The following is a 91,198-nucleotide window of genomic DNA, read 5'->3' as shown; positions in this document are numbered from 1 at the left end:
AGCATCCATTTTGAATTCAGCAGAAAATGTACGTCGTTGTCGTTTTGTCATGGAACACCTCATTTATGGTGGAGACTTTACCACCTAATTTGGTGTCCGGGATCATTAAACCACTACATAGGGATATTTCCATATCGAGTATGCATCTCAACTAACCAGAGTTGGGTAACTAATAGTAGTTAAGACGGATGTACAATGTGGGATAGGGTGGACCAAAACGCAACACCCCCTCTCCCACATCTATATATTGGCATCGGAAACTTACCTGATTTTTGAATTCAGAAACTTTCCCTAATGTTGTTTACCACGCTAATCAAAAAGCCTTGCAGCTAAAGCTTCAGCATCCAACTTCACGTACCTACTCAACACTCGGTGGTCCCGATGACCAGAAACCTTGGATACCAGAACACTGTCATGACCTGCTTCTATAAGCTTGGATAGTCTGTAATGCCTGAGTGAGTGCAAGACAAAATCATGTAGCCCTTCTTCGTCGGCGGCTTTTCGAAACTTTTTGCTGACGTATTCAGGTAATGCGCTAAAGACAGGGTATGTTGGCGCTCTGTCTGTGGTTAACTCCATCCTTTTACCCAGTATCGCCATTGCTGTAGTAGAAAGTGGTACCTTTCGGTCTTCGCCATTTTTCGTGTTCCATAACTGTATGTATCGATGCTCAAGGTACACATCACACCTTCGCAGTTTCAGAACTTCATTCCTTCGACAAGCTGTTTCGCTCAACAGCATACAAATGTCGCGTAACTCTTCTGAGGGTAATCTGGCGACTACTGCCTGAACTTGTTCATGGGTTGGAATGAATTGGCGGACGCCGTAATCTTTTGGTAACCGTATCTGTTTAAAAATATCTGGGATTTGTAAGCCGATATCCCGACGAAGCCAATTGAGCATCGCTTGCAGAGCTGCGGCATCCTTGCGAACAGTACCTGGCTTAACACTAGATAGACGATGAGTGATGAAAGAGTTGATGTTATCCCTAGCATGAGGGCTTGTGGTGAGATCTTTGATTAAATAAGAAGAAAAGTAGCGACTGATTCGCTCTAATCGGTACTTTAACGTTCCAATGTAAGTTTTATGGTATTGCGCACGAATTTGAACGTAGCTGTCTATACAAGACGGAATTGGGGTGTTTAAATTAAGGTTTTGTGGTGGTTTTTTTGTGAGATTGTTCACTAAATACATGGCACAGTCCTAACGGTTTTGGATAGGAAGACTGTGCTGAGGGGAGGAATGGCACGCCCTATAGGATTCGAACCTATGACCACATCCTTAGAAGGGACGTGCTCTATCCAGCTGAGCTAAGGGCGCGCTACAGGGAAAGGATTATACGAGTTAAAATGGGTAAATCAACGGCTTTTAGTAACATTCTGATCTGAATGCCTAAAAAAAGGACACTAAAGCATTAGATGCTCAAAAACACTTCAGGGCAAACGTTTGCGTATGGATGTTAAAAAGAAATTCTGCGACAATGCGCGGCAGATTTATTTGCCTTCTTAATTTATAAAGGAAAGTCATGACTGCTCAAAATATAGATGGGACTCTCATTTCCCAAACGGTTCGTTCTGAAGTTGCAGCACGTGTAAAAGCTCGCGTTGAAGCTGGATTACGTGCACCTGGTCTAGCAGTTGTTCTCGTTGGGGAAGACCCTGCTTCTCAGGTTTATGTTGGCAGTAAGCGCCGCGCTTGTGAAGAAGTGGGTTTTGTTTCCAAGTCTTTTGACCTTCCTGCATCAACAACAGAAGAAGAGTTGCTAGCACTTGTCGATCAATTAAATAATGACAATGAAATTGACGGCATTTTGGTTCAGCTTCCTCTTCCTGCTGGTATTGATAGCACACACGTTCTCGAGCGTATCGACCCTGAAAAAGATGTTGATGGTTTCCACCCTTACAATGTTGGTCGTCTTGCTCAGCGTATCCCTAAACTTCGCTCTTGTACGCCAAAAGGCATCATTACTCTCCTTGATCGCTACAACATCGCACTGCGTGGTAAACACGCTGTAGTTGTAGGTGCCTCAAACATCGTTGGCCGTCCGATGACGCTTGAGTTACTGCTGGCGGGTTGTACCACCACGACTTGTCACCGCTTCACTAAAGACTTAGAGAGCTACGTTCGTCAAGCGGACATCGTTATCGTCGCAGTAGGTAAACCAAACTTCATTCCTGGAGAATGGATCAAGAAAGGCGCAGTGGTTGTCGATGTAGGTATCAACCGTCTTGACTCCGGCAAACTGGTTGGTGACGTGGAATACGATAAAGCACGTGAAAGCGCGAGCTTCATTACTCCAGTACCTGGAGGCGTTGGCCCAATGACTGTAGCTAGCCTGATTGAAAATACGATGCTGGCTTGTGAACAGTTCCATACTGACAAGTAATTAACGGCTTTTAGATACGAAAAAGGCTCCTGAACAAGGAGCCTTTTTTCTATTTGAGCGAATGAAATATTCGTGTTTACAGACTTAAAATCACTCCTGCAATCGAAGCACTCATTAAGTTCGCCATGACACCGGCAATAATCGCGCGGAATCCATGTTTAGAAACAAAAGTACGCTTCTCTGGTACCAGAGAGCCTAAACCACCAATAAGCATTGCCATGCTTGAGATATTAGCAAAGCCACACAATGCAAACGTCACAATCGCTTGAGAGTGCGCACTTAATTGAGTTTTCACTTCCGTTAGTTGGATAAAAGCAACAAACTCGTTTACGACGATCTTATTACCAATCAGTGAACCTGCAGTATTCGCTTCTGCCCATGGCACACCAATCAGCCATGCAACAGGTGCAAACACGTAACCTAAGATTAATTCAAAGCTTAGTGGCGTTCCGATGACTTCACCAAACCAACCTAGGATGCCGTTTAGCAATGCGATCACACTAATAAACGCCAGTAAGGTACCACCTACCGCTACCGCAATACGTACACCAGCCATAGCACCATCAGCCAATGCTTCAACTACGTTCGTCGCGCGTGGTATCTCAACCTGATTAATGTCGAACTCTTCAGTTCGTTCTGTATCTTCCGGAATCAGAATTTTAGCCATCAACAACCCCGCTGGCGCAGACATAAATGCCGCCGCGATTAGGTAGTTCAGGTCAACGCCTAACGAGGCATAGCCTACCAACGTACCACCAGCAACTGAAGCCAAACCACCAGTCATGACCGCAAAGAACTGCGAATCCGTCATGTGTTTTAGGTAAGGTTTAACCATCAATGGTGCTTCAATCGTACCAACAAAGATATTCGCTGTGGCAGACAAAGACTCAGCACGGCCAATGCCTAACAGCTTTTGGATAGCGCCACCGATGAAGTTAATCATTTTTGGCATCACACCGATGTGGTAAAGACCGGCAATCAGAGAAGAGAAGAAAATGATGATACCGAGAACATTGATCGCAAAGGTGAAGCCCCCTGTCGCCAAATTACCGAATAAAAATGCGATACCTTCCTGACCATAGTTGATCAAGCTAGATACAACACTGCTCACTGAATTTAGGGCATCTCGTCCCGCTGGCACATATAAAACCAATACTGCAAACAACACTTGCAGGGCAAAAGCAAACGACACAGTTCTTAGCTTTATATTTTTTCTATTTGTAGAAAGTAGCCATGCTACGAATAGTATGGCTACGATACCAATAATTGAGTTCATAAATGGGTCCGACAGAAGGGGGATAGGAAAGGGGTCGGATTGTATAGTGGACTCAAAATGCTGCAAGTTGAGGTTGTTAACAATGTGAAAACTTCAAACGCTCAACATTTAAGCACCAAGATAAGACATTGAATTACATAATGATAAACGTTTGCTTTTTATTATTATTTCTATATGGAAAATATGTTTATGAATTTAGAAAAAATTTTGTGACGAAAATCACCTTGTATAACTCATTAACCTCAAGATTTTTAGTTCAGAGAGGATGGCTTGGTATGCAGACGCGGCAACGATTTAAATCCCGCATCTTGAAGTCATTTAAGTATCATTACTTCGGAATTGAGATATAAGGCGCTAAACGCTGATCCCAATGACAAGGAGTGCCAATTTTCTGTTTGATGAAATGAATGACCGCAGAAATTTTCTTCGGCATATGCTGTCGGCTGGGGTATACCGCATAAAACGGCATCGACTGGCTGGCTTTCCAGTCTGGCAATAATTGAATCAGCTTACCCGTTCTGAACTCATCACCCAGTAAATAAGTCGCAAGATACGCGATCCCCCACCCTGCAATGGCGGCGTCACGCACGGCTTCTGCGAGATCTACTGAATAATTCCCGGTAACTTTAACATTCAACTCTTGCTGACCTTTTGTAAACGCCCATCCTGTGTAATCACGTTCCCAGCTTCTGTATATAAGGCAGTTATGCAAAGTCAAATCATTGGGTTCGGTTGGCTTATCATGATTAAGCAAGTAATCCGGTGATGCCGCCACAACAAACTGACAGTCTGTCAGTCGCTGTGCAATGTAACCTTCAGGCAAGTGTTCATTGTTGGTCACCCACAAATCCAGCCCTTCAGCCAACATATCGACTTTGTAATCAAACAAATGCACTTCGACTTGAAGTTGAGGATAAAGCTCTCGCAACTCCTGAATGGCAGGAATGATATGTAATGTGCCGAACGATTGAGATATGCCTAAACGAACTAACCCGGCTACTTCATCTCTCTGGCTTTCCATTTCCAATGTTGCGCTGTTGACCGCCTGAACCACCTGCTCACAATGATGATAAAATGTTTTTCCCGCTTCTGTCGCTGTAAAGCTTCGAGTCGTGCGCTGAACCAGTTTGATTCCAAGCGAATCCTCTAATTGGCTAAGCTGCTTGCTCACGTGAGACACGGATACGCCGAGACTTTTTGCAGCCGCAGTGAAGCTTTTGTGTTTGATCAATACTGAAAAGATCACCATTTGTGCGGCACGTTCAGATAACACGTATTACCTCGATTTAAATGTAGGAAAAACAAAGGGCTCCGAAGAGCCCCTACAACGTAATATCTAACTACAAATTAGTATATGATTCGGTCAGCTAAATGACTGACGGCAAGCGCGAAGTAGTAAGAGCGGTTCCACTTCATTAAGACATTGTAGTTATTGTAAACCAGATACGTACGACCATTTTCGTCGTCAGGCATAATCAACCAGGCTTTGATGTCCTCATCCAATTTAGGTAATGGGCTACCATCAAATTTCGTGATGCCTAATTTGCTCCACTCTTGGAGGTACTTACCTTTCTCTTCAGCACGACCTTCCAAGTTGTGGTCAATGCCTTTCGGGACTTTTACCTGACGCCCCCACGTGAACTTGTCATCCCATCCTGACTGGCTCAAATAGTTGGCTGTGGAAGCAAACACATCCGCTTTTGTATTCCAGATGTCTTTCTTACCATCACCATCACCATCTGCCGCAAAGCGCAGAAACGAGCTAGGCATAAACTGACACTGACCCATTGCGCCTGCCCATGAACCTTTGAAGTTCTCCAGTTCAATATGGCCTTGATCCAGAATTTGAAGTGCAGCCATAGTTTCTGCGCGGAAGAACTCTTCACGGCGACCTTCAAATGCCATAGTAGAAAGTGCATCTATCACACGAAAATTACCGGTAAATTTACCGAAATTACTTTCTACGCCCCACAGTGCAACAATAAAACGTGGCTGAACACCAAACGTATCACCAATGCGTTTAAGCGCTGTGTAGTGCTCTTTGTACAATTCTCTGGCTTGCTTAACCTTCCACTCAGGTACCGCGCGAGGGATATATTCATCCAGCGTCAGCTTTTTCTCAGGTTGGTTTCGGTCTGCGGTTACCGCTCGTGGTTTATATTCGACGTTAGCAAAAGCGGCTTTGATAACCGGCTCAGAGATACCTTGGCCGCGTGCTTCAGCGCGCAGTTTATCTAAGTATTCCTCAAAGCCTTCGCTGCTTGCAAAAGCTGAGGCACACATACCAACACTAAGCAGTGTAGCCAGTACTTTTTTCATATTGCCCTCCTTGAGCAAGGCAGAAACCTCAGCAAGATGCGAAATTATTTTCCGTCTTTTTGCTGAGCTTTTTGTTCTTTATATTTTTCTAATAGGTTTTCCGGTGGCGGCGGAAGTTGCAGGAAAAAGCCATCACTAAGTAATGACGCTTTCACTTTTTCGATATCCACCTGTGCCAACTTACGGCCGTCAAGTTTAATCGTCATGACAGCGATAGGCTTACCGAACATCTGCATCAAGGTGTCAGGAACCTGTGAAAAATCATCCTTTTTCGGAATATAGAGATAAGTACCTTCTTTTTTGGAGCTTTTATAAATAGAACAAAGCATGACACGCCTTTTATGCTGATTTAGCCGTTTTTAATACGGATTTAGTTAGAAACGTAAAATTGCCGCAAACTTAATAGCAAATTTGAGATTAATTCACCGAATTGCTTGTTAGAGAACTTGCTGCGCCAAAAGATGGAATATAACATGATAGACCTAGTTTAAGGCAACGCTCTTTCAACAGAGGCAAGAAGTCCACGATGACCCATTCACCAGACCTTAAAGGTAGCAGCTTTACTTTGTCAGTTTTACACCTTTCTGACAGCGAGATAGTAAAAACTATCGAGTTTTTGCAAGAAAAAGTGTCTCAGGCACCTTCTTTCTTCGCATCCGCACCTTTGGTTATCAATATAGCTAAAGTCGAAGGCGACATTGATTTCCCTGCGCTCAAAAAAGGTATCGCTGATGCTGGATTTATTCCGGTCGGTGTAACGGGTTCTAAAGATAAACGTGTTCAAAACCTTGCGTCCGAAGCTGGCTTCGCCATCATGTCTGCAAGCAAATCTCCAAGCCAGGCACCTGCCAAAATGGCTCCGACTAAATTCATTCGTACACCAGTCCGATCTGGACAGCAAATCTACGCAAAAGATGGTGATTTAGTCGTGCTAGCACATGTCAGCGCGGGAGCAGAAGTTATCGCAGATGGCTCCATACATATTCACGGAACTTTGCGCGGGCGCGCAATAGCAGGCGCAAGTGGACAACATGAGGCCCGGATTATTTGCCACGATTTACAAGCAGAACTAGTATCTATTGCTGGAGATTACTGGTTAAGCGATCAAATTGAGAGTGAGTATTGGCAAAAGAAGGTCATGATCAGTAAAGCCGAAGAATCATTACTTCTTGAGACACTCACAATATAGTCTAAAAAGGAAAACAAATGGCACGCATTATTGTAGTAACGTCTGGTAAAGGTGGCGTCGGTAAGACCACTTCAAGCGCAGCCATCGCCTCTGGCTTGGCTCTAAAAGGAAATAAAACCGCAGTCATCGATTTCGATATCGGTTTGCGTAACCTCGATCTTATTATGGGTTGTGAGCGCCGTGTAGTGTATGACTTTGTGAACGTCATTAACGGTGAAGCGACATTAAACCAAGCGATGATCAAAGATAAACGCACGGACAACTTATTCATTCTTCCTGCATCGCAGACACGTGATAAAGACGCACTGACCAAAGATGGTGTACAGCGTGTACTCACCGAACTGGATGAGATGGGTTTTGACTTCATCATCTGTGACTCACCAGCAGGTATCGAGCAAGGCGCTCTGATGGCGTTGTACTACGCTGACGAAGCAATCGTGACAACTAACCCTGAAGTATCTTCAGTACGAGACTCAGACCGTATTCTGGGTATTCTGGACTCGAAATCGCTACGCGCGGAACAAGGCCTGGAGCCAGTGAAGCAGCACCTTCTGCTGACTCGTTACAACCCGATGCGCGTAAACCAAGGTGAGATGCTGAGTGTAGAAGACGTTGAAGAAATTCTTCATATTCCATTGCTGGGTGTGATTCCTGAAAGCCAAGCGGTACTGATCGAATAAAGGTGTACCTGTGACGTTTGATGAAAACACCGATGCGGGTATGGCTTACTCTGACACCGTTGATCGCTTACTGGGCAATCAAGTGAATTTTCGTTTCCTTACTGAGGAGAAGAAAGGACTACTTAAACGACTGTTCGGAGGCTAGACATGTCACTATTAGAATTTTTCCGCCCTCAGAAAAAAACGTCTGCAAGCCTGGCTAAAGAACGCTTACAGATCATTGTGGCAGAACGCCGTAGCCAAAGTGATCCAGCACCTTCTTACCTTCCTCAGTTAAAAGAGGATATTCTGAAAGTGATAGGTAAGTACGTGGATATTGACCCGAATATGGTTGATTTGACCTTTGAGCACAAAGGTGACGATATTTCAGTACTTGAGCTCAACGTGAAGCTGCCAGACGAAGAGAAGTAATTTGCTAATCGGTGTTTGTGAAGTGAGCTCGAGTCTCTCGAGCTTGATAACAAGCACTCGTATTCTCAGTTTCATCGCGTGCGGTTAGTAGATTCCTGAACTCGCTTAAATTCGTCGGAGTGACAGGTTAAAGGCGTGTACGTGCCATAAAAAAGGTTGGCTATATAGCCAACCTTATTCTGCTTGTCGCTTAGTTTTATTTAAGCGCCTTATTCATCTTTTCGCCGATAAGCTCAAGACGCCAGCCTCGCATAACGTCAGGCAGTCTCGCAGGATCACGCTCCTTCTTCCATACCCAACTGATGAGTTGGTTGATCTGCTTCTTAGAAGCAAGAAACTCAGTTGCCAGACCCGATTTCTGGGAAGCACTTTTGACAATATCTTTCATATTCTTGAAGATCTGCTTATAGCCCGGGTAATCCATAAGACGATCTATTTTCGCTGGATACTCATCAGCAGGTGTCTGCTTCGCTTTTTTAACAATATCTGCGATCTTCGCGCCGTGACGGTTGATAGCTCGGATATCAATGCCTTCTGCTTCCATTTTCTTAAAGCCAGTTAAGCCAAGACGAGCAACCGTCAATAAGTCACCTTCTTTGAAGATGAAATTCAATGCAAGGTCACGTTTGATTGCCTGACGGTAACGCCACGTCGCTAGCGGTTTTAAGATCGCCAGCTCAGACGGTTTTAACTGCCAGGCACCTTTGATATCAAGATATGCATTTTCTTCATTAACTTCGCGAATACGCTTTGACACCAGCAAATCGCTCTCTTGCTGCACAGCGCTCCACCAACCTGCTTCGATCACTTTGTCGAGCAGAATTTCATAAAGCGGAAGCAGGTAGTGAACGTCAGCCGCTGCGTAATCGAGCTGCTTTTGCGTCAATGGTCGAGCCATCCAGTCTGTACGTGACTCACTCTTATCGAGCTCAACACCAAGATATTCTTCAACGAGTGTAGCAAAACCCGTTGATAGTCCATGCCCAAGAAACGCTGCCATAAGTTGAGTATCGACCATCGGAAATGGCGTACAGCCAAAGGCATTTTGAAATACTTCCAGATCTTCACCGCAAGCATGTAAAACTTTTAGTACCGAAGTGTCTTTCAGCAGTTCAACAAATGGGGACATGTCCGTCAGCTCAGTCGGATCGATAAGCGAAAGGTTTTTGCCGTCGAAAAGCTGAATCAAACCTAGCTGCGGGTAGAAAGTCCTGATACGTACAAATTCTGTATCCAGCATAACGACATCTGCATCTCTGGCTTGAGCACAAATTTCTTCTAGGTCTTTGTTTTTAAAAATAATATTATAATTCACATGCTTCTCGCTATAAAAAATGCCAGCAAAACGCTGGCATTCTATCATTTTTTAATTACGGCGACTCAACGAATTCGACTTATGAGCCCTTCTTCGCGAGTTCGGCATCATTCTCTTCCCGAAGAACACGACGCAGAATCTTACCAACGTTCGACTTTGGTAATTCATCACGGAATTCAACCAGTTTTGGCACCTTGTACCCTGTTAGGTGCTCACGACAATGCGCAATGACTTCGTCTTTTGTTAAACTCGGATCACGTTTAACGACATAAACTTTCACCAGTTCGCCAGAGGCATCGTTAGGCTGACCAATCGCGGCGACTTCCAGAACTTTACCATGAAGTGCAACGACATCCTCAATTTCATTCGGGTAAACGTTAAAACCAGAAACCAGGATCATGTCTTTCTTACGATCAACAATATGCAGGAAACCTTCATCGTCGAATTTAACAATATCACCCGTCGACAACCAGCCATCTTCGTTTATCGTGTCTCTGGTTGCCTCAGGACGCTGCCAGTAACCTTGCATAACCTGCGGACCACGAACTTGAAGCTCACCGGTTTCCGTGTTTGGCAGAACGTTACCTTCTTCATCCACAATACGAACTTCTGTTGATGGTACAGGTAGACCAATCGATCCATTGTATTCGACAAGATCATGTGGATACGCAGCCACCAAAGGAGAACACTCGGTCAGACCATAGCCTTCTAACAGATAGCAGCCGGTCGTCTTCAACCATTGCTCTGCTACTGAACGTTGAACTGCCATACCGCCGCCTACCGATAGGCGCAGGTTGCTAAAATCTAGCTCATGGAAGTCTTCGTTGTTAACCAGTGCGTTAAACAGCGTATTTACACCGGTAATGGCAGTAAACGGGTGTTTTTGCAGCTCTTTAACGAAGCCCGGAATATCACGAGGGTTAGTAATCAGCAGGTTACGGCCACCCATTTCAATAAACAGCAAGCAGTTCACTGTTAATGCAAATACGTGATAAAGAGGCAATGCAGTAACAACCAGCTCTCTACCCGCCGTCAAAACCGGACCGTACGCCCCTTTTGCCTGTAGTACGTTTGCAATCATGTTGCTATGCGTCAGAATCGCGCCTTTGGCAACACCAGTGGTACCACCGGTATATTGTAGAAACGCAATGTCATCGCCAGACATAAAAGGTTTCACATACTGAAGACGACGACCTTTATGCAGCGCCTTACGCATCGAAATTGCCCCAGGCAAACTATACTTGGGAACCATACCTTTAACGTATTTCACGACAAAATCGACAATTGTGCCTTTCGCTCGAGGCAACATCTGACCCAGACTAGTCAACACAACGTGCTTCACAGACGTATTGGCGACGATTTGCTCTAACGTATTGGCAAAGTTAGAAACAATAACAATCGCCTTAGCACCTGAGTCATTCAACTGGTGTTCAAGTTCACGAGGAGTGTATAGCGGATTAACGTTTACGGCGATACAACCAGCACGCAAAACACCAAACAGTGCAACCGGATATTGCAGCAAGTTTGGCATCATAAGAGCAACTCGGTCACCCTTTTTCAGCTTTAACTCATTCTGTAGATAAGCAGCAAACGCGCGACTACGCTCTTCCAACTTTCGGAAGGTCATAACCGAGCCCATATTCATAAATGCCGGCTGGTCTGCATACTTTTGTACAGACTGTTCGAACATGTCTACCAAAGACTCGTACTGCTCCGGATTAATGGTTTCAGGTACGTCGCTTGGATAACGTGAAAGCCATGGTTTATCCACGATATTACTCCTCGTTCATCGCTGTCTTACGATAACAGCCTTTTTATTTTTGATGGCTATTACAGCACAGCGAACGTGCTTGAGCACGAAACTCCCAAACACTTGTTTAAATTTTGTTAACTACACCAAGAATTGCGCTCGCAACTTCGAGTATTTGCTCTAAATGACAGTGATGACCTCCTGAAACAGAAACCATTTGTGGTGGATTCTGTCCCCAATCTACTTGGCTGGAAGGTAAACTCTGAAATCCTTGGTCGCCTAATACGATGAGATGTGGGCAACGTATTTGGCTGGTGATCGCATTCGCTTGCTCTTGTGCCATACGGAAAAGCGAAGCGCACTTTAGCTTGGTATCGTGTCGCCAATACCATAAGTTTTCGCGCTGCACGGTCCCCCGCTCGACAATGGGCAGAAGCTGCTCTGCGGTCAATTGGTTGGCTTGCATGCGTAATTTTAAAGCGAGATCAAAAGAAGCAATGGAACGTTCAGGCTTGTTTCGTAGTCGCTGACGACTCAAAATGCCATCACGAAGGCGCGGCAAACTATTTGAAGGAGCCTCAGTAAGAGGACCTGCACCTTCGATTTGCACTAATGCTTCGACCTGCTCAGGAAACGCGGCACTATAGCAACTTGAGACCAAAGCACCAAGCGAATGCCCTACTAACATGAGTCTGTTTGGTGATAATTCATCCAACAAATGATGTAAGTCGGCAATATAGTCGTGGAAGGGATAGTAATTATCGGAAGATTTGTGGCTAGACAAACCATGTCCAAAGTGATCGACGGCCAACAGATGCAGGGCAGGGTTAAGCTGATGTGTCTGTTCCATCAAAGCTTTAAAACTGCCAGCGTTGTCTAACCATCCATGAAGAAAAACGACTGACAAGTCAGCCGTTTTTTCATTACCTATTTCGAGGGCTGCCATTGTACCGGCAGTAAGTTCAAATCGACGCTCATGCATAACAGATTATTTGACTTGTTTGATTATTTTGCCATCTTGCGGGAAATCATGGCGCTCCATACGGCAGTTAATTGAATAGCACGGGTAGAGGAAAAGTGGTGTGTCGTACGTTCGTACTCGCTCTTCAATCACCCATAAGCGGTAGCCCTGACCTTTAATCAAAGGGAAGACGTACTCACGCTCGCCGATTTTTCCTTGTTCTTCACCTGCGCTTTGGCCGACAACCGTCACTAAACGTCCCTGACTAAATGCGACAGGCTCTAAGTAACCATCGAAGTAAACCGCAAAGCGACCTGTTGGTTCTTCATTAATATCTGGTTTACCAGACTGGCTGATGGGTAAATTAACGATCTCAATTCGCGTTTTGTCTTTGAAGTTATCGACCTTAGCAATGATGCCGCCTAAACGAACATCATTACTTACTCGCCCTTCAGACTCAGCAAACGTTTTATAGTCTGTGAGAACTTGTTCCGTTGTTGCGTTCAATTCTTCAGGAAGAGAACTGCACGCCGACAGTCCAAACACAACCAATAAAACCAGAAAAATGTGTCGAGAATTTGTCATAACCCACCATTTAACCCTATTTATCGCGAACGAATGATCTCCGTTCATTACACATAGATATCGACACCAAGCAATTGAGCTAGTTCCTCTTTTTTGGCTCGATTCATGACATCCATATACTGTTCCATCGCTTTTCGCGCATTTCCTTCTGGGAGATCATATTGCACTTGAGCGCGGTGAATCTGGGATTCATCCACTTGCTTTATGGAATGCGCGACAGCATTAGCAACTTTAGAGGGCTGCTCTATTGGTTGCTTAGTCCGAGCTTTTTTTACCTGACTCTTTTTACTGACTTTATCCGTGCGATTTGCACTTGTTATAAAAGAGGGAGGTAAACCATTAATCGACGCCATAACGCTCCATAAAAAGGCAGGGCAATTGCCCTGCACTTATATCAATGATTGGTAGTCGTTGTGATAGTGGGTGAAGCTGTTACTCGCGACCCGGAAGTTTCTTCCATGTCACGTTATCACGCAGATAGACAGGGCTGGACTCTTCAACAGGAACCGTATTGCCTTTCTCAAGTTCTTGCTTAGCCAGAATCACGATGTCTTGTGAGTCAGGGTACAGTACTTCACTTACAGTGACACTGAAAGGCAGGCCAGCGAGTTCAGTCTGATAAGCATCCCAACCCGTACCAGCGGTTGTCCATGTTACATCGTCAGCTTTCGCTTCTTCGACCAAGTTTGCAGGCGGAATCACACACTCTTCATCCACACCAGCCCATTCACCATTTTCTTGGCGAGTATAACGTGCCCAATACACTTCACTCATGCGAGCATCAATTGCGACCGCTACGTCGGTTGCACCGTGAAGACGGTAACTTGCTTGTGCCATCGCCGCTAATGTCGAAACACCAATCATTGGCAGGTCTGCACCAAACGCTAAACCTTGAGCAATACCGATACCAATACGAACACCAGTGAAACTGCCCGGACCACGACCAAACGCCAAAGCGTCCAAGTCTTGTAGAGTAAGACCCGCTTCTTTCAACACTTCATCAACCATAGGTAAGACTTTTTTCGTATGGTCACGAGGTGCAACTTCACTGCGTGAAATCACTTGATCATTAACCAGTAGTGCAACTGAACAGTTTTCAGTTGATGTATCGATGGCAAGAATTTTTGCGCTCATTTAACTCTCTACAACTCTATTTGATTTGATTATGCCACAACACAGGTCTGTGGCTGATTATCCTGCTTTAAGGAAAGCTTTGATTCGTTCTAAATCCCGTGTTCTTGGGATCGGCGGTAAGCTGCCTAAAAAGGTGCCGCCATAGTCACGGGTTACCAGGCGATTGTCACAAATGATCAATGCACCATGATCTTTCTGATCTCGAATCAAGCGACCGACCCCCTGCTTTAAAGTAATCACCGCATCTGGGATTTGCACTTCTGCAAAAGGCTCACCACCACGTAATCGACAATCTTCGATTCGGGCTTTGAGTAGCGGATCATCAGGGGCGGTAAACGGCAATTTGTCGATGATAACACAGCTCAGCGCATCACCTCTAACATCGATCCCTTCCCAAAATGCGCCCGTTGCCACCAACAACGCATTACCCAGCTCCATAAACTCTGCCAGAGTCTTTTGTTTACTCATTTCACCTTGCATGAGAACAGGTAAATCCAGTACTTCTCTGAACTTTTCACCCAGCTCTCTCATCATGCTGTGCGAGGTACACAGGAAGAAACAGCGTCCTTGGTTCTCTTCAATGACTGGCGCTAACATGTGTACCAATTTATCTGCCAACCCCGGACTATTGGGCTCTGGTAAATAACGAGGAACACACAAGCGCGCTTGCTTTTCGTAATCAAACGGTGATGGCAAGGAGAACTGCTGTTTTGGTTTCAGACCCAGACGGTCAGTAAAATGCTTGAAGTCTCCCGATACCGCCAAGGTTGCGGAGGTGAATATCCACGCCCCCTGCTTGATTTCAATTTGCTCATGAAACTTATCGGCGACGGAAAGCGGTGTAATGTGTAAAGCAAAATGACGTGGAGAGGTGTCATACCAATAAGAGTATCCGGTAATATCCACATCACACACGCGATCAACCCGACCTTTGATCAAATTGGCACGTTCAAACGCCACATCCAGTAGTTGGCTGCGACCCAAAGCCAGTTTGAGAACATCAATTGCCAGTTCCAGACTGTCGGTTAGCCGAACTAATTCACGTTTTATCGATTCCGACTGCAAAGCCTCTCGCCAGTTGCCACGATAACCCGGTTCGCCGAGGACAATACGCATATCCATCGCACTTTGCAGTAACTTATCGCCGACCTTTTGCAACTGACGCATATCTTTTGCTTCAGTACGGTAAGCAATTTCGATGTCTTTGGCGAGATCATGAATTTGACGACTCGATACCGTCTGACCAAAGTACTCACTGGCAATGTCCGGCAACTGATGAGCCTCATCGAAAATAAATACATCTGCTTCTGGGATTAACTCACCAAAGCCAGTTTCTTTAATCGCAAGGTCAGCGAGGAACAAGTGATGGTTTACCACTACCACATCTGAATCCATGGCGCGTTTTCGCGCTTTCAAAACAAAGCAGTCAGTATAACTTGGGCACTCTTTCCCCAAACAATTGTCGTTGGTCGACGTTATCGTAGGAATGATCATGCTGTCTTCAGGCAAATCATCGCAGTCGCCCAAGTCGCCGGTTTTGGTCTCTGAGGACCAGGCTCTGACTTTCACGAGTTGAGTCAATAACGTTGGGTCGGCTTCGTTAGTATGGCTTTCTACCATTTGTCGACTCAGGCGATCCAGACACAAGTAGTTTGATCGCCCTTTTAATAACGCGACTTGACCATAAAAACCCAGAGCATTGACCATTAATGGCAGGTCGCGATGATACAACTGCTCTTGGAGGTTCTTAGAGCCTGTACTGATGATGACTTTCTTTCCGCTTAATAAAGCAGGCACTAAGTAGGCGAAAGTTTTACCTGTCCCCGTCCCCGCCTCCACCACGAGCTGGCTTTGATCTTTGATCGCACGACTGACGGCTTCCGCCATATCTATTTGTGGCTGACGGGCCTGAAAACCAGGGATGGCCTTACCTAAAGCGCCCTCAGAGGAAAATGTTTTTGCGATCATATCTAGGGTCTGGTTAGAAAAATTGTCGAGAGTATAACAGACGATGGGGAGTGACAGCAGCCCACAATATGACCAGCTTATGACTCATTGCAGATAATTTGTTGAAACCAGTCCAAGAATAGATTATTTATGATGGAACATTGCAGTACGGTTGGTCCCTGTCGGCCGACACACTTTTCGTACGCTCAAATTTTATTGCATGGAAGTCCCCCTGTTATGGAAAAGAAAACGCTGTTAACCCATTGTTCTGACGCACCGGGTTTAATTTCAAAAATCACTAACATTTGTTACAAGCATCAATTAAACATCATTCACAATAACGAGTTTGTTGATAACACCAGTGGGCACTTTTTCATGCGAACGGAGTTGGAGGGTTACTTCAACGATCAGACCTTACTCGCCGACTTAGATCAGGCTTTGCCAGCAGGTGCTAAACGCAGACTGATTAGCTCTCGCCGTAAACGTATTGTTATCTTAGTGACCAAAGAAGCGCACTGTTTAGGCGATATTCTGATGAAAAACTTCGATGGCAGCCTGGATGTTGAAATCGCAGCAGTGGTCGGTAACTACGACAAGTTGCAGACTCTGACTGAACGATTTGATATTCCTTACCACTATGTGACACACGAAGATCTCAGCCGTGAAGAGCATGAACAAAAGATGCTTGACGTGATCAACCAATACGATGTGGATTACATCGTATTAGCGAAATATATGCGCGTATTAACGCCTGGATTTGTTGAGAAGTTCCACCACAAGATCATCAACATTCACCACAGCTTCTTACCTGCGTTTATTGGAGCTAAACCTTACCAGCAAGCCTATGACCGTGGTGTGAAAATCATCGGTGCTACTGCGCACTTCGTGACGAATGATTTGGACGAAGGTCCAATCATTAAGCAGGATGTAATTCCTGTCGACCACAACTTCAGCGCTCAGGACATGGCGCAAGCAGGTCGTGATGTTGAAAAGAACGTATTAAGTAAAGCGCTGAACAAAGTACTGAACGACCATGTCTTTGTTTACGGAAACAAGACGGTAATACTGTAAGATTTTCCGCTATTTCAAACTGAAAAAGGGTTGCCCTGATGGCAACCCTTTTTATTTTACGCTCAAACTTACGCTTGCTCAGACTCAACAATTCGTTTAAGTGAATGCGGATGAAGCTTGATACAAACACCCTGATATTTAAACGCTACCGTTGGGTTATTCAGTCGCTCGCCTTCTCCTTTCGGACTTGACAGTTTTATTTTCACACCCATTTCATCAAGATTTTCAAATTGAGCACCAAAGGCCGGATAAGTGTGCTTCAAATCCGCCAAAAACGCATCAGCCGTTTGCGCATGAGATGGAATTACAAACTCTACATGTTCCCAACTTTCTGTGGGGTATGTTTTGCCTTCTGCCGGATATGGTAGCTCCAAACACTCCATCTTCCAGCCTCGACTTTCAAGTGCTTTATCAAATTCAATCACAATGATTGGGCGACCATTAATTTGTGCTTGCGAAATCACCTTACCGAATCCACTCCATGCCTGATGTGCTTGTTGCGCAGTTTCAGTATCGTTAATGCGCAGCGCGATATGGTCTGCTTGAGCCAAACTCAAATCAAGATGAAGCATGGAAGCCAGCGCTTCTATCTTTGCCATAAAGGCGTCCAAATCTTGGATCATCAATTCTGGTGTTAAGCGTTTTTCTACTAATTCATTCGTCATCTGGATTCTCTGTGAGGAGGATTTGATATTTACTTTAGGCGCAATAGTAAACCTAAAAGAGAATATACCAAAATGACTACAAGATACTTGGTTCAGAGGTAATCAGGGGGATTTAGGTATCGATTTCCATTCAGTCGAAAAAGTATTAATTTCACCAAATCCTCGCTGTAAGAAAAGCAATAAAGTTGTTATCATTAGCGCCATTTTTGTGAACTCCAACAGAACTCGACTCTGATTATAACGGGTTCTTAGTCCTCGAATTGAAGGAAACACGTGTGAATATCCAAGCACTTATTAATGACAAAGTATCTCAGGCTCTAGAAGCCGCTGGCGCACCTGCAGGCAGCCCTGCAGCAGTTCGCCAATCAGCAAAGCCACAATTTGGTGACTACCAAGCAAACGGCATAATGGGCGTTGCTAAAAAATTGGGTACTAACCCACGAGAATTTGCACAGAAAGTACTGGATGTTCTAGACCTTGATGGTATTGCGAGCAAAACAGAAATCGCTGGCCCTGGTTTTATCAACATTTTCCTAAGCGAAGAGTTTCTTGCGAAACAAGCTGATGCAGCACTGGCTGATTCACGTTTGGGTGTGGCAGAAGAAGAATCGCAAACTATTGTTGCTGACTACTCTGCACCAAACGTTGCAAAAGAAATGCACGTTGGCCACCTGCGTTCAACCATCATCGGTGACGCGGTTGTTCGTACTCTTGAATTCTTAGGCCACAAAGTAATCCGCGCGAACCACATCGGTGACTGGGGTACTCAGTTCGGTATGCTTATCGCAAACCTTGAGCGTGTACAACAAGAGTCTGGCGAAATTTCAATGGAGTTGGCTGACCTTGAAGCCTTCTACCGTGAATCTAAAAAGCTTTACGACGAAGATGAAGAATTCGCAGTTAAAGCACGTAACTATGTAGTGAAACTACAAAGTGGCGACGAGTTCTGCGCAGAAATGTGGAAGAAGCTGGTTGACGTTACGATGATCCAAAACCAGCGTAACTACGATCGTCTAAACGTATCACTGACTCGTGATGACGTAATGGGCGAGAGCATGTACAACGACATGCTACCTAAGATCGTTGCTGACCTGAAAGAAAAAGGTCTTGCTGTAGAAGATGACGGCGCACAAGTTGTATTCCTAGACGAGTACAAAAACAAAGATGGCGAGCCTATGGGTGTTATCGTTCAGAAACGTGATGGCGGCTTCCTATACACAACCACAGACATCGCATGTGCGAAATACCGTTACGAAGAGCTAGGCGCTAACCGCGTACTTTACTTCATCGACTCTCGTCAGCACCAACACCTTATGCAGGCTTGGACTATCGTTCGCAAAGCGGGTTACGTGCCAGAGTCAGTCTCTCTGGAGCACCACGCGTTCGGCATGATGCTAGGTAAAGATGGTCGTCCATTCAAGACTCGCGCAGGTGGAACGGTTCGTCTTGCTGATCTTCTGGATGAAGCAGAAGAGCGCGCAGCGAAGCTAATCGAATCAAAGAACCCTGCGCTAGACGCAGAAGAAAAAGAGAAAATAGCTCGTACCGTAGCAATGGCTGCGGTGAAATACTCTGATCTGTCTAAACACCGTACCACTGACTACGTGTTTGACTGGGACAACATGCTGGCATTTGAAGGTAACACTGCACCATACATGCAGTACGCATACACTCGTGTTGCATCTATCTTCGCCAAAGCTGATGTTGCAATGGATGAGCTTCAAGGCGATATCCAAATCACTGACGAAAAAGAAAAAGCGCTTATCGCTAAACTTCTACAGTTCGAAGAAGCGGTTCAATCTGTTGCTCGTGAAGGTCAACCACACATCATGTGTAGCTACCTGTTCGAACTGGCTGGTCAGTTCTCAAGCTTCTACGAAGCGTGCCCTATTCTGGTTGCGGAAGACGAAGCCGTTAAGCAAAGCCGCCTGAAACTAGCAGCGCTAACAGCGAAGACCATCAAGCAAGGTCTGTCTCTATTGGGTATCGAAACACTAGAGCGCATGTAATCCGTTCTCAGTTAAGCTGAAAAAGCAAAGGCTGACGTGAAAGCGTCAGCCTTTTTGTTTATACACTAGTTAACGAATGCGAACTTGCTGAGTATACTAAATTCAATTAATACAAATAAAAACGAATTGGAAAACAAAATGAGTTTTGAACTGCACCCTCAATTAGCAAAAGACACCACTGTTATTGGTCACTTCCCGCTTTGCGTTGCCCTATTGCACAAAGACAACGCAGTGCCGTGGGTTATTTTGGTCCCTAAACACGCCAATCTGAAAGAGTTACACCACTTACCGATGCATGAACAACATCAGTTTTTGTTGGAATCTCAGGCGGTAAGTCAAGCGCTCGAAGCGACATTTCGTCCGGACAAACTCAATCTGGGCTCACTGGGTAATATGGTACCTCAACTGCACATTCATCATATCGCGCGTTTTAAAGATGATGTGGCCTGGCCGGGACCTGTGTGGGGTAACACCAAAGGCGAATTCCGTAGCGACGAAGAACAAGACGCAGTGCTTGGTCGCATTCAGAATGTGTTATCGCTGAGCTCGATCTTCCATAAAGTTTAAACTCCCCAAGAACAGAAAAGCCGCCCTATCAACCTTAATAAGGCGGCTTTTTTCTGTTTGAGGATTACATCGTCACGGTCAGAGATAATCCATCGTGTCTTGTCACGGCATAGCGCACGCGAGTCACATGATGAGCTTTATTTGTGTCTACCAAGCGTGTAACGCGACCTTTATTGATCCAGACACTAAGCATTGCGTCGGCACCATCTTCACTCATACCGAATTGCTTCGCCAAATCTGACTGAGAGACCGTTCCTTTGTCTGCAATATATTGATAAAGCTCTTTTAAAATCATGCTACCTGCGCCTCTAACGTAACTTGCTGTTTCTTACCAATGCGTTGGAATACGCGGTAAGTACCGAAGAAGATAGCCACAATCACCGCCAACCAGATACCGCTGGTAACAGGGCTGTCCGTGAAATGCGCCACCTGATGGTAGAACGTCGCACTTAGGTAGGCCAAGCCCATGGTCCACACCGCGATAAAGCGAGCAAAGTTGTTGCCAAATTCACGAACATACGCCCCCATTGCAGCAACACATGGCGTGTACAAAAGGATAAAGATTAAGTACGCAAACGCTGCATGGCCGGAAACAAACTGCGACTTAATATTGCCAAAGATAGACGAATCCACCTCTTGCTCTTCAGCAGCCGCGTTAGTATCAGTTAGATCACCCACTTCAATACCCAAAGGATCAGAGAAGCTAAGCCCTGCAAGGTTTTCTGGAATACTCATTACCGCTTCTTGCAGACTGCCCATTAGGTCAAATTCAGCATCGTCAGCATCACTTGGTGATGTATAAAGACTGTTTAGCGTCCCAACAACCGCCTCTTTAGCGAATATACCAGTAATAATACCTACAGTAGCAGGCCAGTTATCTTCCTGGATACCAATTGGCGCGAATACTGGCGTTACAACCTGTGAGACTTTTGACAGTACTGATTTTTCACTATCTTCATTACCAAAACTACCGTCAGTACCTACTGAGTTTAGGAAGCTAAGAATCGCAACCACGATAACGATCGTTTTACCTGCGCCCAGAACAAAGCGTTTCAGCTTTTGCCAAGTTTTGATCACAACATTCTGCAGCGTAGGTAGTTCATAGTTAGGCATTTCCATTACAAGGCTGTCGCTGCTACCCGGGTAAAGAGTATTTTTCAAAAACAGCCCGGTAAAGATAGCGGCAGCGATACCCAATAGATAAAGAGCGAATACTACGTTTTGTCCGGAGCCAGGGAAAAAAGCGGCAGCGAACAAGGCGTAAACTGGCAAACGTGCACCACAAGACATGAAAGGAACCATCGAGGCAGCTAACTTACGTTCACGTTCTTGATCCAATGTACGCGTTGCCATGATTGAGGGCACGTTACAGCCAAAACCCAGTACCAACGGAACAAACGCTTTACCCGGCAGACCAATCTTCTGCATCACTTTATCCAGAACAAATGCTGCCCGAGCCATGTAACCTAAACTTTCAAGCACCGCGAGGAACAAGTAAAGACAAGCAATTACCGGTATAAAGGTTGCGACCGTCTGGATACCGCCACCGATACCATCAGCAAGTACAGTCACCAGCCAGACCGGAAGATGATCATCAAGCAGGTAATGGCCTCCATCAACAAGCAACGCACCGACACCAATATCAAAGAAATCGATGAATGCACTACCAATGTTAATTGAGAACATAAACATCAGGTACATAACCACGAAGAAAAATGGAATACCAATCCACTTGTTCAAAATGAATTGATCCAGCTTTTCTGTCACACTGCGACTCAGCTTACCTTCACTGCGGCGAACCTTCTTACACTGCTCATGTAAATGTGTGTATTTGATATCCGCTACGTGTAGGTCAATATCCAGATCTAGAGAAGCAATAGTTTTCAGAACATTACTTCTTTCTGGTTCTGGCATACTATTCAAAACCAAGGTGTCTTTCTCTAACGCACGAATAGCTAAAGCGCGATGAGAAACCGTTTGATCACTAAAAAGCGTCGATACATTTTCAATCGCCGCTTCCATCTGTTCACCATAGTTAAGCGACAGATCTTTAATTGCTACACCCTGCACAACCGACTTATGAAGACTCTCTTTAAATTCAGCGACCTGTGCTCTATTCGTTGCTGATAAACTAACAACCGGACAGCCCAACGTCTTCTCCAGCTCTGCAACATTAATCACTTGGCGCTCGCGTTTTAGGGCATCCATTTTGTTCAGCACGACGATCATTGGACGGCCTAGTTCACGCAGTTGCAACGTCATGTACAGACTTCGTTCTAAGCTCGTTGCATCCACAACATTGATAATCAGATCAGCTGGATGAGTAAGTACTGCTCTTGACGCGATTGACTCGTCAATACTGTTACTATCATTACCACTGTCCAATGAGTAGATACCTGGAAGGTCGGTAAGCAAAAATTCATCACCAGCATGTTTAAATTGCCCTGTCTTTTTCTCGACAGTCACACCAGCCCAGTTGCCAACCTGTTGCTTTGCACCAGTCAATCCATTAAAAAGCGTGGTTTTACCGCTATTCGGATTGCCTACTGTAAGGATTTGATACTGCATTACACTCACTCCACTTCGATTTTTTGAGCAATGGTTTCTCTCACCGCAACCGACACACCACGTACCTCTACTTGTAATGGGTCACCCATCGGAGCACGCCTGATAACTTTAACTACTGTGTTTGGTAGTAGCCCCATTACCATCAGCTTTTTTCTTACATCTGGTGAAAGGCCATCTAGAAAGCGAATAGTCACCGAATCTCCGGGTATAACTTCTGATAATTTCATAGTGGTCCTTAATATAATTGCTAATGATAAAAATTATCATTTAAACATTTAGGTTTTAATAATACTCCTCTATCACCACACAATTATTGTGTGAAATCAAAGATTCCATAAATGTTTTCACAACCACAAACGTCAACTACGTTAATTTTCTTTACGTTATTTTCGTCAAATTCAAAACATCGCTCGCTGATTTATCATGCAAAAAATCACGATGCAAACATCTAAATATAAATAATCAAATAATATCAACAACTTATATAAACAATAAAATGTTGTCGCTTTTCTCATATAAAGATGTCGTTATTTTTATAAGAAAAATAAGTAACCCCTCGTATAGTTAACCCATCGAGAGGGAGACCTCTCAAATGTATTCCAGAGGTGGCACTACACATGCCACTCCGGCAGCAAGCGAAGGTGTCATTGACACCCGTGGTATAGTCCCCCCGGCTATACCACGATATTTTTTTCATTGATTCTTATCCCACTGAATTCTAAATCCAAATAACGCATTGGCTCGTTTCACTAACCACAAAACCGATACCTATATTCCAGATTGATTCATCAGTGCCCTATGTGCCTGTCCTATAAACCACCAGAAAGAACGAGAAGCGCGAAACCTCAAAGCTCAAGTGACTTCCGTAAAAGCACCCCACTACGGTAGCTGCGACTCGTATACAGATATGACTTTCGAACTAAGAAAACCTTTTAAAGGAAAGGAAGTGCTCCACTTAGCAGAAAAGTGGCTTTGCTCTTTAATTTAGATAAACACCATGTGACGGTTGACTAAGAAATAGAACACCATAAGACGTCTCAATAAGATGAGGTTATACGGCCACCGTAAATCAGTGATCAGAAATAGCGTAGGAAAAATGCTCGAGAACAAGGCAGGATGTAGAGCGTTGGCACTGGCATCGGTTCAAATTAAGTGGGTGTATAAGCAGAAAGGTGTAGTTAACTAACGTCTTGGCTTTCTTGAGTCATCACAAACTTAGAAGGAGGTAGGCCAAAATGTAATCTGAATTTTTGACTAAAGTAAGAAGGATCGTTGAAGCCGCAATTGAATGCGACCTCACAGATTTTTTCTCCGGCGAGTAACTGCTCGCAAGCAGTCTCTAAACGAACTTCCGTTAGATAATCTTTTAACGTTCTTGACGAGGCTGACTTGAAACGCCTTTGTAAGCTACGCTCAGACATAAACAGCATTTTAGCTGCCGAGGCAGTACCGAACTCCGCATCATGGTAATGTTCAGCAACTAACTGATAGACCTTTTGCAACCATTCATCTTCAGGTGTAACTAGCGCTTCAGAATCTCTCTCCGCCTCAAACTCCAATATTTCTTCTTCTACATGGATTAATCCTTTCGCCACTGGCCATGTGATCTCAATTTTATTTTGTGCATCCGAAGTAAATACGGCCAAATGGCCACCACTTTCTGCAACCAACTGTGACAAATTGTCGATACCCAGATCGGTGTTATTACTGTTTGAAATATGGCCTGTTACTAATTTGCTCGGTAGCTGAATCCCGTAATCAATAAAGCTTAACCATACAATATCACTGCCCTCAGCCAGCATGATCTTAACAGTTTGTCCACGAAATGAACGCTTTATGATATTGGCAAAGATAGTGTTAAAAATGACATCTAAGTTAAAGCTATCCAGAGCAATTCGACTCGATTTCTGTTCATCAATGAGTTCTACCAATACACCCACTTTCGCGAAGTCGTCTTGCCACACATCAACTACAGATTGAGTTATTTGGCTCAAATTATAGTTTTGACTCCCATTACTTGAATCACATGGGCCACTTCGCAACTCATTTAATTGCCAGTAAGTTTTTGCAAATTGGTCTTGTGTCGGAACATCGATAGTATGAGGAAACTTAGACGCAATATAATCCACGCTTGATTTTATAGATTGTGCTACGTGATCCACCAATAAGTTTCTCACCTGAATCTGCTTGCGAAGTTGTTGATTGCTGCCCAATAGCACCCGACTTTGGTGCCGTAGCTGGTTAGTCTTTAAAGTAACTTGCGCAGCCAGCGCCCGGTTGACTTGGACCATATAACGCGATCGCCAATAAGTAAGCCCCCCAAGTACGATAAGCGTCGCTGCCAAAAAAGCAAATATAGCTAGGGAAGATAAATACCATGGCTGCTGAACGACAAAGCGAGACTCTAGCCCTATCAACCCTGCTGAAAGTTGAGATTGACTGCTTATCTGCAGATTATATTCGCCTGAGTTAAGGTGTTCTAGCGTCAACTGGCTTCCTTCCAGCGTCTGCCATGGCTCATTTTCACTCAGCCTATAAAACAAGTCTTGACTATCGGGTCTGGGCATAATGCCAAAAAGAAAACTCAACGAGGAACCATAGGGTAATTTAATCCCATCAAGGTTGGTGCTTCCAACTTGAATGACCTCATTTTCGTGTACCACCTGACTTACAATAAACTTTGATTCCGGAGCATTTGAGACCTGTAGTTTTGACGTTTCGACTTTAACCAGTCCAAATTTAGATCCCAGGATCAATTCGCTCTCGCCTTCTTTTTCTCCCTGAATAACTGAACATATACCTGGCAAGAATTCGTTATTGATCAAACCAGAAGAAGAAGAAAAATGTTTGATTAATTGGCCAGATAAGCGGTAATAACTTAATCCGACCGATGAGGCGAGCCAGACACCGTTAGGATCGCTGATCATACAAGCTGGTCGAGCATTAGGGACGCTCAGCTCCAATACTTGTCTTTCATCGCTGTCTTTTACCGTCTTAAACAAGCCATAAGACGAAGCAAACCACTGTCTTCCATCAGCAGCGGTAATGATATCTAACGATTCACCAAATTGTTCCGAAAAATGGTTAAAACGAATTTGCTCATCATCATATTCGTACACACCATGGTCTGTACCAATCAATAAACGGTCTTCGGTATCATACAACCGAGTTATTTTTGCAGGTAAGTACTGACTGACCATCCATTCACGACCAAGGTTTCGCACTCGTTTATTATTAATATCAATGTTATAAAGTTGATATCCACTTGATACCCAGAGGCGTGACGTACCATCAGTGGCAAGATGTTCAACCGCATGTCCTGCCATGACTTGTAAGTAAGGAAAGATGACTTTTTTTAGTCCATCAAGCTCGAAGACTTCTAACCCTTTCGATGTCGCTAGCCAAAGCATGCCACCTTGAAATGCAAACTCGTTAATTTGAGATTGTGATTCGAGAATTTTTTCATTCCCATGCCTGCCGCTACGGTATAGCTTGTAATCGTCAGCAAACCATAGAGCACCATCCGGCCCAGATACCGTGTGGCGAATTCTCCCCGACAATGTCTGCGAATCGTAACTACTGAATGTAATTCGCTCAAATCTTTTACTAAACAAGGAATAATAACGAATACCATTACTGGTTGCGATCCAAATCCCCCCCATATTGTCACTCAACAGCGAATAGATCTTAGTGCTATCCAGCTCTAGCTCAAGAAAGCTTGCTGATTCGATCTCGGTGATCTCTCCGGACAAAAATGAATATAGATATAGCCCATGTTCGGTTCCAACCCAATATTCTTGATTTGTCTCAGCAAACGTCAAAACATGCGAGCCGCCAATTCTGGTCACTTCTTTATCGGGTTGATTGATGTTGATAATCAAAGCACCTTGAAGCGTACCAACTAATATTTCACGCCGCGTGGGAGAATAGTAGATTTTTTCGATGTAACGTTGGCCGGATGCAACAACATGATCAAACGCATTTCCCTCTGACAAATAAAACCCCGAGGTGGTGGCAAGTGCCCACTTACTTTTGAGAAATACGGCATCGTTAATATAGACGTAACTGTTGTTGCTGTGCTGATAAAGATGGAGCAAAGAAAAGGTTTTTAACTCACTGGATTCCGTGTTGTAGGTATAAAAATTAGCGCCGTCGCTGACCCAAATATAGTGACCAGAAGAGCCGATTTTTCTAATCTGAGAACCTGGGTTTAAGCTGAAAACCAAGTTTCTCTCTTGGTTTGGGTATGTTTGGTAGACCTCGTTTTCAACGAACGTCCAAAAAGAGCCTTTATAGTAGGCAAGTTGCTTGGCTGGTTCCTGTAAAAAGCTCCCTGATTTGGGAAGTATATTCTGGCCATCGTAGAATAAAACCCGACCGTGAACGTCGTGTATCCAAAGCCCACCTTGCTCACCCAAGAATAATTTTTTTGCCGCAATAAAAGTCCCCTTAACCTGTGTAGGCAAAGGGTAAAAAATAGCATTGGCATAGTTGTATGCAAATGCTTGGCATGAAATTACCACTCCCATCAAAATGAGAGCTAAACAGCGTAGCAAGACGAAACCTTTTAGATCTAATTTATCCCAACTCTTAACGCTTCATGCCTTCCATAGCAGTTTATTAACACGCTTATTTTGAGTCGCTAATTATCGGATAATGATATCTCAATTCGTTCTATAGAAAAGGATTCGCCTTACCAAAGGTTGCAATTATTACTGTCAGATCACGTTAAAGAGAAAAATTTCACCCAGAAAGTAATCCCTATCACTATTTTTGGCTTAAGCATTGTTCAAAGCTATCCGCCATACGGTTTAAGAAGGTAAAGTAACTACCAGGTTTTACCTCAATCGTGCTACCCAGTGGATCCAGCTCACCTTTAGCAACTTGGCTTCCTCGCATCACACTTTCTACAACTGCAGGCGTGAATTGTGGCTCGGAGAACACACATGCCACATCTCCAGAGCTGAGTGCTTTACGAATTTCAATCAATGTTTTTGCACCAGGCTTACGGTCAGGACTTACTGTGAAGTGTCCGAGTTGCGTCAGTTGATATTGCTGTTCGAAATAACCGTAAGCATCATGAAAAACATAGTAGCCTTTATCTTTCACAGGATTGAGCTTCTGTTTAATTTCACTGTCTGTCGCACTTAACTGAGTTTCAAAATGGGTCAGGTTCTCTTGATACTTAGCCGCATTTGATGGATCCACTTCTACTAGCTTGTTTGTGACTGCAATCGCTACATGTCTGATAGGTTCAACCCCTAACCAAAAGTGTGGATCGTGGTTACCATGGTCGTGACCATCATGGTCATGTTCGCTATCAAACTCACGTAATGGTAGATCTGGAATTTGGCTAATGGTTAGGGAGTTATCTCTATCGGCGACAACTTTCTCTAAAAAAGGCTCCAGATCGTGACCATACCAAACAATCAAATCAGCTGATGCGACTTTTTTGACATCTGAAGGACGCAACGCATAGTCATGAGGTGACGCATTCGAGTTCAATAATACGTCTGGTGTAGTCACACCTTGGGTAAGCTCTGTCACCATCATCTGAATAGGTTTGATGCTGGTCATAACAGTCATTGCTTGTGCTGGAAGTACCAGCATCGCTGTTGTAGCAAGAATTAAGGCTCTTTTCATAGTTTTACTTGGGATATAGAGTGGAAAGTGCAATAATGTTACATTATAACATTATTAGTTTGCAATTGAGTTTCATTCATGACTTCATTAGTCCATCTAGAACAATTGTGCGTCGAGTTTGACGGCCGCAAAGTTCTCGATAACATCAGCATGGAATTAGTAAAGGGTAAAATAACAACCCTGATCGGTCCCAACGGTGCTGGTAAATCAACGTTAGTGAAAGTAATTTTAGGTCTTCAGAAACCGACTAACGGAAAAATATCTAAACCAAAAAAATTAAAAGTTGGTTATGTTCCACAGAAGTTGAAACTCAATGACTCGTTACCACTGAATGTGATCCGCTTTTTAAATTTGGCAGGAAAATTCAGTAAACAAGAGTGTATTGAGGCATTAAAACTAGTCGGTGCAGAACATTTAATCAGCAGCAATATGCACCGCCTGTCCGGCGGCGAAAATCAACGCGTCTTACTCGCTCGCGCGCTACTGCAGCGTCCACAGCTATTGGTTCTAGATGAGCCAGCCCAAGGTGTTGATATTCAGGGGCAAATCGACCTGTATGATTTAATCGAAAGTATCCGTCACCGCTTTGATTGCGGTATTTTTATGGTCTCCCATGATTTGCATCTAGTAATGGCTAAAACAGATGATGTTATCTGTTTACATCATCACGTTTGCTGTTCAGGCTCTCCTGCAATGATTACTCAGCACCCGTCCTACATTGCTTTGTTTGGTAGTGCTGCGAGAGAATCGTTGGCGTTTTACCATCACGACCATCACCACCACCACGATTTATCCGGTGATCCGGTTTCTGGTGATGCATCATCTTGCTCTAAGCATAACCACGGACATCACCACCATGATTGAGTTTCTTTTACCTTCTATCCTTGCCGGTATTGGCATCGCAATCATCGCTGGCCCGCTAGGTTCCTTCGTCGTATGGCGTAAAATGGCCTACTTTGGCGACACACTAGCCCATGCATCATTAATGGGTTTAGCGCTTGGCTTTTTACTCAACGTCAACCTGTATCTGGCATTGTTGGTGTGTTGTTTAGCGTTAGCCGTCCTGCTGGTCACATTGCAGAAACAGCAATTGGTTGCCACAGATACCTTACTCGGCATACTGGCTCATAGCTCACTATCCATAGGTCTGGTATCGGTAAGCTTTTTGGATAACGTTCGTGTCGATCTGATGAGTTACCTATTTGGTGATTTGCTGGCCGTTTCGTCTCAAGATCTGATGTTTATTTATGCAGGTGTCATTGCTGTAAGCGCATGTTTGTTTATTTTCTGGCGTCCTTTAGTCTCGAGTACAGTGAGTGAAGAACTTGCTGCAGTCGAGGGAGTCAATACAGATCTTGTTCGTCTCGTGTTGATGTTGATGGTTGGTGTAGTAATAGCGGTGGGAATGAAGTTTGTTGGCGCGCTAATCATGACGTCATTGCTTATTATTCCTGCAGCAACGGCTAGAAAGTTATCATCTACACCTGAGCAGATGGCACTGTTTGCATCCATTATCGGGGCAATTTCTGTACTAATAGGACTGAGTATGTCCTGGCACTTTGATACCCCAGCGGGACCATCGGTAGTGATAAGCGCAACAGCGCTGTTTATGCTAAGTCAGGTGATTCAAATTAAAGATTAATAGCGAAAGTATATTTAGTTCGATAAGCGGTGAACAACTCTATGCTTTATTACTATTTTTACTGACCAAACATAAGAAACAGAAAAGCCTGGCAATGCCAGGCTTTTGAGTAAGACAGGTTGATATTACCAACCAGTTACTTCACGCAGACCTTGACCGATATCTGCTAGAGACTTAACCGTCTTAACACCTGCCGCTTCTAGTGCAGCAAATTTGTCTTCAGCTGTACCTTTACCACCAGAGATAATCGCACCAGCGTGGCCCATACGCTTACCTGGAGGAGCAGTTACACCAGCGATGTAAGAAACAACTGGCTTCGTTACATTTTCTTTGATGAACGCTGCCGCTTCTTCTTCTGCTGTACCACCGATTTCACCGATCATTACGATCGCTTCAGTTTCTGGGTCTTCTTGGAACAGTTTTAGGATATCAATGAAGTTTGAACCTGGGATTGGGTCTCCACCGATACCAACACAAGTAGACTGACCGAAACCTTCGTCTGTAGTCTGCTTAACTGCTTCGTAAGTAAGTGTACCTGAACGAGATACGATACCTACTTTTCCTTTCTTGTGGATATGACCAGGCATGATACCGATCTTACACTCGTCAGGAGTGATAACGCCCGGACAGTTAGGACCGATCATGCGAACGCCAGTTTCTTCTAGCTTCACTTTTACGTCGATCATATCTGTCGTTGGGATACCTTCAGTGATTGTTACGATTAGCTCGATACCTGCATCAATCGCTTCTAAGATTGCATCTTTACAGAAAGGTGCTGGAACGTAGATTACTGTCGCAGTTGCGCCAGTCGCTTCTACTGCTTCGCGAACAGTGTTGAATACTGGTAGACCTAGATGAGTTTGGCCGCCTTTACCAGGTGACACACCACCAACCATTTGCGTACCGTATGCGATAGCTTGCTCTGAGTGGAAAGTACCTTGACCACCAGTGAAACCCTGACAGATTACTTTAGTGTCTTTGTTAATTAATACAGACATTATTTTGCCTCCGCAGCAGCAACAACTTTCTGAGCAGCGTCAGTTAGCGACTCAGCAGCAATGATATCAACATCAGAATTAGCAAGAACTTCGCGACCTAGATCTGCGTTAGTACCTTCTAGACGAACAACAACAGGTACGTTTACACCTACCTCTTTAACCGCACCAATAATACCTTCTGCGATCATGTCACAACGCACGATACCACCGAAGATATTTACTAGTACTGCTTTCACGTTGTCATCAGATAGGATGATCTTGAATGCTTCAGCAACACGTTCTTTAGTTGCGCCACCACCTACGTCCAGGAAGTTAGCAGGTTTACCACCGTGTAGGTTTACGATATCCATCGTACCCATTGCCAGACCAGCACCGTTAACCATACAGCCAACGTTACCATCTAGTGCTACGTAGTTCAGTTCCCACTGAGCTGCATGCGCTTCACGCTCGTCTTCTTGAGAAGGATCGTGCATTTCACGAAGCTTAGGTTGACGGTATAGCGCGTTTGAATCGATGTTGATCTTACCGTCAAGACATAGCAGGTTGCCTTCAGCAGTAATAACAAGTGGGTTGATCTCTAGTAGAGCCAGGTCGTACTGAGAGAACATGGTGCCAAGACCCAAAAAGATCTTAACGAATTGTTTGATTTGGTCGCCTTCAAGACCAAGTTTGAACGCAAGCTCGCGACCTTGGTAAGCCTGTGGACCTACTAGCGGATCAATTGCTGCTTTGTGGATTAGTTCCGGAGTTTCTTCCGCAACTTTTTCGATTTCCACGCCACCTTCTGTAGAAGCCATGAAAACGATCTTACGGCTAGCACGGTCAACTACCGCACCTAGGTATAGTTCGTTAGCAATGTTTGAAGCTTCTTCAACAAGGATTTTAGTTACAGGCTGACCATTTGCATCTGTTTGGTAAGTTACTAGATTTTTACCTAGCCACTTTTGTGCAAACTCTTTTACGCCATCTTTAGTATCGTGTAGCTCTACGCCGCCCGCTTTACCGCGGCCACCAGCGTGAACCTGACATTTAACGACTTTCTTCGCTGTGCTGATACGGCCTGCAGCTTCAAAAGCTTCTTGTGGTGTATCACATGCGTAGCCTTCCGGCACAGGCAAACCGAATTCTGCAAACAGCTGTTTGGCTTGGTATTCATGCAAATTCATTTCGATATTCCGTTTGTTTTTCCCTTACGGGATTTATTATTTCCATAACGCTGCAGTCTTGGCTGCTTGTACGTCTGTAGGGTCTTCTCAAATAAATCACTTAGTGATTCAAATGAAGGCCAAACGTTGAGCTAGTCTAGCCATTGAAATTTTCAACGTCTAGCTACTAGAGGTAACTAGACGTTTTAGCGATATTAAACGTCTAATAGGAGACGTGCTGGATCTTCTAGTAGCTCTTTAACGGTTACTAAGAAACCAACTGACTCACGGCCATCGATTAGACGGTGGTCGTAAGATAACGCTAGGTACATCATTGGCAGGATTTCAACCTTGCCATCCACCGCCATTGGGCGATCTTGGATTTTGTGCATACCTAGAATCGCTGATTGCGGTGGGTTGATGATTGGCGTAGACATCAGTGAACCGAACACACCACCGTTAGTGATAGTGAAGTTACCGCCCATTAGCTCGTCTACCGTTAGCTTGCCATCACGACCTTTAACCGCCAGCTCTTTGATGCCTTTTTCGATGTCAGCAAAACCTAGTGTGTCACAGTCTTTTAGTACTGGAGTAACCAGACCACGTGGCGTCGATACCGCCATGCTGATGTCGAAGTAGTTGTGGTAAACGATATCGTCGCCATCGATTGACGCATTTACTTCTGGGTAACGTTTTAGCGCTTCAGTTACTGCTTTCACGTAGAAAGACATGAAGCCTAAACGGATACCGTGACGCTCTTCGAACTGATCCTTGTACTGCTTACGAAGATCCATGATTGGTTTCATGTTCACTTCGTTAAACGTAGTTAGCATCGCAGTGCTGTTTTTCGCTTGAAGTAGACGGTTTGCAACGGTCTTACGTAGGCGAGTCATAGGTACACGTTTTTCACTACGTGCCACTGCTGGTGCTTCTACTGCAGGAGCTTCAGCCTTTGGAGCAGCTTTAGCGTTAGCTAGGTACGCTTCAATATCTTCACGAGTGATGCGACCACCAACACCAGTGCCTTTCACTTGGCCAGCTTCAAGGTTATGTTCCGCAAGCAGACGGCGAACAGCTGGGCTAAGTGCATCGTTGCTCTCTTCTGTCAGCGCTGCTTTGTGGCGCTTGTCTGGAGAAGCTTCAGTGCCTTCTGTAGTATCTGCTGTTGGTTCACCAGCAACTACACCTGGCTTGATCTTAGCCAGAAGCTGTTTTGAAAGTACTGTCGCACCTTCTAATTCAACGATAGCTTCTAAAACGCCAGCTTCAGGAGCAGGTACTTCCAGTACCACTTTATCAGTTTCAATATCAACCAGAACTTCATCACGCTCGATTGTGTCACCTGGTTGTTTGTGCCATGTCGCTACGGTTGCATCAGCAACTGATTCAGGTAAATCTGGAACCAGAATTTCAATTGTCATATGTGTTTCTTCCTTTAACTTCTAGTTCTTAATTCGAAGTTTCTAAGTTCACGTTCAGAGCGTCTTCAACCAACGCTTTTTGTTGTTTCAAGTGCACCGACATGTAGCCAACTGCTGGCGAAGCAGAAGCTGGGCGACCTGCGTATTTAAGATCTGCACCTGCAGGAATAGCGGCACGGAAGTTATGTTGACTACAGTACCAAGCACCTTGGTTCTGAGGCTCTTCCTGACACCACACAAAGTCTTCAACGTTAGTGTATTGAGCAATCGCAGCTTGCACTTCTTCCATTGGGAATGGGTAAAGCTGTTCAATACGCACAATTGCCACGTCTTCTTGCTCGTTGTTGCGGCGCTGTTCAAGAAGGTCGAAATAAACCTTACCAGAACAGAACACAACGCGTTTCACTTTGCTCGGTTCCAAGTTATCCACTTCAGGGATAGCTGCTTGGAATGTACCTTCTGCAAGGTCTTCGATAGTCGAAATACAAAGTGGGTGACGAAGCAATGATTTTGGAGACATTACGATCAATGGTCGACGCATAGGGCGAACAACCTGACGGCGAATCATGTGATAAACCTGAGCTGGAGTGGAAGGTACAACCACTTGCATATTTTGCTCAGCACACAGCTGTAGGTAACGCTCTAAACGTGCAGACGAGTGTTCTGGGCCTTGACCTTCATAGCCATGAGGCAGAAGCATGGTTAAGCCACACAAACGAGCCCACTTCTGTTCACCAGAAGAGATAAACTGGTCGATAACTACTTGAGCGCCGTTTGCAAAGTCACCAAACTGTGCTTCCCAGATAGTTAAACCGCCAGGTTCCGCTGTCGTGTAACCGTATTCAAATGCCAGTACTGCCTCTTCAGACAACACAGAGTCAAATACCTGGAAAGGACCTTGCTTGTCATGAATGTTCGCCAACGGGATATAGGTGCTCGCATCCGTTTGGTTATGTAGTACTGAGTGACGGTGGAAGAAAGTACCACGGCCAGAGTCCTGACCTGAAATACGGATACGCTTACCATCGTCAACCAATGTTGCGTAAGCCAACGTTTCAGCCATACCCCAGTCAATTGCTTTTTCACCGGTCATCATTGATAGACGATCGTTGTATAGCTTATTGACTCGGCTTTGTAGCTTATGGCTTTCTGGGTACTGACATATACGATTGCCAAGCTCAATCAGTCTTTGCTTATCGTATTGAGATTCCCACTGCATGTCCCATTCGTGACCTAGGTATGGAGACCAGTCTACAGAATGCAATGCCATTGGGCGCCACTCTTTCACCACGACTTCACCGCGGTCAAGAGCATCACGATATTCGTTTACTAACTGAGTAGCAGTTTCAATATCTGATTCGTTTTTATCAATCAGAACATCTGCATAAAGCTTACGCGGTGTTGGGTGTTTCTTGATTTTTTGGTACATCAAAGGCTGAGTCGCATTTGGCTCATCTGCCTCGTTGTGGCCATGACGGCGGTAACATACCAAGTCAATAACAACGTCACGCTTAAACTCGTTACGGTAATCCAATGCAATACGCGTAACAAACGCAACCGCTTCTGGATCATCAGCATTAACGTGGAAAATCGGTGCCTGTACCATCTTAGCAATATCGGTACAGTACATGGTTGAGCGAGTATCACGTGGATTCGACGTCGTAAAACCAACCTGGTTGTTTACAACGATACGAACCGTACCACCAACACAGAAACCACGCGCTAGAGACATGTTGAACGTTTCTGCAACTACACCCTGACCTGCGATAGCCGAGTCACCGTGGATAGTAATAGGAAGAACTTTACTTCCCTTATTATCACCTAAGCGATCTTGACGGGCACGCACAGAGCCCATAACTACAGGGTTTACAATCTCTAAGTGCGATGGGTTAAATGCCAGCGCTAAGTGGACATCACCACCCGGCGTTGCGAAGTCTGCTGAGAAACCTTGGTGGTATTTAACGTCACCGGTACCCCACGATTCGTCGTGCTTACCCGCAAACTCATCAAACAGATCTTGTGGCTTCTTACCCAGAACGTTCACTAGCATGTTCAAACGACCGCGGTGAGCCATACCGATAACGACTTCGCGCATGCCACTCGTACCTGCATGACGAATCAGTTCTTTCGTCATTGGGATAAGTGCATCACCACCTTCGAGCGAGAAACGTTTTGCGCCAGGGAATTTAGCGCCTAAGTAACGCTCAAGACCTTCAGCTGCTGTTAACTCTTCTAGGAACGTACGTTTCTCATCTATGTTAAATGATGGCTGGCCTACGACAGACTCAAGACGTTGTTGAATCCAACGCTTTTGCTCTGTGTCAGTCATGTGCATGTATTCAGCACCGATGGAACCGCAGTATGTTTTCTTGAGGGCTTCGTAAATATCTTTCAACTTCATGGTTTCTTGCCCAATAGCAAAAGAACCTACGTTAAAAGTTTCTTCGAAGTCTTCTTCGGTAAGATTATGAAATGCCGGATCTAGCTCAGCAACAGTTGAACGTTGCCATAGACCTAGTGGATCTAGTTCAGCAGCTTCGTGTCCGCGGAAACGGTATGCGTTAATTAGCTGTAGAACTTTTACTTGTTTTGCATCGACATCAGGGTCACTAACTTGGACATTGTAATGCTTTGTCTCTTGAGCGAGTCGTCGGAAGTAGTCACGGACACGTGAGTGTGGCTGTTCTGCCACTTCTTTTGTTGGCTTCGGCAAGCCTTCAAAAACACGTTTCCACTCCTCACTTACCAGATCGGGATCACTTAGATACAGTTCGTAGAGGTCCTCTACATACGTTGCATTGGCGCCAGCCAAGTGTGAAGACTCGAGCCATGCCTTCATCACGCCGTTGTGCATATTTTCCCTTAACCAGTAGTTTTCACGTTTGCTTCGGTCTACGCCGAGCTATAAACAGCCGACTAGAACAATCGGCAATTTTAATATTCTTCTACTCGACTTTTGCAATTGCAGTGAAGTGCTTTCTACACTCCACCGCAACTGTAGCAATAGCGAGTAAGTTACACCGAACGATTTACCAGCATCGATTTAATATGACCGATTGCTTTCGTCGGGTTTAGTCCTTTAGGACAAACACTTACACAATTCATGATGCCATGGCAACGAAAAACGCTAAATGCATCATCAAGATCAGACAGACGTTCATCTGTTGCTGTATCACGGCTATCAATTAACCAGCGATATGCTGCCAGCAGACCAGCAGGACCGATGAATTTATCTGGGTTCCACCAGAACGACGGACAAGAAGTTGTACAACATGCACACATGATACATTCGTACAAACCATCTAAATGTGCACGCTCATCTGGAGATTGCAGGTTCTCTCGTGATGGTGGTAATGCACCGTCATCAATCAAGAATGGCTTAACTTTCGCATAGTTATCATAGAACTGCGTCATGTCAACAATAAGGTCGCGCACAACAGGTAAGCCTGGCAGTGGACGAATTACGATCTTATCGCCTTGAAGTGCAGACAGCGGCGTTATACATGCAAGGCCGTTTTTACCGTTCATGTTCAAGCCATCAGAACCACAAACCCCTTCACGGCATGAGCGACGGAAAGAGATGCTAGGATCTTGCTCTTTAAGCAGAATCAACGCATCCAGAACCATCATGTCTGAGCCTTCTTCTACCTCAAGCGTGTAGTCTTTCATGTAAGGCTTGGTGTCTACGTCCGGATTGTAACGGTACAAAGAGAAGTTAAGTTTCATCGTCATTTCCTCCCTTAGTATGTACGTACTTTCGGCGGGAACGCGTCGCGGTATACTGGCGTCATGTTTACATCACGCTTAGTCATCGCTTCTGTTTCCGGATTGTAGATAGAGTGACATAGCCAGTTCTCATCATCACGCTCTGGGTAGTCAAAACGAGCGTGTGCACCACGGCTTTCCGTACGGTAGTTTGCAGCAACTGCTGTTGAGAAGGCTGTTTCCATCAGGTTGTCTAGCTCTAGACACTCAATACGTTGAGTGTTGAACTCTGAAGATTTGTCCGCCAGATGTGCGTCTTTCAGACGTTCACGAATCACTTTCAGCTCTTCCAGACCGGTTGCCATTGCATCACCTTCACGGAATACCGAGAAGCTGTTTTGCATGCAACGTTGTAGATCTTTACGGATTTGTACTGGATCTTCACCACCAGTGCTGTTTTCCCAACGCATTGTACGCGCCAGAGAAGCTTCGATGTCAGACTCAGTTGCAGGACGAGCTTCCGCTTGTGCTGCTAGTGTTTCGCCTAGGTGTAGACCTGTTGCACGACCAAATACAACCAAGTCTAGTAGCGAGTTACCACCCAGACGGTTTGCACCGTGTACAGATACAGAAGCGATTTCACCACAAGCGAATAGGCCTTGAATTTCAGCTTCGCTGCCGTCAGCCAATTGTTTGATTGCCTGGCCAGAAACCTGAGTTGGTACACCACCCATCATGTAGTGACATGTCGGGATTACTGGGATTGGTTCTTTTACAGGATCAACGTGTGCGAACGTGCGAGATAGTTCACAGATACCAGGTAGACGTGACTCAAGTACATCTTTACCTAGGTGATCCAGTTTCAGTTTAATGTGTGGTCCCCATGGGCCATCACAGCCGCGGCCTTCACGGATTTCAATCATCATTGAACGAGCAACAACGTCGCGACCAGCAAGGTCTTTCGCGTTTGGAGCATAACGCTCCATGAAGCGTTCGCCGTCTTTGTTTAGAAGGTAACCACCTTCACCACGACAACCTTCTGTTACCAGTACACCCGCGCCTGCGATGCCAGTTGGGTGGAACTGCCACATTTCCATGTCTTGCATTGGTACGCCCGCACGTAGTGCCATACCAACACCATCACCAGTGTTAATGTGTGCGTTAGTTGTCGAGGCGTAAATACGACCTGCACCACCGGTAGCGAGTACCGTTGCTTTAGATTTGAAGTAACAGATTTCACCGGTTTCCATGCAAATCGCAGTACACCCCATGATCGCGCCATCTTGGTTTTTCACCAAGTCCAACGCATACCACTCAGAGAAGATCGTTGTTTTGTGTTTTACGTTTTGTTGGTAAAGCGTATGAAGAAGCGCGTGCCCTGTACGGTCGGCTGCTGCCGCTGTACGTGCAGCTTGCTCGCCACCAAATTCTTTTGACTGACCACCAAATGGACGTTGGTAGATAGTGCCATTATCAAAACGAGAGAATGGAAGACCCATTTTTTCTAGTTCGATTACAGACTCTGGTCCATTCTTACACATGTATTCAATAGCGTTTTGGTCACCAATGTAGTCCGATCCTTTCACGGTATCGTACATGTGCCACTGCCAATCGTCCTTGTGCGAGTTACCTAGAGCAACGGTGATACCACCCTGCGCAGATACTGTATGAGAACGAGTTGGGAATACTTTAGATAGCAAAGCACATGAAAGGCCTTGCTCTGAAATTTGTAGTGCAGCGCGCATACCTGCACCACCAGCGCCGATTACAACGGCATCAAACTCACGAACTGGAATAGACACTTACGCACCCCACAAAATAAATAGACCAGAGAAGACATAACCGAATAGAGCGGCAATTACACCAAGTTGTAGTGCGGCACGAAGTTTTGCGCACTTAATGTAGTCGGTAAACACCTGCCACATACCGATCCACGCGTGAATCAGTACCGAAACCAGAGCCAACATGGTGAAAACTTTGGTGCAAGTGCCACCAAAGAACTGGGTCCAAGATGCGTAAGAGATATCTGAGAATGCACAGAAGCTCACCAGATAAATCGTGTATAGCGTCATAATGATGGCAGTTGCACGAACCAATAGGAAATCGTGTACACCATTACGACCGAATGAAGAAACGTGTTTTACCATACCATGATCCCCGCCAATAGTGACAATACTGCAGTCGCACCGAAGGCGACTTTCGCGCTCATCGCGCCAGAATCTAGCTCTTCAAAATGACCTAGATCCATCAGTAGATGACGGACACCACCAGCAACGTGGTATGCAAGTGCAGTTAGAATTCCCCACAGGATGAATTTTACGAAGAAACCATCAACGATGTCAGCGGCTTCCATAAAACCCATTGGGGATGACAGAGAAATGGATAGTAACCACAGTAGTATACCCACCGCAACAAACGTAATTACCCCAGACACACGGTGCAGGATGGATGCGATTGCTGTGATAGGAAAGTGGATGGTCTGTAAATCTAAATTAACAGGTCTTGACTTTCTTTCTTTCACGGGCTTGCTCACTCAGCTCCATTGAGCATTTATTGTTATAACCAATTTCAGCGTCCAAATGTACAAAAGTTAACATTTATTTAACAGATACCTTAGATATTCACCCAGATAATTGTAAACAAGTTGTTAACAGCGAGAGCTATCACCAAACCTCACTCTTTGTTATAGCCCCGAATTTATAAGGATTTAACTAAAATTTTCTTTGCCAATATACGGCGAGCAACATTCTAATACAATTGGTGTAACAAATTATGCTACATAGAACAGATTTTTAACGATTTTCCAAGAAAAAATCATAACAAGTGCACACAAAGCTGTAGAAAAATTGACTTTAGTCTTTAACAACAGTAAAAACATTGCACACAAACATCCTGGACGGATTAAATAATAAACAAAGGAGATTGTTATGGCGGATAAGAAAGCTACCCTTCATGTTGAAGGCCAAGCGCCAATCGAGCTGCCAATTATGGAAGGTACACTAGGTACACCTGTAATTGACGTTCGTAAACTAGGACCCAATGGTTACTTTACTTTTGACCCTGGTTTTCTTGCCACTGCATCTTGTGAATCATCAATCACGTATATCGATGGCGGCAAAGGTATTCTTTTGCACCGTGGTTACCCGATTGATCAATTAGCCAATAACGCAGATTACCTAGAAGTATGTTACATCCTTCTTTATGGTGAAGCCCCTACCCGAGAACAATACGAGCAATTTAAGAAAACCGTTACTCGCCATACTATGGTTCATGAGCAGATCGCAAGCTTCTTCCACGGCTTCCGACGTGACGCTCACCCTATGGCGGTAATGTGTGGTGTAGTTGGAGCACTTGCTGCCTTCTACCACGATTCTCTTGATGTGAATAACGACGAGCACCGCGAAATTGCGGCTTATCGTCTACTTTCGAAAATGCCTACGCTGGCGGCGATGTGTTACAAATACTCAGTCGGCCAACCATTCATTTACCCTCGTAACGATTTAAGCTACGCGGAAAACTTCCTACACATGATGTTTGCAAACCCATGTGAAGAGTATGAAGTGAACCCTGTAGTTGCTCGTGCGATGGATAAAATCTTCACGCTTCATGCGGACCATGAGCAGAATGCTTCGACGTCAACAGTGCGTCTGGCAGGTTCTTCTGGTGCTAACCCATTTGCATGTATTGCAGCTGGTATCGCATCTCTTTGGGGCCCTGCGCACGGTGGTGCTAACGAAGCGTGTTTGAAAATGTTGGAAGAAATCGGCAGTGTAGATAACATTCCTGAATACGTAGAGCGAGCGAAAGACAAAGATGACCCATTCCGTTTGATGGGCTTCGGTCACCGTGTTTACAAGAACTACGACCCACGTGCAACTGTAATGCGTGAAACTTGTCATGACGTTCTAAAAGAGCTGAGCATCCAAGACCCGCTTCTAGATGTTGCAATGGAGCTTGAGCGTATCGCGCTTTCTGATGAGTACTTCGTTTCTAAGAAACTGTACCCGAACGTAGATTTCTACTCAGGTATCATTCTTAAAGCGATCGGTATTCCAGTATCAATGTTTACGGTTATCTTTGCGATTTCTCGTACTATTGGCTGGATTGCTCACTGGAACGAGATGCACAGCGATCCGCTAAACCGCATCGGTCGTCCACGTCAGCTATACACTGGTGAAGCACAACGTGAGTTTTCACCACTTCACGAACGTGAATAATCGCTGAGCGAAAAGCTAAGTAAAAGAAAGGGTTGAGATGTTAGTCTCAACCCTTTTTATTTGTGGCTAATAACGATACCCAAATAACCTTGAAATGCTTGGTAATTTGGGTATGCAGGTTAAACCGGATTATCAATATCGATAAATTCCACTTGTAAGCCGTATTCGTCGGCTAACCACTTACCAAGCGCTTTGATACCATAACGCTCTGTTGCATGATGCCCGGCTGCGAAATAATGAATATCCATTTCTCGCGCTGTATAAGTGGTGCGCTCAGAGATTTCGCCAGAAACAAAGGCATCCAAACCATGCTGAACGGCAAGTTCGATATAGTCTTGTCCGCCGCCAGTACACCACCCCACAGTCTCGATCATCTTACCTGCATTTTCTGGAGCAATATGTAGAGGTTCTCTATTTAGCGTTTGGTTGATCTTGCTAGCAAATTCTTCACCCGAGATAGGCTTTTTCAAACGTCCAAACATCGCCACCGACTGGGGATGCCCTTCCAAGCCACCTTCCACATCAATTTCGAGTAAACGTGCCAACTCTGCGTTGTTACCTAGCTCTGGATGAATATCAAGAGGCAAATGATAACCATATAAGTTGATATCATTTTTAATCAAGCTACGGATTCGTTTACCTTTCATACCACGAATTGGCTCAGGTTCCCCCTTCCAGAAGTACCCGTGATGGACGAGTAACGCATCCGCATTAAGTTCTATCGCTTTATCGATTAATGCCTGTGAGGCAGTTACACCTGTTACAATACGCTTCACCGCAGATGTACCTTCCACCTGCAATCCATTTGGAGCGTAATCTTTAATCAATTGTGGTGACAGTTTGTCATTAAGAATCTGTTCTAATTTCAAGTTATTCATTATCACTTCCAATTTCTAGCGCATTTCCAAAGTGTATATCGAACCCCGAGACTGATGCCAGATATCAAGTCCCCTTAGTTGGCAATTTTCGTTACAATAATGCCGCTTTTTCACTCTATTGTTAAAGCTAACCGGTTAAAAGGAAATAGGATGAATCAACTACAACGCTTTTATCACTGGATCGCATCATCACCACCGCTTTTTGAATTGCGTCCACCATTTGTGACACTAGAGGATTTGCCGGTTGCCCCCCTATGCGATTCCGAGGAATATAGCGGGAATCCAAGACTAGGCTTTCTCTATCAGCATTTATGTACCGCTGTATTTTCCCAGTCGCCACGATACCAGGTAGTCGCAGAAGAAATTCAGTTAAATGATAGTGATGGAAGAACTATCGGTGCTGTTGATCTGATATTGAAAAATACTGAGTCCGGTCAAATGGAGCACTGGGAAGTTGCGATAAAGTTCTACCTTCTTCACCAAGGGATTTGGTACGGACCGAATGCTCATGACCAGCTGCACAAAAAACTGAATAGAATGCTGACTCATCAACTTAAAATGAGCGAGAAACCCGAATTTCACCAAATTCTTCCTCTCGATACGCTACCTATCGAACGTTTATTAATGCAGGGACGTCTTTACATCAATCCGTTTGCGCCAGAGCCTACACCAACAGAATGTTTAGGATATGAGCTCAATCCAAGTCAAATAACCGGATACTGGTGCTATCAAAGCCAGTGGGACTTGATAGAGAAGCCGCTATATCACTTAAGCAAACCATGCTGGGCAATTGGCACAAATGATTTTTCCCATCCGATAGAGAAGCCATCAGGACGATTTGAACACGCACAAACCGAAGATGGTGAGTTTTGGTTTATAGTGCCGGATAGCTGGCCAGAGAAGCGTTAAGCATGGATATTTTCATACCCAAGGCGGGAACGAGACTAAGTTAGAAATCTATTATTAAATAGGTGAGTTTTGTGAAAAGCTTCAGAATTAAAAAGGGTTGATGCTTTCACATCAACCCTTAACATCTCGATTGAGTAATTAAAGACTTTTACAATCCTGCTGCTGCAAAAACCTGATTAACAATCTCTTGTGCTTCTGCTTCAATCTGTTTTAGGTGATCTTCACCTTTGAAACTCTCACAGTAAATTTTGTAGATGTCTTCCGTACCAGACGGGCGAGCCGCGAACCAACCGTTTTCTGTGGTTACTTTTAGACCACCGATCGCCGCACCGTTACCAGGAGCGTGAGTGAGTCGTGCAGTAATGGCATCGCCAGCCAGTGTTTCTGCTGATACCATTTCTGGAGACAGCTTCTTCAATACGTCTTTTTGAGGACCATTCGCTACGGCTTGGATACGGTTATAATTTGATTCACCGTGCTTAGCTGCTAACTCTTCATAGTACTCTTGTGGGTTTTTACCCGTTACTGCAGTGATTTCTGCCGCTAACAGGCAAAGTATAATGCCATCTTTATCAGTAGACCATGGTGTTCCGTCTTTGCGTAGGAAAGATGCTCCTGCACTTTCTTCACCGCCAAAACCAAGCTTACCAGTGTATAAACCGTCAACAAACCATTTGAAACCAACTGGCACTTCACACAGTTCGCGCCCAAGATCTGCAACGACACGATCAATCAATGCGCTTGATACCAGAGTTTTACCTACTGCAACATCTTTTCCCCAACCATCGCGATGACGGTATAGGTAGTCGATACATACAGCCAGGTAATGGTTTGGATTCATCAAACCTTTTGGTGTAACAATTCCATGACGGTCGTAATCTGGGTCATTACCAAACGCCAGATCGTATTCGTCTTTCAGTGCTAGAAGACCAGCCATTGCGTATGGTGAAGAACAATCCATACGAACCACGCCATCTTTATCCAGTGACATAAATTGGAATGATAAGTCAATCTCTTCATTCACCAAAGTAAGGTCCAGATTGTATGCTTTTCCGATTTGACGCCAGTAATCAATACCGCTACCACCTAGTGGATCAACACCAATTTTCAGATTTGCTTTTTGAATCGCTTCCATATCGATAACGTTTACAAGATCATCGATATACGGTTTTACCAAATCGACTTCAACAAACAAATCAGATGCTTTCGCTTCTTCTAGATGCAGACGTTTCACGCCTTTTAATTGTTCCGCGATCAACACATTTGCGCGATCTTCAATCGCTTGAGTCAATTCAGCTTCCGCTGGACCACCGTGTGTTGGGTTGTACTTAATACCACCGTCTTGTGGTGGGTTATGTGATGGCGTGATAACAATGCCATCTGCCTTTTCATCGTGCTTGATGTTGTAAGTCAGAATGGCGTGAGAGATCCCTGGGGTTGGCGTGTAGCCACTGTCTTGCTGAACGATCACTTTTACACCGTTCGCAATCAAAACTTCGATAACACTAGAAAAAGCTGGCTCAGACAGTGCGTGGGTATCTTTACCTACAAACAGTGGTCCTGTTGTTCCCTGCTCTGCACGAACTTCTGCAACCGCTTGTGCAATCGCTAAGATATGGTTTTCGTTAAAAGTATGTTTGTCTGCGGTACCACGGTGACCAGATGTACCGAACTGAACCTTGTGTTCTGGATTAGTCGCATCAGGTTGAAGCAAGAAGTAATTAGCAACTAACGCCGGAATATTATGAAGATCTTCCTGCTGCGCTTTTTGCCCAGCACGAGGGTGCATAGCCATGTCTGACATCCTTTCTATAAAAATAACAAACTAAAAAGCCTCATAATATCCGCTAAATGCTACACATTATGAGGCTTCTATCAGGTTTCTTAAATTGAACCCGTTACTTTCTCTATCAAGTCCGGTTGGAACCCCATGTGCGCCATCACTTGCTCAACCATCTGTCTTTTTCGGCTGGTATTGTTATTTGTGATTACCCAAAATGGTGTTTCTGGAATCGCTTTAGGTTTAGTCGTATTACCGTTTGCCAGTAAAGTTTCTTCATTATCAGCAAAGTAAACGCGCTTACGTCCCTTCACATTTGTTGCTTGCGCGAATCCTTCAGGATTTAACTTATGTAATGTTGATAAAACCAACATGAAGCGATCAATCGCTTTCTTAAGACCAGCAAATTCATCAGAAATCAGCAGTGAACGCATTTCTTTCACTGTATCAACTTGCTCTGTTTTACCTGCATCTTTACTTACTACAATCCCTTGTGGCTTCTCTACTACAGGCACAACTTCTGCTACCTGCAACTGACCATCAAGGTTTAAAAGGCGTCGCAAAATATCCGAGGCGCTTTCACCGATATGCTTTGTTTGGCTAGCAATGTAACGGTAAAGATCCTCATCAACCTCTATTGTTTTCATTCGCTTTTCACATTCTCAATGTTTAAACTCTGGGGGATTATAACGAGATCCTCACGGATACTCCACGTTAAACCCATCACGAATAAGATAAAATGTCAGCATTACTCAACTATAAGCAGGAAGGCCAAGGCCAAACAGTTGTTTTGATTCACGGATTGTTTGGTAGTTTAAGTAATCTGGGCCTTTTGGCTCGTGATCTTATCGAAGATTGTTCTGTGATCAGTATTGACTTACGAAATCACGGCCTCTCTTTCCATTCTGATACACATACCTACGCAGATATGGCACAAGATGTCGCCGATCTGCTCCGTCATTTAAACGTCGAGCCTGCGATCATTATCGGCCATTCAATGGGCGGTAAAGTTGCAATGAAACTCGTAGACATCGTTCCGCACTTGGTAAAGCAATTAGTTGTATTAGACATGGCTCCGGTAGCATATACGACAAATCGCCATGATAACGTATTCAAGGGCTTGCAAGCTGTTATCGCCGAAAAGCCATCAAGCCGTCAGCAAGCAATGGATATTCTCGCTCAGCACGTTGAAATTGACGGTGTGAGACAATTTCTCTCGAAATCACTGTATAAAGAAGGTGATAAAATGGCCTGGCGATTTAATGTGCAAAGTCTGTTGACCAACTACGCGGAAATTATTGGCTGGGAAGAGATCACACCAACCGATATCCCAACTCTTTTTGTTAAGGGAGGGGACTCTGATTATTTAATGCCGGAACATCAACCAGCTGTGCAAAGACAATTTAAACATGCCAAAGCACATATCATTGCTAACACCGGCCATTGGTTACACGCAGAAAAGCCAGTTGAAGTCATGCGCGTGATCAGGAAACACATTTCGGGTTAACAATTTCACGACTACGTATCGATTATTGAAATATCCCTTCTCGTAGCGCATTAACTTTACCGTTTAACAGTGGTATAGTGCGCGCAATAATTTTCGGCATGAAGGACTAAAATGCTCTACGACTACATGGATACGCTCGAATCTATCGGGCTCGATCTTCTTTTTGCTGCTATCTTCTTCTTCATTGGGATGGCAATAAAAGATGTGCTGAAGCAAGGCAATGTACCTGTTTTTGGTCGTCGTATTGTATGGTTGGTCCTTTTTCTCGGCTGTGCTGGGTTTATCGCAAAAGGGATAATTCAGCTAACTTGGGAAGGCTCAGGGTTAGGCTAAACTAAACCCTTAGTATCATCGCCAACAACAAACAATGTAAAGGTATAGACTCTATGGCAAGTGTAGGTATCTTCTTCGGTAGCGACACAGGTAATACTGAAGCCGTTGCAAAGATGATTCAAAAGCAACTAGGTAAGCAACTAGTTCACGTTCAAGACATCGCGAAAAGCAGCAAAGAAGACATTGATAACTTTGACCTTCTACTTCTGGGTATCCCAACTTGGTACTACGGTGAAGCACAGTGTGACTGGGATGATTTCTTTCCAGAGCTTGAGCAAATCGACTTCTCTACTAAGTTAGTCGCTATCTTTGGCTGTGGTGACCAAGAAGACTACGCAGAGTACTTCTGTGATGCTATGGGCACAGTACGTGACATCGTTGAATCAAAAGGTGGCACAATCTTGGGTCATACATCGACTGAAGGCTATGAATTTGAAGCATCTAAAGCGCTAGTAGAAGGTGATGACAGCCACTTTGTAGGTCTATGCATCGATGAAGACCGCCAACCTGAGTTAACCGACCAGCGTGTTGAGAACTGGGTAAAACAGATTTACGAAGAGATGTGTCTAGCTGAGCTTGAAGGCTAATACAAAATCTTCAAAAAGACCTCCATCATGGAGGTCTTTTTGTAGGTACTGACTATGAAGCTTCCGTTATTACGGTTTCTTCTCGATACTGTGGCTTTTTTCGCACATACAGTTTACGTTTCACTTCAGACACCACGTTCCCGTCTTTATCTTTGATATGAATTATAAACTCGGGAAACCATTTATCTCCGTCACGCGTCTTTTTAAAAATCTCTTCAATCATCCCTTCCGAGATTTCAAAATCTGCAAACAGGTCACTATTTCCGGGTTTGATAAAGTTGATGCTCGCTTCTTTATCCCAAACATAATATTCCTCTCGCAAAATACCGATCAGCATCATTGAATAAATGGGATCCGTCAGCGAGAAGATACTTCCACCATATTGAGTACGATTGGCGTTTTTATTCCACCAGTTGAGCTTCAAGCGTACTTTAACCAAACGAAAATCTTCGGAAATATGTAAAATTTTAATTCCAGCACCCCAAAATGGAGGCCAAAGATTAAGCCCAAATTTAATGATTCCTGGCTTATAAATTTTGGCGATTCGCTTATCCATTGCAATCCTTGCCCTTAGCGCGGTTATGTTACGCAATTGTAACTGGTAAGAGCTCTAATATAATTGACCGATTTCTAATTTACAAAGAAAGAATGTATTAACCCTTTGAAGTTCGTGGTTTAATGTTTTTAGCGCTTCGCCTATAATGGTAGGAATATTGAATTCTGTTAAATCGCTGCAGATGATCCAACGGGAAAGTATATGTCAGATAATAATCAGGCGCTGAAGGACGCGGGCTTAAAAGTAACCCTTCCAAGGCTAAAAATTCTAGAAGTACTTCAGCAGCCAGACTGCCAGCACATCAGTGCTGAAGATTTGTACAAAAAGTTGATTGATCTAGGTGAAGAAATTGGTCTAGCAACCGTTTATCGAGTACTAAACCAATTCGACGATGCTGGGATTGTAACTCGTCACCACTTCGAAGGTGGTAAATCAGTCTTTGAACTTTCGACTCAACATCACCATGACCACCTAGTATGTCTGGATTGTGGTGAAGTAATTGAGTTTTCAGACGATCTTATCGAAGAACGTCAAAAAGAAATAGCGGCTAAATACAATGTAACTCTGACTAACCACAGCCTTTACTTGTACGGTAAATGTGGTAGTGGTAGTGGTAGTTGCAAAGACGATCCAAACGCACATAAACCAAAGAAATAATCACAATAAAAGCGCTCCTTGAGCGCTTTTTTATCCGTCACATATTTTATACCAATCGTAGTAAACGATTACTCATTCTAGCTTGCAAACATACTCGATAACTGCGTGACAAATTTTGATTGTAGAAAAACTAGTTACGGAAAAATTGTGCCTTGTTCTCAAGAATTTCCCTACGCTATTTCTGAACACTTACTTACTGTGATTAGTATTACAAATATAAAAAATGCCAGTCCTATGACTGGCATTTTTGTTTTCATGCGTACTTACTTGTCTTCAATTTTTGCCCATGTGTCACGAAGACCTACCGTACGATTGAACACTAGGCTCTCTGCGGTTGATTCTTTAGAATCAGCACAGAAATAACCCATACGCTCAAACTGGTAGCCTTTTTCTGCTTCAGCAGAAGCGAGACTTGGCTCAACAAAACCATTGATTACAACAAGTGAATCAGGGTTAATTGTCGATGCAAAATCCTCCGCCGCGCCTGGGTTTGGAACCGTGAATAGGCGATCGTACAGACGAATTTCTGCAGGGAGTGCTTTATCAGCTGATACCCAGTGAATAACACCCTTTACTTTACGGCCATCAGCTGGGTTTTTACCCAGTGTGTCAGCATCGTAAGTACAGAAAATCGTAGTGATGTTACCTTCAGCGTCTTTCTCAACACGTTCAGCTTTAATCACGTAAGCGCCACGTAGACGAACTTCTTTACCTAGAACCAAACGCTTGTACTTTTTGTTCGCATCTTCACGAAAGTCTTCACGCTCAATCCAAACTTCACGAGTAAACGGTACTTCGCGCTCACCCATTTCTGGTTTATTTGGATGATTTGCAAGCGTCAAATTCTCTACAGCACCCTCTTCAAAGTTTTCAATAACGACTTTTACAGGGTCTAGTACCGCCATTGCTCGTGGTGCATTTTCGTTTAGGTCGTCACGAATACAAGATTCAAGAGAACTAAACTCGATCATGTTTTCTTGCTTAGTAACACCAATGCGTTTACAGAACTCACGAATAGATGACGGAGTGAAGCCACGACGACGCAAACCAGATACGGTTGGCATACGAGGATCATCCCAGCCATTAACCAGTTTTTCGGTCACTAGCTGGTTCAGCTTACGCTTAGACATCACTGTGTATTCAAGATTTAGACGGCTAAACTCGTACTGGTGAGGGCGACAATCAATTGTAATGTTCTCTAGAACCCAGTCGTAAAGACGGCGATTATCCATAAACTCAAGAGTACAAATCGAGTGAGTGATACCTTCTAACGCATCAGAAATACAGTGTGTGAAGTCGTACATTGGGTAAATGCACCACTTGTCACCAGTTTGGTGATGAGTCGCGAAACGGACGCGATATAGCACAGGGTCACGCATAACCATGAATGAAGAACCCATGTCGATCTTAGCGCGAAGACATGCTTTACCTTCTTCAAACTCACCTGCACGCATTTTTTCAAACAACGCAAGGTTTTCTTCGATTGGACGGTCACGGTACGGACTTGGCTTACCTGGCGCTTTTAACGTGCCACGGTATTCGCGAATCTGCTCTGGACTTAGCTCATCTACATACGCTAAGCCTTTATTAATCAATTCAATTGCATATTCGTAAAGCTTATCGAAGTAGTTTGATGAGTAACATACTTCACCACTCCACTCGAAGCCCAACCAGTTTACATCTTTCTTGATAGACTCAACGTATTCGATGTCTTCTTTTTCAGGGTTTGTGTCATCGAAACGTAAGTTACATTGACCCTGATAGTCCTGAGCAATACCGAAGTTCAAACAGATAGACTTAGCATGGCCGATATGCAGGTAACCATTTGGCTCCGGCGGGAATCGAGTATGCACGCTAGTGTGTTTGCCATCCGCTAGATCCTTATCAATGATCTGGCGAATAAAGTTTGATGGACGAGCATCAGCTTCACTCATCTATAGCACCTCAAAAATATTAGTATTGTCAGAGAAAACGGAACTCTGTATCCGAGAGTCGATTTACAGAGTGCATTGTTTCTAATGATCCACAATTCTAAGCCATTAGACAACAAGAACTCGCGCTAAAACCGCAATATTTATCGAGTTAGCGTGAAAGCTCAGCAGAATAAAACCGACGAAACTAAAAAAGACCTCCCGAGGGAGGTCTTTTTTCATCAGTCCTTACGATGTGATTATGGTAGTTTCACATCAGTCAGGTCTTCGCTAGCAGCGATTGCTTTCATTTCGCCGGCAACGATTTCGGCTAGAGGGCCTAGGATAACTTGAAGGTTATTCTCACCAAGTTTCACAACACCTTTCGCACCCAGTTTCTTAAGTACCGCTTCATCAGCAATCGAACGGTCTTTCAGTGTCAGACGTAGACGAGTAATACAAGCGTCGATTGACGTTAGGTTCTCGTGACCGCCCAGCGCTTTTAGGTATTGACGAGCTAGGTCACCACTTTTCGCTTCACCTACAGGAGCTGCAGCAGTGTCTTCGTCATCTTCACGGCCAGGCGACTTCAGGTTGAAAGCGCGGATAGCGAATGTGAAAGTGAAGAAGTATAGTGCACCGAAGCCAAGACCAATAAGCAGTAAAATTAGTGGTTTAGTTGCCAGACCCCAGTTCAGTACGAAGTCGATTAGACCAGCAGAGAAACCGAATCCGTGTAGTGTACCAAACATGTTAGCAATAACTAGAGCAAGACCAGTGAACACCGCGTGCATTGCGTAAAGTGCTGGAGCTAGGAACACGAACATGAATTCTAGTGGCTCAGTGATACCTGTTAGGAATGAACAGAAAGCTACTGAGAATAGTGCACCACCCACTTGGTGACGTTTTTCAACTGGAGCAGCAAAGTACATTGCTAGAGCCGCACCAGGTAGACCGAACATCATGACTGGGAAGAAGCCGTTCATGAATACGCCCGCAGATTTGTCCCCGCCGAAGTAACGGTGCAGGTCACCAGATTTAACTGTTTCAGTGACTTCTTTAACAGTTGCAGTGATTTCTGGAGTTACCGAGTTAGCAAACTCAAATGTGTGAGTTTGACCAGCGACAAGAGTCTTAGCTAGAGCTGGGTCTACACAAAGTTGTTGTAGTGCAGGTAGTGCATTACCAGCAGCCTGAGCACCAGTAACTAGTATTTCTTGACACGTACCCATACCGAACCAGAAGTAAGAGTTAAGAACGTGGTGAAGACCTACAGGGATAAGAGCACGGTTTAGAGTACCGTATACAAACTGACCAACTGCACCAGATGTAGATACTGCATGTGCTAGAGCGTCAAGACCACCTTGAATACTTGGCCATACAATACCAGCAATAGCACCCGCTACCAGCGAAAACAGACCAGCCATAATTGGAACCAGACGTTTGCCTGAGAAGAATGCTAACCACTCAGGTAGGCGTGTTGCATGGAACGCATTGTATGAGTGACCTGCAATAATACCGGCGATGATACCGCCGAAGAATGACATGTTAATGTCAGCGTTAATAGTTGTTGCTGTCGCAGTGATTACGAAGTATGCAACTGCACCAGCTAGTCCAGCAGCACCTTGGCCATCTTTAGATAGACCAATCGCAATACCAAGACCAAATAAAAGTGGAAGCTGACCGAAGATAGCACCACCAGCTTGCGCCATAAATGGGATATCTAATAAGTCGCCTTGACCCAAACGTAGTAAGAGCGCCGCAACTGGAAGCGTCGCGATAGGAAGCATAAGAGCTTTGCCTAACTTCTGCGCGTATCCGAGAATATTCACCTTAAGTTCCCCCTATAGGATTAGATGTTATGCTGAATGACTTATTTTAGCCTTTCAATTTAGTCATGCTCAGTTTATGACAATAATTTTGCTCCGCAAATTAAAAGCTCACTGTTTGTGATCCTAATCACCAGAATTAACCCTAAAGAAAGGTTTTTGCTAGCGAGATCATAAAACTTATTTTATTATACGAAAAAATGGCATTTTAAAGATAACATCCTCGCACTTTATGTAAGGCAGGATCAGTGTTATTTTGGTATCTAAGCAGGTAATCCAACGTAACTTCGCTTCGAAAAAGAATCATAAAAAAACGTTTATTTAATATTTTTCAGCGTATTACTTGTTGGCTTCTCTGCGATAGCCGAGATCAACGCGACTTACACCATGTAACTCGTTATCTAATTCAGTGATACAAACTAAGTAACCACATGACTCAAGCAGTCGCCATTTAGGTAACAATACAGACATTGAATTCTCATCTATAAGGACCAGCTGACTATGTACGCGCTAAGTAACTGTAAAATCTATACCGGTAGTGATGTTCTTACCGAACATGCGGTCATCATCGAAAACAACCTAATTCAATCCGTTTTACCCGTATCTGAGCTACCGAAAGACATCGAGGTAAAAGATCTAAATGGAGCGAATTTAAGTCCGGGATTCATTGATCTTCAGCTTAATGGCTGTGGCGGTGTCATGTTGAATGATGATATCACGCCAGAAACAATTCAAATCATGCACGAAGCTAACCTTAAGTCGGGTTGTACTAGTTTCCTACCTACACTAATAACGTCTTCAGATGAAGATATGCGCGCAGCGATTAATGCAGCTCGTGCGTATCACAACAAGTACCAAAACCAATCACTGGGTCTGCACCTGGAAGGTCCTTATCTTAACGTCGCGAAAAAAGGTATCCATAATGTAAACTTTATTCGCACCTCAGACGAAGAAATGATCGACCTGATCTGCTCAAATACAGATATTATAGCAAAAGTGACACTCGCTCCTGAGCAAAACGATCCTGAGCATATTCGCCGCTTAAGTGCTGCGGGGATTATCGTATCAATCGGCCATACCAACGCGACATACAAGGAAGCACGCCAAGGCTTTGAATCTGGTATTACCTTCGCGACACATCTATTTAATGCAATGACGCCAATGGTCGGTCGTGAGCCAGGGGTTGTCGGTGCTATATACGACACACCAGAAGTATACGCAGGAATCATCGCTGACGGTTTTCACGTAGACTATGCAAACATCAGAATTGCTCATAAAATCAAAGGTGAGAAGCTTGTTTTGGTGACGGATGCCACAGCTCCGGCAGGTGCTAACATTGATCACTTTATTTTTGTCGGTAAGAAAGTATATTACCGAGATGGTAAGTGTGTTGATGAAAACGGCACACTAGGCGGCTCAGCTCTGACTATGATTGAAGCAGTTCAGAATACAGTTGAGCACGCAGGTATCGCTTTAGACGAAGCTCTACGAATGGCCACGCTATATCCTGCAACAGCGATTGGTGTTGCGGATCGTCTTGGCCGCATTCGAACTGGCATGGTGGCAAACCTGACTATTTTCGATCGTGACTTCAATGTAAAAGCGACGGTTGTTAACGGACAATACGAGCACAATTAAGCATGAATGGCGGACAAATTGGTAATGTAGATTTAGTAAAACAGCTTAACAGCGCTGCGGTATATAGGCTGATTGATCAGCAAGGTCCTATCTCCCGTATTCAAGTTGCAGATGTAAGCCAGTTGGCTCCTGCGAGTGTTACTAAGATAACCCGCCAACTTCTAGAGCGCGGCCTAATCAAAGAGGTCGCTCAACAAGCTTCGACTGGTGGTCGCCGAGCTATCTCGTTGACTACCGAAGTAAAACCTTTTCACTCTGTCGCGGTTCGTTTGGGACGTGACTACATACAGTTTTGCCTGTATGACTTGGGCGGAACTGCAATAGCCGAAGAACAACACGAACTACATTACACCAACCAAGAAAACCTGATAGCTGGCCTTATTGAGCTATTAAAGGATTTCATTAATCGCAACCAAGATAAGATTGACCAGTTAATTGCTATTGGTATCACGCTGCCAGGGTTGGTTAACCCAACGACAGGTGTGGTTGAATACATGCCAAATACAGACATCGATAATCTTGCTCTTGGTGAAATCATCAGTGAGAAATTTAATATCTCCTGTTTTGTTGGTAACGACGTTCGCGGTATGGCGTTAGCTGAACACTATTTTGGTGCAAGCCAAGATTGCCAAGACTCCATCCTAGTTAGTGTTCATCGAGGTACTGGTGCTGGCATCATTGTGAATGGTCAGGTGTTTCTTGGATTTAACCGCAACGTCGGTGAAATCGGTCACATCCAAATCGATCCACTCGGTGAACAGTGCCAATGTGGTAACTTTGGCTGCTTAGAGACGGTTGCGGCTAACCCTGCGATTGTACAACGTGTAAAACAGCTTATTGCACAAGGATATGAGTCGAGCCTAACTGAGCTCGAAAATATCACGATTCAAGATATCTGCGCACATGCCATAAATGGTGATGAACTGGCTAAGCAAAGCCTGGTGCGCGTTGGTAATCAGTTAGGTAAAGCGATTGCCATCACAATCAACTTATTCAATCCTCAAAAAATCGTTATTGCTGGCGATATTACTGCTGCGCAAGAAATTGTATTCCCTGCCATTAAACGAAATGTTGAAAACCAGTCGTTAAAAACGTTCCATAATGGCCTTCCTATCGTCGCCTCACTAATCGACAAACAGCCGACAATGGGGGCATTTGCAATGATCAAACGTTCAATGCTAAACGGCGTTTTGTTACAAAAGTTATTAGAAGACTAAGTTTATACAACTAATTGAGTTACAATCTCGGGCTGTGCTTGCACAGCCCGTTTTTGCATATCAGGAAACTCCACAACAGTATGGAAATTATTCTAATTACTACAGCATTTTTAGCTGGCTTTATCGCTTTAAAATGCGCACTTCCTCCTCTAGTTGGCTTTTTACTCGCAGGATTTGGATTACACGCGTTTGGCTTCCAAAGTAATGATGTCATCGCCAACCTGGCTGATCTCGGCGTTACTCTACTTTTGTTCACTATTGGGCTAAAACTCGATGTAAAAACGCTGTTATCCAAAGAAATTTGGGGAGGTGCGACAGCGCACAATATCCTCTCTACTGCGGTGTTCACAATCGCACTAGCTGGGTTAAAGCTATTAGGAATTACCTCTCTGGCGAGCATGGGCATTGGCCAAATTTTACTACTTGCGTTTGCTTTGTCTTTTTCAAGTACCGTTTTCGCGGTGAAGACACTCCAGGAAAAAGGCGAAATGAGCGCGACGTACGGTACCATCGCGATCGGTATCTTAGTCATGCAAGATATCTTTGCTGTCGTATTTCTGACGGTTTCTACTGGGAAAATACCTGAGTGGTACGCCATTGCTTTGTTCGGCCTACCTTTGCTTCGTCCGTTGTTCTACAAATTTCTCGATAAAGTAGGCCACGGCGAGATGTTGGTGTTGTTCGGTATATTCTTCGCCCTTGTCGTTGGTGCTGGTTTATTTGAAATAGTGGGTATGAAGCCAGATCTTGGCGCTCTTATTTTAGGCATGTTGCTGGCAGGTCACAGCAAAGCATCCGAGCTCTCAAAGTCACTGTTTAATATGAAAGAGCTCTTCTTAGTTTGCTTCTTCCTAAATATTGGCTTGTCAGCATCACTAAGCGTTACTGGCGTTGCCCTCGCCGTCTTATTTATTCTGCTGCTACCGATAAAAGGGTTGCTGTACTTTGTAACGATTAACTACTTTAACTTCCGAGTCCGTACTTCTTTACTCGCCTCCTTATCACTGTTCAACTACAGTGAATTTGGTCTGATTGTTGGTGGCTTGGCCTATAAAATGGGTTGGATGCCAAGTGACATGTTAGCGGCAATCGCTGTGGCCGTATCGCTATCATTCATTATCTCAGCGCCACTGAATCGCCTGAGCAATAAAATCTATCAGCATTCCGGTAAATGGCTCCAAGAGACCGCTGCGGAAAAACTCAACCAACGAGATCAACTCATCAACCCTGGCCATGCTCAGGTTCTTATTCTGGGGATGGGTAGAATCGGCACTGGTGCCTATGATGAATTATGCTCTCGCTACGGCAAGATTTCTCTCGGCGTAGAAATTCGTGAAGATGCGGCGCTACGACATCGAGAAGAAGGTCGTAATGTCATTTCCGGTGATGCAACTGACCCAGACTTTTGGGAACGAATCCTTGATACTGGCAACGTACAACTGGTGTTATTGGCTATGCCTCATCATCAGGGTAATCAGACCGCTTTGGAACAGCTCCAACGAAGAAACTACAAAGGGCAAATTGCTGCTATTGCAGAGTACCCAGACCAACTTGATGGTTTGTTAGAAAATGGCGTTCACGCAGCATTCAATATCTACAATGAAGCTGGTAGCGGTTTCGCACGACACGTTTGTCAGCAACTTGAACCCAAATTCACGCCTGCAAAATAGGCATGCAAGTGAATAAAACCACAAGCCTACCAGCCAAATGGTAGGCTTTTTTGTTTAATTTTCACACCAAACCTTAATTTCATTCACCAAAACTGAAGAATTATTAAATAATTTCTAAACCCCAAGGGGTTTTATAATTTTTTTTATCACAAAGCGTTGCTTTTTTTACTCAAACTGGCAAATTGAAGCCATACCGATTAGATATTGTTTAGTTTAAAAAGGATGTTGTATGTGTTCAGTATTTGGCATTTTAGACATAAAAAGTGATGCAGCAGCATTACGCCCTATCGCATTAGAAATGTCGAAAAAGCTTCGTCATCGTGGTCCAGACTGGTCTGGTATCTACTCTTCAGAGCGAGCAATCCTAGCTCATGAACGCTTGGCCATTGTAGGCTTGAATAGCGGAGCTCAACCACTATACAGCCCTGATAAAAAACTAATCCTTGCGGTAAATGGCGAGATCTACAACCACAAAGAGATCCGCGCTCGTTACGAAGGCAAATATGAATTCCAAACTGACTCTGATTGTGAAGTTATTCTTGCTCTATACCAAGATATGGGTGCAGACCTTCTAGAAGAGTTGAACGGCATTTTCGCATTCATTCTTTATGATGAAGAGAAAGACGAGTACCTAATTGGTCGAGACCACATCGGTATCATTCCGCTATACCAAGGTTTTGATGAACATGGCAACTACTACATTGCCTCTGAAATGAAAGCTCTTGTACCTGTATGTAAAACAGTGAGCGAATTTCCCCCAGGTAGTTACTACAGCTCTAAAGACTCAGAGCCACAGCGCTACTACATTCGCGACTGGAACGAATACGCAGCGGTACAAGGCAACAGCACCAGCAAAGAAGATCTGACTGAAGCGTTAGAAGCAGCCGTCAAACGCCAACTGATGACTGACGTTCCTTACGGTGTGCTTCTATCAGGCGGTTTGGATTCATCCATCACATCGGCTGTAGCTAAACGTTATGCAGCAATGCGCATTGAAGACGATGAAAAATCAGAAGCTTGGTGGCCTCAACTACACTCATTTGCTGTTGGTCTAGAAGGCGCTCCAGACTTAAAAGCGGCACGTGAAGTTGCAGATAAAATCGGTACGGTACACCACGAAATGACCTACACAATTCAAGAAGGTCTTGATGCCATTCGTGACGTGATTTACCACATTGAAACCTACGACGTAACAACGATTCGCGCTTCAACGCCAATGTTCCTGATGGGACGTAAAATTAAAGCGATGGGTATCAAAATGGTACTATCAGGCGAAGGTGCGGACGAAATCTTCGGTGGTTACCTGTATTTCCATAAAGCGCCAAACGCACAAGAGTTCCACGAAGAAACTGTACGTAAGCTTCTAGCTCTGAACATGTTTGACTGCGCACGTGCAAACAAATCATTGGCTGCATGGGGTGTCGAAGGCCGAGTACCTTTCTTAGACAAAGAATTCATCGACGTAGCAATGCGCCTAAACCCAGCTGACAAGATGTGTGGCAACGGAAAAATGGAAAAACACATCCTACGAGAGTGTTTTGAGCATTATCTGCCAGATTCAATTGCATGGCGCCAAAAAGAACAATTCTCTGATGGCGTAGGTTATAGCTGGATTGATACTTTGAAAGCTGTAGCTGCAGAGAAAGTAACGGATCAACAAATGGAAACGGCACAGTACCGCTTCCCTTACAACACACCAACCACAAAAGAGGGTTATGTGTACCGCGAAATCTTTGAAGAACTGTTCCCACTACCATCAGCAGCAGAATGTGTACCGGGAGGACCTTCAGTAGCATGTTCTTCAGCTAAAGCAATCGAATGGGACGAGTCATTCAAGAACTGTGTAGACCCATCAGGTCGAGCAGTACAGGCCGTTCATAACGACGCTTACTAATTTATAGACAAAACAGATAGTAAAAGGGCTGGTTAAAACCAGCCCTTTTTGTATTTGGTAAACAAATTGGATTTGATAAACGAATTATTTCAGATCTAAATCGCTGTTATCGATACTAACTGGTACACGCTTAGTTATCATCTGTACCAGCATGATTGAACGCTTTTCACCATCCTGCTCTTGGAAGATGGCATCAATGCCGGCAAACTGTCCGCTCTTAACTCTGACTTGATCACCAGGTTTCGGCATGCTTTGGCATGCGTTATTTTCACTGCAACATTTATCTATTTGCTTCAATTCAAATACAAGGTCGCCTTGCACTTCTTTCGGCTGAGCACCAAACCTTACAAAATCGACCACACCACGAGTGGAACGAACTGATGTAAAGTTTGGACCCTTCTCATAATCAAAACGTGCAAACACATAACATGGGAACAGTGGCTCTTCGACTTTTTGTCTTTTACCACGCAAGATTTTCTCAACTTCTACAGTCGGATAAAAACACTCCACCCCTTGATTTTCAAGGTGCTGCTGCGCCCTAACCTGCTCACCTCGTTTACAATAAAGTAGGTACCAACGTTTCATTTTTTTACTAGCCAATTATATTTTTCAAGCATCCTAGCATTAAGCCTAAGATGAGTCATGGGCATTTCCATTATCTATAGAATTATAGATAAACCCTGCTCACATAAATCAACTTTTCCCTGAAAACTTCACATATCAAGTCCATAAGCAAAAGTGAAAATTTAGTTTTCAGCGCAACCAAAACCGTGAATTGTTCTACAAATAAAATCAAAAACAGAAACTTAGATAAGTTTAATATCAATTATACAAAATTTTTTGTTTGTAAGTTGTTAAATGACAAGGTATATATTTGCCTCTTAAAAAATGTAACAACTCTTATTAAAAATCTTATGTCAAACCAACATCAATACTTTGGCCATCCACGTGGCCTGTTTTTACTATTCGGTACCGAGTTGTGGGAACGCTTCTCTTATTATGCAATGCGCGCCATCCTCGTACTTTACCTCACAGATACAACCATGAATGGTGGCCTTGGCTGGACTACTAAAGATGCGTTAGACCTTTATGGTATCTACACCGGCCTTGTTTACATCACTCCGCTTATTGGTGGCTACCTGGCAGATAACTACTTAGGTCAACGCCGTTCAATTTTGCTTGGTGGCGCATTGATGGCCATTGGTCAATTTACGTTGGCGTTACCAGCCGATGCGCTTGGTCTGGGATCACTCCATACATTTTACTTAGGTTTAGGACTACTGATTGCCGGTAATGGTCTGTTCAAACCAAACATTTCGACTATGGTTGGCGATCTTTACAATGAAGGCGATAACCGTCGTGATGGCGCATTCACTATCTTTTACATGGGTATTAACCTTGGTGCCTTGCTTGCTGGTGTCGTTTCTGGCTCTGTGACCAACTCATTTGGCTGGAAAGCAGGCTTTGTAGCTGCAGGTATTGGTATGCTTATGAGCCTTGTGATGCAAATGACCTTCGCTCAATCATGGCTTGGTGACATTGGTCGTGAGCCTGCGGCAAAACGTGCATTAGCAAATCAGAACTCAACTAAGAAACAACCACTAACCAAAGAAGAAGTGGATCGTATTAAAGTTATCTTAGTGATGAGCCTGTTTACTATCGTATTCTGGGCTGGCTTTGAGCAAGCTGGTGGTCTGATGAACATCTACACTCAGCAGTACACCGACCGCATGATTGGAGGCTTTGAAGTTCCTGCTGCATGGTTCCAGTCACTCAACCCATTCTTCATCATCACGCTTGCGCCTGTACTTGCTGTTCTATGGGTCAAACTTGGTAAACGTGAGCCAAACTCACCAGTGAAATTTGCATTGGCGATGTTCTTCCTGGCGCTAGGTTTCCTATGTATGGTTGGTGCGGTACTTGAACAAGGTGGTGATACGACGGTTAAAACCTCAATGTTATGGCTCGTTGGTGCGTTCTTCTTCCATACACTGGGTGAACTTTGTCTATCACCTATCGGCTTATCATTGGTAACTAAGCTTGCTCCTCTGCGTTTGGCATCATTAATGATGGGTGCATGGTTCGGTTGTAACGCGATTGCGAACTACGTTGCTGGCTATGTTGGCTCTCACGTGGGTGAACTAGGTGCGATGGCGATCTTTAGCGGCATCGCTGCGAGTGCAACGGTAAGTGGCCTGATTCTGCTGATGTTCTCAAACACTCTCGTTCGCTGGATGCATGGTGCTGAAAGTACAGCAAGCACAGCAGAACAAGTAGAAGAGCAACAAGTGCAAGTCGCTTAATACTCTGCTCACGCAGAAAAAGGGTCGCATTTGCGACCCTTTTTTGTAGTTGGCATCAGGAGAATGACTAGAGTTTATTCCGAACTAGCTCTGCCATCATATCGATATGTGCATCATCGTCATTAAGGCACGGGATGTAATTATATTGTTCACCACCCGCTTCTAAGAAAATTTCTTTGTTCTCTGCCGAGATTTCTTCTAACGTTTCCAAACAATCGGAAGAAAACGCTGGCGCCATAATGTCTATTCTCTTGATACCCTTGTCAGGCATAGATTCCAAAGTTTTGTCGGTATATGGCTGTAGCCACTCTTCTCTGCCAAATCGAGACTGATAAGACATACCAATCTGCTCTTCCTTCAAACCAAGCGCTTCACCTAACAAACAAGTGGTTGTGGCGCAATGCTGAGGATAGATATCACCATTGTCAGCAAAACGTTTTGGTATGCCGTGGTAAGAACACAATAGGTAATCACCTTGCCCATGTTCAGCCCAGTATGTACGAACCGATTGAGCCAGGGCTTCGATATACATAGGGTGATCATGATAATCTCGAACAAAACTGAACGCAGGTATAACTGGCAGTTTCTTAAATGCTTTGGTTATCCCGTCAGAGACCGCCGCCGTTGTCGTACCAGAATACTGAGGGTACAAAGGCAATACGATCACTTCTTCAACGCCTTGAGTTAGTAATGCTTCAAAACCAGCGTGTAGACTTGGGTTACCATAAGTCATCCCGAGTTCTACAGGCATGTCTAAATACTGAGCAAGCTTCTTCGCTTGGCGCTTTGAATGCACCATTAGCGGTGACCCATCTTCCATCCAAACGGATTCGTAAAGCTTTGCAACCTTTGGAGCACGCACCGGCAGAATCACTCCATGTAAAATTGGACACCAAAGCCATCGTGTCATATCGACCACACGATGGTCATGAAGAAACTGGCTCAAGAAGCGCTTTACAGCAGGAGCGGTTGGTTCGTCAGGTGTCCCTAGGTTAACCAGTAGCACACCTTGTTTTTTTATAGTTTGCATAGCGTCCTTTTGTTTTAAGCTTTTACCAATGCCAGTAATTTGGATCAGCAAGAATAATAAGTTAATAACTGGAAATGGTATTATAAATATGTATAAAAAAAGCGACCTTACGGTCGCTTAACTATAACAAAATTCTTAAAAATTTTGATAATAGGTATTATCTATTATGCTAATGCCTTTTCGATATCAATGCCTTTTCGATATCAGCACTTACTTCAGCAACTTGCTTAGTACCGTCAAATTTTAGGTACTTAGTATTACCCGCTTCTGCTTCTTTACCGTAGTAATTGATAAGTGGAGCAGTTTGGTCGTGATAAACACCTAGACGTGCGCGTACAGTTTCTTCTTTGTCGTCATCACGAACAACAAGATCTTCACCAGTTACGTCATCTTTACCTTCCACTTTAGGTGGGTTGTAAACAACGTGGTAAGTACGACCTGATGGTAGGTGTGCACGACGACCCGCCATGCGCTCTACGATTACGTCGTCAGCTACGTCGAATTCGATTACGTAATCCACGTCAACGCCCATCTCTTTGAGGCCGTCAGCCTGAGGGATAGTACGAGGGAAACCATCTAGTAGGAAACCTTTTGCGCAATCGTCTTGAGCGATACGCTCTTTGATAAGGCCAAGGATGATTTCATCAGAAACTAGCTGACCAGCGTCGATAACAGATTTAGCTTGCTTACCAAGCTCTGTACCTGCTTTGATTGCCGCACGAAGCATATCACCAGTAGAGATTTGTGGAATACCGTATTTTTCCATGATGAAGTTTGCTTGTGTGCCTTTACCTGCACCTGGAGCACCTAGAAGAATGATGCGCATGATTTATCCTCTTTAATTTGTAAGTTTTATACCGAAGCTCACAATAACCGGGACTTCTTGGGCATCAACCCTTAGAAGCGCTCGCAACGATAAGTTTCGGTATAACGTAGCGTTTAGGCGGCAAAAATACACGCCTTATGACTGACATTCAAGTGACAGATTCTATCACAGGTTATGTAAGCAAAGAGTGAACTAAGACTAAAGAATGTTAACAACTGCATTTTTATGCCGTTATTGACTATTAACTCAACACTCTGAAGGCAAATTTTTGCGATACCATACAAAAAGCTCGCGATGAGCGAGCTTTTTTATATGAAGCGACTATTAAACCTTAGTCAAAAGCTTGTTGATAGCGCCCAAAAACTGCGCAGGATCTTCCATTGAGCCACGTTCTGCAAGCATCGCCTGGCCAAGAAGCACCTCAACCCAACGACCAAACGCTTCTTCATCCGCTTCGTCGGCCATACGCTTGACCAGTTCGTGATCTGGGTTGATTTCGAAGATGTACTTCACTGCTGGTACAGCTTGACCTGCTGCTGCAAGTAGCTTGGCCATTTGTGTCCCCATCTCGTAATCATCCGTTACCACGACGGCCGGAGTCGAGGCCAATTTAAATGTCGTGCGTACATCTTTAACACGATCACCCAAGTATGCTTTGGTTCGCTCAACAACCGATTTAAACTCTTCTTCAGTCTCTTTCTGCTTTTCTTTCTCTGCTTCGTCTTCGAAGTTACTCAGATCAAGACCAGCTTTAGTAATTGACTGGAACTGCTTTCCGTCGAACTCTGTTAAGTAGTTCATCAACCACTCATCAATACGATCGTACATCAAGATAACTTCGATGCCTTTCGCTTTAAACTGCTCCAGATGAGGGCTGTTTTTCGCTGCTGCGTAGCTATCGGCTGTCAGGTAGTAAATCTTATCCTGACCTTCTTTCATACGCTCAACGTAATCAGACAGAGCAACAGTTTGCTCGGCAGAGTCCACATCTGTAGATACAAAACGCAACAGACCGGCAATTTTCTCTTTATTTGCGAAGTCTTCAGCCGGACCTTCTTTCAATACAAGACCGAACTCTTTCCAGAATGACTGGTATTTTTCTTCGTCATTCTTTGCCATACGCTCTAGCATCGTAAGGACACGTTTAGTACACGCGTTACGCAGAGACTGAGTGACTTTGTTGTCTTGAAGAATTTCACGCGACACGTTTAGCGGTAAATCATTTGAGTCAATCAAGCCGCGTACAAAACGCAGGTAAGATGGCATAAATTGCTCTGCATCATCCATGATGAAAACACGTTGGACATAAAGTTTCAGACCTGATTTATGGTCACGGTTCATCATGTCCCATGGCGCTTTCGATGGGATGTACAGCAGACTGGTGTAATCGTTTTTACCTTCTACTCGGTTGTGACTCCAAACCAGAGGATCAGCGAAATCGTGCGAAACGTGCTTATAGAATTCTTGATATTCTTCTTCTGAAATATCTGATTTATTGCGAGTCCATAAAGCTTGGGCCTTGTTAATCTGCTCCCACTTTTTCTCGCCAGTTTCTTTACCTTCCTCGTCACGTACCGAAGTTTGGATAGAAACAGGGATGCCGATATGGTCTGAGTATTTACTGATCACTTCGCGCAAACGCCATTCGTTCAGAAACTCTTTACCTTCATCGCGCATATGAAGAATGATGTCAGTACCGCGAGACTCTTTTACGATGTTTTCAATCGTGTATTCGCCTTCCCCTGCCGAGTGCCATTGTACGGCCTCTTCTGCTGATAGGCCTGCAGCACGCGTACGGACAGTCACTGCATCTGCTACGATAAACGCAGAATAGAAGCCCACCCCAAACTGACCAATCAATTGTGAGTCTTTGCTTTGCTCTTCAGACAGTTTTGAGAAAAACTCTGCAGTACCTGATTTTGCAATAGTGCCCAGATGTTCGATCACATCTTCGCGGCTCATACCTATGCCGTTGTCAGAAATCGTTAGGGTATTTGAATTTCCATCAAATGACAGCTTAACGCCAAGATCTGCGTTACCTTGATATAAATCTGGGTTAGATAGCGCCTGAAAACGCAACTTGTCTGATGCATCTGATGCGTTAGAAATCAGCTCGCGCAAAAAGATCTCTTTGTTGGAATAAAGAGAATGGATCATTAAATGAAGTAGTTGTTTTACTTCTGATTGAAAACCACGAGTTTCTTTATTTTGAGATAAGGTTTCGCTCATGTTTGCTCCATAACATCTACACTAACAAGCCATTTCTGGACATAAAGTTAATCACTTGGTCCTGTGAAATAGCCGCACTAATATGTCATGTAAAATGAGGCTGACAAATGTAAATTCAAGGTCATTCAGACTAAAAACAGTGTTTTTTTAGAAAAATTTAATTATCCTACCCGCCTAAACGCATCTAAAACGTCGTGCATATCCCATACGCATACATAAAACTGTGATATAAATCACTACAATTACAACATCATCCATCTAAGAAGAACTAAATGACTAGCATAGGCACCAAATTTCTACTTGCTCAAAGGTTTACTTTTGACCCAAATAGTAATTCGCTCGCTGACCTACAAAACGGCAACGAAGTTGTACGATTAGGAAGCAACGAAAGCCGCATTCTCTTGATGTTGGCAGAAAGACCCAACGAAGTTTTAACCCGCAATGAACTTCACGAGTTCGTTTGGCGTGAGCAAGGTTTTGAGGTGGATGACTCAAGCCTTACTCAAGCAATCTCAACCCTGCGTAAGATGTTGAAGGATTCAACTAAATCTCCAGAGTTCGTTAAAACCGTACCAAAACGTGGCTACCAACTTATTTGCTCTGTTGAGCGCATGAATCCGCTGTATTCTGATCTTAACTCGGAAACTGAAGAGCTAGCTGCAGACGATGAGTTACTTAAAGCAGAAGACGTGGACATCTCAGATGAAGCTGTAACAGAAGCGACTACAGAGACGACAGAGTTAAATGAATCAAACACCGAGCAACCTCAAATTCAGGCAACAAGGAGACCTAATAAATGGTTACCTCGCTTGATTTTACTTGTGGCCGCTCTGCTCCCTATTTGCGTTCTGTTATTCACCAATCCTGCGGAATCCAAGTTCCGTCAGATCGGTATATACCAAAATGTGCCTGTTCTGACACCGGTTAACCACCCTCAAATCAATGATTGGCTGCCTTCCATCAAGCAATGTGTGGAGCGCTACGTAGAGCATCATGCGAAAGATTCATTACCTGTTGAAGTCATTGCCACTGGTGGGCAAAACAACCAATTGGTGCTGAACTACGTTCACGACATAAATCACTCGTATGAGAACGTCACTCTGCGTATTTTTGCGGGACAAAACGACACAGCAGATATCTGCAAATAAAGGAGGCCAATATGAAGATAAAATTTCCATCTGCGGTTTTGGCCGTATCCATTCTTTTCAGTGGTTGGTTGTATTGGGGAAGTGACCTGAAAGTCGAGCAGGTTCTTACAGCAAATGAGTGGCAGTCAACGATGGTGACACTGATTACTGATGAGTTACCGAATGACACCGTTGGCCCTCTGCGTCGCGTCAATGTCGAATCGAACGTGAAATACCTGCCAAATGGCGAATATATCCGTGTTGCCACCATTACGCTGTTTGCTCAAGGCTCAACGGCTGAGTCCAAAATCAGTATTTCCGAGAAAGGGCGCTGGGAAGTAAGTGATAATTATCTGCTTGTTTCTCCGTCTGAGTTCAAAGATATTTCATCTTCGCAGTCGAAAGACTTTTCTGAAGAACAATTACGCCTGATTACTCAAATATTTAGACTAGACGCAGAACAAAGCCGTCGCATTGATGTTGTTAATGAGAAAGCCTTGCTCCTTACTAGCCTAAACCACGGTTCTACGGTACTGTTTAGAAACTAATTTTTCTTGAATGACAAGGGGGCCAGATGCCCCCTTAATTGTACACATGGATTGGATAGACACCTTCACACTTTTCCTCGGCTCTCTTATCGCCAATACGCTTGCATCTCTGTCTGGTGGCGGTGCGGGATTATTGCAATTTCCTTTATTAATATTTTTAGGATTACCTTTTTCTGTCGCACTCGGCACCCATAAAGTTGCTTCTGTTGCTCTGGGCTTAGGTGCGGCAAGCACTCATCTAAAAGCAGGGACGATCAAGCTGCCCGTTGCACTGTATCTAATACTGGTTGGCAGTATCGGTGTCATCATTGGTGCCAATATCATCGTCCATATTCCTGACGGTATTGCCGAGAAAATGTTAGGGGTGATGATCCTTGCACTCGGCGTCTATTCCAGACTGAAAAAACAGTTGGGCCAATCTGAAATCCTCATGCATCGCGATCGACTCGGTTGGATTATCGGCGGCGTCGGTCTAATGTTGATTGGAATCATCAATGGCTCACTGACTGCCGGATCTGGTTTACTCGTTACCCTGTTTTTAGTTCGCTGGTTTGGGTTTGATTATAAACAAGCGGTCGCTTACACCATGATTTGTGTCGGTTTATTTTGGAATGGCATCGGTGGCATCGCTGTTGTTCAGGCAGGTGCACCGATTCACTGGGCATGGTTACCCGTTCTGCTATTAAGTTCCTTCTTGGGAGGAAGTCTGGGAGCTTGGGGAGCCACTCGATATAGCAACCGAGTGATTAAAATTGCCTTTGAGATTCTCACCTTTGCCGTCGGCATTAAACTGCTGGTTTAATTCAGCTAAAAGGAAAACAAAATGGATAAAGCCGTGATTAACATTTATTACTGTCGCCAGTGCAACTGGATGTTACGTTCAACCTGGCTTTCGCAAGAGCTACTGCATACGTTCAGCGAAGAAATAGAATCCATTACTTTACATCCAGATACTGGTGGCCGATTCGAAATATTCTGCAACGGTCAGCAAATCTGGGAACGTAAAAAAGATGGTGGATTCCCAGAAGCTAAAGTGTTGAAGCAAAGGGTCAGAGACATTATTGATCCTGAGCGAGATTTAGGTCATTCAGACACAAAATAAGGGAACCCAAGGTTCCCTATCACTGCCAGTTGAACTGGCATACTCGACCGACCGTTCTCAACATCAGAACGCTAGATTGTTGTCTGCGATAGAACCTCACCTTCTGGTGTTTGTACCACCAGCTTGTTTCCGTTCATCAAACCGTAGCTTCGGGCAAAGCCATTACGTGGAAAAGTCATAGAACCTGGATTGAAGACGGTAACGCCATCTTGTAATTCCGCAACAGGTAAGTGGGTGTGGCCATGAGCAATCACATCCCCCTCTTTCAACTCAGGACGCTTGATACCGTTGTATAAATGACCATGAGTTAAAAACAGGCGTTGGCCGGATTCAAGCAAAACCCAGGCATAGTCCATCATCATAGGAAAAGTTAACAGCATCTGATCCACTTCACTATCACAGTTACCACGAACTGCGATGATCTGATTGCTGTACTGATTTAATAGCTCAGCGACTTGTGGTGGATTATACCCCTCAGGTATCGGGTTTCTTGGACCGTGGTTGAGAATGTCCCCCAACAGAATCAAGTGCTCAGCTCCAGACGCAATAAACAGGTCGATAGTTTCTTTAGCCGCAGGTAAAGAGCCATGCAAATCTGAGGCAAAAAATAGTTTCACAGCATTATCTCCTCAAAAAGTATGAGGCTATTCTACGTCATTCTGCCCACAGCTCAACCAAGTTACTGATCACGTACAAACTCAATCATCATTGGTAACAAATACACCCATGCAGCGTAACCGGCCCCGACAAGTACCACTAGCCAAAATATCATTGAAATGAACTTCGACTTTGCTAAATGATTCAGTGGATCCGGCTCACCACATCCAGGGCAGGTATGAGCTCGTTTAGAAATCTGTCTCTCACACACCGGACAAGGAACTAAAGGCATGATAATAATCCTCGACTATAAGCTTAGGGAACAAAGAATAAGTGCCAGAGAACACATATGCAACATATTAAATAATCAATACTTTAGAGATTAGTAACTTTCGCCGACTTGAGAAAGAATTCGCCTTGATACGGCATAACTCAATCTCTTATCATGCCGTTAATCACGATGTTGTTATAACTGACCATGCCGATTACCTCGCCATCTTCAATTACAGGCGCACGGCTAATGCCGAATCGTTCAAACAATCTGGCACAGTATTTCACATTCATGTCTGGCCCAACGCACAGGGCTGGCTTTGTCATGATTTCATAGATATTGGTACGTTGAGGCGCTCGGTTATTCGCCAATACTTTTTTCGCAATATCATTCATCAACACGATACCGAACTCATCATTGTCATCACGCTTCTTAACCACCAGTGCTTTAACCTGATATTTTTTGGCCAATGTAATGCCTTCGTATACCGTCATCAGTCCATCAACCATAACGTAGGTCGCAGCCATTACATCTCTCACTCGTACTATCGCCTGACTACTCATAATTCATCCTCAACGACCTTAGCCAATGTCTCGACTTGGTGGGCAACACCAACGGCATCTTCAATATCAATTTGTATCGCGATACCTTGCCCAGACTCCCTGTCAAATTCGCCTACCTCACTAATGGTTTCCAAAATATGCCGGGAGAGGTGTTCCTCCACGACAAACAACAACACATCTTTTTGCACTTCCAAAGTTAAGCCAAAAAAGGTTCGTTTTTGATTGAGCCCCTGTCCGCGAGCATTATTAATGACCGTTGCTCCTGTAGCTCCCGCATCCCGAGCCGCATCAAGCACCTTGTCTGTTCTGGCATCCTCTACAAACGCAAGTATCAATTTAAAGCGCATTTTCTTCGTCCTCCGAGATGTCTTTATTAAGCCACTGAGTAATTTGCGCATATCCCATTACGGATATCATCGGAAACAAACTGGCAAAGGCAATCAAACCAAAACCGTCTATCATTGGGTTTCTCCCCGGCACCGTAGACGCAAGGCCAAGTCCCAAAGCAGTAACAAGCGGTACGGTTACTGTTGATGTCGTAACTCCGCCTGAGTCATAAGCTAAAGGAACGATTAACTGGGGAGCATAAAAAGTCTGAACTACCACTACGATATAACCAGCAATAATGTAATAGTGAATTGGGTCTCCCGCTACAATCCGGTAACTGCCCAGCGCAATTCCAATCGCAACGCCTAGTGCCACCGCCACACGCAGACCAGTCACACGGATACTGCCACCGGATACTTGATTCGCTTTAATCGCCACCGCTATTAGTGATGGCTCCGCAATCGTCGTACTGAAACCAATAAAAAAGGCAAAGGTATATACCCAATAATAGTCGACCCATTCCAATTGCTGCCCAATCGATACTTTGAACTCGCGTAAGAAGTCAGGATTCGTGAGTTGTATCGCCATGGTTTCTCCAAGCGGAAACAACGCCATTTCTAAGCCAAGTAAAAACAGAGACAATCCTAAAATTACATAAGCAAAACCGAAGAGTACTTTTCTCAGGTTATTAACTGGTCGACGGAGTACTGCGAGCTGAAAACCAAAAATGATGGCGGCGATAGGAATAACATCGCGAATGGTGGTTAGTAGCGTGCTAAAAAATTGCTCAAATGAAATCATGCCACAACCATCCCATAGATCATGACAAACATCATTGGCAGCAACGAGGCAAAAGCGATCAATCCAAAACCGTCAACCATCGGATTCCGCCCTTTGATTGCTGAAGCAAGACCTACTCCGAGCGCAGTCACCAGTGGAACGGTAATAGTCGATGTCGTCACTCCTCCTGAATCGTAAGCCACTCCAATGATAGATTCAGGTGCAAACCAGGTTAACACCACCACACCGACGTACCCGCCAATGATCATGTAATGGATTGGCCAACCTTTCAAAATACGAAGCACACCAATAACGATCGCTATCCCGACCGACAAAGCTACTGTCACACGAAGCCCAGTGCCATAATCATGCATTGACTGTGGTGAGTTAGTAATCATTCCGCCTTCTGCGGCGACTTGAGAAGCTTTGTCTGCGACAGCGGTTAATGCGGGTTCAGCTATGGTGGTGCCAAACCCTAAACAAAATGCGAACACTAGCAGCCAGAACACGCTTCCCTTTTTCGCAAACGCCTGAGCCATACTCTCGCCAATCGGGAAAAGGCCTAGTTCTAAGCCAAAAATAAAAAACGTAAGTCCTAAAATGACGAACAATAAGCCGAGAAGAATGGAAACCAGATTCGGCAAAGGCTCTTGTAATACCACTAATTGAAAAAAAGCGATGACGATGACAATAGGCAAAAGATCGCGCGTACTATTGAGGAGAGCCCGAAAAAGAGCAACAAATGCTTCCATATCTCCCCTCTTGGTGAACGCTTTATGTTCCCAAAGCGCTACTTGATTGACTCAACCTAATACCAGTCTGGCATAAATTTCTTGATGCAAACGTGAACAAGTCAATGTCACCAATAACAGACAGTTACAATTTTTCATTATGTGAACTCAATGCGGTATTTGGTTTTTCTCACGGTAAAAGGATTTGTGTCCATTACTGGAGCGAATCTGCTCAAGCTACAAACAAAAAGGCTATAATGTTGTCATGTTTTTACGTTCCATGAGATGCCATGAATATATTACTAACCGGCGGAACCGGATTTATCGGCTCAGAGTTGCTTAAACTGCTCACCACACATCATGTGGTCCTATTAACACGTTCACCAGAAAAAGCCAGACAGCACCTCAAACACGCCGACGTGGGTAATATTGAGTATCTTGATTCTCTGGATCATCTGGAAGACCTCAATGATATTGACGCGGTGATTAACCTTGCGGGAGAGCCCATCGTGGACAAACGATGGACAAAGAAGCAGAAAGATAAAATCTGTAAAAGCCGCTGGCAAATAACAGAGAAAATTGTCGAGTTGATCCACGCCAGTACTAAACCTCCGGCGGTATTTATCAGTGGTTCCGCGGTCGGCTATTATGGAGACCAACAAGATCACCCATTCGACGAGTGTCTGCATGTCAACAGTGATGATTTCCCTCATGTTGTCTGCGAACAGTGGGAGCAGATTGCTAAGCGTGCAGAATCTGAGAATACCCGTGTTTGCTTATTGCGAACCGGTGTTGTACTCGGCCTAAATGGCGGCGCTCTGGCAAAAATGTTACTGCCATACAAGTTAGGCCTAGGTGGACCACTTGGAAGCGGAAATCAATACATGCCCTGGATTCATATCCTCGATATGGTTCGCGCCATTATGTATTTGCTCAACACACCTCACGCGCACGGCGCGTTCAACATGTGTGCACCGCACCCGGTAACCAACCGGATTTTTAGCGCCACATTAGCTAAGACGCTGAAACGACCGCATATACTATTCACCCCCAAATGGGTCATGGAAACCGTGATGGGGGAATCTGCCTGCCTGTTGTTCGACAGCATCAGAGCAAAGCCTAAGAAACTCACAGAACTTGATTTCCAGTTTACTTATTCGAGGATTGAACCAGCACTTAAGCACTTGCTTCATGAACGAAGCTGTTGAATGATAAGCCTTATTGAATGTTTATCCTGAGCGTAAATTATGAACAAGTCTATTCTCATCACTGGCTGCTCGACCGGTATTGGCTACGTATGTGCTCATGCCTTGAAAAAGCAAGGTTTTAAAGTCATCGCATCCTGCCGACATCCAGACGATGTCCAGCGACTACAGTCGGAAGGCTTAACTTGCATCCAACTTGACCTCAATGACCCTGATAGCATCACTCTAGGAGCAAAGCAGGCAATCAAACTAGCTCAAGGGGAACTCTACGCGCTCTTTAACAATGGAGCATATGGTCAGCCTGGAGCACTGGAAGATCTACCAACCGAAGCACTCAAAGCGCAATTTCAAACCAACTTTTTCGGTTGGCACCAACTAGTGCAAGAGATTCTTCCTCATATGAGATCTCAGGGCGAAGGCCGCATCATTCAAAACAGCTCTATACTTGGCTTTGCCGCAATGAAATATCGCGGTGCCTACAATGCCTCTAAGTTTGCTCTGGAAGGATGGACAGACACCTTAAGACTTGAGCTGGCCGATACCAACATCAAAGTCGCGCTTATAGAGCCGGGACCTATCGAGACCCAGTTCAGACAAAATGCTTTGAAAGCGTTTGAACAGTGGATTGACGTGGAGTCCAGCCCGCACCGTATCGCCTATGAAGGCCAGAAAAAACGCTTAGACAATGACAAGTCCAATAATAAGTTCGTTCTGCCGGCAGAAGCGTGTATTACTCCAGTCCTTCATGCACTGACCAGCGATTCACCGAAAATCCGTTATCGTATTACGACACCAACAAAGCTGTTCGCCGTGCTAAAACGGTTATTACCCACACGGTTGCTCGATAAAATTTTGCGCCAAGCAGCATAAAATACTTTTGTCGTATTGTAATTTCATCGTAACAATGCGATGTCATGATGAGCATGTAGGTTAAAAAAACCTCACCTGTTCGAATCAATATCTAGGCAAATCTTGCACCAAATGAAGGTTCTTTCTTTCAGTGCAATGACTTGGTTAGATTTGGTATCGCCACCCAACATGTTTTGTACTAACGCGAGACAACAATGACATTAAATCAGCTTAACTGGCTTAGTGTGGGTGTAGTGTTGACCTTGTTCATCCTATTCTGATACCACACTTGCACGACGAGAATAACAATCCCCGTGCAAGACTTGCCAATTTTATAGCACTTTCGCTTGCTATCAGGACAACGCTGCTTCGGCAGCGTTTTTCCTTTCAGTACCCCCAACAACACAAATATGCAAAACTCGTTCATTCTCAATGAATCAGCGTCTAGGGTTATTTTGGTATACAGCTTGAATTTCCGCTAAATCAGCTCCATATCATCAAACAACGACAAAAAACAAAAGCAAGGATACTCTGATGCAATCCCCATTTATCGTTGAGCTTACAGAACAGAACTTTCGCGAAACGCTTGAAGGATCGATGAACACGCCCGTTCTGATCCATTTCTGGGCTAATGCGCAACCAGAAAGCGCACAAATACTCCCTGAGTTACAATCGCTGACTCAACAGTACAATGGTGCCTTTACCCTTGCTTTGCTTAACTGTGAAGCTCAACCCGCTTTGGCTTCTCAGTTTGGTGTCCAGGTTTTGCCTACAATCGCGCTGTTTGTGAACGGTCAGGCAGTTGATGGTTTGGGTGGCCCTCAACCCATCAATGCTATTGCTACCATGCTGCAAAAGCACCTTCCAAGCCCTGATGAACAATCGCTAAAGCAGGTATCTGAACTACTGCAGCAAGGTCAACACGCAGAAGCGTTAAACATCATTCATACACTTCCCACTGAGTTACAGTCCCGTGGAGATGTAAAACTAGCAACGGCAGACTGCCTACTAGAAACTAAACAGTTTGATGTTGCTCAAGAACTATTAGGTTCAATTCCTCTTGAGTATCAAGACAACTACTACAAGGGATTGTTGGCGAAACTCGAACTGCATCAGCAAGCTGCACACAGTCCTGAGCTTCAACGTCTTGAGCAAGAATTTGCTGCAAATACAGAAAACTATCAGCTAGCATGTGAATTAGCAGTCCAGTACAACCAGGTTGGGCGTGATGAAGAAGCGTTAGAGCTGCTTTGGAATATCCTAAAAGTGAACCTAGGTGCGCAAGATGGTGAAGTAAAGAAAACCTTCATGGATATTCTGAGTGCTTTAGGTCAAGGTAATGTCTTGGCGAGTAAGTACCGCCGCCAGCTTTACTCTATCTTGTACTAAGCGATTTAGAATTATAAATAAAGGCCGGTGTATCCCGGCCTTTATTGTATCTAGAAGCTTAGAAGTCACTGTACAGCGTGGCAGCTGCAGGCAGGGACTCGATAGGCTGCCATCGGTCATTGAACGTGTACTTTGCATAGAGCATGAAGTGATTTGGCTTATAAAATTCAGAGTGTTGGAGGTCGATAACCCCACCCAGGTACCAACGCTTACTCACTCGCTTCTCTACCGCAGCCTGGAATGACGTGCCAAATCCACCACCAGTTGATGAAGCACCTCCGATAGAAAAATATGGCGCATCGTCTTCTGTCCAAGAATTAGAAATCGATGCACTTAACTGATACGACCAAGTGTTGTTGTAACGGCCGTAATAATTGACTGGCAGTGACACAGAAAAATAGCGCTGTGGGCTGTAATAACCACCATGCCCCAGCGTGTATTCACTCAAGTTTTTATCATAGGTAAGGTACATCACGTTGGCACCGATACTTAAACGCTGCTGGTCAGTTGCCATCAGTTTGTAATACGCACCCGCAAGAGCTCCCAAGCGAGTGTTATCTTCAACATTTTTACCCGTGATCACATGGTACTGAAGGCTATTCCAAAAACCATACGGTCCACCAACATCCCAACTAGAGTTTAGTTTAACTCCAGAGCTAACCACACCACCCCATTTTGTACCATCAACATCACTGCCGCCAGAGGGCACCGACATTCCCGCGTATGCTAACGTGCTGCTGGTGAGCGGGCGACGAGAAGCGTCGACTCGCCAGCCAAAGTCACCCAGTTCGCCAGTGATATTCACGCCACCAACCCAGGTTGTATGGTCCAAACCAACCGGAGTCGTACCAATATCCGCTTGCCACTCTTTTGCTTGCCAGCCAACGCCTAAGGCTATCCCCGATGCCTTACTTCGAAATTTGGTGCCACCCGAGTCGGTTTCTTTTTCGTAATAATCTAATTTCCCAGAATCAACGGAAACATAATCCGCTCTGAGTAACAGATGCCCATTCCATGGTTCAACCGGAATTCGAGCTTCAATCGGTATTTGACGGGAGGTATTCTTCCCATCGCGAGCACTGTCATCCCAACCGATGATCACATGGCCATCATTACGATCATGCAATGTGTCCAGGTCTGCTTTAACGTTGCGAGTCAGCCAATAATCATCTGCCGTTTCATACAGTTCACGCAAGCTGGTCGATGATTTAAGCGCCTCTTTAGGATCGGTGCTTTTTTCAATGCGATCATAGTTAAGTACCTGATACGCTCTCACCTCCGCTAACGTCCAGTGTTGATTCTCCATGGCTAACTTCATGCTTTCCCGATAAGTAAAACCATCGACGTCCGTTTTTTTTTCCAGTAGTTGATTAAATTCATCAGCATCCAAATGATCTCCTTGCTGATGAAACACCATAGCGGCGGTGAGCAACTGCGTTGCAGTCAGGGTGTCTTGCTTATTTTTTAATACTTGTCGGGCATCTTGGTAAGCCGCGTTATCTTTCGTCAAAACGCTGGTTTGCAGCAAGCCAATTTGAGCTTGTGACTGAAAAGGTTCCGGTTCTGATGCTACTCGGGAATAGAGATCCATCGCCTCGGAATAACGCTGATTGTTAACCATATAATCGGCTTCACCCAACATTCGACGCGTATCAAGATGGTCAAATTGAACAAGAAATGACGCGTCAAGTTCTTGAATATTATGAGTAGTGGAAAAGGTTTTAAGCCAGCATTTAAATTCATCAAACTTATTCAGATCAACCATTAGACCGCCATAGGCCAAAATATCTGGGGCACTCCAACTGGATGACGGTTCCATAGCTTCATATATGCGCTCCGCTTCGGCGATATTCGATGAGTCAATCCATATACCAGCTAAACGCGATAATGCTTGAATTTGTTTACTATATTGGGTTTCCAGAGAATGTAACTGTGCCGTCACTGACTGCGGCGACTCCGGATAACGTTTTTGAATGTTTTCGAGAGCAGAATCGAGCTTTAAACGAACCAAATTTGTCTGCATAGCACTGGTTAACTCATCCGGCGGTACGCTCTCTAATTCTGCGATAGCCTTCTCAACCTCAAGCCCCTGAGCAAGATAAAGCGCATAAGCAAATTTCATTTCAGCATCGTGCTCAAATTGCACCCAATCACGCATCAATCGGTCGGCTCTAGGCTTATCTCCCAACGAACGAACCACATCTGCAATATCTAATCGTAACCAAGGGGAGCGAACATCAAGTGCAATGAGCTCCTCGATCGCTTGTTTCATTGTGTTGTCGTCATCTTGAGCAATAGCGACACGCAACCGAGACAGCGCGATTTCAGAGTCAATATTTTTAATCTCTTCAGCCACAGCACTTTTCTGCACCGGACTATAGGTGTGTGCCAAAGCCTTAGCCCCTGCCCAATCTTGTTGCGCCGTTCTTACTATTAAACGACCGCGAAGTGCCAAGCGGTTTTTTGGCTCTAATGTTAGTGCTTGTAAATAAGCCCTCTCCGCTGCTAGATAATCTTTTTGTTGTAAATATAACGCCCCAAGATAAACGAATGCGTCAGGTTGTGTTTTATCAACAGCAATCGCTTTTCGATAGTATTTCTCCGCCTGCTGCCATTGCCCTTTGTCCGCTAACTGATCACCATTTTTCAAATAAGCCCAGTATTGTGACACCTGAACCAATGAGCGCCATTTCGACGCGTTATCTAAATCAGTATCTAGCTTTTGAGCTTGCTGAAAGTAATACAAGGCTTTTTTCTGCTGCCCCTGACGAAGATATACTTTGCCCATTGCGCCTAATAACTCATGGTCTTGAGGTCTTGTTGTCAATGCATAACGCAATTGAGCTTCTGCTTGCTTTGTTCTGCCAAGTTCAACCAGTTGTAATCCTTTGAGTTTTGCAAGGTATGTCGGGTCTTTTCTGAGCTCTTGCTCCGTAGACCAACGAGCTTTTGCATGATTATGAGCACTTTGAATTTTGATATCGGAAGGGTAATAGCTCGCAAGAATCGCGTATTCCTGTACGACTTCTTGAGAAATGGGCAATTGCTCCAAAGCCCTCACCCAAGAGGCTGCTGCGCTCGTCCCGACCCTAGGATTAAGCGCTAAAGCTCGGTAAGTAGCCAAAACCCAGGGTTCTGTCGGATTATCTTTGCGGATATGGTTAGCCAGAGCTAATTGAAACTGAGGAACACCAGGATACTCTGCATTTAACCGCTCCAGACCTTGTTTTACTTGATTCCAGAGCCCACCAGCATCACTTTGCAATTCCAGGAATTCTAGCTGTAAAGCAGCAGTAGGCATTCCGAATGGAAAAATGGACTGATAAGCTTGAATTGCTTCTTGATAACGTCCAGCTTTAGCAAATAGTTTCGCTTGCTGATAGGCGAAGCTCTTAGTGCTCTGGATAGCAATTATCAATGACAGGGATCTCACTTGAGGAGAGTCTGGTGCCAGCAGGGTCAAACGTTCAAGTGTCTGCTGAGCCAACTCGAATTGTTGCCTTTTTAAATACATATTGGCTAGGTAAAACAATCCGTCAGGACTGTTCTCATCGATAGCGAATAGGCGCTCAAGGGTACTTTCAACAATATCATCACGCCCAACCACATCCGCGAGTCTTAACTGACTGATTAACCACTCTACAGAATCTACCCTTACTCCAGATGTTGAAAACTGCACGGCTTCTACAGGCCGATAAACCGTATCTAATTGAGACCTGGAAAGGGGAGCGGAATAAAAATCCTGCGCTTGAACGGTATTGATGTACTCGACTTCACTCATCACCATGCCGAATAGAAATACCCAGGGCGAACGTTCTATGAGTGACATTGGGAACTCCATGCTGGACGCAATTCGCCTTGTCGACCAAAGCGGAATAAGTTCTCATACCAACCCAGCCCAAATAAACTCAATACATTACTGTAATAGTGAACATTTTTGTCTGTCACTAATTGCGATTTAGAGCGCTTCGCCTGCGCGGCTAATACTGATTCATTCCCTGAAGAAGCAAGCAGAGGCAGGGCTGCGGCAGAAAATCCTGCGTCACCCACTTGGCTATATTTACCCGTTAGAGTATTCACTTCTCTTGGTGGTGCACCTAATTCTTTAATTGCTTCGATAAAAGGCTGCATTTGACGAATTAACCGGGACTTTTCGGCGATTTGGTCATCGAGCATACCTGCCCATAGGTAAGTTCTAATCGCGTTATAACTGCCCAACGAACCTGTGACCGTATCTTGGGAATACCTACCATGCTTTAGCGTCGCCCAGTCAGGGCTGAAACCATGGGACATCGTTTGCTCAAGCATATCCATACTGGTGTTATACATAGAATCCCATGGGTACTGCGGAAAAAGTGTACGCATTCGTGCCATAAGCTGTAGTGGAACATAACTCGGATTCACACGATAGCGTTCACCAAATTCAAAACCTCTCTGCGCAGGTAACAAGACAGTTCCAACATGACTCAGAGTGACCGTTTCTTCACGTAATATACGAGCAGCGAGCAGATGCCCCAGCGACTGGTAGTAATAGTTATTCCATAAGCGACCCGCTTCTACCAAGACATAAGCAATCCACAAGTCAGAATCGGACGCAGAATTGGCATCCAGAATGCCGAATGTACCATTACTTCTCTTCCCCCAAAGCCATGCTGGTAGTCTTGCCGTTAAATCACCACCAGCCAGATGCACTTGAGTCCACTTTAATACTTGAGCAAAAGTTTGCTGGTCGTTAGCAACAAGTGCAAAAAACAAAGCATAAGACTGCCCTTCAGATGTGGTGATCAGACGAGCATCACTGGCGTCAATCACTCGACCTTGTTCAATATAAACAGATTTAAACGTCTCCCATTGAGGCCAGCCACACGTGTTTGCCATAAGTTGGGGAGAAATAAGTAACATAAACAATGTGAATAGTTTTTTCATTGCTCTTCTTCCCCGACTTTTTCTACGCGTTTCGCGGCAACTTGACGAAGAACCCTCCAAAGAGCAATGGTAACAATCACAACCATGAACGCAGCAAAACAAGCCAGGATGATTGGGTGGCTAGAGAAGTGGTACCAAATCAACTGCCACACTGGGAGCTTTCCTACATAGTAATGCTCACCCACATTGTGGCTTGCTATTTCGTCACCTCTTATCGTTACCACGGAGCCAAACATAAGCTCGACTTTACTAGGGTTGGCTAAGACTCGATCTACGCTGGAAAAGTCATCCGGATGTGCTGCGATAATAGAGATCAGGCTACGATTATCAGTGAACGGTGACTCCATTCCGTAGATAGCCGCAAATGAGCCAATCGCATCGACAGAGACCAGTTCCGATGGCGCTTGACTGCCTTCAGGGTCAGTCACCCAACTCATCCCATGTTGTTGCTCATTCTTACGAGGCAAACGTATTTGTCGACTTCCTGCTTCAACAATTAGGTTCAGGTAATTCGGGTCATCCACCGCTTTTGCCAACGTACTCGAAACACCAATACTGATGAGCTCTTTACCTTCTAGAGCTTGAGCATCAATCTTATCGGTCAACGTTACCTGATATCCCGGATAACCGGAGTTTTGTCCCATCGACCCCATTAAATTTATAAAAGTTTGTAACACCTCTACAGGCGCATGCTCTGGCACGATGACCGTGGTTTCAGACAAATCCGCCATACGTGTAAACGGAAAACCAGATGTAGCAAACGCTCGAATGTTAGGCATTTCGATGTAGTGTGGGAATCCACTAAAATCAACCGTAGAATCACCGTTAATGACCGCATACTGTTTACTCGGTTGAGTTACCTGACACGAGCCTTCTGTTACCGAAGCAAAACTAAACTCAAAATCGATTCGGTTCTTGCTGCCAACTTTAAAGGCAGGGATTCGCACAACGTTGTTTTGACCACGACTATATTCACTCAACAGAGGAACACGAATACGGCTTGAATCATCGCTTCTACCTTCTGTCGTCAGGTTAACAGCCTGAATGAACTGCTCATTGATATGCAGCGATAAACGAGATCCGGAATTATCTGTTGCTGGTGGGGAATAACGATAATTGAGGTCGACCGGAATCCCGCGACTCTGCCAGGTAAACAAATCTGGCGGTAAATGAAAACGCACGCTAATCGGTGGAGGCGTTCGCCCTTCAACCTGTAACATACTGCTCTGTTCAACAAGTTCCGAAAACGCAATAGGTCGATCAGTACTAAGCCAGTTTGGCGCATCGTAAGGCACTCTAGGGGCAATTTGCTCAATAGCATTAATCTTTGCCATTGGCCCGGTAAGCAATTGATGACCTAACGCTAAACCTTGCACTGCGGTGTTTAAATCAGTGCTATCACGCCCTAGCACTAACAGTAACTTAATGTATGGATCGGTTGGATGTGAGATAACTTGCAACCTTGGGCCATCGGTATCCGGATAGTCACGAAGAAAATCAGGCTTGTTGTCATTAGTCACGAAAACCACCGCATGACGCTGTGGTAAGGTATTAATGCTTAACTGGAACTCTGCACTACGCCAGTCAGCCAGTGCGCCAAAGTAAGAACCCAACACGCCGGCTGCTTTGATTTCACTGAGATCATAGTGATTGCCCAGAACAATTGGCAGCTCGAGCTGAGAGAAGTCACGTTCATCAAAAAATGGCGCAGGTAACAGACTTAAATCACTCACTAACTCGGTCTTTTGTACCAACATTTCGATATAGCTGCTTTGGCTAATTTCAGCCCAAATACTCGAGTCATTCGGATTAGCGCATTCCTTTTTGGTATTGCCAATCAACTCAAAACGAACTTGATTATAATTACTGAAATAACGGGCATCGAGAGGGATTGATGCGCTCACCCTGTTGCCTTGATGACCATCTGCGATAGAGACAACTCCCATCAATTCATTATTCAAGTACACTTTTACATGGGACACCAATGACAAAAGAGCTGGTGATGGCGTCATATCAAAATGTAATGTTGCTTTCGAGACCACCTCATCCAGACGAGAACCAAAGCCGATGTAAGTGTTCGACTCACTGCCTTCCAAAGCAATTGAACGCTGGAATCCTAACCCACTAAAGGGTAACTCTCGCTGAAATACACGTGGGTTTTCTGCTTGTTGCTCTTGAAGTGGCAATGGTTGTGGAACAACGTCTTGAGCATTGAGACTAAGTGATATACACATCAATGATATTGCGGTAGTCAACGCGGCTACTTTTTTATTGTGGAGCATGATTCAGGGGCCTGTTTGGGACATAGCGAGGTCTGAGTGACCAGAAAAATTCGATACAGAAAATAAGAGAGTTCACACACCCTTTTACTAAATAAGGGCTGTGCTGCAGCAGACGTTTATATCCATCTAAGCCGACTTTAAGAACAACTTGCATGCTCGATAAAGGCTTATCTGATTGGTAACTTTGTTGCCATTTAGCCCAAGTGTCCGCTCGAGCAAAGGTACATTGAACATATTGGATCTGCTGGCTATTAGATAATTGATGAAGCTGCAGACCAAATATTCCGTTTTTGGCATAAGCAACCGTCACTGGAAATGCAAACTCTTCATTCCCACGGTTAAGAACGATATCTATCTTCTGGCCAAGTAAATGTTGGCTCACATCTGCTTCCAAGCCGTCAATTTCTACGCGCATACCACCTAAAGAAAAATCTTTCATCTGAGCCTGTATTAGATGTCCCGAAGGAAACCTCACCGCTGCATCTATGGTGACTTCTACCCGATGGGCTTTTCGGATCTGCTTAGCTTCAACCGCAACAGCAACTGCTGCGCCAAGAATCAATAAGTTATATATTGTCCAAAGGATGTTCACGATAACGGTGCTGATTTCATCTTGAGGACCTGTGGCTAAGCGATAAAAGCCGGCTACTAAGCCAATGATGTTCAAAGCCACCATGATCAAATATGGACGGGATATCACCCAGTCATAATGAGATTTCTCGACCAACCCGCCCTTGGCCGTTACATTGAACTGCCCTTTATGCGGAGCAAACAGAGCCACTGTCGTTGGTCTGGCGATATACCAAGCGAGCACAGTCTCATACACTTCACCCCAAAAGGAATAGCGGTAATCCCCCTGCATACGTGAATTCGTCATGCTGGCATGAACCATGTGAGGCAATACGTATAGTGCTATCGCAATAGCCGGGGCGTAGATGACATAGGAATGCAATAGTAAAAACGCTAGTGGTGCCAACAAGAACACTATACGAGGGATACCAGACAAGAAGTGCAACATTGCATTGAGGTAGCAAAGACGTTGAGCTAGTTTGAGTCCTTTGCCTGTCAGAGGATTGTCGACTCTGAATATTTGCGCCATACCTCTAGCCCAACGGATACGCTGCCCAACATGCGCAGACAACGTTTCTGTCGCCAAACCTGCTGAAATTGGTTGCTTCAAGTATGCGGATCGATAACCTAAACGGTGCATACGTAGAGAAGTATGCGCATCCTCTGTCACCGTCTCGACAGCAATTCCTCCAATCTCCTCAAGTGGTTCACGGCGTAAAACCGCACAAGACCCACAAAAGAAAGTGGCATCCCACAAATCATTGCCGTCTTGAATCAGCCCATAAAATAGGTTGCCCTCATTGGGCACATTACGGAAATTCGACAAATTACGTTCAAACGGATCCGGAGAAAAGAAGTGATGGGGAGTTTGAATCAATGCCAGCTTAGGATCTTTGAGAAACATACCCATCGTCAGTTGGAAAAACACACGAGTAGGTATGTGGTCGCAATCAAAGATCGCAACAAACTCACCGTGAGATTGCTTTAAGGCATAATTGATATTGCCCGCTTTCGCGTGTTCGTTCGTGGGCCTGCGGATATAGTTCACACCAACACTATCAGCAAAGTCACGAAAACTGTCTCGCTTGCCATCATCAAGGATATATATGTTGATCTTATTGCTTGGCCAGTCGACCCCCATAGAGGCATAAACCGTAGCCTTTACTACATCCAGATCTTCGTTATAAGTTGGAATGAACAGATCAACCGTAGGCCAGACAGATTGATCTTCAGGAAGTGACTCCGGTTTACGATTAAGCGGCCAACTGGTCTGGAAGTAGCCAAGCATCAGCACAATCCATGAATATGTTTCCGCTAACAACAAAACACAACCAAGAAACAGCGAAAGTGAATCATCCCAATTTAACGTCGATGAGTAACGCCACCAGAGGTAACGACAAGACGCCGTAACAGAAAGAATAATGAGCAACAGCGTTGGAAAACGGCCAGGCATGCGACGCACCATCATAGCCAAAGCCCATAACGAAAGAACAAACACAGTCTGAGCTTGGTAGCCGAACGGTACCGTAAAGCATAATAACGCCAGCAATGTTACGACCAACAGAACGAAGTAATTGAGTGCGATTGCCAACTTGCTCGCTTTAAGATGTTCTCTATCTTCGGGGGTTCTCATCTGGCTGGCTGCACTTTCTAACCACCTAACCCCTTTCGCCACTAACTCAAAAGGTAAGTAGAACAGACTACGAATTTTTCCTGCCGCCAATGCGAACATCTTATGAAGTAATTGAGACCACGATCGGGTCAAGGTCTGCCTAAAACAAATCAGCCAAAACGTTTGAACAATAAATCGGACCGAATCAAATAACCGCGGCACCGCAAAATTAATTTGCGGGTAGTAGACAAGTGGTAGCTTCCAGGACGGAATGCCTAAAACCTCCGGTTTTAGAAATACAAAACTAAAACAAAACCAACAAGATAACAGGCACTCCCCCAACCGAGAGGCTTTACCGTCTCGCGTGTGCTCATACACCGCTTTCTGAACGTTGAACTGCTTAGCAACCCTGCTTTTTAAAACAAAATTGAGGAAACTCATTCACTAACCTCAAGCTGACTTGTGGATAGCGTAGATACAATCCAAAAAGCCAGGGACTGAAAGTCCTTCGCTGCCTGACTATTGGGGGCGAACTGCTGAGCTGTTGTCAGATTGGCTACACATTCATGCAAGACCGTGTCACGGTGAATCACAACAGGTATCGATAACTCATCAAGCTCCGTCTTTAAGACCAGCATCATGTCACGACTGATCTCAGTTTCGGGTTGATATTGGTTTATAACGAAACGTAACTTATTCGCTCTTTTTAGCTGAATGGCTTCTTGGGTTAACAACCAATATTGAAGAGCTGCATAGCTTGATGCATCCGCCGTCAGAACAATAAGAACCATATCCATAGAGTCAGTAAAACTGCCCATCGCTAAATCTGATAGGTGGCCGTGAAAGACTTGCCACAGTTCTGCTTTATTTTCACTGACACGAAGCGTCTCTCGCCCTAAGAAGTGGATGAGCTGGTCTTTTTGCAAGCACAACGAACTTGTCTGCTCAGCATTTAAACGCCCAAATGGAAGAAATGACATCCCTTGGGGGCACTGATATCCTGCGTCATACCACGATTTTTCAGCCAATAAGTTGTATGCCCACCCTTCTTGCGCATCAAATGACAAGCCTAAATGAAGTTGCAATAGATTCTCTGGAGATACGTCAATGGCTAAAACGTGCTTATTTATTTTCTCTAGTGCTTTAGCTAAATTCGCAGTTATCGTTGTCGCTCCGGCACCACCTCTTAAACTCACTAAAAGAAGACGCTTCATACAACTTCTACCGCCGATACCAAATCTTTATTCAGGGGCGTGTTAGTGTCAGAGTAATCGGACGCTTTCGAGTGAAAGATAAGCCATTTATTTTTGGCTTGTATGTATGACTCTGTTTGCTTTATCTCCACATATCGGTATTTCTCTAAATTATATGAAGAGTAGATTGCCTTGATATCGTTAGCTGAGCCAGCCATTACCTGTTACCTACAACAATAGCGAATAAGAACAGTAGTAAAGACACTCCTATCTATTACCTAACTCTGTGAACACTTCGCGAATAAATAATCAACATAATAACAACGAGAACAGATTCCATAATTCCATCTATGAAAAACACACTACTCTATTCATTGTAAATGCCAATAAAAACCAATATAAAACAAATTTAATATGAAAAAATGTTAATTAAACCCTAAAAAATCAAGGTCGCGGAAATACCATTTATAACATTCAATCTCCGCTAAAATAATTATCCTACTTACCTGCAATAATTGATTATAGCAATGCTATATCTATTTTTATTTATGATCAAATTAGTTTAGTATCATATTGTCATTTTATTGGCACTAAGATTAAATTTTCGTCAACAATGGCATAGCTGAGCTCTCCCCCTGAGAACACTGCGCCTATCTATATGATTTTTGGTGTTTTATGTCCATATTAAGCGGCCTTCCCGTACTTATCAGTAAGAAAGAGAACAAATCAGTCTACGTCAATTTATTCTCGACTCTCTCTATGGCAATCAACTTTCTATTCAGCTCTATAAATAATGATAACAACAATTTAATTACAATTTTCACTGACAAAGAAACATTCCTTTCTGATTTAAATTGTCATTCTTCATATCAATTCAACAAACTAACTGACAATTATATTAAATATGTTTACTTCTTAAACAAAGACAAATATAAAAACCAACCAAACGCAATAAAATTATTCGAGGACATTCACAGAATTAATATTGACAGCATGGAATGTTCTCAGTTTATTTTACTTATAAATGAATCTATGCTTTCTAACTTTACGGCCCAAGAAATAGAAACATTCCTTTACAATATAAAACACTTTGCCGGCAAGAAAGGGTTATGCGTGACACTCTGTCTATATGGTCATTTTGGAATGGTGGAGCTAGAGTCCAAGTTGCTAACAATTAATCAAGCTATCGCTGGATTAACTACAATGACATCTTTAGATGAGTATCGCTTTCGTTATTTAGTAAGATTTTGGTTGAACAAGTACGGCGTAACCGCCGGCGAAGAATATGTATTGACGCATAACGAACAGCATAAATTACAAGCAACTCGTTATAAAAAGGCCCAAGATAGTGACAAAGTAGAAAGTAAGCCAGATAGTCATATTTGCTATATCACTAAGCCTGCACTCATTCAGAGTATAAACACACCCAAAGGGATGTTGGTCGCCGACAACAATCAACACTTGCTGACTATGATTGATAATCCACAGGCAGCAACCTTCATTTTCAGTTGTACGAATCCAGGTGAAGTAAAAGAGTTAGCAATCAATTGCTATCAGTTAAGAGTGAACTTTGGTAGCCAGTTGAAGATTGTCATTCGAGAAACACAACAATGCTTAAGATATACAGACGAAAAGTTACTACTTCGTGCTGGTGTTAACCTTATCGTTCCATATCAAGTTCCGTATATCCGCTTTATGACTCAAGTTGAAGCTATCCAAGGACACATACTGAGCCGAACCTTACCTGCGAGCTTAGATACACTTCTCAAATACAGCCTAAGGTTTGAGAGCAAAGGGTATCTACAAAACACGGAGTTTGTTAAATATTGCTCGAATATCATCACTCGTTCTGTCTATTCCAATGTGGATTTCTCACTGGTAAGGCTGAGCCTACTGCCCGGTATGAGTGCTGAGGAATGTTTACGTTTGTGCCATATCCGCAGAGATGGTGATGTGGTAACGGCGACAAATAATGCGCTTTATGTCCTTTTCAGCGCCATTCGCAAAACGGATATTGATACCGCCATAAACAATATTTTTGAGTTTCCTGTGCGTGATCTGTTTCATTCCACGGTCACACTGGACACGAAAGAAAGCATTGAAACAGCGATGAACAATATCATTGAAAGTAAAATAGAAATTCCAAAAGACGTCTCTTCTTTGACAACCCAGAAGCAATTGTTCACTCCGACAGTCTCACCTTCCACTGACGTACCGGTTTCATTTGCAGTAAAACAAGCTATTTCCACCCAAGAGTCCCTATGAATATCCACGACTTTTTACACACTGCGTCTGTCTTTACCTTTATCGGCGCTTTTCTCGGCTATTTCCTGCGTGACATGGTCAAGCTAGTCACACGCTTTTATAACCAAAAATTACGACGCTCGCGTTACTTTGAACCCGACACCACTTTGACAAATAATAAGACAGTTAAGTAATGGCATTGAACTCTAAAGAACACACCTATTCCCGAATCGGATTAGGTTGGTGGAACATCTACTTCATTGCGAAAATAGCCCTGTACATGCAAGGTACTATTGCTTTCCATCCACTCGAAAATTTTGCGCTACTGCTTTTCATCGCTCTGCCCATCAATGATCGGAAAATCAATGTGATTCGTCACAGCGTGGCTTTAGTTCTTGCTGCTTGGCTAATTCACTATGACTCCTACCTGCCACCACTAGATGCGTTACTCGCACAAACCGCTCAACTAATGCAGTTTGAGTCTAGCTACACTTTAGAGTTAATCGGCCGCCTCTTGTCCACGCAAGTGCTGATAAGCTTCTTTGTCCTTTGTGCTTCTTACTTCATTTTGAGTAAGTTCTTACGGGTTTCTGTTTTTGTTGTTGTAGCCATGATCTATATCAGTGCTCCCGACAGCTCAGAGCTATCGACAACGGCTTTGGTTAACCCGACGCAACCGATTGAAGCAGGGAAACCGGGCAAACCCTCTCCTCCAGTAGCAGAGATGAATGATGCAATACTAAATAGTGTGGCCACAGAGTTCTTTGTTGAAGAGGCGTCGAGACAGGTAACCTTCAATACAAATGTGGCAACTGACACACCATTTGACATATTGTTCTTAAGCACTTGTTCTATTGCATGGGATGACATAGAAATCGCTGGTTTGGCGGATCACCCGTTGTTCAAAGAATTCGATATCATGTTCGACAATTTTAGTACGGCCACTTCGTACAGTGGTCCTGCAGTCATAAGATTACTCAGAGCAAGTTGTGGTCAACAAGAACACAGCCAATTGTTCTCTCCTCCTTCATCAAAGCAGTGTTTTTTATTTGATAATTTGAGAAAACTTGGATTCAAAGAAAACTTACTAATGAACCACGACGGTGTATTCGATAATTTCTTGGATTTAATAAAGAACAATGGTGGCCTTAAAGCCGAGCTAATGTCACAAACCGGTTTGACCCCATATCAACGTTCTTTCGATGGCTCTTCGATTTTCCGAGACAAACAAGTTCTCGATAAATGGTGGCAGCAAAGGCTGAGTAGTCATGATGAAAAGGTCGTTGCTCTCTATAATACGATTTCTCTACACGACGGTAACCGTATTATTAATGCCAACTCAACTTCGTCTCTGATAAGTTATAAACATCGTTTGAAGAACTTGCTCGATGATCTTTATGCTTTCTTCAAAGCATTGGAAAAGTCAGGACGCAATATTGTTGTCGCTTTAGTACCTGAGCACGGCGCAGGTATGAGGGGTGATAAAATGCAAATATCGGGTATGCGTGAAATTCCAGCGCAAACAATTGTTCACACACCTGTTGGTATCAAAATCTTTGGTAAGGGTATCCAACGCCAAGGTAAGACGGTACATATTGATCAGACATCAAGCTACTTAGCGATATCACAGTTAGTCGCCAATATTCTTGAACAGAACATTTATCAAAGTCGTAGCTTTGATGTCACGACATTGATAAGAAACTTACCTAAAACTCAGCTAGTGGCACAAAACTCTGGCTCTACCGTTGTGGAAGTTGGCGGAAAATATTACGTATCCCTGGATGGAATGAATTGGCTTGAATATCCAAATAAATAGTTAGGGTCTGTTTATCTTTCGCGATTCATTTTTGTTCGAAAGGTCAACAGACTCTAATTACTCATACTTAAATTCGTAAAGGCTGGTTTATTCCAGCCTTTACTGTATCAAAATCGATAGTGCCTAACGCTTTTCATATCTTATGTTTGTCTAATCGCAGTAAATGAGTAAAAATGATTCAGACATTATGCATTTACGGGAATATTCCATGCCAATTGATTCGTTGATTACTATCGGTGTTTTTGTTGTCCTTGCCATTATTATTCTTTCATCTGCCATAAAAACCGTCCCTCAAGGGAACAACTGGACTGTTGAGAGATTTGGCCGTTACACTCACACGCTTAAGCCTGGGTTAAATTTGATTATTCCTTTCATCGACCGTATTGGTCATAAAATTAATATGATGGAGCGAGTATTAGATATCCCCGCACAAGAGGTCATCAGTAAAGATAACGCCAATGTTACGATTGACGCAGTGGGCTTTGTGCAGGTTATCGAAGCAGCAAAAGCAGCCTATGAGGTTAACGATCTCGAGCACGCAATCAGAAACCTTACTCTTACTAATATTCGTACCGTGTTAGGTTCAATGGAACTTGATGAAATGCTTAGCCAACGAGACATGATCAATTCCAAGTTACTCGCCATTGTTGACCAAGCAACAAACCCTTGGGGTGTAAAAGTGACGCGTATCGAAATCAAAGATGTTCAGCCACCAGCAGACCTAACGGCTGCGATGAATGCGCAGATGAAAGCGGAACGTAACAAGCGTGCTGAAATTCTTGAAGCCGAGGGGATCCGCCAAGCTGAGATCCTTAAAGCAGAAGGCCACAAACAATCTCAAATATTAAAAGCAGAAGGTGAGAAACAGTCTGCGATTCTCCATGCTGAAGCTCGCGAACGTGCTGCACAAGCAGAAGCCCAGGCTACCTCTGTGGTTTCAGAAGCAATTGCTAAAGGTGACATGCAAGCCGTGAATTACTTTATTGCACAAGGTTATACAGAAGCATTAAAGAGCATTGGCCAAGCAGAAAATGGAAAAATCATCATGCTACCGCTTGAAGCCACTGGCCTCATGGGTTCAGTAGCAGGTATTGCAGAAATGTTTAAACAACAGAATAAAGAATAACATTCGCCTATGGACTTCATTAGCTTACTCGACGGGATCACTTTCTGGCACTGGCTCGCGTTAGGATTAGCCCTGCTTGCTATCGAGTTACTTGGTACGGCAGGCTACTTCCTATGGCTTGGGATTTCCGCACTCATAGTTGGGGTTATACTATCGGTGTTACCGATGAGCTGGCAGCTACAATGGCTATCTTTTGCCACGTTCAGTTTAGTCACGACCTGGTTATGGTGGCGACGACAATTGAAGCAAGATAAAGAAGATGATCAAGCCCGAGACTTGAATCAAAAATACAAACAACTTATTGGCAGAACACTTACCATCGAAGAAGACTTTTCTATTGGTCTCAATAGAATTCATGTGGCAGACACCACTTGGTCAGCTCAATGTGATCAAGCTATTCCGGCGGGAACCCGAGTAAAAATAGTTGCTGTAGAAGGAATTATCCTGATCATAGAGCCTGTTTCTGAGTAACTTATGTAAAAATAATGGAGCGTTTATCGCTCCTTTATTATCTAATCGAAATTATTCTTTTATTTCATCATCTTGTTTAAATTACTAATAAAAATTAAGTTCCATAATAATA

General features: G+C 44.2%; 78 protein-coding genes, 1 tRNA gene and 1 pseudogene. 31 read left to right on the top strand and 49 right to left on the bottom strand.

Features of this window, described 5'->3' with window-relative positions:
• Positions 1–309: 309 nt before the first annotated feature.
• Together WJM94_RS10780 and WJM94_RS10775 are read right to left on the bottom strand one after the other, a co-directional pair.
• Entirely contained in the window at positions 310–1,194 is an 885-nt protein-coding gene (locus WJM94_RS10780; protein ID WP_444494226.1) for a site-specific integrase, read from the bottom strand.
• A gap of 49 nt (positions 1,195–1,243) precedes the next feature.
• Positions 1,244–1,320, bottom strand: a tRNA-Arg gene (locus tag WJM94_RS10775).
• A gap of 205 nt (positions 1,321–1,525) precedes the next feature.
• On the opposite strand from WJM94_RS10775, the gene folD reads away from it, so the two are divergent.
• Entirely contained in the window at positions 1,526–2,386 is an 861-nt protein-coding gene (gene folD, locus WJM94_RS10770) for a bifunctional methylenetetrahydrofolate dehydrogenase/methenyltetrahydrofolate cyclohydrolase FolD (RefSeq protein WP_444494225.1), read from the top strand.
• Positions 2,387–2,462: 76 nt separating this feature from the next.
• Here the strand turns inward: folD and WJM94_RS10765 are convergent, their stop codons facing one another.
• From WJM94_RS10765 to WJM94_RS10750, 4 genes are all read right to left on the bottom strand, one after another.
• Entirely contained in the window at positions 2,463–3,662 is a 1,200-nt protein-coding gene (locus tag WJM94_RS10765) for a NupC/NupG family nucleoside CNT transporter (RefSeq protein ID WP_444494224.1), read from the bottom strand.
• A gap of 328 nt (positions 3,663–3,990) precedes the next feature.
• Entirely contained in the window at positions 3,991–4,935 is a 945-nt protein-coding gene (locus tag WJM94_RS10760) for a LysR family transcriptional regulator (RefSeq protein WP_444494223.1), read from the bottom strand.
• Positions 4,936–5,009: 74 nt separating this feature from the next.
• Positions 5,010–5,981: a lytic murein transglycosylase gene (locus tag WJM94_RS10755; protein WP_444494222.1), complete on the bottom strand. Its 972-nt coding sequence runs from the start codon at positions 5,979–5,981 to the stop codon at positions 5,010–5,012.
• Between the two features lie 44 nt (positions 5,982–6,025).
• The gene (locus WJM94_RS10750; RefSeq protein ID WP_444494221.1) at positions 6,026–6,310 is read right to left on the bottom strand and encodes a YcgL domain-containing protein; all 285 of its coding nucleotides are present in this window, start codon (positions 6,308–6,310) and stop codon (positions 6,026–6,028) included.
• 197 nt (positions 6,311–6,507) lie between these two features.
• Here WJM94_RS10750 and minC point away from each other — a divergent pair, with 197 nt between their 5' ends.
• From minC to minE, 3 genes and pseudogenes are all read left to right on the top strand, one after another.
• Positions 6,508–7,170, top strand: coding sequence for a septum site-determining protein MinC (minC, locus tag WJM94_RS10745; RefSeq protein ID WP_444494220.1), 663 nt, complete (start codon positions 6,508–6,510; stop codon positions 7,168–7,170).
• Between the two features lie 17 nt (positions 7,171–7,187).
• Positions 7,188–7,995, top strand: a pseudogene (gene minD / locus WJM94_RS10740) (septum site-determining protein MinD).
• 2 nt (positions 7,996–7,997) lie between these two features.
• Positions 7,998–8,261 carry a cell division topological specificity factor MinE gene (minE, locus tag WJM94_RS10735; RefSeq protein ID WP_444494219.1) on the top strand — a complete coding sequence of 88 codons (264 nt, stop codon included), beginning with the start codon at positions 7,998–8,000 and terminating at the stop codon, positions 8,259–8,261.
• A 196-nt stretch (positions 8,262–8,457) separates the two neighbouring features.
• On the opposite strand, the gene rnd is transcribed toward minE, so the two are convergent.
• The 7 genes from rnd to WJM94_RS10700 all read right to left on the bottom strand — a co-directional run bounded on the left by rnd (position 8,458) and on the right by WJM94_RS10700 (position 15,974).
• Positions 8,458–9,576 (bottom strand): ribonuclease D, encoded by a 1,119-nt coding sequence (gene rnd, locus WJM94_RS10730; RefSeq protein WP_444494218.1) that lies wholly within the window; start codon positions 9,574–9,576, stop codon positions 8,458–8,460.
• A gap of 79 nt (positions 9,577–9,655) precedes the next feature.
• The gene (gene fadD, locus WJM94_RS10725) at positions 9,656–11,347 is read right to left on the bottom strand and encodes a long-chain-fatty-acid--CoA ligase FadD (RefSeq protein ID WP_444494217.1); all 1,692 of its coding nucleotides are present in this window, start codon (positions 11,345–11,347) and stop codon (positions 9,656–9,658) included.
• A gap of 106 nt (positions 11,348–11,453) precedes the next feature.
• Entirely contained in the window at positions 11,454–12,308 is an 855-nt protein-coding gene (locus WJM94_RS10720; protein WP_444494216.1) for an alpha/beta fold hydrolase, read from the bottom strand.
• Between the two features lie 6 nt (positions 12,309–12,314).
• Complete coding sequence (locus WJM94_RS10715; protein ID WP_444494215.1) at positions 12,315–12,872, bottom strand: Slp family lipoprotein; 558 nt, start codon at positions 12,870–12,872, stop codon at positions 12,315–12,317.
• A 47-nt stretch (positions 12,873–12,919) separates the two neighbouring features.
• Positions 12,920–13,225, bottom strand: a complete 306-nt coding sequence (locus WJM94_RS10710; RefSeq protein WP_444494214.1) for a chromosome partitioning protein ParA — start codon at positions 13,223–13,225, stop codon at positions 12,920–12,922.
• A gap of 79 nt (positions 13,226–13,304) precedes the next feature.
• Positions 13,305–14,006 carry a tRNA (adenosine(37)-N6)-threonylcarbamoyltransferase complex dimerization subunit type 1 TsaB gene (gene tsaB, locus WJM94_RS10705; RefSeq protein ID WP_444494213.1) on the bottom strand — a complete coding sequence of 234 codons (702 nt, stop codon included), beginning with the start codon at positions 14,004–14,006 and terminating at the stop codon, positions 13,305–13,307.
• 57 nt (positions 14,007–14,063) lie between these two features.
• Complete coding sequence (locus WJM94_RS10700; RefSeq protein ID WP_444494212.1) at positions 14,064–15,974, bottom strand: ATP-dependent DNA helicase; 1,911 nt, start codon at positions 15,972–15,974, stop codon at positions 14,064–14,066.
• Between the two features lie 216 nt (positions 15,975–16,190).
• Here WJM94_RS10700 and purU point away from each other — a divergent pair, with 216 nt between their 5' ends.
• Complete coding sequence (gene purU / locus WJM94_RS10695; protein ID WP_444494211.1) at positions 16,191–17,024, top strand: formyltetrahydrofolate deformylase; 834 nt, start codon at positions 16,191–16,193, stop codon at positions 17,022–17,024.
• Positions 17,025–17,092: 68 nt separating this feature from the next.
• Here the strand turns inward: purU and WJM94_RS10690 are convergent, their stop codons facing one another.
• Entirely contained in the window at positions 17,093–17,689 is a 597-nt protein-coding gene (locus WJM94_RS10690) for a VOC family protein (RefSeq protein WP_444494210.1), read from the bottom strand.
• A gap of 275 nt (positions 17,690–17,964) precedes the next feature.
• On the opposite strand from WJM94_RS10690, the gene argS reads away from it, so the two are divergent.
• Positions 17,965–19,698 carry an arginine--tRNA ligase gene (gene argS / locus WJM94_RS10685; protein WP_444494209.1) on the top strand — a complete coding sequence of 578 codons (1,734 nt, stop codon included), beginning with the start codon at positions 17,965–17,967 and terminating at the stop codon, positions 19,696–19,698.
• 138 nt (positions 19,699–19,836) lie between these two features.
• The gene (locus WJM94_RS10680) at positions 19,837–20,265 is read left to right on the top strand and encodes an HIT domain-containing protein (protein ID WP_444494208.1); all 429 of its coding nucleotides are present in this window, start codon (positions 19,837–19,839) and stop codon (positions 20,263–20,265) included.
• Between the two features lie 64 nt (positions 20,266–20,329).
• Here the strand turns inward: WJM94_RS10680 and WJM94_RS10675 are convergent, their stop codons facing one another.
• The 5 genes from WJM94_RS10675 to WJM94_RS10655 form a co-directional block, all read right to left on the bottom strand.
• The gene (locus WJM94_RS10675) at positions 20,330–20,560 is read right to left on the bottom strand and encodes a FeoC-like transcriptional regulator (protein WP_444494207.1); all 231 of its coding nucleotides are present in this window, start codon (positions 20,558–20,560) and stop codon (positions 20,330–20,332) included.
• A complete protein-coding gene (feoB, locus tag WJM94_RS10670; protein ID WP_444494206.1) occupies positions 20,557–22,833 on the bottom strand; it encodes a Fe(2+) transporter permease subunit FeoB in 2,277 nt (758 codons plus the stop codon). Before feoB ends, WJM94_RS10675 begins: the two co-directional genes overlap by 4 nt.
• 5 nt (positions 22,834–22,838) lie before the next feature.
• Positions 22,839–23,060 (bottom strand): FeoA family protein, encoded by a 222-nt coding sequence (locus WJM94_RS10665; protein ID WP_444494205.1) that lies wholly within the window; start codon positions 23,058–23,060, stop codon positions 22,839–22,841.
• 951 nt (positions 23,061–24,011) lie between these two features.
• Positions 24,012–27,389, bottom strand: coding sequence for a helix-turn-helix domain-containing protein (locus WJM94_RS10660; RefSeq protein ID WP_444494204.1), 3,378 nt, complete (start codon positions 27,387–27,389; stop codon positions 24,012–24,014).
• Positions 27,390–27,600: 211 nt separating this feature from the next.
• Positions 27,601–28,476 carry a zinc ABC transporter substrate-binding protein gene (locus tag WJM94_RS10655; RefSeq protein WP_444494203.1) on the bottom strand — a complete coding sequence of 292 codons (876 nt, stop codon included), beginning with the start codon at positions 28,474–28,476 and terminating at the stop codon, positions 27,601–27,603.
• 78 nt (positions 28,477–28,554) lie between these two features.
• Between WJM94_RS10655 and znuC the strand changes: the two genes are divergently transcribed.
• Both znuC and znuB read left to right on the top strand, forming a co-directional pair.
• A complete protein-coding gene (gene znuC / locus WJM94_RS10650) occupies positions 28,555–29,340 on the top strand; it encodes a zinc ABC transporter ATP-binding protein ZnuC (RefSeq protein ID WP_444494202.1) in 786 nt (261 codons plus the stop codon).
• Positions 29,333–30,118, top strand: a complete 786-nt coding sequence (znuB, locus tag WJM94_RS10645) for a zinc ABC transporter permease subunit ZnuB (protein ID WP_444494201.1) — start codon at positions 29,333–29,335, stop codon at positions 30,116–30,118. The genes znuC and znuB overlap by 8 nt, the downstream gene beginning before the upstream one ends.
• 125 nt (positions 30,119–30,243) lie before the next feature.
• Here znuB and sucD read toward each other — a convergent pair whose 3' ends face one another.
• The 8 genes from sucD to sdhC form a co-directional block, all read right to left on the bottom strand.
• Positions 30,244–31,116 (bottom strand): succinate--CoA ligase subunit alpha, encoded by an 873-nt coding sequence (sucD, locus tag WJM94_RS10640; protein ID WP_005486020.1) that lies wholly within the window; start codon positions 31,114–31,116, stop codon positions 30,244–30,246.
• Complete coding sequence (sucC, locus tag WJM94_RS10635) at positions 31,116–32,282, bottom strand: ADP-forming succinate--CoA ligase subunit beta (RefSeq protein WP_444494200.1); 1,167 nt, start codon at positions 32,280–32,282, stop codon at positions 31,116–31,118. Before sucC ends, sucD begins: the two co-directional genes overlap by 1 nt.
• Before the next feature lie 194 nt (positions 32,283–32,476).
• Positions 32,477–33,682, bottom strand: a complete 1,206-nt coding sequence (odhB, locus tag WJM94_RS10630) for a 2-oxoglutarate dehydrogenase complex dihydrolipoyllysine-residue succinyltransferase (RefSeq protein ID WP_444494199.1) — start codon at positions 33,680–33,682, stop codon at positions 32,477–32,479.
• A 28-nt stretch (positions 33,683–33,710) separates the two neighbouring features.
• Positions 33,711–36,536 carry a 2-oxoglutarate dehydrogenase E1 component gene (sucA, locus tag WJM94_RS10625; protein WP_444494198.1) on the bottom strand — a complete coding sequence of 942 codons (2,826 nt, stop codon included), beginning with the start codon at positions 36,534–36,536 and terminating at the stop codon, positions 33,711–33,713.
• A 161-nt stretch (positions 36,537–36,697) separates the two neighbouring features.
• Positions 36,698–37,408 (bottom strand): succinate dehydrogenase iron-sulfur subunit, encoded by a 711-nt coding sequence (locus tag WJM94_RS10620; RefSeq protein ID WP_444494197.1) that lies wholly within the window; start codon positions 37,406–37,408, stop codon positions 36,698–36,700.
• 14 nt (positions 37,409–37,422) lie between these two features.
• Entirely contained in the window at positions 37,423–39,189 is a 1,767-nt protein-coding gene (gene sdhA / locus WJM94_RS10615) for a succinate dehydrogenase flavoprotein subunit (RefSeq protein ID WP_444494196.1), read from the bottom strand.
• Positions 39,190–39,534: a succinate dehydrogenase, hydrophobic membrane anchor protein gene (gene sdhD, locus WJM94_RS10610; RefSeq protein WP_444494195.1), complete on the bottom strand. Its 345-nt coding sequence runs from the start codon at positions 39,532–39,534 to the stop codon at positions 39,190–39,192.
• Positions 39,528–39,920 carry a succinate dehydrogenase cytochrome b556 subunit gene (sdhC, locus tag WJM94_RS10605; RefSeq protein WP_444494194.1) on the bottom strand — a complete coding sequence of 131 codons (393 nt, stop codon included), beginning with the start codon at positions 39,918–39,920 and terminating at the stop codon, positions 39,528–39,530. The genes sdhD and sdhC overlap by 7 nt, the downstream gene beginning before the upstream one ends.
• A gap of 394 nt (positions 39,921–40,314) precedes the next feature.
• Here sdhC and WJM94_RS10600 point away from each other — a divergent pair, with 394 nt between their 5' ends.
• Positions 40,315–41,604, top strand: a complete 1,290-nt coding sequence (locus WJM94_RS10600) for a citrate synthase (RefSeq protein ID WP_444494193.1) — start codon at positions 40,315–40,317, stop codon at positions 41,602–41,604.
• A gap of 119 nt (positions 41,605–41,723) precedes the next feature.
• On the opposite strand, the gene WJM94_RS10595 is transcribed toward WJM94_RS10600, so the two are convergent.
• Positions 41,724–42,482: a Nif3-like dinuclear metal center hexameric protein gene (locus WJM94_RS10595; RefSeq protein ID WP_444494192.1), complete on the bottom strand. Its 759-nt coding sequence runs from the start codon at positions 42,480–42,482 to the stop codon at positions 41,724–41,726.
• Between the two features lie 150 nt (positions 42,483–42,632).
• Here WJM94_RS10595 and WJM94_RS10590 point away from each other — a divergent pair, with 150 nt between their 5' ends.
• Positions 42,633–43,391: a DUF1853 family protein gene (locus WJM94_RS10590; RefSeq protein WP_444494191.1), complete on the top strand. Its 759-nt coding sequence runs from the start codon at positions 42,633–42,635 to the stop codon at positions 43,389–43,391.
• Positions 43,392–43,539: 148 nt separating this feature from the next.
• On the opposite strand, the gene pgm is transcribed toward WJM94_RS10590, so the two are convergent.
• Both pgm and seqA read right to left on the bottom strand, forming a co-directional pair.
• Positions 43,540–45,186: a phosphoglucomutase (alpha-D-glucose-1,6-bisphosphate-dependent) gene (gene pgm, locus WJM94_RS10585; protein ID WP_444494190.1), complete on the bottom strand. Its 1,647-nt coding sequence runs from the start codon at positions 45,184–45,186 to the stop codon at positions 43,540–43,542.
• Between the two features lie 89 nt (positions 45,187–45,275).
• The gene (seqA, locus tag WJM94_RS10580) at positions 45,276–45,818 is read right to left on the bottom strand and encodes a replication initiation negative regulator SeqA (protein ID WP_444494189.1); all 543 of its coding nucleotides are present in this window, start codon (positions 45,816–45,818) and stop codon (positions 45,276–45,278) included.
• A gap of 92 nt (positions 45,819–45,910) precedes the next feature.
• Here seqA and WJM94_RS10575 point away from each other — a divergent pair, with 92 nt between their 5' ends.
• The 3 genes from WJM94_RS10575 to fldA all read left to right on the top strand — a co-directional run bounded on the left by WJM94_RS10575 (position 45,911) and on the right by fldA (position 47,598).
• A complete protein-coding gene (locus tag WJM94_RS10575) occupies positions 45,911–46,678 on the top strand; it encodes an alpha/beta fold hydrolase (RefSeq protein ID WP_444494188.1) in 768 nt (255 codons plus the stop codon).
• 111 nt (positions 46,679–46,789) lie between these two features.
• Positions 46,790–47,011: a DUF2788 domain-containing protein gene (locus WJM94_RS10570; RefSeq protein WP_444494187.1), complete on the top strand. Its 222-nt coding sequence runs from the start codon at positions 46,790–46,792 to the stop codon at positions 47,009–47,011.
• A gap of 53 nt (positions 47,012–47,064) precedes the next feature.
• Positions 47,065–47,598 carry a flavodoxin FldA gene (gene fldA / locus WJM94_RS10565; protein ID WP_444494186.1) on the top strand — a complete coding sequence of 178 codons (534 nt, stop codon included), beginning with the start codon at positions 47,065–47,067 and terminating at the stop codon, positions 47,596–47,598.
• Between the two features lie 52 nt (positions 47,599–47,650).
• Here fldA and WJM94_RS10560 read toward each other — a convergent pair whose 3' ends face one another.
• The gene (locus WJM94_RS10560; RefSeq protein WP_444494185.1) at positions 47,651–48,154 is read right to left on the bottom strand and encodes a DUF4442 domain-containing protein; all 504 of its coding nucleotides are present in this window, start codon (positions 48,152–48,154) and stop codon (positions 47,651–47,653) included.
• A 201-nt stretch (positions 48,155–48,355) separates the two neighbouring features.
• On the opposite strand from WJM94_RS10560, the gene fcrX reads away from it, so the two are divergent.
• The gene (gene fcrX, locus WJM94_RS10555; RefSeq protein ID WP_444494184.1) at positions 48,356–48,811 is read left to right on the top strand and encodes a ferric iron uptake transcriptional regulator FcrX; all 456 of its coding nucleotides are present in this window, start codon (positions 48,356–48,358) and stop codon (positions 48,809–48,811) included.
• A gap of 263 nt (positions 48,812–49,074) precedes the next feature.
• On the opposite strand, the gene glnS is transcribed toward fcrX, so the two are convergent.
• From glnS to WJM94_RS10540, 3 genes are all read right to left on the bottom strand, one after another.
• Positions 49,075–50,745 (bottom strand): glutamine--tRNA ligase, encoded by a 1,671-nt coding sequence (gene glnS / locus WJM94_RS10550; RefSeq protein ID WP_444494183.1) that lies wholly within the window; start codon positions 50,743–50,745, stop codon positions 49,075–49,077.
• Between the two features lie 236 nt (positions 50,746–50,981).
• Complete coding sequence (gene nagE, locus WJM94_RS10545; RefSeq protein ID WP_444494182.1) at positions 50,982–52,553, bottom strand: N-acetylglucosamine-specific PTS transporter subunit IIBC; 1,572 nt, start codon at positions 52,551–52,553, stop codon at positions 50,982–50,984.
• Positions 52,554–52,889: 336 nt separating this feature from the next.
• Positions 52,890–53,021 carry a hypothetical protein gene (locus WJM94_RS10540; RefSeq protein WP_444494181.1) on the bottom strand — a complete coding sequence of 44 codons (132 nt, stop codon included), beginning with the start codon at positions 53,019–53,021 and terminating at the stop codon, positions 52,890–52,892.
• Between the two features lie 30 nt (positions 53,022–53,051).
• On the opposite strand from WJM94_RS10540, the gene nagA reads away from it, so the two are divergent.
• The 4 genes from nagA to asnB all read left to right on the top strand — a co-directional run bounded on the left by nagA (position 53,052) and on the right by asnB (position 58,969).
• Positions 53,052–54,188 carry an N-acetylglucosamine-6-phosphate deacetylase gene (nagA, locus tag WJM94_RS10535; protein WP_444494180.1) on the top strand — a complete coding sequence of 379 codons (1,137 nt, stop codon included), beginning with the start codon at positions 53,052–53,054 and terminating at the stop codon, positions 54,186–54,188.
• 2 nt (positions 54,189–54,190) lie between these two features.
• Complete coding sequence (gene nagC, locus WJM94_RS10530; RefSeq protein ID WP_444494179.1) at positions 54,191–55,405, top strand: DNA-binding transcriptional regulator NagC; 1,215 nt, start codon at positions 54,191–54,193, stop codon at positions 55,403–55,405.
• 80 nt (positions 55,406–55,485) lie between these two features.
• A complete protein-coding gene (locus WJM94_RS10525) occupies positions 55,486–57,075 on the top strand; it encodes a cation:proton antiporter domain-containing protein (RefSeq protein ID WP_444494178.1) in 1,590 nt (529 codons plus the stop codon).
• A gap of 229 nt (positions 57,076–57,304) precedes the next feature.
• A complete protein-coding gene (gene asnB / locus WJM94_RS10520) occupies positions 57,305–58,969 on the top strand; it encodes an asparagine synthase B (protein WP_444494177.1) in 1,665 nt (554 codons plus the stop codon).
• 84 nt (positions 58,970–59,053) lie between these two features.
• On the opposite strand, the gene rfaH is transcribed toward asnB, so the two are convergent.
• On the bottom strand, positions 59,054–59,554 hold the full coding sequence (gene rfaH, locus WJM94_RS10515; protein WP_444494176.1) for a transcription/translation regulatory transformer protein RfaH: 501 nt from the start codon (positions 59,552–59,554) through the stop codon (positions 59,054–59,056).
• Positions 59,555–59,883: 329 nt separating this feature from the next.
• On the opposite strand from rfaH, the gene WJM94_RS10510 reads away from it, so the two are divergent.
• Positions 59,884–61,272, top strand: a complete 1,389-nt coding sequence (locus tag WJM94_RS10510; protein ID WP_444494175.1) for a peptide MFS transporter — start codon at positions 59,884–59,886, stop codon at positions 61,270–61,272.
• Between the two features lie 67 nt (positions 61,273–61,339).
• Here WJM94_RS10510 and hemH read toward each other — a convergent pair whose 3' ends face one another.
• The 3 genes from hemH to htpG all read right to left on the bottom strand — a co-directional run bounded on the left by hemH (position 61,340) and on the right by htpG (position 65,357).
• Entirely contained in the window at positions 61,340–62,302 is a 963-nt protein-coding gene (gene hemH / locus WJM94_RS10505) for a ferrochelatase (RefSeq protein ID WP_444494174.1), read from the bottom strand.
• 169 nt (positions 62,303–62,471) lie between these two features.
• Positions 62,472–63,128, bottom strand: a complete 657-nt coding sequence (gene adk / locus WJM94_RS10500) for an adenylate kinase (protein ID WP_444494173.1) — start codon at positions 63,126–63,128, stop codon at positions 62,472–62,474.
• Between the two features lie 324 nt (positions 63,129–63,452).
• Entirely contained in the window at positions 63,453–65,357 is a 1,905-nt protein-coding gene (gene htpG, locus WJM94_RS10495) for a molecular chaperone HtpG (protein WP_444494172.1), read from the bottom strand.
• 272 nt (positions 65,358–65,629) lie between these two features.
• Here htpG and WJM94_RS10490 point away from each other — a divergent pair, with 272 nt between their 5' ends.
• From WJM94_RS10490 to WJM94_RS10475, 4 genes are read left to right on the top strand one after another with little or no spacing between them, the layout of a single operon-like run.
• Entirely contained in the window at positions 65,630–66,505 is an 876-nt protein-coding gene (locus tag WJM94_RS10490) for a winged helix-turn-helix domain-containing protein (RefSeq protein ID WP_444494171.1), read from the top strand.
• 11 nt (positions 66,506–66,516) lie between these two features.
• On the top strand, positions 66,517–67,032 hold the full coding sequence (locus WJM94_RS10485; RefSeq protein ID WP_444494170.1) for a regulatory protein ToxS: 516 nt from the start codon (positions 66,517–66,519) through the stop codon (positions 67,030–67,032).
• Positions 67,033–67,078: 46 nt separating this feature from the next.
• Positions 67,079–67,834, top strand: a complete 756-nt coding sequence (locus WJM94_RS10480; RefSeq protein WP_444494169.1) for a sulfite exporter TauE/SafE family protein — start codon at positions 67,079–67,081, stop codon at positions 67,832–67,834.
• A 21-nt stretch (positions 67,835–67,855) separates the two neighbouring features.
• Complete coding sequence (locus WJM94_RS10475; RefSeq protein ID WP_444494168.1) at positions 67,856–68,134, top strand: SelT/SelW/SelH family protein; 279 nt, start codon at positions 67,856–67,858, stop codon at positions 68,132–68,134.
• A 71-nt stretch (positions 68,135–68,205) separates the two neighbouring features.
• Here the strand turns inward: WJM94_RS10475 and yfcE are convergent, their stop codons facing one another.
• The 6 genes from yfcE to WJM94_RS10445 form a co-directional block, all read right to left on the bottom strand.
• Positions 68,206–68,751 (bottom strand): phosphodiesterase, encoded by a 546-nt coding sequence (gene yfcE / locus WJM94_RS10470; protein WP_444494167.1) that lies wholly within the window; start codon positions 68,749–68,751, stop codon positions 68,206–68,208.
• 62 nt (positions 68,752–68,813) lie between these two features.
• The gene (locus WJM94_RS10465) at positions 68,814–69,023 is read right to left on the bottom strand and encodes a hypothetical protein (RefSeq protein WP_444494166.1); all 210 of its coding nucleotides are present in this window, start codon (positions 69,021–69,023) and stop codon (positions 68,814–68,816) included.
• Between the two features lie 140 nt (positions 69,024–69,163).
• Positions 69,164–69,565 carry a CBS domain-containing protein gene (locus tag WJM94_RS10460; RefSeq protein WP_444494165.1) on the bottom strand — a complete coding sequence of 134 codons (402 nt, stop codon included), beginning with the start codon at positions 69,563–69,565 and terminating at the stop codon, positions 69,164–69,166.
• Positions 69,562–69,912 (bottom strand): P-II family nitrogen regulator, encoded by a 351-nt coding sequence (locus tag WJM94_RS10455; RefSeq protein ID WP_444494164.1) that lies wholly within the window; start codon positions 69,910–69,912, stop codon positions 69,562–69,564. The genes WJM94_RS10460 and WJM94_RS10455 overlap by 4 nt, the downstream gene beginning before the upstream one ends.
• Positions 69,902–70,693 carry a DUF1538 domain-containing protein gene (locus WJM94_RS10450; protein WP_444494163.1) on the bottom strand — a complete coding sequence of 264 codons (792 nt, stop codon included), beginning with the start codon at positions 70,691–70,693 and terminating at the stop codon, positions 69,902–69,904. Before WJM94_RS10450 ends, WJM94_RS10455 begins: the two co-directional genes overlap by 11 nt.
• Positions 70,690–71,424, bottom strand: a complete 735-nt coding sequence (locus WJM94_RS10445) for a DUF1538 family protein (protein ID WP_444494162.1) — start codon at positions 71,422–71,424, stop codon at positions 70,690–70,692. The genes WJM94_RS10450 and WJM94_RS10445 overlap by 4 nt, the downstream gene beginning before the upstream one ends.
• Positions 71,425–71,693: 269 nt before the next feature.
• On the opposite strand from WJM94_RS10445, the gene WJM94_RS10440 reads away from it, so the two are divergent.
• From WJM94_RS10440 to WJM94_RS10430, 3 genes are all read left to right on the top strand, one after another.
• Positions 71,694–72,611, top strand: a complete 918-nt coding sequence (locus tag WJM94_RS10440) for a TIGR01777 family oxidoreductase (protein ID WP_444494161.1) — start codon at positions 71,694–71,696, stop codon at positions 72,609–72,611.
• 39 nt (positions 72,612–72,650) lie between these two features.
• A complete protein-coding gene (locus WJM94_RS10435; protein ID WP_444494160.1) occupies positions 72,651–73,478 on the top strand; it encodes an SDR family oxidoreductase in 828 nt (275 codons plus the stop codon).
• A 513-nt stretch (positions 73,479–73,991) separates the two neighbouring features.
• Positions 73,992–74,846, top strand: a complete 855-nt coding sequence (locus tag WJM94_RS10430; protein WP_444494159.1) for a co-chaperone YbbN — start codon at positions 73,992–73,994, stop codon at positions 74,844–74,846.
• Positions 74,847–74,904: 58 nt separating this feature from the next.
• Here WJM94_RS10430 and WJM94_RS10425 read toward each other — a convergent pair whose 3' ends face one another.
• The 5 genes from WJM94_RS10425 to bcsQ are packed head-to-tail and all read right to left on the bottom strand — an operon-like array spanning position 74,905 to position 85,450.
• A complete protein-coding gene (locus tag WJM94_RS10425; protein WP_444494158.1) occupies positions 74,905–78,675 on the bottom strand; it encodes a cellulose synthase subunit BcsC-related outer membrane protein in 3,771 nt (1,256 codons plus the stop codon).
• Positions 78,663–79,772 carry a cellulose synthase complex periplasmic endoglucanase BcsZ gene (gene bcsZ / locus WJM94_RS10420; protein ID WP_444494157.1) on the bottom strand — a complete coding sequence of 370 codons (1,110 nt, stop codon included), beginning with the start codon at positions 79,770–79,772 and terminating at the stop codon, positions 78,663–78,665. The genes WJM94_RS10425 and bcsZ overlap by 13 nt, the downstream gene beginning before the upstream one ends.
• Positions 79,769–82,054: a cellulose biosynthesis cyclic di-GMP-binding regulatory protein BcsB gene (gene bcsB / locus WJM94_RS10415; RefSeq protein WP_444494156.1), complete on the bottom strand. Its 2,286-nt coding sequence runs from the start codon at positions 82,052–82,054 to the stop codon at positions 79,769–79,771. The genes bcsZ and bcsB overlap by 4 nt, the downstream gene beginning before the upstream one ends.
• On the bottom strand, positions 82,041–84,677 hold the full coding sequence (gene bcsA, locus WJM94_RS10410) for a UDP-forming cellulose synthase catalytic subunit (protein WP_444494155.1): 2,637 nt from the start codon (positions 84,675–84,677) through the stop codon (positions 82,041–82,043). Before bcsA ends, bcsB begins: the two co-directional genes overlap by 14 nt.
• Complete coding sequence (gene bcsQ / locus WJM94_RS10405; RefSeq protein WP_444494154.1) at positions 84,674–85,450, bottom strand: cellulose biosynthesis protein BcsQ; 777 nt, start codon at positions 85,448–85,450, stop codon at positions 84,674–84,676. The genes bcsA and bcsQ overlap by 4 nt, the downstream gene beginning before the upstream one ends.
• Positions 85,451–86,188: 738 nt before the next feature.
• Here bcsQ and bcsE point away from each other — a divergent pair.
• The 4 genes from bcsE to WJM94_RS10385 all read left to right on the top strand — a co-directional run bounded on the left by bcsE (position 86,189) and on the right by WJM94_RS10385 (position 91,086).
• Complete coding sequence (gene bcsE, locus WJM94_RS10400) at positions 86,189–87,694, top strand: cellulose biosynthesis protein BcsE (RefSeq protein WP_444494153.1); 1,506 nt, start codon at positions 86,189–86,191, stop codon at positions 87,692–87,694.
• A 172-nt stretch (positions 87,695–87,866) separates the two neighbouring features.
• A complete protein-coding gene (gene bcsG / locus WJM94_RS10395; RefSeq protein ID WP_444494152.1) occupies positions 87,867–89,489 on the top strand; it encodes a cellulose biosynthesis protein BcsG in 1,623 nt (540 codons plus the stop codon).
• A gap of 208 nt (positions 89,490–89,697) precedes the next feature.
• Complete coding sequence (locus tag WJM94_RS10390) at positions 89,698–90,615, top strand: SPFH domain-containing protein (RefSeq protein WP_444494151.1); 918 nt, start codon at positions 89,698–89,700, stop codon at positions 90,613–90,615.
• Positions 90,616–90,624: 9 nt separating this feature from the next.
• Positions 90,625–91,086 carry an NfeD family protein gene (locus WJM94_RS10385; RefSeq protein ID WP_444494150.1) on the top strand — a complete coding sequence of 154 codons (462 nt, stop codon included), beginning with the start codon at positions 90,625–90,627 and terminating at the stop codon, positions 91,084–91,086.
• Positions 91,087–91,198: the final 112 nt, after the last annotated feature.

The organism is Vibrio sp. YIC-376, from assembly GCF_052353105.1.
Taxonomy (GTDB): Bacteria; Pseudomonadota; Gammaproteobacteria; order Enterobacterales; family Vibrionaceae; genus Vibrio.
The sequence above is the reverse complement of the archived record's forward strand: the minus strand, read 5'-3'. Positions and strand labels throughout refer to the sequence as shown.

Coding starts and splice junctions, on each gene's coding strand:
- WJM94_RS10780 (WP_444494226.1), bottom strand. CDS start 1,194: ATGTATTTAGTGAACAATCTCACAAAAAAACCACCACAAAACCTTAAT.
- folD (WP_444494225.1), top strand. CDS start 1,526: ATGACTGCTCAAAATATAGATGGGACTCTCATTTCCCAAACGGTTCGT.
- WJM94_RS10765 (WP_444494224.1), bottom strand. CDS start 3,662: ATGAACTCAATTATTGGTATCGTAGCCATACTATTCGTAGCATGGCTA.
- WJM94_RS10755 (WP_444494222.1), bottom strand. CDS start 5,981: ATGAAAAAAGTACTGGCTACACTGCTTAGTGTTGGTATGTGTGCCTCA.
- WJM94_RS10750 (WP_444494221.1), bottom strand. CDS start 6,310: ATGCTTTGTTCTATTTATAAAAGCTCCAAAAAAGAAGGTACTTATCTC.
- minC (WP_444494220.1), top strand. CDS start 6,508: ATGACCCATTCACCAGACCTTAAAGGTAGCAGCTTTACTTTGTCAGTT.
- minE (WP_444494219.1), top strand. CDS start 7,998: ATGTCACTATTAGAATTTTTCCGCCCTCAGAAAAAAACGTCTGCAAGC.
- WJM94_RS10720 (WP_444494216.1), bottom strand. CDS start 12,308: ATGCATGAGCGTCGATTTGAACTTACTGCCGGTACAATGGCAGCCCTC.
- WJM94_RS10715 (WP_444494215.1), bottom strand. CDS start 12,872: ATGACAAATTCTCGACACATTTTTCTGGTTTTATTGGTTGTGTTTGGA.
- WJM94_RS10710 (WP_444494214.1), bottom strand. CDS start 13,225: ATGGCGTCGATTAATGGTTTACCTCCCTCTTTTATAACAAGTGCAAAT.
- tsaB (WP_444494213.1), bottom strand. CDS start 14,006: ATGAGCGCAAAAATTCTTGCCATCGATACATCAACTGAAAACTGTTCA.
- WJM94_RS10700 (WP_444494212.1), bottom strand. CDS start 15,974: ATGATCGCAAAAACATTTTCCTCTGAGGGCGCTTTAGGTAAGGCCATC.
- purU (WP_444494211.1), top strand. CDS start 16,191: ATGGAAAAGAAAACGCTGTTAACCCATTGTTCTGACGCACCGGGTTTA.
- WJM94_RS10690 (WP_444494210.1), bottom strand. CDS start 17,689: ATGACGAATGAATTAGTAGAAAAACGCTTAACACCAGAATTGATGATC.
- WJM94_RS10680 (WP_444494208.1), top strand. CDS start 19,837: ATGAGTTTTGAACTGCACCCTCAATTAGCAAAAGACACCACTGTTATT.
- WJM94_RS10675 (WP_444494207.1), bottom strand. CDS start 20,560: ATGATTTTAAAAGAGCTTTATCAATATATTGCAGACAAAGGAACGGTC.
- feoB (WP_444494206.1), bottom strand. CDS start 22,833: ATGCAGTATCAAATCCTTACAGTAGGCAATCCGAATAGCGGTAAAACC.
- WJM94_RS10665 (WP_444494205.1), bottom strand. CDS start 23,060: ATGAAATTATCAGAAGTTATACCCGGAGATTCGGTGACTATTCGCTTT.
- WJM94_RS10655 (WP_444494203.1), bottom strand. CDS start 28,476: ATGAAAAGAGCCTTAATTCTTGCTACAACAGCGATGCTGGTACTTCCA.
- znuC (WP_444494202.1), top strand. CDS start 28,555: ATGACTTCATTAGTCCATCTAGAACAATTGTGCGTCGAGTTTGACGGC.
- znuB (WP_444494201.1), top strand. CDS start 29,333: ATGATTGAGTTTCTTTTACCTTCTATCCTTGCCGGTATTGGCATCGCA.
- sucD (WP_005486020.1), bottom strand. CDS start 31,116: ATGTCTGTATTAATTAACAAAGACACTAAAGTAATCTGTCAGGGTTTC.
- sucC (WP_444494200.1), bottom strand. CDS start 32,282: ATGAATTTGCATGAATACCAAGCCAAACAGCTGTTTGCAGAATTCGGT.
- odhB (WP_444494199.1), bottom strand. CDS start 33,682: ATGACAATTGAAATTCTGGTTCCAGATTTACCTGAATCAGTTGCTGAT.
- sucA (WP_444494198.1), bottom strand. CDS start 36,536: ATGCACAACGGCGTGATGAAGGCATGGCTCGAGTCTTCACACTTGGCT.
- WJM94_RS10620 (WP_444494197.1), bottom strand. CDS start 37,408: ATGAAACTTAACTTCTCTTTGTACCGTTACAATCCGGACGTAGACACC.
- sdhD (WP_444494195.1), bottom strand. CDS start 39,534: ATGGTAAAACACGTTTCTTCATTCGGTCGTAATGGTGTACACGATTTC.
- WJM94_RS10600 (WP_444494193.1), top strand. CDS start 40,315: ATGGCGGATAAGAAAGCTACCCTTCATGTTGAAGGCCAAGCGCCAATC.
- WJM94_RS10595 (WP_444494192.1), bottom strand. CDS start 42,482: ATGAATAACTTGAAATTAGAACAGATTCTTAATGACAAACTGTCACCA.
- WJM94_RS10590 (WP_444494191.1), top strand. CDS start 42,633: ATGAATCAACTACAACGCTTTTATCACTGGATCGCATCATCACCACCG.
- pgm (WP_444494190.1), bottom strand. CDS start 45,186: ATGGCTATGCACCCTCGTGCTGGGCAAAAAGCGCAGCAGGAAGATCTT.
- seqA (WP_444494189.1), bottom strand. CDS start 45,818: ATGAAAACAATAGAGGTTGATGAGGATCTTTACCGTTACATTGCTAGC.
- WJM94_RS10575 (WP_444494188.1), top strand. CDS start 45,911: ATGTCAGCATTACTCAACTATAAGCAGGAAGGCCAAGGCCAAACAGTT.
- WJM94_RS10570 (WP_444494187.1), top strand. CDS start 46,790: ATGCTCTACGACTACATGGATACGCTCGAATCTATCGGGCTCGATCTT.
- fldA (WP_444494186.1), top strand. CDS start 47,065: ATGGCAAGTGTAGGTATCTTCTTCGGTAGCGACACAGGTAATACTGAA.
- WJM94_RS10560 (WP_444494185.1), bottom strand. CDS start 48,154: ATGGATAAGCGAATCGCCAAAATTTATAAGCCAGGAATCATTAAATTT.
- fcrX (WP_444494184.1), top strand. CDS start 48,356: ATGTCAGATAATAATCAGGCGCTGAAGGACGCGGGCTTAAAAGTAACC.
- glnS (WP_444494183.1), bottom strand. CDS start 50,745: ATGAGTGAAGCTGATGCTCGTCCATCAAACTTTATTCGCCAGATCATT.
- WJM94_RS10540 (WP_444494181.1), bottom strand. CDS start 53,021: ATGTCTGTATTGTTACCTAAATGGCGACTGCTTGAGTCATGTGGTTAC.
- nagA (WP_444494180.1), top strand. CDS start 53,052: ATGTACGCGCTAAGTAACTGTAAAATCTATACCGGTAGTGATGTTCTT.
- nagC (WP_444494179.1), top strand. CDS start 54,191: ATGAATGGCGGACAAATTGGTAATGTAGATTTAGTAAAACAGCTTAAC.
- WJM94_RS10525 (WP_444494178.1), top strand. CDS start 55,486: ATGGAAATTATTCTAATTACTACAGCATTTTTAGCTGGCTTTATCGCT.
- asnB (WP_444494177.1), top strand. CDS start 57,305: ATGTGTTCAGTATTTGGCATTTTAGACATAAAAAGTGATGCAGCAGCA.
- rfaH (WP_444494176.1), bottom strand. CDS start 59,554: ATGAAACGTTGGTACCTACTTTATTGTAAACGAGGTGAGCAGGTTAGG.
- WJM94_RS10510 (WP_444494175.1), top strand. CDS start 59,884: ATGTCAAACCAACATCAATACTTTGGCCATCCACGTGGCCTGTTTTTA.
- hemH (WP_444494174.1), bottom strand. CDS start 62,302: ATGCAAACTATAAAAAAACAAGGTGTGCTACTGGTTAACCTAGGGACA.
- adk (WP_444494173.1), bottom strand. CDS start 63,128: ATGCGCATCATTCTTCTAGGTGCTCCAGGTGCAGGTAAAGGCACACAA.
- htpG (WP_444494172.1), bottom strand. CDS start 65,357: ATGAGCGAAACCTTATCTCAAAATAAAGAAACTCGTGGTTTTCAATCA.
- WJM94_RS10490 (WP_444494171.1), top strand. CDS start 65,630: ATGACTAGCATAGGCACCAAATTTCTACTTGCTCAAAGGTTTACTTTT.
- WJM94_RS10485 (WP_444494170.1), top strand. CDS start 66,517: ATGAAGATAAAATTTCCATCTGCGGTTTTGGCCGTATCCATTCTTTTC.
- WJM94_RS10480 (WP_444494169.1), top strand. CDS start 67,079: ATGGATTGGATAGACACCTTCACACTTTTCCTCGGCTCTCTTATCGCC.
- WJM94_RS10475 (WP_444494168.1), top strand. CDS start 67,856: ATGGATAAAGCCGTGATTAACATTTATTACTGTCGCCAGTGCAACTGG.
- WJM94_RS10465 (WP_444494166.1), bottom strand. CDS start 69,023: ATGCCTTTAGTTCCTTGTCCGGTGTGTGAGAGACAGATTTCTAAACGA.
- WJM94_RS10460 (WP_444494165.1), bottom strand. CDS start 69,565: ATGAGTAGTCAGGCGATAGTACGAGTGAGAGATGTAATGGCTGCGACC.
- WJM94_RS10455 (WP_444494164.1), bottom strand. CDS start 69,912: ATGCGCTTTAAATTGATACTTGCGTTTGTAGAGGATGCCAGAACAGAC.
- WJM94_RS10450 (WP_444494163.1), bottom strand. CDS start 70,693: ATGATTTCATTTGAGCAATTTTTTAGCACGCTACTAACCACCATTCGC.
- WJM94_RS10445 (WP_444494162.1), bottom strand. CDS start 71,424: ATGGAAGCATTTGTTGCTCTTTTTCGGGCTCTCCTCAATAGTACGCGC.
- WJM94_RS10440 (WP_444494161.1), top strand. CDS start 71,694: ATGAATATATTACTAACCGGCGGAACCGGATTTATCGGCTCAGAGTTG.
- WJM94_RS10435 (WP_444494160.1), top strand. CDS start 72,651: ATGAACAAGTCTATTCTCATCACTGGCTGCTCGACCGGTATTGGCTAC.
- WJM94_RS10430 (WP_444494159.1), top strand. CDS start 73,992: ATGCAATCCCCATTTATCGTTGAGCTTACAGAACAGAACTTTCGCGAA.
- WJM94_RS10425 (WP_444494158.1), bottom strand. CDS start 78,675: ATGTCACTCATAGAACGTTCGCCCTGGGTATTTCTATTCGGCATGGTG.
- bcsZ (WP_444494157.1), bottom strand. CDS start 79,772: ATGAAAAAACTATTCACATTGTTTATGTTACTTATTTCTCCCCAACTT.
- bcsB (WP_444494156.1), bottom strand. CDS start 82,054: ATGCTCCACAATAAAAAAGTAGCCGCGTTGACTACCGCAATATCATTG.
- bcsA (WP_444494155.1), bottom strand. CDS start 84,677: ATGAGTTTCCTCAATTTTGTTTTAAAAAGCAGGGTTGCTAAGCAGTTC.
- bcsQ (WP_444494154.1), bottom strand. CDS start 85,450: ATGAAGCGTCTTCTTTTAGTGAGTTTAAGAGGTGGTGCCGGAGCGACA.
- bcsE (WP_444494153.1), top strand. CDS start 86,189: ATGGCAATCAACTTTCTATTCAGCTCTATAAATAATGATAACAACAAT.
- bcsG (WP_444494152.1), top strand. CDS start 87,867: ATGGCATTGAACTCTAAAGAACACACCTATTCCCGAATCGGATTAGGT.
- WJM94_RS10390 (WP_444494151.1), top strand. CDS start 89,698: ATGCCAATTGATTCGTTGATTACTATCGGTGTTTTTGTTGTCCTTGCC.
- WJM94_RS10385 (WP_444494150.1), top strand. CDS start 90,625: ATGGACTTCATTAGCTTACTCGACGGGATCACTTTCTGGCACTGGCTC.